Below are 112912 nucleotides of genomic sequence, written 5' to 3' on the forward strand. Positions count from 1 at the left end.
CGAACTGGACCCTGGAAGGGTATGGCAAGCGCCTGCTGGGCATCGGCGACAAGATCGCCAGATACATCGCCGACGAAGTCCCGCAAGACGGGCCCGATGCGCGCCAGTTCGTCTGCCGCGCGCCCGCCGACTACGGCCCCGTGCCGGACCAAGCCTTTGTGGAAGCGTGGATGGCATTGCCGGATGAGGCACGCAAGGTGCGTGCCGGCCCTGCCTGGGATGCGCTGGCGGCGGCAGGCGGGAAGGGCAACTGGATGGCCCGCCTGGAACTGTATTACGCCTTGTCCAGCGTCAATGTCAGCGAATTGAGCTTGCTGGAACAGTACCGCATCGTGCAATTGATGGAATGGCTGCACAAGAAGAAGGTGGGCGGCCTGTACAGTTACTTCAGCGCCGCCATCCCGGTTACGCCAGGCAGCAACTACCACGCCGCCTGGCGCAGGCAAGACCAGGTTTTCCTGTATTCAGCCCTGCTGGGTGATTACCATCAACAATACCGCATGGGCAATGTCTTGCTGCGGGACGCGAAACCCGCGCTGGTCGAGGCAGGCAAGGCCATGCAAGCCTGCGCCCGGACCGCCATGCCGCACCGGCGCTAAGGCGCCAGCAACGGCGCGCCGCCTTCGCCCAGGCGGAAGGCGTCGACCACGCGCAATAGATCATGCGCCTGGTCCTGCATGCTTTGCGCGGCGGCGGCCGACTGTTCAACGAGGGCGGCATTGCGCTGGGTCAATTCGTCCATTTCCGTAATGGCGTTGTTGACTTCCTCGATGCCCTTGCTCTGGCGCTGGCTGGCCGCCGTGATGTCGTTCATGATTTCCGTCACTTGCTGGACGGAGGCGACGATATCGCCCATGGTGCGCCCGGCGCTGTCGGCCAGCTCGCTGCCCGTTTCTATCCTGGCCACGGAATCCTCGATCAATTGCTTGATTTCGCGCGCCGCCGTGGCCGAGCGCTGCGCCAGGCCCCGCACTTCCGTGGCGACGACGGCAAAGCCGCGTCCCTGTTCGCCCGCGCGCGCCGCCTCCACTGCCGCGTTCAAGGCGAGGATATTGGTCTGGAAGGCAATGCCGTCGATGACGGCGATGATGTCGACGATGCGCCCGGAACTGGCCTTGATCGAGCCCATCGTCTCGACCACCTGGCCCACCACGCGGCCGCCTTCCAGCGCCACGTTCGATGTCGACAATACCATCTGGTTGGCCTGGTGCGCATGGCTGGCGTTTTCGCGCACGGTATCCGTCAAGGCATGCATGGACGACGCCGTTTCCTGCAAGGAATGGGCTTGCGATTCCGTGCGGGCCGACAAGTCCGCATTGCCCAGCGCGATTTCACTCGCTTCCACCGTGATGGTGGAGCCTGCCTGGCGGATGTCGCCCAATAAAGTATTCCAGTTTTTCAGCACCGTGGCCAGGGCCCGCGCCAGCTTGCCCACCTCGTCGTCGCCCTGGGCGTCGATGCGCGTGGTCAAGTCGCCGGCGGCCAGCGATTCGGCGGCGCGGCAAGCTTCGTCGATGGGGCCCACCACGGAGCGCGCCACCCAGGTGGCGATCAGGGCCAGCAGGGCAAAGCCGATGGCCATGGTGCCCAGCGACAGCCAGCCGGCGCGCTGGCCCGCATTCTTGGTATCCTGCAAGGCATCGACAGTGCGGTGGTCGAGATTGAGCAACACCTGGCGCAACTGCCCGCGCACTTGCTGGTAATGCGTGGCGGCATTTTGCATCGCCGCCACGCCCGTATTCGGGTCCGTGGACGCCAGGTCCAGCGCCTGCGCCACGCTGGCACGGTAGCGTTCGACACCCGGCAGCGCCTGGCCCGCTTCCGTGGCAGCGCCCGAGAATGTCTGCAATTGCTTCAAGCCTTGCGCGATGGCGTTCAGCTGGCCATCCGTTTGCGCGCCGAATTGCTTGAACTGCTCATCCGACAGGCTGGCCGCGATGGCGATCTTCGCATACACGTCGGCGTGCACCTGGCCCAGGGCAATAGCTTGCTGGTTCGCAAGCCGCTCGGCCGTCAGGGTGACGTCTTTCAGTTCGCGCATGCGCTGCTCGTTCTGCTGCATGGCGAAGTAGGACAAGGCCCCCATGGCCAGCAGGCAAGCCAGCGCGACCACCGGGACGATCAACATCTTCTGTGCGATTTTCATCGGAGCCCCTATCGTCAAGAGAGCGGACAACCATCCCGGCGCCGGCGGCGCGGCGGCTGGCTACAGGTAGATGCCGCCGCAGACGACGGTCTCGGCCAGCTTTTCGCAATACATCACCTTCGGCTCGATCTTCTTGGTTTCCGGATTCGTGAATTTGTATTCCTGCCAGAACGTGCCCTTGCTCTTGGCCAGGTCGACGCGCTCCTTGACGAAGGCCTTGCCATCGATATCTTTCAAGTCGATCAAGTTCTTGCCCACCATTTTCGGGTTGGCGCCATGCGCGGCGACCGTGCCGTCGAGCTTGTACACGACCAGGTACAGGTCGTGCAGGATGAATTGCGGGGACTTGGCCGTGATCTCGCCATATGCCTTGGCGTCGCCGGCGCTCTTGATGTAGGCCACGCCTTTCTTGACCATGGCTTCGGCGTCGGCGCGCGTGGCGCCGCCTTCGGCAGCGCTGGCGACACCGGGCAAGGTAGCGGCGGCAAGCATGAGCGACAAGCACATGGCAGGGGCGAACTTGGGCATGAGAATCTCCTTCACATTGCGGCTGGGGGAAGCCGGCGGGGGAACCGGCGCGGTAAGGCGGCGCCTATCGAAGTGCCGACGGCTCATGGTAGCGCGATGCCAGTGGGCATGCGCTGGTGCAACAGATATTTTTTCAGACGGGCGTTTTTGCAACGGCGCGTGCACATTGCCGCAATGGATATTTCATAGGGAAAAGGAGGGCGCAGCCTATCATGTCGATAGTGTGGCGCGTGCGCCGCGCTACCAGCTGGCCGGGTCTTCCGCCGCCGCGCGCGCCAGGTCGTCGCGCCAGTCTTGCCACACCAGGCGGTAGATATCGGCAAAGAAGGCGCGCGGGTCGTGCATTTCGTCCCACAGGGCCGGCAGCGCATGCGTGCTTTCGGGGTCATGTTCAAGGATGGCCTGGAAATCGTAAGCAGGGTCTTGCAAGGCTTGCGCCAGCACGGCCACCAGCGCATGGCGGTGGCGGTAGCTGAGTTCCTTGTATTGCGACGTGATGTCGCGCCGTATCAGCGCCGCGCGCTGGGCAGGATCGTTCATGTCCCAGGCATCCAGCTCCACGCCCAGGGTTTCTTCGCGGTCATACACGTCGAAGGGACCGAGGAAATGGTGCAAGGTGGGAAGGTAGGGGGCGTCGCTCCAGGGGCCGCGCAATCCTTTTGGCTGTGGCATGATAAGTCCCCGTTTCACGCGCACTCGGGCAAGGTCCAGCCTTCATAGCCCAGGTCGGTCGGGTAGATGGCGCGGTTCTGGCCCCAGTGGGCATGGTCGAGAATGCCGTCTTCATGCATGTCCAGCACCCATTCCGTGCTTTCCAGCATGGTGCCATCCTTGTGGTACACGCGGAAGAAGGTGGACGTGCTGAACGCGCGCACGATGTTGTTCGGCACGCCGTTGCCGTAGTGCGGCACATAGGTCTTGATCACGCACGTGCCCTGGTCGTTCCACTGCTGGGCATACACGGTGGCATTGCGCGCCGCGCTCACCTTGATGAAGAGCCAGCCTGCCAGCAGGATGAGGAACAGGAAGGCGGCGGCGATCAAGCCGGTTTTCTTGAGTAGCTGCATGAGGTCATGGCATGGCCGAAAACGAAGTTGCCGCATTGTATGTCAAGAGCAGAAATACTTGCTGTACAGCACGTACTGCAAGTATTTCCCCGCGTATGGCGCTCTATTTCGCCAATGCCGCGTGCAGCGCATGCGCCATTTCCAGGTGATGTTGCAACGCTGGCAAGGCCTTGGCGGCAAAGGCCTTGATGTCGGGATCACTCGCCTTCTGGCTGGCATCCGTGAACAGCTTCACGGCTTCCTTGTGCGCCGCCACGCCGATGGTGGCCGCATATTCCCTGTCGAAGGCCTGGCCTTCCAGGCGGCCCAGCCGGTCGATCTGCGCCTTGTGTTTCGCGCCGGGCTGGTCGCTGACCTCGATCTGCTTGCTGCTGGCCAACTGTTTCAGCGCGTCGGCCACTGTCGTGTGGGCGGTGACCATGGCGTCGGCGAATTGCTTCACTTCTGCATTGCTGCTCTTGCTTTGCGCTATCTTGCTGGCGACGATTTCCGTGCTGCCCGCATCGGCGGCCTTGCTGAGGAATTGCTTGTCGTACGCGCCCGGCGCGGCGGCGGCGATGCTGTTGATGGCGATCCCGCTCAACAGCGCCACGGCCGCGCCGATGGCCACGCTTTTCAGGGAGGGGGTACGGGAACTGGTGGTGGAGATAGGCATGGGAAATCCTTTCGAATATGGCGTTTTATGCAAGCTGATGACAATGTTAAGCCCTCAGCCTGCGCACACCCATAGGACAGGCGCGGCCATGCCCGTAGGACTAGTCCTGTTCGTTAGCGCACAGTTCGACTTGTTTAATAGCAAATAAAGCGGCGATGCCCGCATCGCGGCGCCAGGCGGGCATACCGATATCGAGCCACTGCGCCATCGCTTCCAGGTGCGAGGGTTCCGAAACGCTGTGTTCGAGTTCCTCCAGCACCGTGTCGCGGTCGATATACAGGCTGTCCAGCCAGGCGTCGAACGAGGGCGCCAGCTCCATCAGGCCGTGGGCGCGCTTGCCCGTCCACTCCGGCAATTCCTGCACATAGGCCAGTACCCGGCCGCCGCCTTCTTCCGTCAAGTCCAGGTAAAGCATGGAATTGCCGCCATCGCGGGCGAACGGCAGGATGCGCACCGGCATGCCCGCATGCTGGCGCGCGGCGCGGATTTCGCCGACCAGGGTTTCATCGCAGAAATCGCCTTCGTCGGCGCTGAAAAAGGTATTGAAGCCCATTTTTTCCACGCCGCCATTACCGTCCGGCACATCGCACGTGTAATCGAACCAGGCGCCGTTGGCGACCCGCAAGAACGCCAGGAAGGCCTGCGGCAAGGGCGCTTCCAGCAAGGTTTCGATGGCGGCAATCTGCTGCGCCGTGGGGGCAGGCTTGGCGCCCTCGAACGCCAGGTGGCGGTACTGCGTGTAATGGTTGCTCATTGATACTCCTTGTCGTTATTCTTGTTCATATGTACTGGCGCCGCATCGTCGCAACCCGTCTCCACCTTGGCCAGTGCATCGACGAGGCCGGCGCGCAGCACGGCCATCGAACGGGCCTTGTCATCGATCTGGGCAATTTTCGTTTCCAGCATGGTCCGTTTGGTCTGCGCATCGAGCGCGTTTTCTTGCCATACGGCAATGACTTCGGCGATTTCCTTCAAGGTAAAGCCCAGCGCCTTGGCGTGGCCGATCAGCTCGATGCGCCGCAACGCTTGCGCCGAGTATTCCTTGTAGTTATTCGTCATGCCCGGCTGCGGCGCTTCCTCCAGCAAGCCCTGGCGCTCGTAGAAGCGCACCGTATCCTTGCTGACGCCCGTCAGGCGGGTGATTTCACCGATGCGCATCGTTTCCTCTTGACCGTGGACTAAAGTCTACAGTTTACATTAGAAACACTCTCAACTACGACACGTTTGCCATGCTCCCATACGACTACACCAACCAAACCGTGCTGATCACGGGCGCCTCGTCCGGCATCGGCCGCGTCTTTGCGCAAACCCTGGCCGCGCGCGGCGCGCACTTGCTGCTGCTGGCCCGTTCCGGCGCCGTGCTCGATGGGCTGGCCAGGGAACTTTCCCAACGCCACGGCATCCGCGCGCACGCGCTAGTGGCCGACCTGGGCTTGCCCGGCGCCGCGCAAGACGCCCATGCACAGGCGTGCGCGCTGGGCATGCCGCCCGACGTGCTGATCAATAACGCAGGCTTCGCCACGCATGGCAGGTTCGAGAGCATCGACCTGGCGCGCCAGGCGGCCGAAGTCACCGTCAATTGCACGGCCCTCATGGAATTGACGCACTGCGCCTTGCCCCACATGCTGGCTCAGGGGCGGGGCGCCGTCATCAACGTGGCGTCCACGGCGGCCCTGCAGCCCGATCCCTACATGGCGATCTACGGCGCCAGCAAGGCTTTCGTGCTGTCGTTCTCGGAAGCGCTGTGGGCGGAAAACCGCGGCAGCGGCGTGCGCGTGCTGGCCCTGTGCCCTGGCGCCACGGACACGGCCTTCTTCGACGTGGTGGCCGCGCCCGAAGCGGCCGTGGGCAAGCGCATGGCGCCGCAAGCCGTCGTCGCTGAAGCGCTGCGCGCGCTGGACCGGGGCCGCAGCAGCCATGTGGCGGGCCGGCCCAACCGGCTGCTGGCCTGGCTGCCGCGGCTGCTGCCCCGCCAGACCGTGCTGGGCATCGTGGAAGGCATGCTCAAGCCGAAGACGGCCTAGGCTTCAAAACACCATGGTGGCAAACATGGCCAGCACGGCCGTTGCCATGACGATGGTCGACAGCCAGCCCAGCACCCGCAGGCGTCTTGAAATGGTGAGCGTGCCCATGATGGCGGGGCGCGAGGCCATCACCATCATCAGGGCCATGATAGGCACGGAAATGACACCATTGATGACGGCGCTCCAGTACAAGGCCTTGATGGGGTCGAGCGGCGTGAAGCACAGGGCCGCGCCGATCACGGTGGCCGTGACGATGATGCCGTAGAACTTCTTGGCGGCCCGGGGCGCCAGTTCCAGGCTGTTTTTCCAGTGGAAGGCGCCCGCCATGGCGTAGGCGGCCGAGCCGGCCAGCACGGGAATGGCCAGCAAGCCCGTGCCGATGATGCCCAGGCTGAACAGGGCAAACGCGAACTCGCCGGCGATGGGGCGCAGGGCGGAGGCCGCTTGCGCCGACGTGTCGATATGCGTGATGCCTTGCGCGCCCAGGGTCACGGCCGTCGTCAGCATGATGAAGAAGGCCACCAGGTTGGAAAAGCCCATGCCGATGGCCGTGTCCATCTTGATGCGCTGGAATTGCCGCGGCGCCTGTTCCGGCGCCCGGCGCAGGGCTTGCGCGCCGGCATCCGCCTGCAAGTCTTCCACTTCCTGCGATGCCTGCCAAAAGAACAAGTACGGGCTGATCGTCGTGCCGAACACGGCCACGATCATGGTCACCGAGGCGGCCGACCAGGCGAACCGGGGCCAGACGGTGCGCAGCGCCACTTCGCCCCACGGAATGTGCACGGTCAGCACGGTGGCCACATAGGCCAGCAAGCCCAGGGTCAGCCATTTCAGGATGCGCACATATTGTTGGTAGGGAATAAACACTTGCAGCAGCAGGGATAGCAGGCCGAAGCCCATGGTGTACAGGTGGGTGGGACCGCCGATGATCAGGGTCAAGGCATCGCCCATGGCGGCCACGTCGGCGGCGATATTGATGACATTGGCCAGCAGCAGCAAGCCGACGATGGCGTACAGCAAGGATTTCGGATAGTGGCGGCGAATATTCGTCGCCAGCCCATGCCCGCTGACCCGGCCGATCTTGGCGCTGATCACCTGGATGCCCAGCATCAAAGGGAAGGTCAGGCAGACGGTCCACAGCATGCCGAAGCCGAACTGGGCGCCCGCCTGCGAATACGTGGCGATGCCGCTGGGGTCGTCGTCGGCCGCGCCCGTGATCAGGCCGGGGCCCAGCTTGCCCAGCCAGGTGTCGGAAGGGGCCGCCGCCTGGCGGGCGGCCTGCTGCGGTTCTGTGTCTTGTTCACTAGACATCTATACGGCCTGTTTTTGTGCCACGAAGGCGGCCGTCCGGTAGGGCACGCTGATGCTGTCCCGCCCGCGCAAGGCCGGCTCCGACGCGACCAGCTGGCCAATCTCGTCATCGATGCGCTGGCGCGCCTGCGGCGGCAAGGCGGCGATAAAACTGGTGGAGCGCACGCGGTTGAACAGCACGTCTTCGGGCGATCCCGTGTGTTCCTGGGAAAAATGTGTTTCCTGCAAGGGAGTAAACCCCGCATGGGGGAAGGCCCGGCGCCAAGCGCCCGTGTAGTAGCGGGGCGTATCGCCTTCCGCCTGGTTGACGATGGTGTCCAGTCTTGCCACCCAGGGCACGCTGGCGTCGCGCAGATTCCACACCAGGCCCAGCCTGCCGCCCGGCTTGAGCACGCGCCAGATTTCATCGAGCGCCTGAGGGGTAGCAAACCAGTGAAACGCTTGCGCGCAGACCACGGCGTCGACCGAGGCGTCGGGCAGGGGAATGGCCGTTGCCGTACCCGCCAGCGCCTGGACTTGCGGCAAGGCCGCCGCCAGTCTTGCCAGCATGGCAGGCACGGGTTCCACGGCAATCACCGTGGCGCCCGTGTCCAGCAGGCGCGGCGTGAACTTGCCCGTGCCGGCGCCCAGGTCCAGCACGGTGGCGCCCGGCCCCAGGCCCAGGCTATCCTGCAACCAGGCCGACACTGCGGGGGGATAATCGGGCCGGCCCTTGACGTAGCTGGCGGCCGCCGTGGCATAACCGCCGGCTGCCGCGTGGTGGATATTGCTGCTCATGCAAGACTCCTTGGCGTGGTCGTGGCATGAGCGTAGCAGATTACGAACGCGATGGGGCGTCAGTAGCGCGCATCCTTGGGCTTGCCGCCCTTCGGCCAATCCTTGACCTTGTCGGGGAAGTCCGGACGCGGCATGTGCGTAAAATATTCGGCCACGTCGACGGCGTCCTGATCGGACAGGTTGCCTTGCCCCAGCGGGAATTTCTGGCCGTGGCCCATCACCATGTTCGCCTTGACGAAGCCGGCCGCCGTGTAGGTGCGGGCCATGCCGGCGCCGATATTGAAGGAGCGGTCGCCCCATAGCGGCGGGAAAGCCACCGCGCCGTTGGCGCCCCGGATGCCTTCGCCATTCGCGCCATGGCAGACGGCGCATTGCTCGGCGTACACTTTTTTGCCGTGCACGGGGTCAGGCAGCAGGTTGCGGTCGATCTTCGCCACGCCCCGTCCCGGCACCTTGTCGTTCGCCTGCGTGGCGCCCTTCATCCAGTCGATATAGGCGACCATGGCCTGCAGGTCGGGGCCGTCCACGGGCAGGGGCTTGCCGTGCATGGAACGGCGGAAGCAGCCGTTGATGCGCTCGCCCAGGCTGATGACCTTGCCGGCGCGCGGCGCTTCCGCCGGGAAGAAGGCGGAAATGCCGAGGAAGGGCGAACCGTTGGCCACGGTGCCGCCATTCAGGTGGCAACTGCTGCAATTGAGGTCGTTGCCCACGTTGTTCGGCAGGCGGGCGCGGGTTTCCGTCATCAGCTGCATGCCGTGGATTAATTGATTGGCGTTCGGATCGGCCGTCAGGGCTGCAAAGCGGGGCGTGACGAAGCCGCCCGCATCCGGCGCCTTGAGCTTGAGCTCCTTGCGCACCTTGGCGATGTGGCCGGGCGTGACCGGTGCGCCGTGGTTGCCCCACTTGCCGCGCACAAAGGTGAGGATTTCCGCCAGTTCCGTGTCGGACAGGCGGTCATACGCGGGCATGCCGAAGGAGCGGGGCGACTGCTGTGTGACGGCCGACTGCCAGCCGGTCAATGCGATATGGATGACGGAAGTGGCGTCCTTCGATTGCACCGAGTCGTTCTGCGCCAGCGGCGGGAAGATGTTTTCCACGCCGCGGCCGTCGCGGCGGTGGCAGGTGGCGCAAAACTGCAGGTAGCCGAGGCCGCCGCGCGTGTTGTACAGCGCGTCGTTGCCGGCCGCGACAGCCGGCGCCGGTTTGCTCTGCTGCACTGGCGCGCCCGGCTTGGCCGGCAAGCCGTGCAGGTAGTGCGCCAGCGCATCGAGGTCGCCGTCCGTAAAGTATTGCGTGCTGTGCGTGATGACTTCCGTCATGCTGCCGGCCGCCGTGCCGAAGCTGTTGCGGCCCGTTTTCAGCAATTGCACGATGTCGGCCGGCGTCCACAGATTGCGCAAATTGACGGCATGCCAGCCGTCGAAGGTGAAGCCGGACAGATAATGCTTGCCGCTGCTGCCATCCTGGCCCATGGTTTTTTCCTGGAAAGCCACGCCGCGCGGCGTGTGGCACGAGCCGCAATGGCCGAGCCCCTGGGCCAGATAGCTGCCCCGGTTCCACATGGCCGACTTGGCGCTGTCGGGCTTGAATGGCGCATCGTCGAGGAAGACGGCGTTCCACAGCGACAAGCCCCAGCGCATGCTGAACGGCCATTTCATGTCCGTTTCGCGGTTTTGCTGCGCCACGGGCGCCACGCCCCGTTGCAAATACGCGTACAGGGCCTGCATGTCGTCGGGCGTGATCTTCGCGTAGGAAGGGTAGGGCATGGCCGGATACAGGTTGTGCCCGTCCGCCGCCACGCCCTTGCGCATGGCGCGGTCGAATTGCGCGAAGGTGTACGTGCCCAGGCCCGTCTTCGCATCCGGCGTGATATTGGTGCTGTAGATGGTGCCGAACGGCGTTTTCAATTCCAGGCCGCCGGCCATGGCGGCGCCGTTCGGGCTCGTGTGGCAGGCCACGCAGTCGCCCAGGCGGGCGACATACTCGCCGCGCTTGATCAGCTCGGCCGACGCCGTGGGCGCAGGTGCCGCCCAGGCGCTGGCGCAGAAGACCAGCATGCCCAGGAGCATGATGGCAAGCCGGCCAAACAGCGAGGGGGAGGAAGCAGTAGGGCGGCGCGAGCCGCGATGCAGGATGGAAATGGCGTTCATGGTGACCCTTTATTATTCGGGCCAAGCTTACGCATTCCTTCCCAATGCGAAAATTGGGAGTTTCTTTCGATCGACTAGGTAATTTTGCCTAGTGCATTGCGGCAACAATTCGTGTATGCCAACGCCTTCTGCCTGCCCGCCTCAGGCCATGTTCGCATACTCGGGCAGCGCGATGGCATCCGCCTTGGGCGTCAGGAACCTGGCCAGTATCGTCTTGATAATTGGCACGTTTGACATGCGCAACAGCGCATGGCCGATGGCGATCCCGGCGCGCGAGTGCGGCGAGGCCAGGCGCGGCGCGAAGGTGGGCACGCTTTGCGCCTGGTCAACATACGGGCGCATGATCGCTTCATACGCGGCAAAGGCTTGCGCATGATCGTCGTGGCGTCCCAGTTCTCCCGCCAGCACGTAGGCGCCGCACATGCCCAGGCTCGTGCCCATGCCGCTGATGGGCGAGGCGCAATAGGCGGCGTCGCCGACGAGGGCAATCCGTCCCTTCGACCAGCGCGGCATTTTGACCTGGGAAATCTGGTCGAAATACAGGTCGGTGGCGTCATCCAGGGCCGCCAGGATGCGCGGCGTTTCCCACTTCAGGGCGCCGAATTTCTCCTTCAGCAGGGCCTTTTGTTCGGCAATCGGCAGTTTTTCATAGGCGCTGGGCGCTTCCTGGAATGACAGCAGGGCGCGCGTGGTGCCCAGGTTATCGGGACGCAGGCACACGCTCAAGCCGCCCGGGGCGTTGAACCAGCGCATCTGGCGTTCGTCGCCCGGCGCGCGCGGGATGGTGAAATAGGCCGTGTAGAGCTTGAACGAGCGGCGTTGGACTTCATCGCCGAACACGAGTTTGCGCGTATGCGAACCGACGCCTTCGGCGCCGATGACGAGATCGAACACTGCTTCGCCGCCCTGTTCGAAGCGCACCTTGACGCCATGCGGCAATTCTTCCAGCGCGGCGATGCTGTCGCCAAAGCGGTAGTCGACCGCGTCGCGGCCATGCCCGATCAGCAGCTTGGCCAGTTCCCCCCGCAAAATTTCCAGCTCGGCCACGGGACCGTTGCCGCCAAAGGCCCCGATGCCGAATTCCGCCTGCGTGCGGTCTTGCGCGTCGACAAACCGGAGTCCATCCTCATGCGTGGTCTTGGCGCGGATGGCGCTCTCGAGCCCCATGCGCTGCGCCACCAGCTTGCCTGCGCCGCGCACGTCGATCGTTTGTCCGCCATCGCGAAACTCGGGCGCCCGCTCGACAACGGTGACGTCCATGCCCAGGCGCGACAGCCAGTAAGCCAGGGTCGGGCCGGCAACGCTGGCCCCCGTGATCAGGATTTTTCGTTTGATCGTCATTTGATTTTCTTTTCTGCTGTGGTTGGCAAAGTGGTCTGGTAAACCGTAATCACTTGCTGGAGAAAGTGTTCTATCGTCGTCCGTTCGCCGGCGGACAAGCCGCTCAGCACCGCGTCCAGTCCGTTGAGCATCGGCGCGATATGCGTGTAGGTTTGCGCCACCGAGGCTGGCACGGGATGGACGAGCACGCGGCGCTTGTCGTCTTGCTGACGCACGCGCGTCACGTGGCCGGCCCGTTCCAGGCGGTCGATGACGAGCGTGACGCCTGCGGTGGTGACGGCAAGGCGCGCGGCCAGCTCATTCGGAGACAGCGGACCGTGCGTGATCAATTGCTCCATCAGGGCCAAATCGGTCTGGTTGATGCCCATCGCGTTGCTCAGGTGCAACGCCGTTTCGCGCGTCAGGATCGCGATATCCTGCAACTGGCGGCCGATGACATCGCCGGCGATGTGCATGCCACGGGGATCGTCGGCCGCGAATGCTTGATTGTGTGTTGGCTGGTCATGCATGATTTACCTCAAGTTCAGATTTTGCAGCAGTGGGAAAGAAGAACGTCACGCCCATGAAGGCGATGAGTATGCCAGTTTGGATCGTCAATGCGGCGCTGAGCGCCCGGTCCGGCGTCAGGGCGGGATGCGCGGCAAAAAATGCGCCGCTGAACAGGGCCACGCCGATCGATGCGGCGATCGATTGCACGGCAGACAGCACGCCGGAACCGGAGCCGATCTGCTTGTTGTCCAGCGAAGCCAGAATGATGCTGAACAAGGCTGCGATCACGAGGCCGGCCCCGATGCCGCAGACCAGCATGCCGGGCACGACATGCCATGCAGAAAATGCCGCCGTATTGCCCAGTTCAAATTGCAGCAGCGCCACGCCGGCAAGCTGGACACCGGCGCCCAGTTGCAGCACCTTGCGCCCGAAACGGGCCGCCAGGAAGGCGCCGCTCAGGGTGGCGCCGAATGCCGTGCCCACAGCGAATGGCAGATTGGCAATACTTGCTTCGCCCGCCGTCAATCCATGTCCAATTTGCAAGAAAAGCGTCAGCACCAGCTGCATGCCGACGAGCGAGCAAAAGAACAGGGCAATGCCGGCCAGCCCGGCCGTGTAGGCGGAGCGCTGGAAGATCGACGTCATGATGAGCGGCGTCTGCCCGGCGCGCACCATCGCGGACTGGCGCAGGCCGAACAGGCCGAAACCCAGCACGGCCATCGCCAGCATCGGCCATCCCCACGCCGGCCACGCTCCCGCCTCGCCCAGCGGCAAGACGAGGAATACGGATGACAGCACCAGCAGGCTGGCGCCGGGGACATCGATGTGGACGGAGCGGTCTCCCGGACGGTGGGGCAGGTAACGGCGCGCCACCAGGAAGCAGGCGATGCCGATCGGAATATTGATCAGGAACATGGCTCTCCAGCCCAGGCCGAACACGTTCGCTTCGAGCAACATCCCGCCCAGCACGGGGCCGAGTATGCCCGCCAGGCCCAGGATGGGGCCGAAGATGCCAAACACCTTGGCCAGGGCCGGTCCCTGGTAGTTTTCACGCAGCAAGCCCAAGCCTTGCGGCAACAGCATCGCGCCGGCCAGCCCTTGCAGCAGGCGAAAGACGATCAACAATGCGATGGTCGGCGCCACGGCGCACAACAGCGAAGCGATGGTAAAGGCGGCCAAGCCGTATAGAAACATGGCGCGCCGCCCGTAGCGGTCGCCCAGCCTGCCGCCGAGCACCAGGCCGGCGCCCAGTGCCAGCGCATAGCCGCCGATGACCCATTGCATCTGGGCGGAACTGGCGCCCAGCGACTCGATCAGGGCAGGTCCGCCGACGTTGACGATGGTGGATGCGGCAAGGTCCATGATCTCGGAAACGATCATGACCAGTAAAATGGGCCAGCGAGGCAGTGCAGCAGTCTTCATACAAATAAATAGCTAACTTAGTTAGTAATAAAACGAGACAGTATACGGCCTGGCGCTCTTTGTCAATGGCTCAAGCGGGCTTTTCATTCCACGTCATGATGCGTTCGCGCAGCCAGCGGTGCGCCGGGTCCAGGTGCATGCGCTCGTGCCACACCATCGCCATCTCGTAATCGGGCAGGGTGACGGGCGGCTCCCACGTGCGCAGGTCGCCCAGGGCGTTTTTCAGCAGGCGCGACGGCAGCAGGGCCACCATGTCGGACGCGGCGAGCAGGGGAGGGACGATGAGGAAATGCGGCACGGACAGCACCACCTTGCGCGTCCGGCCCAGCGTTTCCAACGCCGTATCGACGTTGCTGCGGAAACCGCCGCCGTTGGGCGAGACGACGATGAATTCCAGCGCGCAAAACCGCTCGAGGTCGGGCGGCGCCTGCAGCAGCGGGTGGTCGCGGCGGCCCGCCAGCACATAATGTTCGGTGAACAGGGTGCGGTGGCGCAAGCCGGGCGGCGCTTCTTCCTGCGCCAAAAAGCCCAGGTCGACCTGGCCGTTTTCCAGCGCATGCGCCATGCGCGCCGGCACGGCTTCGAAGACGGCCATGCGCGACAGGGGCGCCTGCGCGCGCAGGGACGGCAGCATGGGCAACAAAATCGCATACTCGGTGGCGTCGGCCGCCGCCAGATTCCAGCGCACCTCGGCCGTGGCCGGGTCGAACGCCTGTTCCGGCTGCAAGACTTGCTCCAGCTGGGCCAGCACGGCTTGCAGCGGCGCGAACAGGGCCAGCGCGCGCGCCGTGGGCAGCATGCCGCGCGGGCCGGGCAACAGCAGCGGATCGTCGAAGGCGGCGCGCAGCTTGCCCAGCTGCACGCTGACGGACGGCTGGCTCAGGTGCAGCCGCGCCGCCGCCCGCGTGACGTTGCGTTCAATCAACAGGGCGTTCAGGGTCAGCAGCAGGTTCAAGTCCAGCTTGTGCAAATTGTTCATGACTATACCTCGTATATCAACTATTCATTTCCACTATGATAGCGCAAGCCCTAGAGTAGTTCCTGTGATATCCACTCTTCATCCATTACAGGAATAAACTGATGCAACTCCATGAATATACTAGCTTTGATGGTCTGGGACTGGCCCAGCTGCTGCGCGACGGCGACATCTCGGCCGCCGAATTGCAGGACGCGGCCGCGCGTGCCTGCGCCGCCGTCAACCCGCTGATCAATGCCGTGGTCGAGCTGTGGCCGGCGGATTTGACTGCCATCGACAGCACAGTCAACACTGCGGCGTTCGCCGGCGTGCCCTTCCTGATCAAGGATGTGGCCGTCACGATGGCGGGCCGCCGCAGCGAAGCGGGCAGCCGCCTGGGCGCCGGCCATGTCGCCGCATTTGACTCCCACCTGATGACGCAGTTCCGCACAGCCGGCCTGGCGACGTTCGGCCGCACGAGCACGCCGGAAATGGCGTTTGCCACCACCACGGAACCCGTACTGTACGGCGCCACGCGCAATCCCTGGAACCTGGCCTTGAGCGCGGGCGGCTCCAGCGGCGGCGCGGCGGCGGCCGTGGCGGCCGGCATCGTGCCCCTGGCCCATGCGACGGATGCGGCCGGTTCCATCCGCGTGCCGGCCGCCTCGACGGGCCTGTTCGGCCTGAAACCGAGCCGTGGCCGGGTCTCGAACGGCCCCGCCATGGACGAGATCTTCAGCGGCCTGGGCGTGCAGCTGGGCGTGAGCCGCACGGTGCGCGACAGCGCCGCCTTGCTCGATTGCGTGCAGGGCGTGATGGCAGGCGAGCCGTATGTGACGAGTCCGCCCGGCCACAGCTGGCTGTCGCAGGTGGGCGTGGTGCCGGGCAAGCTGCGCATCGGCGTGCAGCGCGCCGCCAGCAATGGCGCCCGGCCCGTGCCCGCCATCGAAGCCGTGCTGGACGCCACCGTGCGCCTGCTGGTAAGCCTGGGCCACCACGTGGAAGAAGTGTCGCCCGCGCTGGGCGTGTCGTGGGAAGCGTTCGTGCACGCGAATGCCGGCATCTGGTGCGCCAACCTGGTGCCGTGGATCGATGGCCTGGCGCAGGAGAGCGGGCGCACCGTGTCGCTGGAGACCCTGGAAGCGGCGACCCTGGCCTGTTACCGCCATGGCAAAACGGTCTCGGCGGTCGATTTCGTGGCGGCCCTCGACGTGCGCAACACGGTCACGCGCCACGCGGGCGCCTTGTTCGGCCAGTACGACGTGCTGCTGACGCCCACCTTGCCGGATGTGCCGTGGCAACTGGGCCGTTATGGCGAAAAGGAGGAACAGCTTGACGGTGTTGGCTGGACGGCGCGCCTGTTCGAACATTCGCCGTACACGCCGCTGGCGAACGTGGCGGGCTTGCCGGCCATGTCCGTGCCGCTGGGCATGTCAAGTGAGGGCGTGCCGATCGGCATGCAATTCATGGCCGGCTACGCCAAGGATGGCGTGCTGCTGCGCCTGGCGGGCCAGCTGGAGCGGGCGGCGCCGTGGGTGCAGCGGCGGCCGCCCGTGTGGGCAGGCAATTAGGAAGGGGGAGAAGAGGAAGACTACAGGGCGGCGAGGCGGGCCGCGCCGCGGTTTTCCAGGCGAAAGCGGGCTTTTTCCCACAGCCGGTCGTGGAAGGGCAGGACGATCACGTTGCAGATCGGCTCGACCACGGCCAGCAAGCCGCCGAAGGCCATGGAACCCGTGGCCCAGTACATGACGCCGAAGGCCACGCCCATGTGCAGGGTCGTCTGGCTGAGCTTTTCGCCGGCCAGGGCGGCAATGCCCAGGCCGCTGACGGCGTAGCGGCGGCGAATCGCGTGCCAGGCTTTTTCATGCCACGGCAACAGGGCTACGTTGATGATCGGTTCGATGATCGCGGCCAAGCCACCGAGCGCCAGGGACCCCGTCAGCAAGTAGGCGAGGCCGAAGGCGATCGACATGTGCGTGCAGACCTGGCTGAATGTTTTGATGGCTGTGAACAAGGGATGCTCCTTTCTGTTGAATTCGCTTATCCTTGATTTAGATAGTAACGATTCTCATTTACAAAAGGAAGTAAAATATTTCAACCGAACCCATAGATTGAGGCTATGGTTTGAGAAATATCAATTGCCCCTGCTGCGCACACCTCCCGCAGCCGCCATGGCCGTCAGCGTATCGCCGTCGCCTGCGACCACACGGCTTGCCAGCGCCCAGCGCGCCGCTCATAGCTATCGATATGCCAGTAGCGCGCGCGGGGCACGGCCTGGCCGGCGAAATGGATTTCAAGCTGGGCCTGGTAGCGCAGCACGGCAGCATCGCCATGCACGCGCACGGCGATCTCGCCCGGTTCCCAGCTCAGATAGCGCATGTGGCCAGCCGCGATGGCGCCCAGGTATTCCTCCCGCGACAGCAGGCTGCCGATGGGCGTGACCAGCTGAAAATCGTCGGCGTGCAGGGTGCGCGCCAGCGCCACGTCGCCGTCGACCAGCGCACGCAGGCGGCCGCGTTCGATGTCGCGCAATTGTTCCTGCATAGCCGCCTCGGAGCCAGGGTGCTGTTCTTGCATGATTCCATCCTTCGCTGTGGAGATTGACACTTTGACGTAATTTGTCCAAAAGCCATATTGACACTATATATATAAAATGTCAATATGCCAGCATGTCACCCCACACCCTCAAGACCCAGCGCATACTCGACGCGGCCCTGGCCGTGTTTTGCCGCTATGGCTACCGCAAGACATCGATGCTCGACATCGCGCAGGCGGCCGATATGTCGCGCGCCGCGCTGTACCTGCACTTCAAGAACAAGGAAGACGTGTTCCGCGCCGGTTCCGAACGGGCCCATGCCACTGTCATGGCGCAAGTGGCAGCGGCGCTGGCCGAACCCGGCCCCGTCTTCACGCGCGTCGAAACGGCGTTGCTGGCATTCCAGCAAGGTTTGATGGCGGAAATTTCCGCCAGCGCCCATGGACAGGAATTGTTCGACGCCAATATGACCCTGGCCGCCGACATTACCTTGACGGCGCGGGCAACACTGGTGGCGTCGCTGGCCGGCGCGCTGGAACAGGCCGAGGCGGCGGGCGATATCGCGCTGCGCTGGGTGGACGCGACCGCCGCGCAGGTGGCCGGTTTGCTGGTGGCCACCATGGATGGCATCAAGCATGCGCAAGGAGGAGGGGAGGCGTTGCGCCAGGGCGTGGCGCTGCACATGCGCTTGCTGGGCGCGGCGCTGCTGCGCATGTGAGCGGCCAAGCTCGCATGCGCAGTCGGGCCTGGGCCGTTACGGCAGGGTTTTCAGCACATTCTTCGTCGGCACGGAGAAATTATAGTTGTCGTGGCGGTCCCAGTTGATCGACCACGTCATCACGCCGCGGAAGTCCGGATACGCCTGCAGCGGCTTGATGGTGCCGCAATTGAGCAGGCGCGTCAGGCAATTCAGGGCATTGCTGACGTCGGCATTCGTCGTAAAGCCCGAACCGGCCGAGCTGCGCCCCGACGGCACGCCAAAGCCCACCTGGTCCGGACGCAGGCCGGCAAAGGTATTGCCGCCATAATTGAACCCCTCGATCAGCATGCGCGCCGTGGCCACCAGCTGGTCGGCCGAACCCGCCTTGATGGCGCCCGTCGCGTACGGCGTGTAAATGTCGCCATTGTTGTAGTACTGCGGGTGCAGCACCGTCAGCTCGCTGCGCAAGGCGTTGATGATGGGAATGTAGGCGCCCCAGATGCTGCCATAGCTCGTGTATCCCCCTTCCACATACACCCACTCGGGCGCCATCGACAGGTAAAAGCTGCTGCCGACCTTGGTTTTCAGGTTTTTCACGGCGATCGGCAGATACGTCTGGATGGCCGCGCCTTGCGCCACGCCGTTTTCCAGGTCCAGGTCGATGCCGTCGAAACCATATTTCGTGATGATGGCGTACAGGCTGTTGGTGAAATTCGTCGCTTCGGCCGTGTTGCCGACGGAAACGGAACCGTTCTGTCCGCCCAGCGACAGGATGACTTTCTTGCCCTTGGCCCGCTTGGCCGCCACGTCGGCAATGAATTGCGCTTCCGTGCCCGCACCCGGATCGATGGTCAGGCTGACATTGCCGCCACCAGCGTTGTCGCCGAACGAGACGACGATCACGTCCCAGTCATCGCTGACCTGGCTGATCGGATACGTGGCGCCGCTGGGGTTGGTGAAGTTGTGCCAGTAGCCGATCAGCGCGTGCTTGGCCAGGCCGGTGGGTGTCGGTGTCGGCGTCGGTGTTGGAGTAGGCGTTGGTGTTGGGGTGGGAGTCGGCGTAGGTGTCGGGGTAGGCGTGGGTGTAGGCGTTGGGGTAGGAGTCGGCGTCGGCGTCGGCGTGCCGCAGTCTCCCACCGCCGTCCAGGGCTGGCCGCTGCCGGCGCCGCCGCTGCTGGTCGATGGGTTATTGCCTTGTGTCCACCAGTTGGCCGTGTAATTGACGTTGTTGTAGCTGGCCTGGCCGCCGCCGTTGTAGGCGGTGCCGCTATTCCACGGCGTGTAGCAGGCCACTGCGGCGGTCGCGCCGGCCAGCAGCTGGCTTGCGCCCCCGCTGGATGCGTCGCCGCTGCCGCCGCCACAGGCCGCCAGGGTGCCGCCGAAGAGGGTAAGGATGAGGGTATTCATGACTGTCCGGTTCACTTGCATCTCCTTGTGTATTTTTTAGCATGGCCGGGCGGCTGGACACCGTCCGATTTTTCAGAGTGCAAGCATTGCAGGTGGTAGTCAACTGGTTTTATTCTTTGCGCAAGATCACAATACCAGTTACGGCATTACCCCAGGAGATGGGCGATGCGGGCCATACCAGCGCCTGTTTTCCAGTGCGCTGGTATGGTCGGAAGCAGGGCGGGGAAGGGAGGTGGACGCCAGGCAAGGTCTATGGCACCGTTTCCTTGCGCAAATCGGCATACGGCACGCGCGACAGGTCCAGCAACATTTGCGTCAAGGCCACGGTCTGGCGCTGCATCAGCCGGTAATCCACCCGGGTCACGCTGTCGATGCCATAGTAGAGCAAATAGGTTGGTTGCGTGACGTAATGCACCGTGGGAATGTGCTGCGCACCCCATAAATACCGGCCAGCGCCAGGCCAGGCGGCATTCTTCGGACCGCCATCGCCCGCTGGACTGGAGGCTGGCAGCACGAACGCGGGCGCCGCATCGGCCTGCTTCAGCATGGCGTAGGAAGCGTCCATCAGGGCAGGCGTGCGCGGTGAAAACACGGCGGCCGGCTCGAACCTGCCCGTGAGGTGCAAGTAACCATTGCTGTCAGGCAGCACTTCCAGCGCGCCCAGGTTCCCGATGGTGAGCATCGTGGCGATACCTTGCATCAAGCCATCGTCCTGGTGGCGATCCATAAACTGCTTCATGCCCACGCCGCCCGCGAAATGGCCGCTCGTCAACAGCAGCATGACGCTGCGCGGCAAGCTGTCCTGCGGCAGGCGCGTCAGGTACTGGGCCATGTCGACGATGGCGTTCGGTCCATTGTCTTCCAGCGCGTTCGTGCCATCCGTGTGGCTGCCCAGCACCATCAATTCCGTGGACTTGCCGGGGATGATGCCGACCAGGTTGCGCGTCTGCACCTGCCGCACAGTGGCAGCCATGGTCAGCCGCAAGACAGGCGCCGTGCCCGCCAGCACGCTCTCGCGCAGGCGCCGACCCCGGTCACGGTCGATAAACATGCCGGGCAGTTGGCGCACTTTGCCGTCGTAAGGCGCATACAAGCCGTTCATCGACATGGGCGGCGTATCGAGAATGACGATCACGCCCGCCGCACCGGCCGCCTGCAGGCTGTCCAGCAGGGTGATGAACGGCCCCAGCATCTGGAACTGGCGCGCATACGGCGTGTCCGGCCCCATGGCGTGGTCCGGATCGTGGACATGCACGGCGGACCGATGGAAAACCTTGCCCGTCCACGCCATGGCGGGCATGTCGACGAGCACCAGCTGGCCGGCCAGGCTGGCATCGGGACTGGCCCCCGGCGCCAGATAGGCGATGCGCCCCGTAATGCCAGACGGCGGCGTCACGCCCGAGTACGGAATGTAGCCAGCCGTGGGCAGCACGCCAGACCTGTCGTCGTGGACCACTTCCAGGCCCCAGTCTTCCGGCTGCACCGACCATTGCCGGAAGCTGACAGGCTCGAAGCGCAGTTGTTTGACACCGGCGCGCGCCAGGCGTTCATGCAGGACGTCGATATACGCTTCATGCCGGGGCGAACCCGTGGCGCGCAGGCGGCGTTCGTCCAGGTCGACTTGCCAGTCCACCAGTTGTTTTCTGGACAGGAATTGCGTGGCGTCCACCGTCACGGCAGCCGACGGCGGCAGGGCGCGCGCAGGCCAGGGACCAGGCTTGCTGGCACAGCCGCACAAGGCGGCCGCGATGGCCAGCGCGCCGGCAAAGGATAGAAAGCGCCGGCAAGGCGGTAAAAGCAACGCCGTGCATGCAGGCTGCTGGGTCATACGGATCTTGAGACTTCTCATGCAAAATAGTCGGCAAACGCCTGATTTCATTGATATTGTAGGTATTGGAGATACTTCTCACGGACGGCAATTTACCACGAGACAAGGCGCCAGGCTGGCACGCCTCACCGGATTCCATGTCCTGGTTCACGCCAATCTGCTGGGCAACGACATGAAAGATCAGGCCAACAGCATCATTGCCGCCATGCGGGCCTCCGGTGTCGAACGCCTGGTTTTCATGCTGTCGATGGGCATCTACGGTGAAGTTCCTGGCACATTCGGCGAACGGAACAACGCTAGGCTGGCGCAACACCTGAAACTATTTCGCCGACACCATCGAAGCGCCGGGCTTCGCATACATGATCGTGTGTCCAGCCTGGATGACGAACGAAGACGAAGTCGGCGATGAACGGACGATGCGCCGCGCGCCATTCAACGGCACCGTGGTGTCGCGCAGGAGCGTGCCAGACTTGGTCGCCAACATCATCGCAGCGCCAGACTGGCACCTGCACGCGAATCTGGGCGCGAGCAAACCGCACATGGACGGGGACAAGCCGTGTATTTCATGCAGCTCGTTCAAGCGCGGCTGCACAGCATCAGCGACAGCGGCGCGCAGAGGGGGAAAATCGCATTTGCGATTGGGGAACTGGCAAAATGGAGGTTTTCTCAAATCCATCCATAACTTCGCATAATTTATATTATGTAAAATAATGGAAGGAAGTGGAGACTACTTTTCGTAGTTCCCACAGACTATCCGATGTTACTCGCCGAAACTATGCAGCCACCATTCCGTCAATTCCAACGCCACAAACTTACGACCAGCCATCGAGCACGCATAGGAAGTCCGCTCCTACTCTTTCCGCATGGCTCGCAGTTGTAACATTACATTATCCCCGTACGGGGTAAGAGTCCAGTACGTGGAATTATCCTTGACACTTCTACTACGAGTGCTTTTGGTAATTAAGCCCAATGCTCGAAGCTGAACTTTCGCAGTCTGAAAATCATCCTTGTAAAGCTTGAAATCCATCAAATTTAAATTTCTAAAATCTGGGTTTTCTCGAGTAAGTAGCGTCAGTGACTCCGAATGAACTAAGGAATTCATGCCGACGATAAATTCGGATTCAGATGCTTCATCTATCATTAATGGTGATATGCTCGCAAAAATATCATCCCAAGAAACAGTAACTTTGGATGAAAATTGATTCCCCATATAGGCGTACTCACCAGGACTAGCAACGAATGAAAAATGAAGAGTGATTTGGTCCTCACCACTTGCTAAGTCTTGAGTACCTATTGGCGCTGAAGTTCGCAAAGTAACAAGCTCCCCCTCCAGTTCATCAATGCGATGCCGCAAATCCAGTATTTCTTTCGCTGCCCCCTCAGATGGCACTTTATCTCCGCGCACCCATCCAATAGCAGGGGTAGAGTTGATTAGCTTGACGAGGCTTCGACTAACTTGACTTCCTAAATCAGAAGGGCTGGAATAAAATCGGCATGGTTTTCCTTTCACAAGGTCTTTAAAGGCAGTAAGTTTTGCCTTTCCTTCCTCACTAGATTCGGTTAAGCCAACTGGTATTTTTTCAGGTTCCTTATGTATAAAACCAATAATTGGCTTTCCTGAATCCTTGGCGTAACGAAACTCCATTTCTGTATAACTGATCCCATCAGGGCCAATTGAGCCATATCGACCAGCAACCACAATTAGATAATAATCACAATCATCAATTACTTTTTTTATAAGCGTCCATTGGTCCTCATCAGCAGCCGGAAACAACTCCATGCCAGCAGGAATTGCATCCAATTCCAAAAGTGCCTGCATTATTTCTTTTCTCTCCTCAGTTAAATCGGAATAGGTAGAACTAATAAAAACCTGATATCTTTTATCCATAGTGATGCTTATTTCGCCTTATCCATAACTGACATTTAATTTCTGCCTGTAGTAAGAATTTATGCTAGCCAAATTATTCTCACCCGTCCCTCGAAATTTCAGGCATATTTAATCATATTTCACACTACTATACAAAATTATTCATCAAAATCTCCCCTTGCTGCCCGCTGACAGATTCCGTGACAACGATACTCATCCTTAAAACATCGCTCACAAACCCGTAAACGCAAGCAGTAGCGAGCCTGCTGTACCGCCCATTTCGGCACCCCAAGCATATACATGCCTGGAGCGTAAGTAGCGTTTCTGGTCAAGCGCCCTGCACTGCATTTCCTTGCCGCAGTATTTCGCTATATAGCTGGCGATCTTGTGCGCCCCGGCCACGCCAAAGCCGAAACGGTGCGGGTCGCGGACTTGGCCCATCTGTTCGCCGTTCGGACCGCGTCCCAGGATGCTTTGCCAGATGGAGCGTAGCATGGACTTCAGCTCCTTTAATCACAAGCTGGCTCTTCAGATGGTTCATTTCCCATCTATCGGAGTATCCGAGTAAATTAGACCACAGTAAACTGATGCTACGGGGTTAGGTATCTCAAAGCCCGTCAGGCCCACAAAATGCTATAATTGCCACAATAAAAACCATTATTTATTTAACATGACCAACCTTGTAGTCTGGAAGCGCCCAGCAATTTCTCTTCAACACATTACGGACAATCGACGCGATGAGTTTTTTATTGAGGGTACTAATCGCCCATCAATATGGGTTATTGCAGACACTCGGGTAACAGATCCTTCCAAGATCAGTGATCAGGCAACAAAGATCTTGGAACTTGATGCGACCACCTATAAAAAAATTGAGGGCCATGGATACCAAAGCATGTGGAACCTTTCCATCGGATTCGCTTATGCGGGGGCGGTCTTTCCAGCAATGATGACATATGCCGCATTGAAGGTTTTATTGAGCAATCTGGCGCCAGGGGAGGCTAGGTTGCCGACCCTACAACAAATCGCAAATCTGACCGCCTATATTGCAGAACAATATGTACGCGACGGAAAAAAGGCATTCAGTGAATTCCCGCATTGCCATATCGTTCTTACCGGTATGTCAGGCTACGATGGTGAATTAGCTGCAATGCTCGTCGCTCCTAAGGAGGAATACCCTGATTTTCAATATAAAAGCCGAGTATTGGACTTAGACGTTGTTCATGTTTTCGGTGACAAAGTAAAGGAACTCAAGGCTGCGATACAGCACCTCCAAGATGAAGCCGACGAAACGAGACTAGGGTTGGAGCCAAAAATTGCGCTGGAACTTAGGATTGCAGCGGCTGAATCTTCAAAGGTAGGTGGTACTTTGCAATATGGTGTACACGACGGAAAATTCAAAGCCTACGCAGTAAATGATTCGAAGAAAAATCTCTTCCTTGGATTTGACCTCAACGCTGTTGCAAAGCAGATCGGTTTCGACATCTTGCTCGACGGCTTGATGTAAATGCAAGGCAGGACTCTCGTTCAATAACCGAGAGCCACTCAAGTATAGATACAAAAGCGGGCAACCACAAAGGCCGCGCAAGCTATCGGGCAGACTTCAAGCGAGGTCTCGCCATCGAGGCTTGCATACCTAATTAGTACGTTTAAATGCCGACCTATCCTCAATAAATACCCAACCGACCAACCCCAACAATGACCTGACAGTACCTGGACAAGTGCCCCCTTCCCCGATCTTTCTGCAAACACCCTACGCCCGCAATTGCACATCGGCAAACGCGGGCACTTCCCGCGAAACCGGCCTGCTTGCTAATTCTTACCGACGATACCCAAGCTTTCCATGACCCTGGCGGCATTGTCCTTGCAGTCCACATCCTCCGGTTTTGCATCGATCAATTGAATCAACGACAAAAGATGGGCCTTGTTTTGTGCCAGGCGCACTTCCAGCGATTCGATATCGGCTATCTTCTTTTTTAGCGCAGCCATCAATTCATCATGCTTCCATGATGAACTGTCCTCTGGCAAGACTTGCTTGATTTCGTCCAGGGAAAAGCCCGCCTGCTGCGCGTCGCTGATGATGGACAGTACCGCCACCGCTTCCAGCGGATAGTCGCGGTAGCCGTTCGATTGGCGGCTCACGGCTTTCAACAAGCCCTTGGATTCGTAGAAGCGTATCGTGGACGCCGCCAAGCCGCTGCGCTTGGCCAATTCGCCAATTTTCATTATTTTTCCCGCTGAAGTTGTAGTTTGTTATTCCGTAAAGCCTTGAGCAGAGCTTGCGCCACTTCCTTGCTGGAACCAGGGTTCTGGCCGGTGACGAGGCGGCCGTCCGTCAGCACGAAGCTGCCAAACGGGAAAAAGCCTTTGGCATACAGCGCCCCTTTGCTCTCTACCTCGCTTTGCAAAAGGTAGGGAACCTGGTCCTTAATGCCGGCAAGCGATTCTTCCAAGTTGGAAAATCCTGTCACGCTGCGCCCTTTTATCAGTGGCTCGCCCTTCTCGTCCTCCAGATCCAGCAAGCCAGCGGCGCCATGGCACACGGAGGAAACGACGCCGCCGTTGCGGTAGATGGCCTCGGCAATGCGCTTGAGGTCCTTGTTGCCCTTGAAATCCCACATCGTTCCATGGCCGCCCGTGTAGAAAACAGCCCCATAGGCAGCGGGATCGATGTCGGCCGCAGCTTTTGTCGATTGCAGCAATGCCATGAAAGCAGGATCACTCAGGTGACTTTTTGCTGCCTCATCCATGTACAGCCATCCCTGGCTGCGTTCATCCAGCGGCACCACGCCGCCGCTGGGACTGACGAAGTCGATGCCATACCCGGCTTCCTTCAGCACATCATACACATGCGTCAATTCCGTGAGCCACAGCCCCGTATGGTCGTTTCTGCTCGGATATCGGGAATGATTGGTCATGACTATCAACACTTTTTCCATGGCCGGATCGCGCATGGGGGACACCGGTTCAGCAGCAACCATCTGCAGGAACAGCAAGGGCATGACAGCCAGGAGCAGTTTCTTGAAAACAGACATGGGATCGTCCTCCGAATAGTTGAGTAGTCTGGGCCATGTCCGCCGAACACAGCGTGATCAACTATAAGCTTAAAGCCAACTTGAATGTCAAGCGGCAGATCGGCTGCCACGGGATTTTTGTGGTTCAAGGGGAGCGGCCCTTCTTCAAACCAGTGTCCCGAACGCGACAGTGCGATTTTTTTTCATTTCAGGGCTTGACCTTCAAGTTAGCTTAAAGCTTATCGTGAGGCTATCGCAACCTTGGAGATCAGCATGAAACCCTTTACCGCACTGACATTGCCCAATGGGACAGTCATTCCGAACCGCCTCGCCAAAGCCGCCATGGAAGAAAACATGGCCGACAAGGACCACGCGCCGTCAAAGGAGCTGATCCGCCTGTACCAGTCGTGGGCGGACGGCGGCGTTGGCCTGATGATCACCGGAAACGTGATGATCGACCGCCGCGCCATGACGGGCCCCGGAGGGGTGGTGCTTGAGTCCGAGCAATTTGGCGCCCGCTTCGAGCAGTGGTCCCGCACCGCACGGTCACGCGGGGCGCAGATCTGGATGCAGATCAACCATCCAGGCCGCCAGATGCCTGCCGCCCTGGGACAGGAAACCATCGCGCCGTCTCCTGTGCCCATGGATATGGGCAACTTTTCCAGGCAATTTTCGGCGCCACGCGAGATGACGGAGGCCGATATTGCCGACGTGAAGCAGCGCTTTGTCAACAGCGCCCGGTTGGCCGAGCGGTTTGGCTTTACGGGCGTGCAAATCCATGCGGCGCACGGTTACCTGATCAGCCAGTTCCTCTCCCCGTTGACCAATCAACGCACGGACCGCTGGGGCGGATCGCTGGAAAACCGGGCGCGCTTGCTGGTCGACGTCGTCAACGGGGTGCGGCAAGCCGTCGGCAAGGGCTTTGCCGTCGCGGTGAAGCTCAATTCGGCGGATTTCCAGAAAGGCGGCTTCAGTTCGGAAGATGCGAAGGAAGTCGTATCCATGCTCAACACCTTGGGCGTGGACTTGATTGAGTTGTCCGGCGGCAGTTATGAAGCGCCTGCCATGCATGGCCAGACCCGCGATGGCCGCACGCTGGCCCGCGAAGCCTATTTCCTGGAGTTCGCCAAGGAGATCGCCACGGTGGCCAGCATGCCCCTCATGGTGACGGGCGGCATACGCCGCTACCAGGTGGTGGAGCAAGTGCTCGACAGCGGCATCGCCATGGCCGGCATGGGAACGGCGCTGGCGATCGATCCGCAATTGCCCAAGGCATGGCGTGCCGACCCATCGGCGAGCCCCCTGCTCAGGGCCATCACCTGGAAAAACAAGGTGCTGTCGTCCATCGCCTACATGGCGATGGTCAAGTATCAGTTGCGGCGCCTGAGCCAGGGCAAGCATACCAGGCCCCAGGTGGCGCCCGCCCTGGCGCTGCTGATGCAGCAATGGGAAACCGCCATCAGGAGCCGGCAGTATCGCCGCAGGATGAATAGCGGGATTTGAACTGAATTTTTCCACATCCAACATTGAAGGTGCAAGCCATGAACATGAAAATTGCCGCGGCAGCCGCCGCCTCAGTATCGACATTGATGCTGACTCTAGCCGCAAACCCGGCGCGGGCCGAAACTCCTGCCGAAAACACGCCCGTCATCATCGATATCGCCGGCCATGCCGTCCCCGTGGCCGCTGGCGGCCTGTACGAGCGCTTCCGCTCGAATCCGCCCTTATCGGTCATTGCGTCGGAAGCGCCGGACCTCGACCTGAGCTGGTTCAAGGGCATGCAGAAAGAAAAGGTCGACATCGGCTTTGCCTCGTATTCGCCGAATTTCTATTACAAGAACCGCAAGATCACGGCGGTATTTACGGCCGACCTCGCCCGCTTGAAGGAATTGATGCCGGAAGACATATTGAAGGCAGTCCAGCCGCTGCAAGTGTGGCCAGGCCGGGGGGCTGTGGCGTTGACGGCCTACGCCTACGAATACTGCGACAACGACAGCTACAATGAAATTTCATTGGCGATTGTGACCAACAAGCCCGGCACTACCAGTTTTGGCCCCTTTACCTTGCTGGGCCAATCGCTGTCCCATGATTTCTGGGGCTATGTGCTCAAGCTTCCCGTCAATACGGAACTGGCCAGGGTGCGTGGCGTGGTCGGCTACAACTTGCCCAAGTGGCTGACCGGTATCGACATACAGGAAACTGAAGCAAGCGTTTCCTTTGCCGTCACGGACAGCGCGACGGGCAAGCTGGATTTTGTTTTCGAAGGCAAAAAGCTGGGCGACCTGTCGCACGAGGCCGAGGTGGTGAGCAACAGCTTCACCAACAAGGATGGCGCCGGCAAGCTGACGTATGGCTATGCCGTTTCACGCCTGCTGAGCCATGCATCGAGCACGCGCGCGGAATCGGTCGACCTGAAACTGGGCGACGGCAGTTTTTCCACGTATATCAAATCATTGAAGCTGGGGAAGATGATGAGCTATGAATACGTGCCGGCCTTCCAGAATGCGCTGTATGCCCCGCAGCCGCTGGCAACCCTCGGAGCCGGCAAGTGATTGGCTAAACAGCCGCCAGCGAAAAAGCACCGTTCCAGGTGCTTTTTTTATCGCCTCTCCTCCCGGCATATGTTGATGTAGATCAATCAATTTTCCTATTGTGTGCAGCAGAATATGATCATTCGCAAGCCTCTGTTGAACAGACCATGGCAGAGCGCCTGCGTCCTGCATTTGCCACTACATAAGGAATAACATGATCCCCACCACCATGAAAGCCGCCGTTGTCGAACAGCTGGGTCAACCGCTGGTGCTGCGCGACGTCGCCGTGCCGGTGCCCGGTCCCGGCCAGATCCTCGTCAAGACGGAAGCGTGCGGCGTGTGCCACACGGACTTGCATGCGGCGCGCGGCGACTGGCCCGTCAAGCCGACGCCGCCGTTCATTCCCGGCCACGAAGGCATCGGCCTAGTGGTGGCCGTGGGTACGGGCGTGACGGAAGTGCAGCTGGGCGACCGGGTCGGCGTGCCCTGGCTGTATTCGGCTTGCGGCCATTGCGAACATTGCCTGGCAGCCTGGGAAACCGTGTGCGCCGAGGCGCAGTTCGGCGGCTACACCAAGAATGGCGGCTTTGCCGAATACATCCTGGCCGACCCGCGCTACGTCGCGCACATTCCGGCCGGCTTGTCCGCCGTGCAGGCGGCGCCCATCATCTGCGCCGGCGTGACCAGTTACAAGGGCATCAAGGAAACGGGCGCGCGGCCGGGCCAGTGGCTGGCCGTGTCCGGCATCGGCGGACTGGGCCACCTGGCCATCGAATATGCGGTGGCCATGGGCTTGCGCGTGGCGGCCGTCGACATCGATGAAGGCAAGCTGGAGCACGCACGTGCCCTGGGCGCCGAAGTGACCATCAATGCGCGCCAGGGCGACCCGGTCGCGGCCTTGCGCGAAGCGACCGGGGGCGGCGCCCACGGCGTGCTGATCACGGCGCCGTCGATCGATGCCTTCCAGCAAGGCGTGGCGATGACGCGCAAGCGCGGCACCTGCGTCTTGGTCGGCTTGCCGCCGGGCGACTTCCCGACGCCGCTGTTCGACGTGGTCGCCAATTGCGTGACGATACGCGGCTCTTTTGTGGGCACGCGCCAGGACATGGCCGAGGCGCTCGCCTTCGCCGCCACCGGCAAGGTCAAGGCCGGCGTGGAATTGCAGCCGCTGTCGGCCATCAACGATATCTTCAGCCGGCTGGAACATGGCCAGGTTGCCTCGCGCGTGGTGCTCGATTTCAGCGGCAGCTGAGCGGCACGCCGCCGGCAGGCTACGCGGTGTGTCGTGCGACGGCAATGAGATTTCTGTTGCTATGATGGCATTTCATAAAAGACACACCGAGGATACACCGATGAAAAAATCCCTCTCCCGCCTGCTGGCCTGCGCCGCCCTCGCCTGGTCGTTTTCGGCCAGCGCGGCAGACTCGGCTGCGGCTACGCTGCCCGGACACTATTACCTGCAAGGCGTCATGGAAACGGGTTCCGAACTGCTGCTGAAAAAGGACGGCACCTTCGAATGGATGCTCAGTTATGGCAATACCGACGAGCAAGCCAGCGGCGAGTGGCGCGTTGCCGGCGACCTGGTGACCCTGGAGACGGGCAACGGCGGCAAGGAGCCGCAGTTTCGCGTGTTCGAGGAAGCGGAAATGCGCATCCAGAAACCCGCCGAAGCGGGCATGTGGGTGGCCATCGTCGGCTACCCCCAAGTGGGGCCGATGCCCGGCGTGGAAGTGAAGTTCGAAGCGCAAAGCGGCAAGACGGCCACGGCCGTCAGCGTGGCGAACGGCGACGCCATCGTCCGCATGCCGGCATCGGAACGCTGGGTGCGCGCCGGCTTGCGCCGCCAGGGATCGAAGGCCGACTATCAATGGCTAGCCGTGCCGGCCGAGCGCGCGCAGGAACGCATCGCCGCGTTCGCCGTCACCGATTCCCAGTGGTTGCGGGGCCAGGCCTTCCAGAAGCTGGCCTTGCGCGTCGTCAAGGGCGGCCTGAAGGTCGACGATGCGGACAACGGACTGGCCAGGGGCCTGTACGCGAAAGCGGCATCGAAGCAATAACCTTCCCCCCCCTCGTTTCATTCTCCATGCACGCCGTCCTGGTCAAGCATATTGACCAGGATAGCGCTGTTTGCGCCCGCGCACGCCCGTGCGCCGTTGACACCCCGCACTGTCTGTCCTATAGTCGCCGGGTTAACGACAAATGAGAATGAGAATCATGTTCAGTTCTATCAAGAAATGGCTCGTGTGCTATCCGCTCGTGGCCGCCAGCCTCAGCCTCTTACTGGCAGGCGGCGCGCAAGCGCAAGTGGCCGACCAGGGCGGCGGCGCCAAACAGTTGTGGCAATTGATCGATTATGTTGCCGTCGATTACAGCGGCGCCGTCGAGCACGGCAAAGTGGTCAGCGAAGCGGAATACGCTGAAATGCTCGATTTCACGGACAATGCGACGACGCAGATCGCCGCCCTGCCCGCCCACGCTTCCAAGGCGGCCATTGCCGCCGCCATCGCCGAGCTGCGCGCGGCCGTCGTCGCCAAGGCGGACAGCGTGGAAGTCAAGCGCCTGGCGCACCACGCGAACGGCTTGCTGATTGCCGCCTACCCGATTCCCGTGGCGCCGAAAGTGCTGCCCAACCTGGCGCGCGGCGCGGCCCTGTATGCCGCCCAGTGCGCGTCTTGCCACGGCGTGGCCGGCGGCGGCGACGGTCCGCTGGCGGCCAGCCTGGAACCGAAACCGATCGCCTTCACGGATGCCGAACGGGCGCAGTCGCGCAGCCTGATGGCCCTGTACCAGGTCATTTCGCAAGGCGTGTCCGGCACCTCGATGGCCAGTTTCGGCCAGTTGTCCGACAACGAACGTTGGGACCTGGCGTTCTATATCGGCGGCATGTCGCACGACGCGGCGGCAAGCGCGCGCGGCGAAAAGCTGTGGCAGGACGATCCGCGCAGCAAAAAACTGTACGCCGACCTGGCTGCCGTGACGACGCTGACACAGGAAGCCGTGGCCGCCAAGCTGGGCGCGGACGAAGCGCAGGCGCTGACGGCCTACCTGCGCAGCCACCCGGACAAGGCCGAGGCGCACAAGCCGGCCGGCCTGGCCCTGTCCCGCCTGCGTCTGGCGGAAAGCCTGGCCGCCATGCATGCGGGCGACCGCGCGGGCGCCACGCGCCTGGGCCTGTCGGCCTACCTGGACGGCTTCGAGCCGATCGAGCCGATGGTCGGCGCGCGCAACAAGTCCTTGCTGCTGGCCGTGGAAAACGCCATGCTGGCGTACCGTTCCGCCGTGGCCAAGGGCACGGTGGCCGAGGCCGAGGCGGCGGGAGAAAAGCTGCAGCAATTGTTTACCCATGTGGAAGCGGAGCTGGGCGACGCCAAGGCCGAGCCGATGACGACCTTTGTCGGCGCCCTGACGATCCTGCTGCGCGAAGGCGTGGAAGCGCTGCTGATCGTGATCGGCATCATCGCCTTCCTGCGCAAGGCCAAGCGCAACGATGTGCTGCCCTACGTGCATGCGGGCTGGGCCAGCGCACTGGTGGCAGGCGGCCTGACGTGGGTGGCGGCAACGTATCTGGTGACCATCAGCGGCGCCAGCCGTGAAGTGAGCGAAGGACTCGGTTCCGTATTTGCAGCCCTGGTCTTGCTCAGCGTGGGCTTGTGGATGCACCAGAAGAGCAGCGCCGGGCGCTGGCAGGAATACCTGCACGAAAAACTCACGGCGGCGATGTCGCGGCGCTCCGCCTGGGGCCTGTTCGCCCTGGCCTTCATCGCCGTCTACCGCGAAGTCTTTGAAACCGTGCTGTTCTATTCCGCCCTGGCGGCGGACGGCAATGGCGGCGCCCTGCTGGGCGGCTTCCTCGTGGCCATCGTGCTGCTGGTGGTGATCGCCTGGGCTTTGCTGCGCACGAGCGCCCGCATGCCGATCGGCAAATTCTTCTCGTGGACGTCCGCCTTCGTGGCCGTGCTGGCCGTGATTTTGATGGGCAAAGGCGTGGCCGCGCTGCAGGAAGCGGGCTGGGTCGGCGTCACCCCCGTCGATTTCATGCGTATCGACTTGCTGGGCATCCTGCCGACCCTGGAAACCTTGCTGGCGCAGGCCGCCATCCTGGCCATCATCGTCGCCGGTTATGGCTGGAACCGTTTCTCGGCAGGCAAGCACAAGCTGGCCTGACCCTGTGACGCCCCGCAGTAACTGAAAGCCCCCGATAGCTGCCTGCAGCTATCGGGGGCTGTTACGTTTATAGCCGCCTAGCGCGTCACTGCCCCTGCGGATGTGGCGGCGCTGTGCACTTTCACCCCTGCCAGCCAGGTTTCCTCCACCACGATGTCGCGCAGCTTGCGCACGTTGTCGTCCAGCGGGTCTTGCGCCAGGATCACCAGGTCGGCCCGCTTGCCGGCTTCCAGCGAGCCCACCAGATGATCCATGTGGCAATGCCAGGCGGCATCGAGCGTGACGGCGCGCAATCCCGCCATGCGGCTGATGCGCTCGTCCGGATTCAGCACCTCTTTCCCTGGCGCACCTTCCATGGTGCGGAACACCGCCTGCTCCATCATGCGCAAGGGCCCCAGCGGCGAGACGAAATGGTCCGAGTGCAAGCTGATGTGCATGCCCGCATTCAATGCCGAGTGGCAACGGTCCAGCAACTGGGCCCGCTCCTGGCCAAAAATGGTCTGCTGGAACGTGTGTCCCCAATAGCCGACGTGGCCGATGAGGAAACTGGGGTTCAGCTGCAGTGTCGCCATTTTCGTGATGGCCTCATCATTCAGCAGTGAGGCGTGCTCGACGCGCAGGCGCAGCTGGCGCCGCTTTTTCGCTTCCTCTTCGCTGATGCCGCCTGGCCGTGGCGTCAATACCTTGTCGTAGCTGTGCAGCACATATTCCACCGCCTTGTCGCCGTTGGCGTGCACCAGCACGGGCCAGCCGCGCCCCACTGCCTTGTCCAGCATGCGGGAAAACACGGACGTGTCGGGGTAATTGCTCAAGCCGGTGGGCGGCACCTCAGGTATCGAATGTTCATCCGAGCAGGCATAGGGCTGGCTCTGGTATCCCGTCAAGCCCTGGTTGGAGCCGTCCGCGATCAGCTTGATCGCCTTGATGCTGAAACGCTGGTCGCCGTGATTGTCCAGGTCCGGCTTGTAATGATCGAGCCAATTGTCCAGTGCTTTTTCGTCGGGTTTGGTGAACAGCGCCGCACCGATGCGCACGGGACCGAGATGGGCCGCCAGCTTGAGCAAACCGATTTCCACCAGCGGCGCATCGGTGGCGCCCAGGCCCGCGTCGAAGACGCTGGTAAAGCCCATGGCCGAGGCGTTGTCCAGCACCTGCTTCAGGCACGCAATAAACTCCGGCAGCTTGGGCAGCGGCGCAACCAGCAGCGCCTTGGCGATCCTGATTTCGGTCAGCACGCCGGAAGGACTGTCCTCGATGTTCGCCGCCTTCAGTGCCGCGGTATTGAGATAGGCCAGGTGGCCGGACGAGTTCATCAGCAGGATGGGCACCGTGCTGCTCAGCTTATCGAGCTCGCTGGCGGTGATGTCTTCCCACGACTGCATCAGCGAGGGATCGACGCCGAAGCCCAGCACCCAAGGGTTGCCTTTCTTGTCTTTCGGCAGCTGGTCCGGCTGCCCCAGCGCCGCGCTAATCCGCCAACTGATGCTCTTGAAACTGTATTCCGGATCCAGTTCCTGCTGCCGGGGTGCGCTCAGGAACGGCGTGAGCGACAGCCAGCTCTTGTACAGCGCGCTGGGCAGGATGTGCATATGAGGTTCGACGAAGCCCGGCAGCAAGGTACGGCCGTCCAGGTCCACCTCGCTTGCCTGATGCGGCTGCATGGCCTGGCGCACCTCGTCCAGCGTGCCGGTGGCAATGATGGTGCCGCCGGCGATACCCAGCGCCGCCACCTGGTCGCTGCCATCCGCAGCCATGGTATGAATGTTACCGTTATGGAAAATCGTCGCTTGTGGCGTCAGTTTCTGGGCGTGCTGGGGATATGCCTGCTGGAACGCCGTGTCCAGTTCGCCGCTGAGTGCGGTTCCCGTCAACAGGCCGCTTGTCAGCGTAGGCAGGTGAGGCAGGTTGCAGCAGGCGCAACCGAGGTGGTCATGGCTCATGCAGATTCCTATCAGAGGTTAATGATTTAAATCAATAAAGTCATCCTTTATTCCGGCTCGAATATACCCAACAACAGAATATCGGGAAAACGCGACGCCTGGACTGGCTTGCTTGTTGCCAGTAACTTCTTCGAAGCATAACGAATTGCCGATCAAAAAAACTCAAACATTGTCACGTTAATACAAATGGCGGCGCGGCTGCTTTCCATTCCTTGTCCTGCATTTATTTTCCGCAATGCCTTTCATTTAATTTCCCTGCGGAAAATACATGGCTATTTATCGGTGCGTGACAATTGAATAGTAAATCTTTTAAAAATCCAACTATATTCAGCATTGCAGTGATGACACCGGCCGCCCGGATTCCGGCCGCATCCGCAATAGCCCATCCATTGAACGCAGCACCAACGAAAGCTTACCGATGAAAATTCAACGCGCAACAACCTGGTCGCTTGGTCTTATCGTGGCAGGCGCCCTGTTCTCTTCCCAAGCCTATGCGGCAAAAATCCCCGATTGCGGCAAAAGGGAACCGAGCAAAACCCTGCCCACCCCGCAAAATAGCGAATACGACGCATACCGCAACGCGAAAACAAGCGCGGTGGCGGGCGGTCCGGGCAATACCGTCTTCAATAATAATGAAAAGCGTCTCCCTGCCGCCGGCAAGGACGAGATTTATTATGAATATTATCTGGGTATCGGCGGCGATGGCGGAGCAGGTTCGCATCGCGCGGTATTGCTCGTGCAGACTCCGGCGGGCAAACGCAAGCTGGTGGAACGCTATTACACGCAAGACCACTATGCTTCCTTTTGCAGCCTGAAGAATTAATCGTTCTTTATTAATTTCCAGCATTATTCAAGCGGCTCAGGTAAATACCTGGTGCCGCTTGAAATACCCGAACATCAGGCTCGATATTCAACTCCGCTCACTGCGCCAATTTAATGGATATTAGCGCAGGTCCGCAAAACAGGCTTTGATCTACAACAACTCATCAAGCGTGCATGCGGGAACCGCCCGCTTGCGTATATGATGCCGCCTGGACAAGATGAAATGGAAAGGCTGGCGGCGAAGAATGACAACGATCACCGGGCGATTGCAGGAATGCGGCATCGATGCGGCGCAGGCAGACGCCCTCGCGCAGGATATTCAACAGAAGAAATATGGTCCCTTGCTGCAGCAGTTGCTGCTGCGCGGCCTGTGGTCCGACGTCGTCGACGAGTCCATGCCGCAGCCGCAATGGCTGGAACGCTGGCGCGAACTGGGAGAATCAGGCTTTCCCTTCATCAACTCCCCTGCCCTGCAGCGCTTGCTGGACGCGGGCGTCGACGTGCACGACCTGACGGACGTCGTGCGTTCCGCGCAGGTATTGACGATCTATAACATCGCCCAGCTGATCGACGAACCTTGCCGCGACCTCGGCTACGATCTGGAGGAAGCGCCCGATCTGGCACTGGCGGCCGTGGACGACGCCGGCATCACGCACCGTTACGGCAGCCTGCATGATGCGCTGGAAGAGAACGACCCGGCGGGCCGCCACGGTCAGCCCCGTACACTGGAACTGCGCCAGTTCGGCGGCTTGCCGGGCGAATTGCAGAGCGAAATCAAGGACTTGCTGGCGCAAAAGGCGTGGTCGCAGGCGGCCGTCCTGTGGAAACGCGCCGCGGGCGGCGAGCTCAAGCAGTGCCTGGCGACGGTGCAGAGCCTGGCGCGCCAGTTGTAGCGGCGATGATAGCCTGCATTACCAGTAGCCGAGCACTTTCCACCAGGTGGTGCCCACGACGGCAAAGATCAGCAGTTCCACCACGCACATGATGAAGCCGACGCGCCACCAGTTGCCCATCGTCACGAAGCCGCTGCCGAAGATGATGGGCGACGTGCCCGTCGCATAGTGGGTCAGGGTCATCATGATGGCCGAGCCGGCCGTCATCATCAGCATGAACGGCACGTGGTATTCGGCCGGGATCAGGTGCAGGCCCACCGTCAGGAAGGCCAGCAGCATGGCGCTGATGTGGGCCGTCGTGCTGGCGAAGAAGTAATGCGAGAAGACAAACACCAGCACGAGGACGCCGGCGATCGGCAGCCAGTCCATGCCGCTGGCGATAATCGCCGCCTTCATGCCGGCCGAGAACCAGGCGATCACGCCCGTCTTGTTCAATTGCTCGGCCATCATGACGAGCGCGCCAAACCACACGAGGGTGTCCCAGGCGCTCTTTTCCGACAGCACGTCATCCCAGTCGATGGTGCCGGTAATGATCAGCACGAACAAGCCGACAAAGGCGACGACCGTCGCATCGAGCGAAAACGCGGGACCGAACAGCATGGCTGGGACGTTGGCCCACAGCAAGAGCAGCAAGGCGAAGGTGCCCAGCATGACTTTTTCCGACGGCGACAGCGGACCCATGCCTTTCAATTCCGCCTTGGCATAGGTGACGGCGTCGGGCGTGGCTTTCAGTTCCGGCGGCGACAGCCAGTAGATGATCAACGGCATCGCCAGCAGGCAGACCAGGCCCGGCAGCAGCATGCACAGGGCCCAGGTGGTCCATGTCAGGTGGAAAGCCTGGCCGCTGGCCTTGGCCACGAAGTCGACCACCAGCGGGTTCGGCGCCGTGGCCGTCAGGAACATGGCCGACGTGATCGGGTTGGCATGGTAGTTGACGAGGGCCAGATAGGTGCCGACTTTCTTTTCCGTGCCCTTGGCCGGGTCCGAATCGAAGGCGTTGGCGATCGACTTCATGACGGGGTGGACGATGCCGCCGCCGCGCGCCGTGTTACTTGGCGTAAACGGTGCCAGCACCAGTTCGCAAATCGCCAGGCCATAGCCGATGCCCATGGTGCGCTTGCCCAGCAGCGAGATGAACAGCAAGCCGATGCGGCTGCCCAATCCCGTCTTTTTCAAGCCGCGCGAAATCAGGATCGCCACGACGATCAGCCAGATCAGGGGATTCGAAAAACTGCTGAGCGCATCCGTGATGGCGCCCTTGGACGAGGTCGACGTCACTTGCGACAGTGACACGATGACGATGGCCATCATCGCCATCACGCCGATCGGCATGACTTTCAGGATGATCGCCAAAATCGTGGTGAGGAAAATTGCCACCAGGCCCCAGGCCTTGGGCGTCAAGCCATCCGGCGCCGGCAGCAATAACATGCTCACCAGCAAGGCCGTGCAAATCAGGGCGGGGACGAGGCGGAATGGGACGGCTTCCTTGAAATGCAGGAACATGTCGCGCACTGTTTTATACATCTTTATTACCTTTCGCTGTGGGTCAGGCATCCTCGCGGTCGGAATCGTGCACGCAGATTCATGGGCTGGAAGGCGCACAAACCACGCGCCCGCAAGATGGCAGATGCCCAACAATTCTGTTCGGCAATATCATACACGCAAGGTTGGTGCGGCCCCTGCCCTGCAACGCCGCCCGCCTCAACTAACTTTCAAATCGTTGATCTGGGCGCGGCATGCCACTTCAAAACCACTGGCGGGGCACCCGCCTGGCGAATCAAAACCGGGGTAATTTATTTCAGGCTGCAAGCCTTCTCCGCATCTGCTGTTCCTGCGCGCACGACCGCCCCCGCTCCTTCAACGATCTGAAGTTCGACACGGCGGCCTTGCTCGAAACAGGCGTTCTGCTTGACCGCCTCCTTGATCTCGCCACAGCCACTGATGTTATCGCGATCCAGGCGAACATCGATCAACGCCTCCGTCTTCTCAATCAATTTATCTTTAACCATTTGATGATATATGGTGCATGCTCTTTTATGCGCCAATACAAAATTTCCGTCTTTTTCGCGTGGCATGGGATCGGCGAATCCGACAATAATTATCTTCTTTTTTCTTTTTTTATTTTCCGTGCGCATAAATTCTTCAATTAACGGTCGGGCAACTTTCAGCTGATTCTCTTTAAGGGAATCCTTCCCCGAATCAAAGTAGATCCCGTTCTTTAGTTCCCCGCACATTTTCACCTGGCCGCCCCTTGCAACCCTAATGCCGGCACTATCGAGTTCAATTTTTATATTATTCTCATCAACCTTCTTTTTCTTTCCTACTTCAGGCTTATCTGTAGCTTGCTTCGCCTCTTCTTTCTTATACTCCCCCTTCAATTCAATATAGCTGCGAAGACCAATTCCATGCCACAGCACCCGCACATTGCTGATCGAGTAGCTATCGCTATCAAACTTGCAACCATGTAGCAAGATACCTTTAGCATCAGCTACAGCTTGCATTGTCGAAAAGTTCGTTTTATTGACGACCAGTACGGCATCGGATCGAAAACCTAATCCACTCATTACATAATTAAAACCATGTGGGACCACCATCAATGGGATATAGGCAAACAGGAACCCCAACGCGATAAAAGAATAAGCTTCCCGTGCATGAACGCTAAGATTGGCAGTGGCGGGGCTGGCTGTAGCTGGAGGTACGGGCGGTATGACTATGGAGAAGTTGGAAATTCCAAGGCTTAAGAGCATTCCTGACATTATAATAATGCCTGGGAAATGAAAATTTTTAAAAATAACTTTTTCATCGCCAGAGCCAAAAAGAATAGCGATGTATGCCAATGCAACTGTGGAAATAAGCCAAGGAACAATACAAAAGCTGGCTATCGAACTGTCTTCCGTCAACTCGTGAGCTACTAGCCAATATAAAACAACAAGAGAAACAAAAAACAATATCAATAAAATTAGTTTGCACCCGGCATCAGTTGTATCTCCAGTGTATCTTAAAATTTGAAAGAAAAATTCAGACATCAACACGGAAAGAAGTAACATCACAAACAACAACCACTTTCCCTTCAAAGACCCGCTTGACAGAACTTTTTGTGTAGACCATGGGATAAAAAGAAAAAATCCCATGACAACCAATAGCGCTCCGACACAAGAAAAAGCTAGCGTCACAAAAATAAAAAGTAATGTATCCCCCACGCTCAATCCTGAAGGAAAGAAACCAATCACGAAGAAACAATAAACAAATACCACAATCATCCCGAAAGCGGAGCTGAATCCGGCAAATAAAGTGCTCATTGTTTTAAATCGGTCCGCCCTGAGGTTTTCAATCTCGGCTATTTGCTTCTCTTCAGCCAGTGTCATAATATCAAGCGATTGGTTAACGTTTTAATATTATAGTGCAACTTTCTTTCCTGGCGCCAATAAATTTGCAAAATTGGCATGTATGGTGAAATTGAAAGCACGGACCGTCTTATCTGGAACTCCCTGTCCGGTATGTACCCCAGGCATTGAACGATGTTTGTCCTGCCTGGGCGTCAAAAAGTGAGCCAGGTCAAGAGTCCGCATGCCGCCTGCGTCTTTCACGGTGGTTTTCAGCCCAAACTTGCCAGCCGCACTATAATGTTGGCACCGTGTGCGGCAGCATTGGCGGCGATAGACGGTAACAATTTCGTGTGGAGGCCGGTACAATAGCGTCTGGGCCTACACAGGGTTTCACTTTTGCCAGCAGTTGCCAGCAACTAACCATTTTTTTGACCAGCCAACAAATACTATGAGTTCGATGAATGAAGAGCGCGTTTTAAGCGTGCACCACTGGACGGATACCCTGTTCTCCTTTACCACCACGCGCGACCCGTCGCTGCGTTTCTCGAATGGCCACTTCACCATGATCGGCCTGCGCGTCGACGGCAAGCCATTGCTGCGCGCCTACAGTATCGCCAGCGCCAATTACGAAGACCACCTGGAATTTTTCAGCATCAAGGTACCGGGCGGTCCATTGACGTCGCGTCTGCAACACTTGCAAGTGGGCGACACAGTCATCGTCGGCCGCAAGCCGACGGGCACCCTGGTGTCCGACTACCTGCTGCCAGGCAAGCGCCTGTACATGCTGTCGACGGGCACCGGCCTGGCGCCTTTCCTCAGCATCGTGCGCGATCCGGACATCTACGAACGCTTCGACGAATTGATCCTCGTGCACGGCGTGCGCCAGGTCGATGAACTGGCTTACCACGATTTGCTGGAAGAGCACCTGCCGAAGCATGAGTTCCTGGGTGAAATGGTCAGCGACAAGCTGCGCTACTACCCGACCGTGACGCGCGAAGACTTCCGCAACATGGGCCGCATCACCGAACTGATCGAAAACGGCAAGCTGGCCGAAGATCTGGGCGTGCCGGCACTCAATCCTGCCGAAGACCGCGTCATGATCTGCGGCAGCTCGGACATGCTGCGCGACCTGAAAGAAATGCTGGAAGCCCGTGGCTTCAAGGAAGGCAATACCTCGACGCCTGGCGACTTCGTTGTCGAGCGCGCGTTCGCCGAGAAGTAATCCGCAAGGAATCCGCAAGACCCGAGGGCCCGGTCCCGCCGCACACTGCGGCGGCGCCGGGCCTTTTTCATTGCCGCGTCAGCGGGCCAGCCGCGCGCTGGTAGCGCAAGCCATTCATGAAGCGCTGTACGGGCAAAAAGGCGCTGCTGAGGATATCGTCCTGCGCCGCGTAATAGCGCGTCTCGATCTTCAGCAAGCCCAGCACGGTCGCATCGAGCTTGTCCGTCTGGTAGGGCCGGTTTTCCAGCGCGGCGCGCGCAGCCGCCGATTGCGGCGCCTGCTGGTTATTCCAGATCAACATGGGAATTTCATAGCCGCTCTTGTCCGAGGCGGAATGGCCTGCGTGATTGCGGCTGTAGCCCACTTCCTGCCCGTGGTCGGAAACGAACAGCAGCGACGCGGCGCGGTCGGTCTTGGCTTTTTCCGTCATGCCGATCAGCGTACCGAGCACATAATCGCCATAGCGGATGGCGTTGTCGTACTCGTCGCGCTGGCTGCGTATCCAGCTTGACCTGCCCTGGTGTTCCATCTGCGCGCTGACGGCGTCGTGCGCCCGGTCGAAATGCGCAAAGCGGCTGGGGTAGCGCATGTCATAGCTTGGATGCGCGCCCAGCAAATGCACGACGATGAGCTTTTTCGGCGCCTCGTCGCGCAGCGCATGGGCGAATGGCTGGAACAGGTTGCCATCAAAATTGTTTTCGCCACGACCGGTGCCGTAGTTGATGAAGTCGCTTTCATCGGCCTCGCCCGCCAGCAGCCCGATCCAGCCATCGTTGCGCGTCTGGTTCGACACCCAGAACGTCTTGTAGCCGGCCGCCTCGGCCAGCATCAGCAAGTTCGGCTTGGCCATCCACGCATCGGGGTTGCCGATATCGGCCGGCGTGAGCATCGTCATCATCGATTCCACCGTGCTGGCGGCCGGCGAAATCACATCGTTAAATACCAGCAGTTTCGACCGCAGAGCGTCGAGCTGGGGCGTGGTGGCGCGCGGATAGCCGTACAGCGACATCGAGGCGCGGTTGGTGCTCTCGCCGATCACCAGGATGACGGTGCGGGCATCCTCGCCCGCATAGCGCACGTTCCAGTCGCGCGGCGCGGCCATGGCCGCCGTCAGCGCGTGCTGCATGGACTTCATCGCCTCCAGTTGCGCGCTGTATTGCTGGTAGCGCAGCGGCCAGAACAGGGCCGGATTTTCGCGCCGCATGGTGGTATTGACGTGCAAGGACACGAGCAATGCGGCCATGAAGACGGCAAAGCCCTTTTGCGGCAAGCCCGGCGGCGTACTGTCGCGCCCGGCCTGCCAGCGCTGCAACTGGCGGTCAGCCAGCAGCACCGCCGCCGTCACGAGCACGAACCAGCCGGCCGCTTGCGCCAGGGCGACGCTGTTGTGCAGGAAAAACTCTCCCGTTTCGGCTTGATCTGTCGCAAACATCGCCTGTAAAACCGCATTGGGATTCGGCCGCATGCCAAAATAGCCACGCAAGAAGCCCTTGATGGCGGCATCGAGGTAAAACACGGGCACGACCACGCGCACCAGCACGGTAATCGCGCTGGCGCTGGCATTGCCGCGCCACGCATACAGCACGCCGCCCACGCCCAGCAGGCAGGCCGCCAGCAAGACGCTCAATTTCAGGCATTCGTTCGCGCTTAACTGATCGAAGAGGAAGAACAGCAGCAGGCCAGCAATGCTGAACAGGACACGGCAAAACAGAATCAGCATGGAGGCGACAAGTAGGAGGTAATCAACAAGCGTACATGGAACAGGGTCGTGCCCGCGGTAACGGGCCTGCGATTGTAGCGCAGGCTGTTGCAACTCGTGCCATCATTTTGCGTGGGCTCCTGACAGAAATTGTCAGTGCTTTTTATTATGCTTTCGGCACCAGCAGGCCAGCCAGCCTGTATTCATATTGATATCACCACCTGCGACAGGACTTTTCATGACACGTGCCATTACCATTCTGACCGAGAACTTTGCCGATTGGGAAACCGCCCTGATCAATTCCACGGCGCGCCTGTACTACGGCTTCTACACGCAGTTCGCCACGCCGAGCGGCTTGCCCGTCACTTCGTCCGGCGGCATGCTCGTCACGCCGCAACTGGCGCTGGAAGAAATCAATCTCGAGGAACTCGATTTGCTGATGGTGTGTGGCGGCAGCCACTGGCAAAGCGGCAAGGCGCCCGACCTGGGCCCGCTGCTGCGCGCCGCCCGCGACAAGAATGTCGTGCTGGCAGGCATTTGCGACGGCACGCGCGTGCTGGCGCAAGCCGGCGTGCTCGACACCGTGCGCCACACTTCCAATTCCGCCGACAACCTGGCCGGTACCGGCTATGCGGGCGCGGCCCTGTACCAGGACGTGCCGTGGGCCGTGGCCGACCAGCGCATCATCACGGCGCCCGGCACGGCGCCCGTCACCTTCACGCGGGAAGTCTTGCGCGCCCTGGACATCGCCGATGACAACCTGGCCGCCTACCTGGCCATGCACGGCGCCGAGCACGGCAAGACGGCACCTTAGTTGGCGCCCAGCACGCGCAGGCGCTCGGTGGCGTGCGTATTGCCCGGGTCCAGTTCCAGCGAACGGCGGTAATGCGTGATGGCTTGCGCCTTCGCGCCGTCCGCCTCGTACGCTTCGGCCAGGCTGTCGTGGCCATTCGCCCCTTGCGGGTACAGTTGCACGCCCAGCTCGAAGACGGCGGCCGCCTGTTTCGGCTGCTGCCGACCCAGCAGGCGGTAGCCCCAGGCATTCAAGTCGTCTTCGCTGGGGGCGGACAAGCCGTGCTGGCGCCGGATAGCCGCCAGTTTCTTGTCCAGCCCGTCGAAACCGGCGCTGGCCGCCTGCTGGCGCAACAGGTGCGCCGCATACGCGCCACCGCGCTGCTGGCGCAGGGCGGGAAGGTAAAAACCGGCGACGGTATCGATCAGCTGTTCCGGCTGGCCGCCGGCCAGGTTGCTCAGGATAACGACGGCCAGGCCATCGTCCGGATACACATAGAAAGCCGAGCGGGCGCCGCCGATGCCGGCCACGGCGCGGTGCGCATCGCGGCCGATGGCGGGCCAGCCCAGCGCCCACGCCCCCGGCTTGCCATCCTTCAGGCTGGTCGGCTGCCACAGCCGTTTCACGCTGGCGGGCGCCAGCAAGCGCCCCGACTGCAGCGCGACAAGCCAGTTGGCCAGTTCGCCCGCATTGCTGTTGATGCCGGCCCCGGCCCGCATGAACACGGGGAAATCCTCGATCACGTTGCGGTAGCCCTTGCCTCCCCGGTCCAGCACGTAGGAACTGGCCTTGTTGGCGACCACGTCCTTCGCATCGCCAAAGCCGCTGTGCGGCATGCCGGCCACGTCGAATTGCCGGCGCTGGATGAAAGCGGTAAAGGGCTGGCCGCCTTGCAACTCGATCAATTGCGCCAGCAACACGTAATTGGTCTGGTTATAGCGATAGCGCTCGCCTGGCTGGGCTTCCACCGGCAGCGCCTGCACGGCAGTCCACGCCGCAGCGGCATCGTCCGGCTGCGGCCCCACCAGTTTGCCGCTGCGCTGGTCCAGCACGTCGGGCAAGCCTGAAGTATGGTTGAGCAATTGGGTCACCGTCACGGCTTGCCAGGCTGGCGGCAAGCCCGTCAGGTACTGGCCGATGGGTGCCGCCAGGTCGATCTTGCCCTCTTGCACCAGTTGCATCACGGCCACGCCCGCAAACGCTTTCGTTGCCGAATTGATGGAAAACAGGCTGGCATCCGTCACCGGCACCTGGTATTGCAGGCTGGCCACGCCGAAATTGCGCGACAACACGACCTTGCCATGCTGAATCACTGCCAGTTGCAAGCCAGGAATCTGACGCTCCTGCATTTCGCTGCGCACAAAGGCGGCGATATCCTGTTCCGCGCGCAAGGCTTGCGGCTGGCTGGTGGCAGCGGCAGCCGCGGTGACAGGAGCAGCCACGGCAGCGAGCGCCATGACGAGCAGGAAAGACGGGAGGCGTGGGTTCAAGATAAGGCTTTCGACAGTTGAAAACGGAACAGCAGCATCCCATACCTATTTATCAACGTCAACGACAATCTTGCCGGTCGGAAAGTTACTCTTCCAGCCACACATCCTCATACCCTTCCCGGTCGAGGATGAACTTGGCGCCGCTGGGCAAGGCCAGGTAATCGACCACCTGCGGCAGCATCTCGCGCAGGTGGTCCGCATGCAGGGGTTGGTAAAAGCCGCTGGCATCGTCGTGCTCGCCGCAGTGGATGAACCAGCTGATGGTGCCGTTTTCCGGCAGCACGATGCGCGTGCCGTAGATGGGCGACTGGTCCAGGCTGCCGATGGCGAGGGCCACCATGGGTTCGGGCGCTTGCGCGGGCAAGCCGAATTTGTCGCAGATGCGCTGCTGTGTGTCGCTGATCGGTGCGGTCATGGTGTTCTCAGGATCCGATGTAGTGGTAATGGAGGCGCAGCGCGCCGTCGTGGCTGGACATTTCCAGGTGCAAGGTTGCCTCGCCCGGCTGGCCATCGGCCAGCAACAGGCATTCCAGGCCCAGCGGTCCGGCATCGGTGGCATACACATCGACGGCCACGCGGCCACCCTTGCCCGGCACGAAGGCTTGCGCCAGCGGCGCCAGGGACAGCGCCTGGTTTGCCGCAAAATAACTGTCGAGCATCTCGATGATCTCGTCGGCCACGCCGGGCGACAGGCCCCAGTCGCGTTGCAGCGCAACAGGATCGCGCGTGTCGAGCGTCTGCACGAACGCGGCGGCCTGCGCATATGCCAGCTGCCGCAAGCTGTCTGTGATGGCCATGTCCATAGAGCGATTCCTGCCTTATCCATTCAACAGGCGCCATTATAGTGCGTGCCCGCGCACATGGTCGATCCGTTTTCCATCGATAATCAGGCATATTGCCGCCCATTTAAAATGGGCAGATATTATTTATCGCACTGCCATAATACAAATGGCCTGCGTGATATTTGGTGAGTATTTCAGAAAGATAATCGCGAATACGATTCAATTCAAGTTGACGCTTATTTATTCCAGCGCTAAGATCGAATGGCCATATACCATGGCATACAACGCAAGCAGTACTTAACCATCACAAGAGGATAGTACAATGCAAAATCAAACCAAATTGTTCGCATTCAAACTGGCAGAGAAACAGGAACAAAAACCGGCGGTGCCCGCCACCGCCTGGAAAGTGCGCGACGGCGTCGCCGTGGCCGGCTGCACCGCGGTGCAAGCTGAGCAATACCGCGACTCTTCGCGCTTCCAGCCGAACGACCGCGGCCAGTATTGCTGATCCCCGGCACGCCATAACCCCTGCCAGGCGTGGGGGTTTCATTCAATCTTCCATATTCAAACTGGCGCCGGCGCCAATTCCGGCGCGGCTTTTCTGCGCGCAATGCATAAAGCCATATGATCGCCTTTCAATTGGCGATTCAATTTTTTAAAATATGTATTCATCGGTAAACATCGGAACATAACCATTCATAGAGGATATTCCCATGCATAAAGAAACCAAACTGTTCGCATTCAAACTGGCGGAAAAGAAGGAACAGGAAAAACCAGCCCTTCCCGCGCCCTGGAAGGTGCGCGACGGCGTCGCCGTGGCCGGCTGCACGGCGGTCGACAGCGAAGAGCAATACCGCTATTCGCGCATCGGTTCCAGCGATGGCGGCGAGTTCTGCTGATACGTTCCAGCTGAAAGCCTTGCCACGGCAAGGCTTTTTCATCTTCCCTTACGCAGGCCCCCTCCATGCACAAAAAGGTCTTGATCATCAGCCATAGCGGCGATCTGCACGCCGACCTGGTCGGATCGCTCCTCGCCGCCCGCGGCCATGCCCCTTTCCGTATCGACCTCGACGCCTTTCCCCGCGATTACCAGCTGTGCCAGCGCGTGCAGGACGGCCGCGCCAGCGCGCGCCTGCGCCGCCTGCCCGACGGCGACTGGCTCGACTTGCAGGACGTGGGCGCCGTCTGGCTGCGCAAGGCGGCCGAATATGCTTATGCCAGCGCCGACCTGACGCCGCAGGAAAGCGCCTATGCGCAGCTGGAAACGGAGCAAGCCGTCTTCAGCGTGCTGTACGGTCTCGATTGCTACTGGCTCAGCCATCCGCTGGCCTTGCGCGGCGCCCAATGGAAAGGCGAACAGCTTGCGCGCGCCGCGCGCATGGGCTTTCGCGTGCCCGCCACCGTGATCACCAACGTGCCCGACGACGTGCGCGCCTTCCGCGCGGCCGTCAAGGGACCCATCATTTTCAAGTCCATGTCCACGCCCAGCCTGGCCGCCGAAACGGTCGAAGAGGTTGACAGGGTCAGCGCCGGCATCGGCACCACCATCGTCGACGACGCCATGCTCGACAGCCTGGACGCCGTCGGCGAGCTGAGCTGCCAGTTCCAGGAATATATCGCCAAGCAATACGAACTGCGAATCACCGTGATCGGCAAGCAATTGTTTGCCGCGCGCCTGTATTCCCAGGACGATGCCCGCACGGCCATCGATTCGCGCGACATGTCGGCCCCCATCCGCTATGAGGCCTGCACCTTGCCGGCGGAAATACAGCAGCGCTGTCTCGCTTTCGTGCACAGCTATGGCCTCGAATACGGCGCGCTGGACCTGATCGTCACGCCCGAGGGCGAGTATGTTTTCCTGGAAAACAATCCTGTTGGTCAATTCTTGTACGTACAACAACTGGTGCCCGCCCTGCTCCTGCTGGAAAGCGTGGCCGATACCCTGATCGAAGGAGCCGTATGCCGCAGCCAGACCTGAACCGGATCCCCGTCCAGCTGCGCGAGCTGGAACAAGTGCGCGACAGCCGGGCCATGGTCCTGGCCGCCTCGCACCTGGACATGGAACTGCTGCCCGCCTTGTACGAGCTGTGCCAGGGTATCGGCCCCGTGGCGCGCCTCGACGTGGTGCTGCACGGACGCGGCGGCATCGTCAACGCGGCGCGCCGCATCGCCCTTTTGCTGCGCCAGCATGCGCGCCACCTGAGCTTTATCGTGCCCTTCCACTGCGAATCGGCCGCCACCCTGCTGGCCCTGGGTGCGGATGAGATCATCGCGGGCGACCTGGCCCTGTTCTCGCCCATCGACCCGCAGCTCGAAGGCGCGGATGGGGGCGCCTTTTCCAGCCTGGACATCAAGGTCTTCGGCGACATGGCGCAGCAATGGTTCGGCGTGGATGCGGCCGAAGCGCGCCAGCAATCGCTGTCCCTGCTGTGCGGCAGCATCTTCCCCCCTTCCCTGACGGCTTTTTACCGCACCACGCTGGAACTGACGCAGATCGGCGAGGAATTGATCGCCTGGCAATTGCCCGATGCCACACCCGAGGCGCGGCGCGCCATCGTCGCGCAACTGGTGACGGGTTATCACTCGCATAACTATGCGTTGACGCGCGAAGAGCTGGCCCGGCTGGGCTTGCGCATGGAACGCGACGCGCATGCCGAACGGCTGGGCTGGGCCATTTCGACGCAATTGCAGGCCAGCATAGGCGGCGCCCTGCGCAGCGCGCCGGACGAGCCGTGGACCGATGCCCTGCTGGCCACGCGCGACGGCGTGCAGCTGCGGCGCCAGCGTCCGGGCGGCTTTGCGCCCGTGTGGAGCACACAATGCTGACGTCCGTGCTGGCCACGTTGCTGGCCGATACCGCGCGCTATTGCATCGCCTTGCTGCTGCTGGCGGCCAGCGTGGGCAAGCTGCGCAGCTACGGCGACTTTCGCGGCAACCTGGCCATTTCGTTCGGCGTGCCGCCCGCCGCCGCCAGCCTGGCCGCGCCGGCCCTGGTGATGGCGGAATTGTCGCTCGCCGGCTGGCTGCTGGCGGGAGGTACCCACATACCGATGCTGCTGTCGCTCTTGCTGTTGACTACCCTCACGGCCGTCCTGGCCTGGCGCTATTTCACGCACAGCGTGGTGCGCTGCAGCTGCTTCGGCGAAGCGGCGCGGCCCGTGTCGCGGTACGACTTGCTGCGCAACGTGCTGGCGGTGGGCATCAACGGCGCCTACTTTGCGCTCGCGCAAGAAGCGACCTTGCCCGTCGCCACCACGGCATTGGCAGCCGGACTGGCGGCCATCGTCTGCGTGGCCACGATTTCCCTGCACGACATCGCCACCCTGGCAAAGGCCGACTGATGGATGCCACGACCTTGCAATGGGTGCTGGCGGCCCTGGCGTTTGCCGTTGCGGGCAATATCTGGCTGAGCCTGGCCGTGCTGCGCGCCGGCCGCCGCGAACGCCTCGCGCCCTTGGCGCTGGAGCCGGGCCAGCCCCTGCCCGCCGTGCAAGCCCGTCCGCTGGCTGGCGGCCCGCGTTTCCAGCCGGGCGCGGCCGGCCAGGCGGCCGTGCTGCTGTTCCTGGCCAGCCGCTGCCCGAAATGCGGGGAAAAGCTGGCCGGCATCGAGCGGCTGCTGCCGCTGGCGCAGGAAGCGGGCCTGGCCCTGTGGCTGCTCAGCGAAGAGCCGGCCCGCCGGCTGCGCGCCTTCTTGCCCGGCGACAGCCTGCGCTCGGCCACGGCGCGGCTTGCCCTGCGCGACTACCGGCGCGTGAATCCCCTGATGAGCTCACCATCTTATGTCTTTGTCAATTACCAGGGACAAGTGGAAGCGGCCGGCCTGATCGGCGACGAAGACTGGCTGGCCCTCGTCGGGCAATTGCACGCCGAACCGTCGCAGGAGCGCGCCGCATGAGCCATCTGAATGTCGGCCCCCATCTCGAACGGCTGCGCCTGCTGTATCCCGTGCGCTGGCGCATCGCCGCCGGCTTGCTGTGCATGGCCCTCACCGTGGGCGCGCAGCTGGCCTTTCCGCAAGCCATCGCATATTTCATCGACAACGTGGCGGAACTGACCCGGCGCGGCGTCACGCCTGGCATGGTGGCCGCCATGCTGGCCTTCAGCCTGCTGTATGCGCTGATCACGACCGCGCGCTTCTATCTGCTGCAGTCGGGCGGCCACATGATCGTCATGGGGGTGCGCCGGCGCCTGTTCGACGTGGTGATCAACCAGCCCATCGCCTTCTTCGACAAGCACCATGGCGGCGAACTGAACAGCCGGCTCACGTCCGACGTGTCGGCCCTGCATGAAAGCCTGACCATCGGCGCGGCCAATGCCCTGCGCTCGCTGTGCGTCTTTCTGGGCGGCATCGCCATGCTGCTGCATCTGTCACCGATGCTGAGCCTGCCGCTGGCCCTGTTCATTCCCGTCAGCCTGTATCTGGGCAAGTTGTCTGGCAGTAACTACCGGCTGCGCGCGCGGGCCATTTCCGCCAGCCTGGCCGCCAGCGGCAAGGTGGCGCAGGAATACTTTGCCCATGCGCGCCTGGTGCAGGCGTTCAACCAGCAAGGCGGCGCCATGGCCCGCTACGCGCAAGCCATGCGGCAATTGCTGGACGTGTCCCTGGCCGGCACGCGGCTGCTGGCCGTGTTCCAGGGCGCGCAAGGCTTGCTGGCCTTCGTGGCCCTGCTGACCACCCTGTGCTTCGGCGCCCACCTGATCGGCCAGGGCCGCTTGAGCGTGGGCGAACTGACGGCCTTCGTCATCTATGCCAGCATGGTGACGGACACGGCCGGCTCCATCAGCGAGTTCTGGAACACGTGGATGCGCACCATGGGTTCGACCGACCGCATCTTCGACATCCTGCGCAGCCACCGCGCCGTGCCCGAGGCGCCGCCGCAGCCGCCGCTGGCCGGCCATATCGCGTTGCGCGACGTGCGTTTTTCGTATCCCGAGCGCGCGCAAGTCATGGCCCTCGACGGCGTCAGCCTGTCCATCCGCGCGGGCGAAAAGATCGCCCTGGTGGGCGCCTCGGGCGCGGGCAAGTCCACCATCGCCAGCCTGGTGCTCGGCCATTACCGGCTTGACGGGGGCAGCCTGCAATTCGACGGCATCGATGCGCATGTGCTGGGCGTGACGCAGCTGCGCCGCCAGATGGCCGTGGTGGAGCAGGAACCGGCCCTGTTTTCCGGCAGCATCGCCGACAATATCGGCTTTGCCGTACCGGACCGCCAGGTGACGCGCGACGAGATGCTGACGGCGGCGCGCCTGGCGCACGCCCACGATTTCATCACGGCCTTTCCGGACGGCTACGAAACCCTGGTGGGCGAACGGGGCGTGCAATTGTCCGGCGGACAGAAGCAGCGCATCGCGATCGCCCGCGCCATCCTGCGCGCGCCGAAAATCCTGATCCTCGACGAAGCCACCAGCGCGCTCGACGCCGCCAGCGAACAGCAGGTGCAGCTCGCCCTCGATACCCTGATGCAAGGACGCACCACCATCATCATCGCCCACCGCTTTTCTACCATCGTCAAAGCGGACCGCATCATCGTCATGGACAAGGGCCGGATTTGCCAGCAAGGCACGCACGCCGAGCTGCTGCGCGCGGGCGGCCAGTATGCGCGGCTGATGCAGCAGCAGCTGTCGCAATTCCAGCAGTTGCATGACAGCACGGCAACGCTGTAAAGTAAGACACGATGAAAAAAACCTGTCATGGCAGTTGCCACTGCGGCGCCGTGCGCTTCGTGGCCGAGATCGACCTGGCGGCGCCCAGCCTGCGCTGCAACTGTTCCTATTGCCTGAAAATCCGCTGCTGGGCCAGCCAAGTGCCGCCCACGGCCTTCCGCCTGCTGGCCGGCGAGGCGGACTTGAGCGAATACCGCTTCGGCGCCGGCCGCGAACGCCACTACTTTTGCCGCCACTGCGGCGTGCGCCTGTTCGGCCGTGGCGATTCCGCCCGCAGCGGTGCGTTTGTCGGCATCGGCGTCAACTGCCTCGACGATGCCTCGGCGGCCGAACTGGCCCGGGTGCCCGTCACCTTTGTCGATGGATTGCATGACGAGTGGAATGTGCCGCCAAAGGAAACACGGCATCTGTAGGGGCGGAACGACGGCAGGCAAAGGAAATTCAGGGGGCGCCGCGCCGCGGGCCGCCAGATAAGCATGCGCACCCCGTTGTCTGGATCGGCATTCTGGGCGATAATTACGCCCATGAACGATACCACCACCTTACCCCCATTGCCCGATCGCCTGTCGATCGACCCCAGCAGCCCTTACCACGTTGCAGCCGTGTTCGAGAACGACGTCGGCATCCGCTTCAACGACAAGGAACGTCTTGACGTGGAAGAATATTGCATCAGCGAACGCTGGATCAAGGTCGCTTCCACCAAGTCGCTGGATCGCCGCGGCCGTCCGCTGCAGATCAAACTGAAGGGCAAAGTCGAAGCGTTTTACCGCTAAGCAACGCATTCAGCTGTCATCGAGGCCGATTTTCATCGGCCTTTTTTGCGTCCGCCGCTTGTTGTTCAGACATCGCAGGCGACCAGTCCGGCCGCGGCCGCCATGGGCAGCCACAGCATGGCGTCGGCCAGCACCTCGTCCGGCGCCATGCCGCTGGACTGCGCCGCCTGCCGCGCGCACTGCGCCAGCGGCGCGCCGCCGGCCAGCGCTTGCAGCCAGTAAAATTGCCAGGGCTGCAACTCTTGCATGACAAGCCGGTAATGCATGCGCGTAATGGCGACAAAGGCGGGACTTGCCTCCGGCTGGGCCGGCACGGCGTCGCCGGGTGCGGCCTGCGCCCGTTGCCAGTAGTCGCACAGGGGAAACGACAAGGCCAGCAACCGGGTGCACGGCGCCAGGCGCCAGGCAGGTGTATTTCCTAATAGCAAGTCCAATCCGGAAGGCAGCATGGGCGGCGCCAGCTTTTCCAGGCCCGGCGCCCTGCCCGCCTCGCTGCGCGCCCGCTCCAGCTGCGCCAGTTCCACGGGAAAGCGCAAGGCCGCCCCTTGCGCGCCGGCGGCACGCTGGCTGGCGGCGAGGAAATCGGCAAAACCGCCGCCCAGGTCGTACAAGGTCGCGGAGGCGGACGGGTGGCGCCAGACATAGGCGCGGGCAAAGAAGGCGAACAGCTCGTCGCCCATGACCTTGCGCAAGACGGGATAGTCGGCTTGCAGGCATTCGAGCAGGCGCAGCACATAGCCATCCGCATGGATATGCAGCGGCGCCGGCGCGCCCCTGGCCCGTTTCAATACTTGCTCCTGCGTCAAGCCATGGCGCTCGCTGGCCAGCTGGACGCCGCGCGCAGCGCCGCCCGGCGCCGTCATCGCCGTCAGGAACCACGCCTGCAATTGCGCCAGCGGTGCGCGGGCGCCGCCGTCCCGCTCCTCGTCCCCGGACGCGCTATGGCGCATGGGCCGCCTCCAGGTGAAAGCCCAGCGGCGCGGACACGGCGGCGGCAGCCGTGGCGGGCGCCGCATCCGCGAATTCCCCCCGTTCGGCCGCGCGCGCCTTGTCGAGCTCGGCCAGCAACTGCGGATACGGGGGAATGCCGGCATCCCATTCCAGCAGGGCCGATACGCCGCCCGTCAGCCGCTGCGCCAGCGCATACAGGCGCCAGACGGCGGCCGGCACGGGTGCGTCGTGGGTGTCGATGAGCACGGCGCCGCAGACGGTAGGGCCGGCCAGGTGGATCTGCACGATGTGCGCGTGCGGCAACTGGCGGATGTAGGCGGCCGCGTCATAGCCGTGGTTATGTGCGCTGACGTGGACATTGTTGACGTCAAGCAAGAGTCCGCACCCCGTGTCCTCGGCCAGGCGGCCCAGGAATTCCCATTCCGGCATGCTGGACTGGGCAAATTCCACGTAGGTGCTGGGGTTTTCCAGGACCAGGGGACGGCCCAGGAATTCCTGCACTTGCCGCACGCGTCCCGCCACGTGGCGCAGGCTGGCCTCGTCCAGCGGCAGCGGCAGCAAGTCGTGGCTGTTGAGCGAGGCGGCGCCCGTCCAGCACAGGTGGTCGGAAATCCACGCGGGCCGGAGCTCGCCGGCCAGCTGGCGCAGCTTGCGCAGGTAGCCGAGATTGAGCGGATCGATGCTGCCGATCGACAGCGAGACGCCATGCATGACGATGGGCACCTGCGCCGCCACCTGCTCGAGCACATGGCGCGCATAGCCGTGGTTGTCGATGAAGTTCTCGCTGATGATCTCGAACCAGTCCACCTGCGGCCCGTGGCGCAGGATGTGTTCGTAGTGCGGCGGGCGCAGCCCCACGCCCAGGCCCAGGTTCGGCAAGCCCAGGCGTGGCGGCACCCCGTGCGTGGCCCGCATCAGGTCGACGGCGGCAAGGCCAGGCGCAGGTCGGTGGGCGGCGGCGGCGCCCCCACCGGCGTGCCGCGCGCCGCCATCACCTTGCCGTAGGCTTCCCAGGCCTTGTCGTAGACATTATCGCGCAGCGCAAAGCTCATGCTCTGGCCCAGCGGAATGCTGCGGTGGTCGGGCGCGGGGCCGAAATCGTACAGGGTCATTGTGGCGGGCTCGGGCGGTTCCTTGCCCGAGGTGTTCGGATACAGCTGCGAGGCCGAAATCGGCACGGCGCAGCCGCCGAAGCCCCCGCATTTGTTGTCGCTGGGCGCGCTGTAGACCTTGTCGGGCTGCGGCGGCGGTGGCGGCACATAGCACGGCGTGCCAGGCGACGCGGCCAGCTTGACCGAGTGGCCGCAGGACGAGCCGCCCGTGTCGGCCTGGGCAAAGCCGCAGCCGCCCTGGGCGTGGCAGCCGTTGGAGCCGCGGCAAGTATGGTAGACGGCCAGTGCGGCGCAGGTGGACGACGCTTCGCCCTCCAGGTGCATGCCCTGGCAGGCGTGGTACAGCACGCTTTTCTCGGCCAGCGGCACGCCCGTTGCCAGGTTCGGCGCCTGGCCCAGCACGGCCCAGCAGATGGCCATGCGGTCGCCCGCGCCCACCATCGACGGATACGGGAAGTCCAGGTCCTGGTTCAGCCAGTACTTGTCCAGCACGGAAGTGATGCCATAGATGGCGCCCGTGGCGACCGTGCTCAGCATCCCCAAGGTGCCGCTGCTATCCTTCAGGCGGTTCAGGGCGCCCGCCACGGCCGCCGGCGCCGGGATATTCTTGGGCGCGGTGGCCGGGTTGTAGCGCTCGTTGGTCAGCATGGCCTCGCTCCAGCGTCCCCCTTCCTGGTGCCAGCCGGCCCAGGTTTTTACGGGCAGCATGGCCTTCACCTGGCCAAAACGCTCGTAGTGGTCGAACGGGGCGCTGTCGTGGCGCGCTTGCGCGTCGCGCGATTCGGCATCCTTGCCATTGTTCGCGTAGGACGGATAATCGCACTTCAGGGCGGCCAGGTCTTCGCGGTAGTCGGGTTGCACGGCCATCAGGCGCTGCGCCGCGTCGCGGCGGTAGCGCTGAATGGCCGTTGCGCTGCCCTCGCCCTGGTCCGTGATGGCCGCCATCATGTCGATGGCCTTGTTGAACGAGCCCGTCTGGCCGCCATCCTGGTCTTGCGGGCCGAAACAGGTGTCGAACTTGGGAAATTCCGCCCGCGCATGGCCCTGCACCTGGCTATTGAACATGTCTTGCTGCACCGAGCCGTTGACGAACAGCTTTTGCCACAGGGTCTGGCCATCCGCGTATTCGATGCCGATGTAGCGCGCATAGCATTCGTACATGTAGCCGATGGTGCCGAACAGGGGCAGATCATGCACGTGCTTGCCCGGCGTCCAGCCCACGAACGGTACCTCGGGGAAATATTTGGTGTGGTTGTGCTTGTCGAACTCGGCCAGCTGGGCGCGGGCCTGCTCCTCCGGCTGCTCGATGGCGAGGAACAGGTCGCACTGGTTGGCGTTCAGCTCTTCCAGGTTGACGCGCACGTGGCGGTAGCCGGACGTGTCCTGCAAGTCGACGATGTGCGGGATCACCGTGCAGCTCTTGCCATAGCAGGTCCAGCCGTGGTCCTGCGATTGCAGCTCCGAACCCGTGAAGCATGGCGCCGTGCCGATGGCCGTGGCCAGGTTGGCCGCCATCTGCAGGTGCAGCATTTCCTGGATGAAAACGCTGAAGATGATATTGAAGGCCTTTTGCTCCGCCAGTTCGGGCCGGGCCGTGGTGCCCATGCCCGGCCACTGGCGGCCTTCGTAATACGTGATGCCTTTCGAGTTGATCTGGTGCGTACCCTGGATCGAATACATGGTGGCCATGTACAGGGGAATGGTGAACAGTTCGACGCTGACGGCCGCCTGGGCGATGGCGCGCACGGCGGCCTTGTCGGTGTCCAGCATGTCGAGCGGACGCCTGGTGATGGCGGGCTGGGTGCTTCCTAAAACGGGCATTTTCATTCTGTATCTCCACAGGAAGGATGCGTTTCGGATATCGGGCCGCGCCGCGCCATCTGCGTGCGCCGATCACGGCACAGAAATCATACGCCTGAGAAAGATACTTTTGCGGCAAGATTTATGCGCCGATCCAGACATTGACCTGCGTCAATATCACCGCCCTTACGCCGTGAAAATAGGCGTTTCAGGCGATCATTCGATGACAATTGAATAGAATCGGCAAAACGCGCGCGTGTATAAGCGGCGCGCCGGCAAACGCCGGCGCGTGGCTTGCATGGTGATAGTCAGGCGCCGGGCGGCGGCTGGAAGGCGCAAAAGCCGGGCCACTGGTCGCGGCTGTCGCACACTTTCAGGCAGCCTTTGTCATCCTTGAACGTGGCGACCACCTTGATGTGGAAACCGTATTTTGGCGTGGTGGCCAGGAAGGCGGACGGGCAGCTTTGCTCGTTGCTGAAACGGAAAGTGATTTCTTCGCGGCGGCCCTTGCGCTCAAAGCCCAGCATGAAGGTTTCATTGCTATTCCACTGCGCCTTGCCAGGCACGCGGAAGCGGTAGCGCGGGCTGCCCTGCTGCTGGCCGTCAAGTTTCTGGCCGAAGACGCGACTGCTGGCCGTGGCCGTTTCGACCTTGGCGATCGGATAGGGCACGGCAAACATGTAGGTGCCGGCAAACCCCTGGTCGAAGCCGAGGCCCTTCTGGTAAAACGGCACGACGATATGCGGCGCGCCCGTGTATTCCACGGTATTGCGGGCCGTTACGCGCGACGTCAGCTTGTCATCGGGTGCTTGCCCGAAGACCACGTCCAGTTCCAGCAAGGCTTGTTGCTTGTCAATGTCTTGCGCCAGATAATCCTGGGCGAATATTTCCCCGTGCACGCAGCCGGCCAGCGCGGAGGCGGCGAAGCAGCCGACGATCAGTCCAGGTATGCTCATGGCTGTTCCCCCTCGGGCGGCGCGGAAATGAGGCCCAACCCCGTCACCTGCAAGCCGTTCTTGCCCTGTTTCCATTGAAATTGCTGGCCGAACCAGGCCAGTTCCAGCTCGCGCTGGATGCGGTTCGAATCCGTGCGGCCCTGGCGCGCCTTGATGGCGGCGCCCGCCTGTTCGGCAGCGGCCTGCGACAAGGGCTTCAGCCACCGTTGATAGGTGTCGGGCGGCAAGGCCAGGACGCCGGCCACGCCGTCGTCGCGCGTGGCGACGACGACCTCCACGCTGGTCGCCCTGCGGGCCAGATAGGCGCCGCGCCGCCCGTCGGGCGAGACGGAGACCAGCATGGCGGGCGCGTAATCGCCGGTGACGATGCCCGGCATGTCAAACCACAGCAACTCGCCCGTGTCCGTGTCGAGCGCGCGGCCGTCGCGGGCAAACAGCAGTATTTCGCTGCGGCCCGGCTGCGGCACGCCCCATTCGGGGTCGCGCTCCGTGCGCACCATGTCGTCGCGCCGCAAAGAACTGACGGGGCGCATCAGCGGTACGCCGTTCTGCACGCCGATCAATATCGTGCCCTGGCCCGTATAGCCCTTGGTAAAGGCCAGCAGCATGGGCTGGCCTTCGCGCCTGGCCTTCAGGGGACGCACTTCCACCACTTCGCGCGCGCCGCCGGGCCAATAGCCGTGCTTACGGAAAGACAAGTTGACGAGCGGGTCGTGGCGGTCGCGCGTGACGACAAAGTCGCCGTATTGCTGCATCACCGGCACGTATGGCGTTTGCGCCTGCACGGCGGGCAAGACGGCGGCCAGCAAGCTGGCGGCGGCCGCCAGGCGGCATAAAGGAAGGGACAGCATGGCATCCTGCAAGAGTCGCACGGGGCGAAGGAACAGCATCATAGACGATTCTTCGCTAGCAACACTGTCCGATAGGAAACATCAGTGGCGCTGGATTTCGATCAGCTCGATCTCGAACAGCTTGGGCCACAGTTTCCCCGTGACAAACAAACGCTTGCCGCGCGCATCCCAGGCGATTCCGTTGAGCACGGCGTCGGGATTGGCCGTGCCCCGCTGCTCGGGCGGCAGCAAGCCCGTCAGGTCGATCCAGCCGACGACCTTGCCGCTGGCCGGGTCGATGCGCGCGATCACGTCCGCGCCCCACACATTGGCAAACAATTGCCCGTCGACCATTTCCAGTTCGTTCAGGCGCTCGATGGGGCGGCCTTCCGCCTTCACCTCGAAGCGGCGGACCTCGGCCAGGGTTTTCGGATTGAGCACGCGGATGGCGGCCGTGCCGTCGCTCATGTAGACGAAATGACCATCGCTGGCCAAGCCCCAGCCTTCGCCCTGGTAGCTGAATTTGCGCTTGAGCTTGAACGTTTTCTGGTCGAACACATAGCCCGTTTGCGAAATCCACGTCAGTCCCAGGATTTCATCGCCCACGTCCGTGATGCCTTCGCCAAACACATTCTTGTCCAGCATGCTTTTCTGCAGCACCTTGCCCGTCGTCAATTCCACCTTGCGCAAGGACGACTGGCCGTTCTGGCCCGTGCTTTCATACAGATGGCCATCCTTGAACAGCAAACCCTGGGTAAACGCCTGGGGGTCGTGCGGATAGGTATTCTTGACGAAATAGCCATACACGGGAATGGCGGCCTGGGCGTAGCCCATTTCGCTCATCAGGCCCACGGTGCATAACAATCCCAGCAGCAGCGAGCCGGCCGTGCGTTTGATTTTGGCTGTAACCTTGGCGTTGATGTTCATCTGGTCAGACGGAAGTTGGCGAGCGCCTATTGTAAACGTGCCGCGTCCGTCATGCGCGCCCTGACGAGCTCCAGCCAGGCGCGGGCGGCAAACGACAGCCGTCCGCCGCGGCGCCAGGCCAGCATCAGATTCCATTCCACGGGCGGGCCAGCCAGGGGAATGACGGCAAACTGCGACGGTTCCAGGGTGTCGCAATACATCTTCGGCAGCAGGCAGATGCCCACGCCCAGCCGCACCAGCGAGGCAATAAAGTCCCACTGGCCGCTGCGGCCCGTGATGCGCGGGGCGAAACCGGCGCGCTGGCAGGCGTCCAGCACGATATCGTTCAGGGCAAATGCGGCGCCATAGAAAATGAAGGGACTGTCGGCCAGTTCGGCCAAGGCCACGGAAGAACGTCCCTGCCACGGCGAGCCGGGCGCGGCCAGCAGGCACAGCGGCGAGCGCACGAGGGGCAAGGCTTCAAAATCTTGCCAGGTGGCCGCATTGCCCGGATAGTCGAGCATGGTGCCCAGCTCCACCGTGCCCGTGCGCAAGTCGCGCTCGATCGCTTGCGTGCCGCTTTCATACATTTTCAGCTCGATGCCCGGATAGCGCTGGTGGTACTCGGCCAGCCACGGCGCCAGGGTGGAATGGGTTTGCGGCGACACGCCGACCCGTAATTCTCCCCGTTCCAGATGTTGCAGGTCGCGCAACTCCACCTTCAGTTCCGCGTGCAGGGCCAGCAATGTATGCGCGCGCGACAGCACCACCTTGCCCGCGTCCGTCAAGGTAAAACGCTTGCCGGCGCGGTCCAGCAAGGCCAGGTCCAGCGACTGTTCCAGCTGGGCAATCATCTTGCTCACTGTCGGTTGCGTCACGTGCAGCCTGGCGGCCGCGCGCGTAAAACTGTTCTGTTCCACCACTTCGACGAAGTAGCGCAGTGAGCGGATATCCATGATGCATTCCAATATCGAATGATTTTCATGAGTTTAAGTCATTTTATCTTTTGATGTGGGGTCTCTACAATGAAAACTTCCCCCTGCCGTTTGAAAGCCTGCCGTGAAAGCCTTGCACTGTTCCACCACCGCCCTGCCCGCCATCCCTGCCTGGCGCCAGCCCGCACAGACCGTGTGGCAAGTGGGCGTGCTGATCGCCGCCTGGTGGCTGGCCGATGAAGCAGCTGCCGCCCTGCACCTGCCGTTTTCCGGCGGCGTCGTGGGTCTGTTCGTACTGGTGGCCCTGCTGCTGGCGGGTTGGGTGCGGCCAGCCGCCATCGAACTGGGCGCGAACTGGCTGCTGGCCAACATGCTGCTGTTCTTCATTCCGCTGGTCGTGTCCGTGGTGCAATTTACGCAACTGTTGAAGTCGCAAGGTCTGATGCTGTTCGTAAATATCGGCCTGGGCTTTGCCAGCGTGATGCTGACCACGGCGTTGACGGTGGAATGGGTGTGCCGCTATGAGCGCAAGTTGCGCCTGCAGAAACTGCTGCGCCGGCGCGCCGCAAGGACGGCGGCATGAATACCCTGCTGTTGTCGCTGCTGTTTTTGCTGCTGACCCTGGTGCTGTTCTACGCCAACCAGGCGCTGCACCGCCGCCATCCGCATTTCCTGCTCACGCCCGCCATCTGCACCTCGGCGATATTGATCGTCATCGTGCAGGCGACATCGACGCCGTTCGCCACGTATTTCGGCGAAACGCGCTGGCTGCCGTGGCTGCTGGGCCCGGCCACCATCGCGTTTGCGCTGCCCATCTTCCAGGAACGCAAGCTGATCCGCAAACACTGGCTGGCCCTGTCGCTGGGCAGCTGCGCCGGCATCGTTGCCTCGGTGGCCGCCACCCTGCTGCTGGACCGGTTGCTGGGCGTGCATGGCGACATGGCGCGCAGCCTGCTGGCCCGTTCCGTGTCGACGCCGTTCGCGCTGGAAGCGTCGCGCCACATGGGCGGTTCGGCCCAGCTGACGGGCATCTTCGTCGTGATGACGGGCTTGTTCGGCTTGATGCTGGGCAAACCGCTCTTGAAACTGCTGCCCTTGCGCATGCGTATCGCCCGTGGCGCCCCGTATGGCGCGGCCGCGCACGGTTTTGGATTGTCCGTGGCGCGCCGGGTGGGCACGGAAGAAGGCGCCGTAGCCAGCCTGACGATGATTTTCTCGGGCGTCGTGACCGTATTGCTGGCGCCATTGCTGGGCAGATTGTTGGGCTAACGGTCCACGGGGAAGACGTTTATCGGGGATAATACGTCTTTCCCCATTCCAAGCAGCCGCGCCACGATGAAATACCCTGCAGTGCTTCCCTTCAGCGACATCCTGCCGCGCCTGAATGAATTCGATGCCATCATCGACGTGCGCAGTCCGTCCGAGTTCGCGGAAGACCACTTGCCCGGCGCCATCAACCTACCCGTGCTGGACGACGAGCAGCGCGTGCGCGTCGGTACCCTATATAAACAGACCAGCGCCTTCGAGGCGAAGAAGCTGGGAGCGGCGCTGATCGCCAGGAACATCGCGCAACATATCGAAGACGGTTTCCTCGGCCACCCGCAGCACTGGAAACCCCTCGTGTACTGCTGGCGCGGCGGCAACCGCAGCGGCGCTATGGCGCATATCCTGGCGCGCATCGGCTGGCCCGTCACGCAGCTCGAAGGCGGCTACAAGGATTACCGCCGCCACGTGAATGCCGAGCTGGCCACCCTGCCCGAACGCTTCGACTTCATCAACGTGCTGTGCGGCCCCACGGGCAGCGGCAAGAGCCGTTTGCTGCAAGTGCTGGACAGGCAAGGCGCGCAAGTGATCGACCTGGAAGACCTGGCGGCCCACCGCGGCTCCGTGCTGGGCGGCTTGCCCGAGGCGGACCAGCCGGCGCAAAAAGCGTTTGAAAGCGCGCTGTGGCAGCAACTGCGCCATTTCGACCCGCAACTCCCCGTCTTCATCGAATCGGAAAGCAAGAAAGTGGGCCGTTTGCGCGTGCCCGATGCGCTGATGGACAAGATGCGCGCGGCCGCCTGCACGGACGTGCGGCTGGCCACGGAGCAGCGCGTGCAATTGCTGATGCAGGACTATGAGCATTTCGTCGGCGATGCGGCGCGCCTGAACGTGCAGCTGGCCCTGTTGACGCAACTGCATGGCAAGGAGAAAATTACCCACTGGCAGCAGCTGGCCACTTCCGGCCGCATGGCCGAACTGGTGGAAGAGTTGCTGGTGCAGCATTACGACCCCGTCTACCGGCAATCGATCGCCCGCAACTTCAGCCGCTACGCCCAGGCGATGCCGCTGGCCTTGCCCGACATTTCAGAACATGCCTTTGAGCAAGCCGCGCGCGCATTATGTGCTATCGTCGGCGAACACCGTGCCGCCAGCGCCGCGTAAGCGCCGGCGCAGCTTTTGATGACCTTTTTGAGCAGGATGACGACCATGTCCGATAGCGCAGCAACACCCAATACCCCCATCCGATTGACCGAATTTGCCCATGGCGGCGGCTGCGGCTGCAAAATCGCGCCGGGCGTGCTGGCCGACATTTTAAAGGGCAGCGGCGGCTTTCCCCTGCCGAAGGAATTACTGGTTGGCATAGAAACCTCGGATGACGCCGCCGTCTACCAGCTCAACGACGAGCAGGCGCTGATCGCCACGACGGATTTCTTCATGCCCATCGTCGACGATCCGTTCGACTTCGGCCGCATCGCCGCCACCAACGCCATTTCCGACGTGTACGCCATGGGCGGCACGCCCATCATGGCGCTGGCCCTGGTCGGCATGCCGATCAACAAGCTGCCCGTGGAAACCATCGGTCTCATCTTGAAAGGCGGCGAAACCATCTGCGCCCAGGCCGGCATCCCCATCGCGGGCGGCCACACCATCGATTCCGTCGAACCGATCTATGGCTTGGTCGTGCTGGGCCTGGTCCACCCGTCGCAAGTGAAGCGCAACGCGGGCGCGCGCGCCGGCGACAAGCTGGTATTGGGCAAGCCGATCGGCGTGGGCATCTTGTCGGCCGCGCTGAAAAAGAACGCGCTGGACGCGGATGGCTACGCTTCTTTAATCGACAACACCACCAAATTGAATACCCCGGGCAAGAAACTGGCCCTGCTGGACGGCGTGCATGCGCTGACGGATGTGACGGGCTTCGGCTTGCTGGGCCACACCCTGGAACTGGCGCGCGGCGCCAAGTTGCAGGCGCGCATCGCCATGGACGACGTGCCGCTGCTGCCGCAAGTGCAGCAACTGGCGCAAAACGGCAACATCACGGGCGCCTCGAACCGCAACTGGCAGGGCTATGGCGCGCAAGTGGCGCTGGACGACAGCCTGAGCGCCATCGACAAGGCCATTTTGACGGACCCGCAAACGGCCGGCCCCCTGCTGGTGGCCTGCGCGCCGGAAGCCGTCGAGCAAGTGCTGGCGATTTTCCGCGCCGAAGGCTTTGGCGACGCCGTCGTCATCGGCGAGATGCAGGAAGGCAGTACCGGGGTTTCCGTAATCTAATGAATATTTTTTGCAAAGGCAGTCCCATGACCACATTCTCGAACTCATTTAGCAAGTTCCCCGCCATCCTGGCCACCGTCGCCGCCACCCTGGCCATCCACAGCGGCCTGGCGCAAGCGCAGCAAGTGCTGCGCGTCTCCGCCATCCCCGACGAAGCGCCGACGGAATTGCAGCGCAAGTTCAAGCCGCTGGGCAGCTACTTGGAGAAAAAGCTGGGCATGAAGGTGGAATTTACGCCCGTCACCGATTACGCGGCATCCGTCGAAGGCTTGATCAATAACAAGCTCGACATGGTCTGGTTCGGCGGTTTTACCTTCGTGCAAGCGAACGTGCGCAGCGGCGGCAAGATCGTGCCCCTGGTGCAGCGCGAGGAAGACACGAAGTTCCGCTCGGTATTTGTGACCACCAGCAAGGACATCAATCAATTGTCCGACCTGAAGGGCAAGAATTTCACGTTCGGCTCGGAATCGTCGACCTCGGGTCACTTGATGCCACGCTACTACTTGCTGGCCGCCAAGATCAACCCGGACACGGACATGAAGCGCATCGCGTTTTCCGGCGCGCATGACGCCACCGTGGCGGCTGTGGCCGGCGGCAAGGTCGATGCAGGCACCTTGAACATTTCCGTGTGGGAAAAGCTCGTCGAATCGAAAAAGGTCGATCCAAGCAAGGTGCGCGTGTTCTACACGACGCCAGGCTACTACGATTACAACTGGAGCGTGCGCGCCGACATGAACCCCGTCGTGCGCAAGAAGCTGACGGACGCCTTCCTGGCGCTGGACCCATCGACGGCCGAAGGCAAGGAAATCCTCGACCTGCAGCGCGCCACCAAGTTCATCCCGACCAAGGCCGAGAACTACAAGGATATCGAAGCGGCTGCGCGCGATGCCAAGTTGTTGAAGTAACTGCTGAAACTTGCCGGATGGCGTCCTGCGGACGCATCCGGCACACTCCCCCACACCGAAATCTCGCATGACATTCCAACTTCACAAGGTCAGCGTCCACCACGCGGGCGCCGCCGGCAATGCGCTGGCCCTGCGCGACCTGGACCTGGACGTGGCCCAGGGTGAGCAGATCGCCCTGATCGGCCCGTCCGGCGCCGGCAAGACCAGCCTGCTGCACACCTTGGCGTGCGCGCTGCGTCCCGAATCCGGCACCTTGGACATCCTGGGCATTTCTCCCTGGCAAATCGGCAGCGCCGAGCGCCACGCCTTGCGCGCGCGCCTGTTCCTGGCGCCGCAAACGCCGCCCTTGCCGCCGCGCCAGCGCGTCGTCAACGCCGTGCTGGCGGGCCGCTTGCCCCAATGGAGCTTGTGGACGGCCATCCGTTCGCTGCTGGCGCCCGTCGACCCGCGCGCCGCGTGGGAAGCTTTAGGTAAATTCAACCTGCAGGATAAGCTGTATGCGCGCGTCGACCGCCTGTCCGGCGGCGAACGCCAGCGCTGCGGCATGGCCCGCGCGCTCGTGTCGGATGCGCAAGTGTTCCTCGTCGACGAACCGCTGTCCGCGCTCGACCCCACGCTCGCCTTGCAGACGATCCACGTGCTGCAAGCGGAAGCAACGGCGCGCAACGCCACCCTGATCTGCAGCCTGCACCAGGTGGAAATCGCCCGCGCCTGCTTTACGCGCATCGTCGCCTTGCGCGACGGCAAGATCGTCTTCGACTTGCCCGGCGCCCAGGTCAGCGACGCCATGATCGCCGAACTGTACCGCAATAAGGCCGATACGGCACCGCAGTTCGAGGCCGTGGAAATGCAGCTGGACGCCGCGAGGCCCCTTTGCTGACGAGCACCGCCATGCCGCGCGACCCCGCCTGGCGCGGCCGCCTGACCGGCGCCGCCATCGTGCTGCTCGTGCTGTGGCCGATGCTGGTGCAGGCCGAGTTCAAGCCGTGGATTTTATGGGATGCGCAAAGCTTGGCGGCCACCTGGCAATTCCTTGCCAGCTTCGTGCCGCCCGCCCATTCGCTGGAATTCCTGCAACTGGTGGCCATTTCCAGCTGGGAAACCATCGCCATGGCCACGGCCGGCATGGCGCTGGCCATGCTGGGCGCCATCCCCCTGACCTTGCTGGTGACGGAACGATTGTCGATTTCGCGCCTCGGTTCCGGCCGGGTGGCGCCCCTGGCCGCCGCCCTGCGCCACGCGGTCCGCGCCTTGCTGGTGCTGCTGCGCAGCGTGCCGGAACTCGTGTGGGCCTTGTTATTGGTGCGTATCGTGGGACTGGGGCCGACGGCGGGCGTGATCGCCATCGCCCTCACCTATTGCGGCATGCTGGGCAAGGTGTACGCGGAAATCCTCGAATCGTCGGATGCGTCCGCCTGCAACGCGCTATTGCACAACGGCAGCGGCCGCCTGAAAGCCTTGCTGTACGGCGCCCTGCCCGAATCGGCCGCCGAACTGGTGTCGTATACGATTTACCGCTGGGAATGCGCGATCCGCGGCTCCGTCGTCATGGGCTTTGTCGGCGCGGGCGGCCTGGGCCAGCGCATGGATGAATCGATGAAGATGATGGCGGGCAGCGAACTGGCCACCATGCTGATGGTCTTCGTGCTGCTGGTAGCGGGCGCCGACGCCGTCTCCGCCATGCTGCGCCGGAGGCTGGCATGAAGAGCGACACGTCCATGCTGCCTGTTTCCGAGCCTGTCCGTTGGTCCACCTGGGCCTTGCTGGCCGGTTTGTTGCTGCTGGTCATCGCCAGCTTCGCCACCCTGCCCCTGAAATGGGGCGAGTTCTTCAGCGCGGACGCCGTGCGCACGAGCGCCGACTTCCTGCACGGCTTCGCCCCGCCCGAGCTGGCCGGCCCCTTCCTGATGAAGGTCGGTGTGGCCACGTTCGAAACCCTGGCCATGTCGGCCATCGGCACGGTCATCGCGGCCGTATTCGGCGCGCTGCTGGCCCTGCCCGCCAGCGGGCGCTTCGGCACCGTGGCGCGCAACGCGACGCGCGGCGTGTTGAATGTGCTGCGCTCGATCCCGGAACTGGTATGGGCGTCAATTTTACTGATCGCCGCCGGCCTGGGCCCGTTCGCGGGCACCCTGGCGCTGGCCCTGCACACGGTGGGCGTGCTGGGCCGCTTGTTTGCCGACGCCTTCGAAAATTGCCCGCCCTTGCCGGCCGCCACCTTGCGCATCAACGGCGCGCGCCCTGCCGTGGCGTTCCTGTATGCGACCTTGCCGCAATGCAGCCCGCAAATGATGTCCTATACCCTGTACCGCTGGGAAAACAATATCCGCGCCGCCGCCATTCTCGGCGTCGTCGGTGCGGGTGGCCTGGGGCAGATGCTGAAATACCATCTGTCGCTGTTCCAGATGCAGAATGCCGCCACCGTCATCGTCGCCATGCTGCTGATGGTGGCCGCCGTCGATGGCCTCAGCTACCTGCTGCGCCGCGCCATGACCCGTTAATTTTCACTTTTCGCAAGGATAGCCCATGTCAGGCTGGTGGACCATTATCTCGACAGAAACGCCGGAACAGCTGGCCGACATGACGAAAATCAACAAGGACGCGTTTCTCGCCACTTGGGAAGCGGGCCTGTTCGGCGCCGACTGGATCGCGCAGCTGTGCACACAAGGCAAGGCGACCCAGCTGTCGTCGAACGGTTTTCCCAACCGCTACACGGCTTCGGCGGACGTCATCGCGCCCCTGCTGCAGGCGGGCATTGCCGAGGCGCAGGAGGACGAATTCCCACAGGATCGGCTGACAGGCTGGCCCGGCAGCATTACCGTGCACCGGGAACGCGTCGCCGCCTGCCAGGCCGGGCAACTGCTGACCATCGAAGTGTGGGACCAGTCATGACACAAGCGTTGATCATTCGCAAGGAAACCGCGGCCGACGTCGACGCCATCGACCGCATCACGCGCGACGCCTTTCTGCATGCGGAACACACGGACCATACGGAACAGTTCATCGTCAAGGCCTTGCGCGACGCGGGTGCCCTGAGCGTGTCGCTGGTGGCCGAACTGGAAGGCGCCATCATCGGCCATGTGGCCGCTTCCCCCGTCAGTATCAGCGACGGCACGCCGCGCTGGTATGGGCTGGGTCCCGTTTCCGTTGCCCCTGGCCATCAGCAACAGGGCGTGGGCAGCCAGCTCATCGGGCAATTGCTGGACGACTTGCGCCAGCTGGGCGCGGCCGGCTGCGTGGTGCTGGGCGAGCCACGGTATTACGGGCGTTTCGGCTTCCGCGCGGACGCTGCCTTGGTCTTGCCGGGTGTGCCGGCCGAGTATTTCCAGACACTGCATCTGGCGGGCCCCTTACCAACAGGCAACGTGACCTACCACCGCGCGTTCGAGGCCAACAGCTAGGCAAAGTCTTACGCGCATACAACACTGCAGCATGCACGGACACCGGCAAGGCATTGATGCTGTTAATATTGCCAAATACTTAAATGACTGGCGCCACCCATGGACGCGCGCCACGCCATTCAAGCATGACGGACGTCTTTCCCGCCTATGCGGGCCACCCTTGCATGGAATTGCCGGCACCATGAAAAAATTGTTTTTTGGTATTACCACCGCCTGCTGCGGGCTGCTCACCAACGCCAGCGCCGCCCCTGTCGAAGACTTTATCGGCACCTGGAAACTGGAACGCACCACCGTCCCGAACTATGTCGTCATCAAGCAGGAAGGCGAGCGGCTCGTGGCGCTGCGCTATGCGCGCAATGTCCTCACCAACAAGATCGTCGAACGGCGCTTTCCCGCCAGCTATGCGAACGGCAACATCACCATCGCTACGGGCGAGACAGTCATCGAGGCGCGCAGCGTGAACGACGTAGCGACCGTCACGATGCTGGCGGAAGCGTACAGAAAGATTTCCTCGTCCACGGACGCGCCCACCAGTTAAGGAATGTCGCAGACTTGAATCACATCCTCATCCGCCCCACCGGCGCCGCCGACTGGCCGGCGCTGAAATCCACGCGCCTGGCCGCCCTGCTTGACGCCCCCACGGCCTTTGGCGCCAGCCACGCCAGCGCGGCCGCTTTTTCGGACGCCGACTGGCAGCAGCGCGCCGTCAGCACGCCGCAGCGCACGTTTTTCCTCGCCTTTGACGCAGAACAACCCATCGGCCTGGCCGCGCAAGTGGTGGCCGGCAATGGCGAATGCCACCTGATCGCCATGTGGGTGGCGCAGCCATACCGGGGCCAGGCCGTGGCACAAGAGCTGGTCGAGGCCGTGAAACGATGCGCCGTCGGCAATGGCCACGCGCGGCTGGTGCTCGACGTCGCACCGGAAAATGCGCGCGCGGCCGCGTTTTACCAGAAACAGGGCTTTGTCTTTTTACCGGAATGGGAAGCGCTGGAAAGCCATCCCCATATCCGCGTGCAGAAAATGGAATGGCTGGCGGTGGCATGAGTTCGATCACTGCGCGTAGCGGCCATTCTTGCGCCCCCCCGAGGATGAGTCGTGTTTGACTGGATTTTTGACGCCATCGTCTGGATCGTTCGTCTGCTGATCTATAACCTGTTAGGAACGGTCATTGAAAAGCTGTTCTATTGGCCGGGCTGGGCAATACTACGACTACTCACGCTGGGCCACTACCCGCCGGCGAGAGCGTTGCCGCATAATCGCTTTGCCGTCGCCCTGTTTGCTGCGATAGTCATCGCTTCCGGCCTGTTGATGGCATTGACGTAATACAGTGTTTTAGCGAGTAAATCATTCATGGCAGATACGCGTATCGACGCGGCATCGGCACAACGTTGCTTTCTTTCCCCAATGCCGCTAAAAAAACAGCTGATTCAAGCATTCCATTGCTCCAGATTGACACTCTGTCCTAAAAACCCCCATTCATCGCCATTCTTTTCTACACTTATGTTTCCTTGAATGGGCAGGAAAAACAGACTGCTCTGACTTGATAAACAATGACGTGAGAGGCAAATGAACAGGATGAATATGCGTGCAATCGCCGGACTTCTGCTGTGTGCATGCGGCGGCGCCGTCCACGCCCAGGCTGATGTAGAACAAGCCGTGGCGACGGCCGTGGAACAGGTCGTGGAACAAATTGAACCCGCTGCGGCGGCGTCCGTCAATGTCAAAGGCATCCGGGATCCGGATTGGAAACCCTACAGTGCCATGCTCAAGGGGGTGAAACGCTTCGAGGAAAAACACGGTCTGGCGCCTGGCGCTGAATTGCGCTTCATCCTGGAGCCGCGCCGTGCGGATGTCGACATGCATGCCATCGCGCTGCGGCTGGAAAGCGACGAGGCGGGTATGGCGATACCGCTGGGAGAGCGCAATATCTTCAGCTTGCCTGTGGAACAGGGTCCTCTGTATGAGAAGGCCGAGCTGACCGTCAACCGCAAGGCGGGGTCGGTCAGGTGGATACCCTACGTCAGGAGCGCGGCCACCAGCGACACGCTGCGCCGCCTGGGCGACCTGCGGCTGGCGTGCGAAGTGCATTGGGCCATCGACAAGGAAACCTTGCCGTTTGCGATGCGTACCACGATGAGCGCATTGGGCGGCCCGTGCAATTTCGTGTCGCAAAAGGGCACCTACAGCTTTTCCGAGCCGCGGCGCATTACGGCTGCGACGATCAGTTTTAATGGCAAGAGCGCGCCCGTGCCCTTCAGCGGTTCGTCGTTCACGCCGCCGCTGCGGGAACAGGACTGGAGCGACGACAGCGTGCTCGCACTGACGTTTGAAGACGAGAAATAAGGTTTTGTTCCTGCCGACATGGGCGCAACTGGAGAGCAGCCCGCATATTCAGGCGCAGAATGTGCACTGAAACATGGTTCCGTACGTTGCGCAGGACTTGCATAAAACATCATCAACAGGAGCTTGAAAATGGTTTTATCAATATTCAGGGAATTACATCATGCAAAGTAAAAAATCCAAAGGCCACAAAATTGGATTTTTTGGTTTCCTGACTGGGATAATTGGGTATTTGACGATCAAATATTTATCCGAATCTTTCGGATTTTTCCTGATATATCTGGGATTCGTTCTGTCACTCTGCGGTATCGTCATGGTGTGGATTAATATCCTTGCCAAGAATGACTCCAACTGATGTGCCATACGGTGGCGGGCCAAAGCTGCGGGATGCCTGCCTATTTTACCCGCTGCTTTTCCAGCTTGCGCGCCAGGGTGCGCCGGTGCATGCCCAACCTTCTCGCCGTTTCCGAGATATTGAAATCCGTCTCGGCCAGCATTTCGTGGATGCGTTCCCATTCCAGGGTCTTGATGTTGGTGGCGCGGTTCGTCAGTTCGATGTCGGCGTTGCCGGCCACGTGGCCGAAGGCCGCTTCGATGTCGTCCGTGTTCGACGGTTTCGCCAGGTACTGGCAGGCGCCCAGCTTGATGGCTTCCACGGCCGTGCCGATGCTGGCGTAACCGGTGAGCACGACGATCAGCATCTCCGGGTCGTGCTGGTGCAGCATCTGCACGCAAGCCAGGCCTGACGTATTGCCGTTGAGTTTTAAATCGACGACGGCGTAGTCGGGGCAATGCTGTTCCAGCAAGGCGCTCGCCTCGTCGAAATTGGTGGCCAGGATGACCTGGTAGCCGCGCCGTTCGAACGAGCGGCCCAGGGTGCGGGCAAACGCGGCGTCGTCTTCCACGATCAGTAACAGACGGTCATCCTGCATGGTGGTCGCTTTCTCTTTCCAGTTTGATGGCCGCCAGCGGCAAGGCCAGGTGCACCACCGCCCCGCCCTGCACCCTGTTGCGCGCCGTCACCGTACCGCCCAAGGTACGCGCGACATTTACCACGAGGAACAGGCCGAGGCCGCCGCCGGGCTTGCCCTTGCTGCTTTGATACGGTTTGCCCAGGTGCGTCAGCATCGACGGCTCGAAGCCGGGACCCGCATCGGTGATGACCAGGTGCAAGGCATCCGCTTCGCGCGTCGCTTCGAAGCGCAGCCAGTCGGGCGACGCTTCCAGCGCATTGTCGAGCACATTGCAGATGGTTTGTTTCAGGGTCGAATCGAAGACGACGGGCACATCGTGCTCGATGCGGTTATCGTACTCGAAATCCTGGATCGGGCGGCTGGTGCGCCACTCGTCGACCAGATCGTTGAGGAAGGTGTTGATCGTCGTTTTCACGGACGATTCGCCGCGCGCCTCGCCCGCCGACAGCAAGATGCCGCTGACGATGCTCTTGCAGCGCTGCAATTGCGCCTGCATTTCCGTGATTTCTTCCAGCAATTCGCTGTTCTTGCTCAATTCCGGCATGCGGCGCCAGTCGCCGAGGATGACAGACAGGGTCGCCAGCGGCGTGCCCAGCTCGTGCGCGGCGCCGGAAGCCAGCAAGCCCATGCGGATGATGTGCTCTTCTTCCGCCGCGCGCTGGCGCAAATCCGCCACCTTGGCGTCGCCGGCGCGCTGGTTGCGGTTGATGCGCGTAATAAACACCACCAGCAAGGCGGCGTTCAGGATGAAACAGATCAGCAAGCCTTGCACGTACAGGCTGGAAAAGCCCCGCTCCGGGTCGATCGGCAGGATCAGGGGCCCGGGCAGCAAGGCCAGGCCGGCCAGGCACAGGCTGGTGATGGCCACCATGATCCAGGTCGACCATACTTCCAGCAGGACGGCGCTGAGGATGACTTGCAGCAGGTACAGGAAGGCAAACGGGTTGCTGATGCCGCCGCTCAGGTAGAGCTGGGCCGTCAGCACGGTGACGTCGACCAGCAGAGCGAGGAACAGGGCCGTGTTGGACACGGGCTGGCGTTCGTGCCAGCGCAGCAGGCTGGCTAAATTAAAAGCGATGAGGCAGGACAGCACTTCGAGCATGTAGGGCACGGGCAAGGCGATGCCCAGTCCCACGCCCACGCCGAAGATCGTGCTGATCTGGCCGATCACGGCCAGCCAGCGCAGCTGGATCAGCAGCTTCATGTTCTGGTGGCCGGCCGGATGTTCCATCTCGGCCGCCACCGCACCGCGTTCTAGCACCTCGCGGTTGGGCAGGATCTCAATCCTGCCCGGCATGGTCGCTTTCTTGCGATAGATCAAGGTGCTGTTGGGACAAGCTGGCCTTGCGCGCGCGGCGACGTTTGTCTTCGCGCACGATCCACCAGCTGATACCGGCTACCATCAAGGCCAGGGTGAACCACGTCAAGGCGTACACGAGGTGGCTGTTGTGGAAGGAAATCACGGTCAGTCCGCCGACGGGGGCGTCGGCAGCCGTTTCCGACTTTGCCTTCGCATCAACGAAGTATGGCGCCACGTTGCTCAGCATGTGCGAGGCGCCGATGGCGGCCACGTCGCGCGAATACCAGTGCTGCGTGGCAGGACTGTTTTCGCGCAGGAAACCGCCGCCCGTCTCGCTGACGCGCAGCAAGCCGTCCACGTGGACGATGCCGGCCGGCGTGCCGGCGGCGATGCCTTCGCGTTTCGGCACGAAGCCGCGGTTGATCAGCACGGTGCTGCCATCGGCCAGGCGCAAGGGCGTCACCAGCCAGTAACCGCTGCCCAGTGCCGTCGTTGCTTGCACCAGGGTATTGAAAATGGGGAGATACGTACCGGAGAGTCGCACATGGCGGTATTCATCCGTTTGCTGCGTGACACTGGCCCAGGCTGCGGGTCCAGGTGCGTCCGTTGCGGGCGCATGTACGCGTTGTTCGACGCGCTCGATCAGGTCAAGCTTCCAGAACAGGCGCTTGACTTGCCAGGTGCCCAGGGCACAGAAACCGGCAAATAAGATCCCCGCCAGCAAGGCCAGTGCAATTTTTGAATAATGCACAGCCATGCCGCGTGGGCCTGGCGCGGCATCTTGCGATGCGGCGCCAGGGGCGCGCCCGGTGTTGCTTGGGCGCGTATTACTCATCATGGAGCCGTTTTCGTATGCATGTACTCAGGCATCAGATCCGGCATCATGTTGTGGTTCATGTGGTACATGACCCACAGGGAACCGGCCATGGCAATACCCACGATCATGATCGTGAAGATCAGCGCCATCATGTTCCAGCCGCCTTCGGACTTGGTGTTCATGTGCAGGAAGTACACCATGTGCACCACGACTTGAACAGCCGCGAACGCCAGCAGGACCAGGCCCATGGTGCCCGAGTTGGTGATGGCTTTCGTCATCACCAGCCAGAACGGAATGGCCGTCAGAATCACCGACAGGATGAAGCCGATGGTATAGCTTTTCAGGCTGCCATGATCGTGATCGTCATGGTGGTGGCTATCGCCGTGTGTGTGGTGGTCGCTCATGGCAGCACTCCCATCAGGTAGACAAAGGTGAAGACGCCGATCCAGATGACGTCCAGGAAATGCCAGAACAGCGACAGGCACATCATGCGACGGCCGTTTTCCGGGGTCAGACCATGCTTGTTCAACTGGAACATCAAGGTCACGAGCCAGATCACGCCGAACGTCACGTGCAAGCCGTGGGTACCGACCAGGGCGAAGAACGACGACAGGAACGCGCTGCGCTGCGGACCGGCGCCTTCGTGGATCAGATGAATGAATTCATACATTTCCAGCGACAGGAAGGCCAGGCCGAACAGGCCCGTGATGCCCAGCCAGACCAGGGTGCTGCGCAATTGCTTGCGCTGCATGGTCAGCATGGCGAAGCCGTAGGTGATCGACGACAGCAGCAGCATGGCCGTGTTGACGGCCACCAGCGGCAGGTCGAACAGCGCGGCGCCCGTCGGGCCGTCCGCGTAGCTGCGGCCGACCACGGCGTACGTGGCGAACAGACAGGCGAAGATCAGGCAATCGCTCATCAGGTAGAGCCAGAAACCCAGCAGGCTGCCGTTTTCCGGGTGGTGCTCGCGCACAAAGTAGCTGCGCGGGCTTGGTGCGGCGCCAGCGGCGCCGGTGTTATGGGCGATGGTATCAGACATGGCTGCTCAGCAATTTAGTATAAGCGTCTTCGGTACGGACCACTTCTTCCGCAGGAATGTAGTAATCGCGCTTGTAGTTAAAGGTATGGACGATGATGGTAATCATCATGATCACGAAGCCAACGCTGGCGACGAGCCACATTTGCCAGATCAGGCCAAAACCGACCAGTGCGGACAGTGCGGCGATCACGAAACCAGCCCAGGTGTTCTTCGGCATGTGGATCTTCGTGAAACCGGACGTCGGACGCTGGTAACCGTGTTTCTTCATGTCAGTCCATGCATCGAGTTCGTGCACTTGCGGCGTGAAGGCGAAATTATAGTCTGGCGGTGGCGACGACGTCGACCATTCCAGCGTACGGCCGCCCCATGGGTCGCCGGTCACGTCGCGCAGGGCGTGACGGTTGCGGTAGCTGACGAAGAACTGGATCAGCATGGACGCGATGCCCAGTGCGATCGAGACGGCGCCAAACCAGGCGATGATGGTCCAGATTTGCAGCGATGGATCTTCAAAGTGGTTGACACGACGGGTCACGCCCATCAGGCCCAGCACGTACAGCGGCATGAAGGCCAGGTAGAAGCCGACGAACCAGAACCAGAACGAGCACTTGCCCCAGAACGCGTCGAGCTTGTAACCGAAGGCTTTCGGGTACCAGTAGTTAATTGCCGCGAAGACACCGAAGACCACGCCGCCGATAATCACGTTATGGAAGTGGGCGATCAGGAACAGGCTGTTGTGCAGCACGAAGTCCGCTGGTGGTACGGCCAGCAATACGCCGGTCATGCCGCCGATGGTGAAGGTGACCATGAAGCCGATCGTCCACAGCATGGGCAACTCAAAACGGATACGGCCGCGGTACATGGTAAACAGCCAGTTGAAGATCTTCGCGCCCGTCGGGATCGAGATGATCATCGTCGTGATGCCGAAGAAGGAGTTGACGCTGGCGCCCGAACCCATGGTGAAGAAGTGATGCAGCCATACCAGGTACGACAGGATCATGATGACGCAGGTGGCGTACACCATCGAAGCGTAGCCGAACAGGCGCTTGCTGCTGAAGGTGGCAACGACTTCCGAGAACACGCCGAACAGCGGCAGGATCAGGATGTACACCTCTGGGTGACCCCAGATCCAGATCAGGTTGACGTACATCATGGCGTTGCCGCCCAGTTCCGTCGTGAAGAAGTTAAAGCCTGCAACACGGTCCAGCGACAGCATGGCCAGCACGGCCGTCAGCACCGGGAAGGCGGCGACGATCAGGATGTTGGTGCACAGTGCGGTCCAGGTGAAGACCGGCATTTTCATCCAGGTCATGCCAGGCGCGCGCATCTTGACGATGGTGGCGATCAGGTTGACGCCGGACAATAGCGTCCCGACCCCGGCAATCTGCAAGGACCATATGTAATAGTCTACCCCCACGTCCGGACTGCCGACGATGCCCGACAGCGGTGGATACGCCAGCCAGCCCGTGCGGGCGAATTCGCCGACGAACAGCGAAGCCATGACCAGGGCGGCGCCCATGGTGGTCATCCAGAAGCTGAAGTTGTTAAGGAAAGGGAAAGCCACGTCGCGCGCGCCGATTTGCAGCGGCACCACGTAGTTCATCAGACCCGTCACGAAAGGCATCGCGACGAAGAAGATCATGATCACGCCGTGGGCGGTGAAGATCTGGTCGTAGTGATGCGGTGGCAGGAAGCCGGCATTGTCGCCAAAGGCGATTGCCTGCTGGGTGCGCATCATGAGCGCGTCGGCAAAGCCGCGCAGCAGCATGACCAGGCCCAGGATCATGTACATGATACCGATTTTTTTATGGTCGATACTGGTGATCCAGTCGCGCCACAGGGTACCCCAGACGCGGAAATACGTCAGTGCCGCAACGAGTGCGATACCGCCCAGGGCGACCATTGCAAAGGTCGCCAGCAGGATAGGTTCGTGAAATGGAATTGCATCCCAAGTCAGACGGCCGAATATAAGCTTCGTCAGATCAATATGGTCTAGCATTGTTACTCTCAGAGAAAAAAGGGAGGCGCCAGGCAAGCGGCGCCAGTATCTGCAGCGCAATGCGCTGCGGGATTCATGCAGTCGTTACTTGGCTTGAACGCCCTTTTCAACTACTGCATCGCTAGCGACTACTGCCGTTACGGCCGCTACCGGGCTATTTGCCATCGTCAATTTGTATGGCTCGACCGGCGTCACGCACAGAGCGTCGGAAACGATGGTGCGGTTCAAGATTGCCTTGTACAGATCGCTAGGGACGGCGCTGTAGCGGCGGACCGGGTCGCGCTCGCTAGGCTGGGCCAGCGACAGGTAGTCGTCGCGGTTCAGCGCGCCGCCACCGGCACGTGCCGATTCCACCCATTTGTCGAAGTCCGCATCATTCACGCCGTGGAACTTGAAACGCATGCCCGAGAAACCGGCACCGCTGTAGTTGGCGGAAAAGCCCTTGTAGACGCCAGGCTTGTTGATGACGGCATTCAACTGGGTTTCCATGCCCGGCATGGCGTAGATCTGACCTGCCAGTGCGGGGATGAAGAACGAGTTCATGACGGACGACGCGGTGATCTTGAAGCGGATCGGACGATCGACTGGCGCGTACAGTTCATTCACAGAAGCGATGCCTTGCTCCGGATAGATGAACAGCCATTTCCAGTCCAGCGCCACGACTTCGACGATCATCGGCTTGTGGCTGGCAGGAATCGGACGGTTGGCGTCGATACGGCTCAGCGGACGATAAGGATCGAGGGTGTGGGTGCTGATCCAGGTCAGCAGGCCCAGCACGATGATGATCAGCAGGGGCGCGCCCCAGATGATCAGCTCGAGGCGAGTCGAGTGGTCCCAGTCCGGCTCGTATTTGGCCGCGGTGTTGTTTTTTCTATAGCGCCATGCGAAAAGCAGGGTCAGGGCGATTACCGGAACGATAATCAACAGCATCAGCAATGTCGAGATGACAATCAGATTGCCTTGCTGAACTGCGATGTCTCCGGACGGATTCAGTACCACCGTATTGCAACCAGCCAACAATGCGAGAGGTAAAAGAAGCAGTCCGCGACGAACTTTTAATGAAAACATACAGGAAAGTCCAGTACAGGGGATGAAGATATGGTACTGTATTCTCACTGGAGCGCGTTGGCAATTGGACGTTTTGTCCTACCCCTTGCTCGGATTTTCACTCGGTAGTTGCGGAGTTTTCCTACAGCTATCTATTGAATAGTCCTACTCCGGGCGTGAGACACCCGGGGTATGTTACGCGTTGGCCGAACTCGAAACTATATTGGAGACGATCATCATGTCCAGCACGCGCATACACAGCGGGGATGTACCCGCCGACTTTTCCCCTCACTCCCTGCGCGACGCAAGCGGGGCCGGCACGGTCGAATCGCATATCGACCCCGGTGAGATCGCCGTCGGCGTGATCATCGGCCGCGCTTCCGAATACTTTGACTTCTTTGTCTACGCCATCGCTTCGGTGCTGGTGTTTCCGCGCGTCTTCTTCCCATTCGAAGAACGCCTGGAAGGGACTTTATATGCGTTCCTGATTTTCTCGTTCGCCTTCATCGCCCGTCCGTTCGGCACCGTGATCTTCATGGAGATCCAGCGCCGCATGGGGCGCAGCGCCAAGCTGACCTTCGCCCTCTTCCTGCTGGGCGTGTCGACGGCCGGCATCGCCTTCCTGCCCACGTATTCCCACCTGGGTTTTGCCGCCATCATCTGGCTGTCCGTGCTGCGCATCGGCCAGGGCGTGGCCCTGGGCGGTTCGTGGGATGGCTTGCCGTCGCTGCTGGCCCTGAACGCGCCGGAAAACAAGCGGGGATGGTACGCCATGCTGGGCCAGCTGGGCGCGCCCGCCGGCTTCCTGATCGCCGCCGGCCTGTTCTGGTTCATGCTGACCACCCTGACGGATGAAGACTTCCTCGATTGGGGCTGGCGTTATCCTTTCTATGTCGCCTTCGCCATCAACGTGGTCGCCCTGTTTGCCCGTCTGCGCCTGGTGTCGACGAATGAATATGCGCGCCTGCTCGACGAACGCGAACTGCAGCCCGTGAGCGTGTTTGAAATGAGCCGCGGCCAGGGCCGCAACGTGCTGATCGGCGCCCTCGCCGCGCTGGCCAGCTATGCGCTGTTCCACCTGGTGACCGTGTTCCCGCTGTCGTGGATTTCCGTCTACCAGACCCGCTCCGCGCCGGACTTCCTGCAAATCCAGATGCTGGGCGCCGTGCTGGCCGCCGTCGGCGTGGTGATTTCCGGCTTGCTGGCCGATAAAGTGGGCCGCCGCACCACCCTGGGCGTACTGGCCGTGCTGATCGCCATCTTCAGCGCCTTCGTGCCGACCCTGATGGGTGGCGGCAATACGGGCCAGGACGTGTTCATCCTCGTGGGCTTCAGCCTGCTGGGCTTGTCCTATGGCCAGGCAGCCGGCGCCGTGACGGCCAACTTCCCTGCCCGCTTCCGCTATACGGGCGCGGCCCTGACGTCCGACCTGGCCTGGCTGGTCGGCGCCGGCTTCGCTCCGCTGGTGGCGCTGGGCCTGTCAGCCAACTTCGGCCTCGCCTACGTCAGCTTCTACCTGCTGTCGGGCGCCGTCGCCTCGCTGGCCGCCCTGAGCCTGAACCGGGCGCTGGAAATCCGCGACTGACATATATATATAGTGCGCAGTACGCACAGCACTGAAAAACGCCGGCTCCGTCCGGCGTTTTTTTCATCCCCGCGCCAGCTTGACGCCACGCTTCCTGGCCATGCTTACTGTATCGCCAGCTGCCGCCCGCCCGTGCCTTCCTTCTTCGGCAAATCCAGCAGCAGCACGCCATTTTCATAACGGGCCTGCGCACCGGCCTCGTCCACCTCATGCTGCAGCACGAAGCTGCGGTATTGCTGGCCGTACTCGCGTTCGCTGCGCACGACCTTGCCGCCGCCGTCGCGCGTCACCCTTTCATTCTTGAGTTCGGCGCTGATGGAGACGCGGTTGCCATCGATGGACACCTGGATATCGTCTTTATTTACGCCGGGAATGTCCGCCTGCAACAGATAGGCTTGCTCGGTTTCGGCAATGTCGACACGCATGCGCCCATTGCCCACGTCGCGCACATGCAAGGCGGGCGCGAAAAAGTCGCGCATGAATTCTTCCATGTCGCTGAAGGGGGCGAAACGTCCCAGCGGGTGCTGCGGATCGCGGTGGATCAAATGATTGGCCATGATGTCCTCCTGCATGGGCTGGCTTGCACACGGCGGCCGCCTGCAAGGACGCCGCCACCTTCTGCATCTTAGGATGACAACAGCCAATCTCTTTGATCTGCCTCAATCGTGGCCAGCTTGATTTTCCCGCCACTTTGATCTGTGCGTTGCCGCGCTTTGCACAGGCGTGCGAGTCGGCAATTGGGCGCAAGACTGTTATGCTAGCGCACGCCATACTTGACCACCAGAAAACTTGCATTTCAATTAAAATTGATTCTTTCGCGACAGCCTTACACGGACATGATGAATACCAAGACACCGATCGATTCCTTCAGCTTTCGCCGCATCCTCGCCCGCAACGTCACCTTGCCGCTGGTCATCGGGGTCATCACGGCCCTCGTGTTCGTCGCCCTGATCGCCTACCTGCTGTCGGCCCTGCGCTCGGTCGAGCATTCCGAACGGGTGATCGGCAATGCGAACGAGGTCATGAAATTGTCCGTCGACCTGGAAACGGGCATGCGCGGCTACTTGCTGACGGGCGACGAAACGTTTTTGGCGCCATATAAATCAGGCAAGGCAAAGATCGCCGTCGAAATGAACACGCTGCTGGAACTGGTGTCCGACAGTCCCATCCAGGTCGACCGGCTGCGCCGCATCCGCGCGCTGCAAGGCCAGTGGCTCGATTATGCCGAAGGCGTGATCGCCCAGCGCCGCAGCAACCAGGAATTCCTCGCGCGCGTGCGCCAGGGCGAAGGCAAGCTGGAATTTGACGAAATCCGCCGCGAATTCCTCGCCTTCCTGTCCATGGAACAGCGGCTGCGCCAGGAACGGGCCGATACGGCCGAAAGCCGCACCATGCTGGCCGTGGTGGTCTTCCTCATCCTCAGCCTGGGATTGTCGGGCTTGCTCGCCTACCTGGGACGGCGCGAACTGCTGCGCCTGTCCGACATCTACAACGATGCGCTCGAGCAGCGCGGCAAGGATAACGACGTGCTGCAGGAGCAGGCGTGGCTGCGCACGGGGCAGACGGAATTGGCGGCCCACACGAGCGGCCAGCTGGGCCTGCCGCAACTGGGACGGCACGTGCTGGACTTCCTGGCCCACCGCCTCGACGTGGCCGTCGCCACCTTGTACGTCGTCGACGAGGATGGCAGCCTGCGCCGCACGGCCGTGTACGGCTTCAGCGACCAGGGCGTCAAGGACAAGCCCGTCTTCAAGCTGGGCGAAGGCCTGGTTGGCGAGACGGCGCGCGAAAAACGCCTCAAGCATGTGCAGCAAGTGCCCGAGAATTACCTGACCGTGACGTCGAGCCTGGGCCACGGCACGCCGCTGGAACTGGTCTTGACGCCCGTCAATAACGAAGGCGTCGTCAACGGCGTCATCGAACTGGGCTTTACACACCCCGTCAGTGCCCGCGCCAAGGAATGGCTGAACCTGATTGCCGCGAATGTCGGCACCTCGCTGGAAGCGGCCCTGTACCGCCAGCGCCTGCAAAATGTGCTGGAAGAAACCCAACAATTGAATGAAGAACTGGAAGTGCAGCAGGAAGAATTGCGCACGGCCAATGAAGAGCTGGGCGAGCAGTCGCGCGTGCTGGAACAGTCGCAAGCCCACCTGGAAGAGCAAAAGGCGGCACTGGAACAGTCGAACGAGCAGCTGGCCGTGCAGGCGCTGTCGCTGGACCAGAAAAACATGGCCATCGGCGAAGCCCATGCACAGCTGGAAGCGCGCGCCGAAGAGCTGCAGCGGGCCAGCCGCTATAAATCCGAATTCCTGGCGAACATGTCGCACGAACTGCGCACGCCGTTGAACAGCTCACTCATCCTGTCGAAGCTGCTGTCGGACAATACCAGCGGCAACCTGACGCCGGAGCAAGTGACGTTTGCGCAAACCATTTATTCGGCCGGCAACGATTTGTTGACCCTCATCAACGATATCCTCGACATTTCCAAGGTCGAGGCGGGCAAGCTGGAATTGACGCCGGAAGCCGTGCCCTTCGACGAGCTGCTCAGCAGCATGAAGATGCTGTTCGGCGCCCAGGCGCAGCAAAAGAAACTCGTTTTAGACGTCAAGGTGGCGCCGGACGCCCCGCCATCGTTCGTCAGCGACCGCCAGCGCCTCGAGCAAATCCTGAAAAACCTGCTGTCGAACGCCATCAAGTTTACCGATACGGGCAGCGTGTCCCTGCACGTGAGCACCGCTGCGGCCGGCCAGGTGCGCTTCCAGGTGCAGGATTCGGGCATCGGCATCGCCAGCGACCAGCAACACAAGATCTTCGACGCCTTCCACCAGGCCGACGGCACCACCAGCCGCCGCTATGGCGGCACGGGCCTGGGCCTGTCGATTTCGCGCGACCTGGCCGCCTTGCTGGGCGGCAGCATCGAGCTGGCCAGCACGCCAGGCCAGGGCAGCACGTTTACCCTGGTGCTGCCGGCTGGCATGCCGGCACGCGCGGAGGAAGCAGCGGCAGTGCCCGCCGCCGCGCCGCAGGCGCCCGCGAAAATCGCGGCCGCCGCACCCAAGATTGTGCCCGCTGCCAAGCCCGTGCCGATGCCCACCTTCGAAGATGACCGCAATAGCGTGCCGGCTGCCAAGACGGGCCAGCGTTCCGTGCTGGTGATCGAGGATGAACCGTCGTTTGCCGGCATCCTGTTCGACCTCGCGCATGAAATGCAATACCGCTGCCTGGTGGCGCATGGCGCCGACGAAGGCTTGCGCCTGGCCGAAGAATTCCTGCCCGACGCCATCCTGCTCGACATGGGCTTGCCGGACCGTCCGGGCTTGCTGGTCTTGCAGCAGCTCAAGGAAAACCCGCTGACGCGCCACATTCCCGTGCACATCGTCTCCGGCAATGACCAGATCCAGGAAGCCATGCAGCTGGGCGCCATCGGTTACGCCACCAAGCCGCGCACGCGCGAACAGCTGAAGGAAGTGTTCCGCAAGCTCGAATCGAAGTTCACGCAAAAGATGAAGCGCATCCTACTGGTCGAGGACGACGAACGCCAGCGCGAAAGCGTGGTGCACCTGATCAGCGACGACGACGTGGAAATCACGGCCGTGGCGTTGGGCGAGCAGGCGCTGGAATTGCTGAAAACACAGATTTTCGACTGCATGATCATCGACTTGAAGCTGCCCGATATCCAGGGCAACGAATTACTCGAACGCATGGAACATGAAGAGCTGTGCTCGTTCCCGCCCGTCATCGTCTACACGGGCCGCAACCTGAGCCGCGAGGAAGAAGCGGACCTGATGAAGTATTCGCGCTCCATCATCATCAAGGGCGCCCGCTCGCCCGAACGCCTGCTCGACGAAGTCACCCTCTTCCTGCACAAGGTGGAGTCGGAACTGTCGAGCGAGCGCCAGGGCATGCTGCAGCAGGTGCGCAGCCGCGAACGCGTGTTTGAAGGGCGCAAGATCTTGCTGGTGGACGACGACGTGCGCAATATCTTTGCCCTGACGAATGCGCTGGAACAGAAAGGCGTGGTGGTGGAAATCGGCCGCAACGGCTTCGAAGCCATCAGCAAGCTCAACAGCGTGGACGATATCGACCTCGTATTGATGGATGTCATGATGCCGGGCATGGATGGCCTGGAAGCGACGCGGCTGATCCGCGCCGATGGCCGCTACAACAAGCTGCCCATCATCGCCATCACGGCCAAGGCCATGAAAAATGACCAGGAAGAATGCCTGCAGGCGGGCGCATCCGATTACCTGGCCAAGCCGATCGACCTGGACCGTTTATATTCGCTGCTGCGCGTGTGGATGCCGAAGATGGAACGCATGTGATGACACGCCATGCCCGGGAGCGGCGCTGATGTCCCAGCGCACCACGGACGCACAACTGCAGGCGCTGATGGAGGCAATCTATCAGCGCTACAGCTATGACTTCCGCGACTACTCTTTACCCTCGCAGCGGCGGCGCCTGCATCAGGCGCTCGAACGCCTGCATTGCGCCGACTTGCCCGCCTTGCAGCAGCTGGTGCTGGACGATGCCGCCGCCTTTGGCAAGCTGCTGCAGATTTTGACCGTGCCCGTCACGCAAATGTTCCGCGACCCGGCGTTTTTCCGCGCCTTGCGCGAACAGGTGGTGCCCGTGCTGAAAACCTATCCGTCGCCGACCATCTGGGTGGCCGGCTGCTGCACGGGCGAAGAAGCGCTGTCGCTGGCCATCCTGCTGCACGAGGAAGGCTTGCTCGAACGCAGCACGATTTACGCCACGGACATCAATCCGCAAGCGCTGGCCACGGCCGCGCGCGGCGTGTATCCGCTGCACCGGCTCGATGAGTACGGCGCCAACTACCTGGCCGCGGGCGGCCTGGGCCAGCTGGCCGACTACTACACGGCCGAGCATGCGACGGCGCGTTTCCAGCAGCGCCTGCTCGACAGCATCAACTTTGCCGACCACAGCCTGTCCACGGACAGTGTTTTTATTGAAACGCAATTGATTTGCTGCCGTAACGTGCTGATTTACTTCAACAAAACCTTGCAGGAGCGGGCCCTGGGCCTGTTCCACGACTCGCTGTGCCACCGGGGTTTCTTGGGTCTGGGCAGCAAGGAAAGCACGCATTTCACCCGCTTTGCCGCCGAATTCGAGCCATTGCCGGGTCCCGAAAAGCTCTACCGCAAGCGTGCGCCATCGCACGCCGCTTCCCACTACGCTGGACGGCAAAGCCATGCCAGGAATGAAACATGATGAATGAAACTAGCACCAAACTGCTGATCGTCGACGACTTGCCGGAAAACTTGCGCGCGCTCAATGCGTTGATACGCGAGAGCGACCGCAGCGTCTACCAGGCATCGTCGGGCGAAGAAGCGCTGGCCCTGCTGCTGGAACACGATTTCGCGCTGGCCATCCTCGACGTGCAAATGCCGGAAATGGATGGCTTTGAGCTGGCGCAATTGATGCGCGGCACGGAAAAGACGCGCCACATCCCCATCGTCTTCGTCACGGCGGCCGGCAAGGAAATGAATTTCGCCTTCCAGGGCTATGAAAGCGGCGCCGTCGATTTCCTGCACAAGCCGCTCGACATCAACGCCGTGCAAAGCAAGGTCAACGTCTTCGTCGCCCTGCACCAGCAGCGCAGCGAAACGCGGCGCCAGGTGCAGGCGCTCGAGCACAGCCGCCAGCAGCAGGAAGCGCTGCTGAAAGAATTGCGCGCCACCCAGGCGGAACTGCAGCGTTCGCTGCGCTTGCGCGACGAATTCATGTCCATGGTGGCGCACGAACTGCGCACGCCGCTGAACACGCTGTTCCTGGAAACGCAGATGCGCACCGTCAACCTGGAACGGGGCAACCTGGCCGCCTTCGAACCGGAAAAGCTGGGCAAGATGGTGGCGCGCGACGGGCGGCAAATCCGCAGCATGGTGCGCCTGATCGACGACATGCTCGACGTGTCGCGCATCACCAGCGGCAAGCTGTCGATCCGCCGCGAAGCCGTCGACCTGACCAGCCTGGTACGCCGCGTGGCGGACGACCTGGTACCGTATGCGGCGGCCGCCGGCAGCGTGCTGGAAGTGCTGGCCTTCGAACCCATCCAGGGTTACTGGGACGCCTTCCGCGTCGAGCAGATCGTTGTCAACCTGATCAGCAATGCCGTGCGCTACGGCCAGGGCCAGCCCGTGGAAATCAGCCTGGCGCACACGCAGAACAGCGCCGTCATCGAAGTGCGCGACCATGGCATCGGCATCAACGCGCGCGACCAGGAACGCATCTTCGACGCCTTCGAGCGCGTCATCCACCAGGACCGCACGGGCGGCCTGGGCCTGGGCCTGTTCATCACCAAGCAGCTGGTGGACGCGCACGGCGGCGCCATCACCCTGCAAAGCCAGCCCGGCAATGGCGCCCTGTTCAGCGTCACCCTGCCGCTGGCCGGCAGCTGAGGCCCGCATGAGCAGCACTCCTGCCACCAGCAGCCAGGCCGGCGCCAGCGGCGTGGCGTTCCTGCTGCAACTGGAACGCCGGCTGCGCCTGCTGCAAGACACGGGCGAGATCCTCGCCCTGTCGGCCCAGCTGCTGGGCCAGCGCCTGGGCGCCCAGCAAGTGGCGTGTTTCGATATTGACCAGGTCCTGCAGTGCCCCACCCTGCAGCATGCGTGGAGCGACGGCCTGGCGCCGGGCGCCACCGGCGAATATTTCCTCGGCGATTGCGCGGCAGGCCTGGCCGAGGCGCTTGCCGCGGGCCAGGCGCTGGCCGAGGCGCTTGCCGCGGGCCAGGCGCTGGCCGTCAGCGACGTGATGAATGACCCGCGCACGGCCCAGCCCGCCGCGCAAGCCACGTTTGCGCGCCTGGGCATCCGTGCCTTCCTGAACATTCCCATTGCCAAGGATGGCCAGCTGGCGGCCCTGTTCGTCGTGCACAGCCGCGCGGCCCGCCTGTGGCATGCGGACGAGATCGAACTGGCCGTGCAAGTGTCGGAGCGGGTCTGGTCGACCATTTTGCGGGCCCAGGCGGAATCGCGCCTGCGCGCCCTCAGTGCCAGCATGGAAACGCAGGTGGCCGAGCGCACGCGCGAATTCGGCCGCACCTGGAACGTCAGCCCCGACTTGCTGGGCGTGCTCAACCTCGACGGCTATTTCGAGCATTCGAACCCCGCCTGGCAAGCCACCCTGGGCTGGTCGGCCGAGGAAATCCGCACGACGAAATTCCTCGAACTGATCCATCCGGACGACTTGCCGCGCACCCATGCGGCCTGGGATGCGGCCAACCAGGGCCAGCCCGCCTTGCGTTTCGAAAACCGCTACCGCCACAAGCTGGGAGGCTGGCACTGGCTGTCATGGGTGGCCGTGCCCGAAGGCGACAAGGTGTATTGCAGCGCGCGCGACATCACCGTGGAAAAGAAGCTGGAAGCGGACCTGGCCGCGCGCAACAGCGAGCGCGAGCGGCTATGGCGCAGCGCGCAAGACTTGATGGTGGCCATCGATGGCGAAGGCTGCTTTGCCGCTGTCAACCCGGCCGCCGGCGCCATCCTGGGCTGGTTGCCCGAGGAAATGCTGGGCCGCAGCATCTTCGACTTCGTGCTGCCCGAGGATGTCGCCGCCACGCGCCAGGCCTTGCTGCAAGTGGGCAAGGAATCCATGCCCAGCTTTGAAAACCGCTACCGGCACCGCGACGGCGGCCACCGCTGGCTGTCGTGGGTGGCGGCAATCGAAGGCGACCTGGTGTTTGCCACGGGACGCCACGTCACCGTGGAAAAGGAAGCGCAGAATACCTTGCGCCGCATGCAGGAATCGTTGCGCCACAGCGAGATGGCCCTGCTGCAATCGCAAAAGCTCGAAGCGCTGGGCAAGCTGACGGGCGGCGTGGCCCACGACTTCAATAACGTGCTGCAAATTATCTCGGGCAATTTGCAATTGCTGCAGCTGGGCCTGGATAACGACCCGCTGGCCGCCAAGCGCATCGCCAGCGCCTCGGCCGCCGTGGAACGGGGCGCCAAGCTGTCGGCCCAGTTGCTGGCCTTTGCGCGGCGTCAACCGCTAAAACCGCTGGTGACGGACCTGGCGCAGCTGCTGCGCGCGACGGAAGAGCTGCTGCGGCGCGCCACCGGCGAAACCATCGAGACGCGCTTGCTGCTGGCCGACGACTGCTGGCGCGCCCTGGTCGATCCGCACCAGCTGGAAAACGTCATCCTCAACCTGGCCATCAACGCGCGCGACGCCATGGAGGGCGAGGGCCAGCTGACCATCGAACTCAGCAACTGCGTGCTGGGCAGCGACTACGCGGCCCGCCATGCGGACGTGGCGCCCGGCGACTACGTGCAGCTGGCCGTGTCGGACACAGGCACGGGCATTCCCGCGGAACTGCTGGACAAGATTTTCGAGCCGTTCTTCACGACCAAGAAAGAAGGCGAAGGCACGGGCCTGGGTTTGAGCATGGCGTACGGCTTCCTGCGCCAGAGCGGCGGCCACCTGACGGTGGACAGCCTGCCTGGCCATGGCAGCACCTTCCGCATCTATCTGCCGCGCTCGCTCGAAGCGGAAACGGAACTGCCGCTGCAACTGGGCGGCCCCGTGCTGGGCGGCAAGGAAACCATCCTCGTCGTGGAAGACGACGTGCAGGTGCAGACGACGGTGGTGGACATGTTGCGCGGCCTCGGCTATGCCGTGCTGCGCGCCAGCGATGGCGAAAGCGCGCTGGCCATCATCGGCAGCGGCGTGCCCATCGACTTGCTGTTTACGGACGTGGTGATGCCAGGCAAGGTGGCCAGCACGGCGCTGGCGCGCCAGGCCCGCGTGCTGCTGCCGCAGCTGGCCGTGCTGTTTACCTCGGGCTACACGCAGGACGCCATCATGCAGGGCGGGCGGCTGGAACCGGGCGTGGAATTGTTGAGCAAACCCTACCGGCGCGAAGACCTGGCGCGGCGCATCCGCCACTTGCTGGCGAATGGCCGCCACGTGACGGCCCTGCACCAGTACCGCGCACAGCTACCGCCACAGCCGGCAACAGCGCCGCCGGCAGGCCGCCATATCCTTCTGGTGGAAGACAATGCGGACGCCCGCGCCATGACGGGCGACCTGCTGTCCATGCTGGGACACACGGTGCTGGCCGTGGGCACGGCCGAGGAAGCCTTGCCCCTGCTGGACACGCCGGGGCTGGACCTGCTGCTGACCGATATCAGTCTGCCCCGGATGTCGGGTGCCGAGCTGGCCGAACTGGTGGCGCGCGAGCATCCGCGGCTGGAAGTGGTGTTTTCCACGGGCCATGCGCCGGCCAATTCCGGCGTGCTGGACCCGCAAGCGCGCTTCCTGGTGAAACCATTTACCGTCGAGCAATTGCAGCAAGCCTTGCTGCCGACAGGCTAGTAAACGTCGAGCCGGCGCGCCTTCAATGCGCCGGCCAGCTCTTCCAGGCCAAACGGCTTGCGCAGGAAACGCGCGCTGGCGTCCTGCATCAGGCTGGCGCCCCAATCATGCCCGGAAGCAAATACCACGTCCAGCTGCGGCCAATGCGCGCGCGCGTGGCGCGCCAGTTCCAGGCCGGACATGGTGGGCAGGCTGATGTCCGTCACCAGCACGTCCAGGCCCGGCAAGGCCAGCAGGGGCAAGGCTTCCTCGGCGCTGGACACGCCGTGCACGGTGTGGCCCAGCATATTGAGCATTTCCGTCGTCATTTCGCGCGCATCGTCATTGTCTTCCACCAGCAGGATGCGCCGCCCGGACGGGTCCGGCGCGCCCACCAGGCGGCGGTCGGCCAGCACGTGGCGGATGCGCCGCGCCAGGTCTTCGCGCTGATACGGTTTGCTCAACAATTCAACGCCCGGATCCAGCCGCCCGCCCTGCATGATGGCGTTGTGCGTATAGCCCGAAGTAAACAGTACGGCCAGTTCCGGCAGCAGCAGCCTGGCTTGCTGCGCCAGTTCCTTGCTGCTGACGGGGCCCGGCATGACGACGTCCGTAAACAGCAGGTCGATGGCCACGCCCGTGCCCAGCAAGGCCAGGGCCGAGGCGCCGTCATCCGCATGCAGCACGTCGTAACCGAGACCGCGCAGCATGTCGACCACCGTATGTTGCACTGGAGCATCGTCTTCCACCACGAGGATGGTCTCGCTGCCGCCCAGCACGGGACCCGTCAGGCCCGGCGGCGGCTCGGCCAGCGTTTCCAGCGAACGGGGCAGATAAATCTTGAACGTCGTGCCGGCGCCCGGCGCGCTGTGCACCTTGATGTGGCCCGCGCTCTGGCGGATGAAGCCGTACGCCATGGACAGGCCCAGGCCCGTGCCCTCGCCTTCGCGCTTGGTGGTGAAGAAGGGCTCGAAAATCTGGTCGATCACGTCGCGCGTCATGCCGTGGCCCGTGTCGGTGATGGTCAGCAGCACGTATTGCCCTTCCAGCACGTCGGCATGCCGGCTGGCGTAGTCCGCATCGAGCGTGACGTTGCTCAAGGTAAAAGTGAGGCGCCCGCCCTTGTCCATCGCGTCGCGCGCGTTGATGGCCATGTTCAGCAACACGTTTTCCATCTGGTTCGGGTCGACCAGGGTATGCCACAAGCCTTCGCTGATGAAGGTTTCCTCGGCAATCGCTTCGCCCAGGGCACGGCGGATCAGCTCATGCATGCGGCGCAGCAAGCGCCCCAGGTCCGTCACCAGCGGCCGCAAAGGTTGACGCCGCGCAAAGGCCAGCAGCTGCGACGACAGCTTGGCGCCCCGCTCGACGGCCGAGGCGGCCGAAGCGAGGCGCCTGGCCGCCTGCGGATTGTCGGCCACGGTCAGCTTCAGCAACTGCAGATTGCCCGAGATAATTTGCAGCACGTTATTGAAATCGTGGGCCACGCCGCCCGTCAGCTTGCCGATCGATTCCAGCTTCTGTGCCTGCAATAAAGCTTGCTCGCTGCGCACCAGTGCCAGCCGCGCCTCCTTCTCGTCCGTGACGTCGCGGCCGATGGCGTGGATCAGCTTTTGCGCCGGCACGGCCGTCCAGGAAATCCAGCGGTAGCCGCCATCGCGGCGCCGGTAGCGGTTTTCCATGCGCAAGGTGGGCGCGCCGTGGGCCAGGCGCGACAAGTCCTTCAAGGCCGCCATGCGGTCGTCGGGATGCACGAGGCTGATGAAATCCATGCCCAGCGACTCGATTTCCGGCCGGTCGAGGATCTTGCTCCAGGCGGGATTGACGGCGATGATCATGCCGGCCAGGTCCGCCACCAGCATGATATCGGTCGACAGCCGCCACATGCGGTCGCGGTCGGCCGTGCGGTTGGCCATTTCCACTTCCAGCGAGGAATTCAGGTAAGCCATCTTTTCCAGCACGTTCTTCTGTTCCTGCACGTCCGTATTCGTGCCCACCCAGCGCAGCACCGTGCCCGCCTCGTCGAACAGGGGCAAGGCGCGCGCCAGGAACCAGCGGTAGGCGCCGTCGCTGGCGCGGCGCATGCGGAATTCGTGTTCGTAGGCGCTGGCGGTGGCGACGGCCCGTTCCCAGCTCTTTTGCGTGGCCTGCACGTCGTCCGGATGCACGCAGTGGCGAAAACCGCTGGTGACGAGCGACTTCAGCGATTGTCCCGTGTATTCGCAGACCTGCTCGTTGACCCAGTAGGTAGCGCCGCTGCCATGCGCCAGCCAGGCCTGGTTGGGCATGGTGGAAGCGAGCGAACGGAACTGCGCTTCGCTGTCGAGCAAGGCGTTGCGCGCCTGCCAGTGTTCATCGATATCCTCGCACGAGCCATACCATTTCGCGGGCTGGCCGCGCTCGTCTTGCCGGCAATAGGCGCGCGAGTGCATCCAGCGGTAGCGGCCGTCTTGCCGGCGCACGCGCATTTCCTGGTCGAAAGGCTGGCCGCTGCCCACGGCTTCGCTCCAGGCCGCCAGGGAATGGGGCACGTCCTCGGGATGGATGGCGTCCAGCCAGCTGGTGCCCAGGCCGCTGCCGCCCGTCCATTCGCGCCAGCGCTGCGCCACATAATCGAGCTTGCCGTCGACGTCGGCCGTCCACAGCACTTGCGTGTTCAATTCTATGGCGTAATGAAAATGTTCGCGGCTGTCGTGCAGCGATTGTTCCAGCTGGCCCCGTTCGATGACATGCGCGGCCACGCGCGCGGCCAGCGCCAGCAATTCGGTCTCGGGTTGCGTGGGATGGCATGGCGCCTGGAAAAACAGGCCCAGCACGCCCAGGATATGTCCCTTGGCGCCAAAGACGGGGGCGACCCAGCAGGCGCGGTAGCCGTGCAGCATGGCTTCCTTGCGCCCGGCGCTCCAGTTCACGTCACGCGTGATGTCGCCGCAATACACGGGCGCGCCGGAAAAGGCCGCCGTGCCGAACGGGGATGGCTGGTCGCCGCCGTGGCGCAGGGCCAGGCACAGGTCTTGCGGCAGGCTGGGCGCGGACAGGCCGCAAAAGCGGTCGGCTTCGTCGATGAGCACGAGGCAGGCATGCGCGCCGCCCTCGGCCAGGTCTTGCAGCGCCAGCAACAAATGCTCCAATGCATGAGCCAGGTCGGCGCCGGCCGCGATGCTGCCCAGCGCAGTATGCTCGGCGTCCAGCAAGGAAAGAATGTTGTTTGCGTGCACCGTGTCGATAAGGGGAAAACTGATGCCCGAAATATACCATGGGGCACCCCTCTTGCAGGAGGAAAACAGCTCAGCGCTTGATCTCTGCGCCCACGCGGGCCTATGCTAAAGTGTTGCTCTCTTCTCAAGCGAATTCCAGCATGCCTACCTCCTTGCCATCCTCCCTGATCGCCACTGCCCTGCTCGCCTCCGCCCACGGCGCCGTCGCCGCCCCCATGAGCCTGGACGATTACCTGGCCCTGAACGGCCCCCCGCCCACGGCGCAGATCGCGTATGGCCCCGCGCCGTCGCAATACGCACAGCTGTTCCGGCCCGACGGCAGCGGACCGTTTCCCGTCGTCGTGCTCGTGCATGGCGGCTGCTGGACGGTGGCCTTCGGCGGCATCCAGCAGATGCGCAACGTGGCCGGCGCCCTCGTCGCGCAAGGCATCGCCGTGTGGAATGTCGAGTACCGGCGCGTGGACGAGCCGGGCGGCGGCTATCCGGGCACCTATGAAGACATGCACGCGGCGCTCGACAGCCTGCAACAGCACGCGCCCCAGTATCAGCTGGACGTAAAGCGCATCGCCGCCATGGGCCACTCGGCCGGCGGCCAGCTGGTGCAGTGGATCGCCGGCAGGGAAAAGCTGCCGAAGACCAGCCCCCTGTACCGCGACCAGTTCCTGCCTGTCAAAAACATCGTCAGCCTGGGCGGCCTGGCCGACTTGCGCCATGAAAAAGAATTGATCAAGACCAGCTGCGAGCGCGACATCGCCCAGCTGGCAGGCAGCGCCAGCACCGAGCGCCCCGACATCTACAGCGACACCAACGCAGCCGACCTGATCCCCAACGGCAGCCGCACCGTCCTGATCACAGGCGAGCTCGACACCATCTCCCCACCCAGAGTCGCGCACGACTATGCAGCCAAGGCCAAGCTGGCCGGCGACCATGCGGAAGTGCTGATTTTGCCCGGTGCCAGTCATTATGACGAGATTGCGGCGACGTCGAATGCTTGGGGGATGATTTTGCCGGTGGTGCGGGGGATGTTGGGGATGGATTTGCAAGAAAAGTCTAATTAATTTTCAAGAATTGACGTACATACCCTTGCCGAAAAATTGAACTTGCATAAATTTTGCAGTTCGTTGAAACTACATGAAAATTTTGCGATAGAAAATGATCATCAGAACTATTTAAAAGATCACAAAGTCGAAATTTTTCGAAATTTTGCATTCCATAGAGTCTGCACCCAACCAGTGCTTTGCCATTAAAAATTTTAATATAGGGATAAAAATTGGATAGCCCATTAAATACAATATGGAAAGAAAGCCCAGAGATAATTCGCAGCTATTACGACTTACTTCCTATGCATGATCGACTTTGCGATGAGGTAAAGTATATTGTTGAAAATAAAATTCGGGTTTTAGGCATTGAAGTTGGACATATCAGTGCCAGAGCAAAAACCCTTGCTAGTTTTTGCGAAAAAATAGAAAGGAAAACATATAAAAATCCGCTGGAAGAAATTACAGACCTAGCCGGAGTTAGAATCGTCTTTCTATATACTTCCGATAAGATTAAATTAGAAAAACTTATCGAAGATGAATTTGAAATTCATGAAAAAGTTGATAAGATTAATGATCAGGGCGTAGAGAGATTTGGCTATGGCGCCCTTCATTATATAGTTGGCTTAAAGGAACAGCATGCTGGAGCAAGGTATGACGATCTGAGAGGAATTCGATGTGAAATTCAAATTCGAACAATTCTTCAAGATGCTTGGGCAATTGTTGCTCATCATTTATCATACAAGCATGAAGAAGATATTCCTAATGAATTAAAACGAAAACTACATGCACTCTCAGGCATGTTTGAGACTGCAGATGATCAATTTGAAAATATAAACTATGCACGGATTGATTATCAAAATAAATTAAAAATTTCAATCAATTCAGATTCTCAACTATCACTTGAGGCTGACATTAATCTTGATAGCCTACTTGGGTACATGGCATGGAAATTCCCAAAAAGGAATACATCCTCCAAGGAATCTGCCGCCGACCTTTTGGAGGAATTAAATAAATTTGGATACGTTAAATTAAAAAATATTGACGATGCCATTAATAAAGCCTGGGATGCCGTTATGGCCAGCGAAAGGAAATACCCACCTCAGGATCCATTTGAGCATGAACCTGGTGAGTATGTTGGAGTTGGATTTGTGCGAGGAGCGCTGGAGTTTACCGATAAAGATTATCTTGAATTCCGGGGGCATAAATTTTCCATAAGGCGAGTCAGTGAATTCTCACATCTGGTAAAATAAAATCTGAAATATAAATATAAGATCCAGCCGCTATACAGTTAAATAGGCTCCCCGGGCCCAGCGGGCCTGAAAAATGGCCAGGGCAAGGCGCGCGGGCGAAGACAGTACGCATGTACGGCGAGCCCAAGCAACGCAGCCATGGACATTTTCTCAGGCCCGCGGCTCTGGCCCGCCGTTCAAAACAATACGATCACTGAACCCGCGCCAGATACTGTGCCAACTGGCCAAAGGTCGCCTTGAACCCCTCCTTCATCGACTCAAACCCCTGCTTGAAAGTCTCATGCTGCTCATTCGTCGCCTTGTGCGGCGTCGACCGCAAGGTCATCGTCGTCTTGCCGTTTTCCTCAGTGAGGGTCATGACATTGAACGATTCCAAAGGCCAGGTGGCGCTGACCGGATGCTGCACCGCATTGCCCTGCTTGTCGGCGAATGACAAAATCGACACGATCTTTTCCGGCGCTTCAATCGCCTGGTAGGTGAACTTGCCCCACATCTCATAGCCATTGTCGGCGCGCATGCCGTAATGGAAAATGCCGCCCGGCTGCAAATCCAGCGCCAGCACGCTCAATTCGAAGCCGACGGGGCCCCACCATTGGGCCAAGCGCTCCGGCTCCACCCACGACTGGAACACCAGTTCGCGCGGCGCGTCGAAAGTTTGCGTGATGACAAAGTCGCTGCTGTCGCGGTGCTGTCCGTCCTGCTTCTGTTCTGCGGTGGTCATGGCGGTCTCCTCAGGGTAATGGTCTGGCACTAATGTACCAGCGGCGCAGATAAACGGGAAGGCCTGTACGCCTGTCAAACCAGCATGCTAAAATATTAGTTAGATACCTAACCATTAGACGACTCACCTTATGACTTCTATCGAAGAGCGCTTTTCCGCCGCCCTCCACAAGACGGCGCGCGGCTGGCGCCATGCCATCGACCGGCGCCTGAAAGACCTGGACCTGGGGCAAGCGAGCTGGATGTGCATCGCCATGATCGCCAAGTCGCCCCAGCCGCCTTCGCAAAGCGAACTGGCCCATCAATTGGGCGTGGAAAACCCCACCATGGTGTCGATGCTGGACCGGCTCGCGAAATCGGGCTTCGTGCGGCGCCAGCCATCGGAAACTGACCGCCGCGTGAAACTCGTCGTGCTGACCGAGGCGGGCATGCAGGTCTATGACACCGTGCGCAAGGAAGCGGATGGTTTCCGCAAGGAACTGCTGCAGGGCATTGATCCCGATCAATTGCGGGCCGCCACCGAACTGCTGGAAGCATTGCAGGCGGCCACGGAGAAATCCGCATGAGTTCGGCCACAGCCGGCGCCGCACCGGCGCTGCCCGCTTCACAGGACCCCAGCCTGAACCGGCGCATGATCACGATTTCGATCATGCTCGCCACCATCATCCAGGCGCTCGACGGCACCATCGCCAACGTCGCCCTGCCCCACATGCAAGGCAGCCTGTCCGCCTCGCAAGACCAGATCACCTGGGTACTCACCTCCTTCATCGTTGCCGCCGCCATCGCCACGCCCCTGACGGGCTGGCTGTGCGACCGCTACGGCCAGAAGAACACCTTCCTCGTCTCCGTGGCCGGTTTTACGCTCGCTTCCGTGCTGTGCGGCCTGTCCGGCACCTTGTCCGAGATCGTCGCCGCCCGTTTGCTGCAGGGCGTGTTCGGCGCGGCGCTCGTGCCCCTGTCGCAGGCGGTCTTGCTCGACATCAATCCACGCGAGAAGCACGGCTCGGCCATGGCCATCTGGGGCATGGGCGTGATGATCGGCCCCATCCTGGGACCGACCTTGGGCGGCTGGCTGACGGACAGCTACAGCTGGCGCTGGGTTTTCTTCATCAACATCCCCATCGGCGCCATGGCTTTCTATGGCATCTGGCGCTACATCCGCAAGGACCCGCCGAACCGCCGCATGAACTTTGACATGTTCGGCTTTGCCACCCTGAGCCTGTCCATTGGCGCGCTGCAGATGCTGCTGGACCGGGGCGAGCAGAACGACTGGTTTTCCTCGACGGAAACGTGGATCGAAGCCATCGTGCTGGCCATGAGCTTGTGCTACTTCATCGCCCACACGGCCTTGCGCCCGGCCGGCAAGTCCTTCCTCGACTACCGCTTGCTGAAAAACTCGAACTATGTGAGCGGCTTGCTGTTCATCTTCATCGTCGGCATGGTGCTGTTCGCTACCCGCGCGCTGACGCCGTCGATGCTGCAAGGCTTGATGAACTATCCGGCGGCCATCGCCGGCCTCGTGACGGCGCCCAGCGGCCTGGGCACGATGCTGGCCATGCTGATCGTCGGCAAGCTGACGGGCAAGATCGATACGCGCATCCTGCTGGGCGTGGGCTTTTCGATTACCGCGTTCTCGCTGTGGCAGATGGCCAATTTCACCCTGGACCTGGTGCCGAAGACGGTCGTGTGGAACGGCATCATCCAGGGCATCGGCCTGGGCCTCGTGTTCGTGCCCCTGAGCGCGGCCACGTTCGCCACCCTGTCGCCGCAGATGCGGGCGGAAGGCACGGCCATCTACAGCCTGGTGCGCAATATCGGCAGCAGCATCGGCATCGCCCTCGTGCAAACCTTGTTGGTGCGCAATACGCAGATCGCCCATGCGTCTTTGACTGAACACATCACTATCGCCAACCCGGCCCTGCACGACCCCGCCATTGCCAGCGTCTACAACTTGGGTACGGCTTCCGGCATGGCGGCCCTGAATGGCGAAATCACGCGGCAGGCATCGATGATCGCCTACCTCGACGACTTCTGGCTGATGATGTGGCTGACCATCCTCGTGCTGCCGCTCTTGCTCCTGATTAAACCACCGAAGAAGAATGCGCCCGTCGTGGTCGACCACGCGGCGATGGAATAACCCTCATGCATACACCTATGAAACTCTCCCTGAGCGTCCTGGCGCTAAGTTTGGCCCTGGCCGGCTGCGCCAGCATCCCGCCCGACACGCAACAGCTGCCGCAGCAAGACCTGGCCACGATGCAGCTGGCGGCCGACATCCACCTGGCCAGCGAAGGCTGGCCCGCCGCCCAGTGGTGGCGCCAGTTCCAGGACGATCAGCTGGACCAGCTGATTGAACACGCCCTGGCCAGCAGCCCCGGCCTGGACGTGGCGAATGCCCGCATCGGCTCGGCCCTGTCCGCGTTTGACGCACAACATGCGCAGCGCGGTCCCAGGATCGACCTGGGCGCGAATGCCAGCCGCCAGCGCTATTCGGGCAATGGCTTGATGCCCGCCCCCATCGGCGGCAATTACTACAATGAAACCACCGTGGGCGTGCAAGCCCATTACGACCTCGACTGGTGGGGCAAGCACAAGGCGCAGATCGCGGCCAGCCTGGGCGAAGTCAATGCGCGCCGCGCCGAATACGCGATGGCGGAGCAGATGCTGGCCGCCGAGATCGCCCGCCACTACTTCAGCATGCAGAATGGCTGGGCACGCATGGATAACCTGCATGCGCTCGTCAAGCTGCAACAGCAGTTGGTGGTCGACAAGGAAAAGCGCATCGCCAACGGCCTGGGCGTCAGCGACGACCATTTGTCCGCGCAAACGCGTTTGAGCTTGCTGCAGCAGCAGATCGCCTTGCTGGAAACGCAGGTCGTCACGGAGCGGGAAGCCTTGCGCGCGCTGTTGGGTGCGGATGCATCGGCCCTGGCCAGCCTGCAGCAGAAAGAGGCCCAGGCGCTGCCGCACGCCCTGCCCGGCAAGCTGGGCATGGAATTGCTGGCGCGCCGGCCCGACTTGCAGGCGGCCCGCTGGCGAGTCCAGGCAGCCATGAGCACGATCGAGGCGGCGCAAGCCTCGTTCTACCCCGATATCGACCTGGGTGCCTCGTTCGGCCTCGATGCGATAAAACTGGGCAAGCTGCTGCAGTCCGGCAGCCGCACCCTGTTCATCGGCCCGGCCCTGTCGCTGCCCCTGTTCGACAGCGGCCGCCTGCAGGCGCAACTGGCTGGCGCCCGCAGCGAACGCAATGAATTGATCGCCGACTACAACCAGAACGTCTTCAATGTCGTGCGCGACGTGGCGCAGGCGGGCGCCAGGGTGCAGGGCGTGGAAAACCAGCTGCGCCTGCAGCAGGAAAACCTGCGCGCCAGCGAAGCGCAGTTGCGCAATGCGAATGCCCGACTCAAGCAAGGTCTGGCCGACCGCGCCACGCAACTGAATGCGGAAATGACCGTGCGCGGCCAGGTGGACCTGGGCATGCAGCTGCAAAACCAGCGCCAGGACGCGGAAATCAACCTGACCGTGGCGCTGGGCGGCGGCTACCGTGGCAGCAGCGACTTCGCCGCCGGCGCCGACACCGTCACCACCAAACAATAACCAACGATTACGGAACACATCATGAGCAGCGATACCACCTCCACCTCCGCATCCACCGACAACCCGGGCAAGCGCAAGACCGTCCTTATCGCCATCACGGCCGCCTTCCTCGTGGCTGGCGCGGCCTGGGCCGCCTACTATCAACTGGTGCTGTCCAGGGAAGAAGTCACGGACAATGCCTACGTGGGCGGCAACCTGGTCACCCTGTCCGCGCAAGTGACGGGCAATGTCGATGCCATCCGCGCCGACGAGACGCAAATGGTGAAAGCGGGCGCCCCGCTGATCACCCTCAACGCCATCGATGCGGAGCTGGCCCTGAGCCAGGCCGAGGCACGATTGGGCAACGTCGTGCGCCAGGAGCGCGAACGCTATGCGAACGTGGCGCAGTACGACGCCGTCATCGAGCAGCGCCGCCTGGCCCTGGCCACGGCCCAGGGCAACCTGGCGCGCCGCGCGCCGCTGGCGGCGGACCAGACGATCTCGGGCGAAGACCTGGCCCATGCGAAACAGGCCGTCGACGATGCGAAAGCGGCCTTGACGGTGGCCCAGCGCCAGGCCGAGTCGGCCAAATCGGGCGTGGCCGGCGTCAGCCTGGCCAGCCATCCGGCCGTGCTGTCGGCCAGGGGCGACGTGCTGCAGGCGTGGCTGGCCGTGCGCCGCAATGCCGTGGTCGCGCCCGTTTCGGGCTATGTGGCCAAGCGCAGCGTGCAGCTGGGCACGCACGTGACGCCGGGCACGCCCTTGATGTCCATCGTGCCGCTGGATCAATTATGGGTCGATGCGAACTTCAAGGAGTCCGAATTGCGCAATATCCGTGTGGGTCAGGCGGCCACCATTGAAACGGACTTGTATGGCAGCAAGGTGGTCTACCACGGCAAGGTGCTGGGCATGTCGGCCGGCACGGGCAGCGCGTTTTCCCTGCTGCCGGCGCAAAACGCCACGGGCAACTGGATCAAGGTGGTGCAGCGCGTGCCCGTGCGCATCACGCTCGATCCGAAGGAACTGGCCGCCCACCCGCTGCGCATCGGCCTGTCGACCACGGTGACGGTCGATACCAGCCATGGCGAAGGGGCCACCCTGGACCAGCCGATGGTGACCAGCACGGTCTACACGACCCAGGCGCTGAGCCAGCCCGTGGATGAGGCGGAGAAGATGGCGGACGCCATCATTGCGCAAAACTCAAGCCACTGACGCCTACTTCGCCTTCCCCGCCGCCGCCACCTGGTCCAGTATATGCTTGGGCACGGCCGCATAGTGCTTGAATTCCATCGTGTAGGTGGCGCGGCCCTGGGTCAGCGAACGCAAGGTTGTCGAGTAACCGAACATTTCCGCCAGCGGCACCAGGGCCTTGACGATGCGGCCCGCGCCGCCGGGAATGTCGTCGACGCCCTGCACCATGCCGCGCCGGGCCGTCAAGTCGCCCATGACGTTGCCCATGAACTCTTCCGGCGTTTCCGCCTCCACCTGCATCATCGGTTCCAGCAGCACAGGATGGGCCTTGCGCATGCCATCCTTGAAGGCGATGGAGCCGGCCATGCGGAACGCGTTTTCGTTCGAATCGACGTCGTGGTAGGAACCGAAGGTCAGCGTCGCCTTGACGTCGACGACCGGATAGCCGGCCAGCACACCCGATTTCAAGGTTTCGACGATGCCCTTGTCGACGGCCGGAATGAATTCGCGCGGCACCACGCCGCCCTTGATGGCGTCGACGAATTGATAACCGGTACCTGGCGGCAAGGGTTCCAGCTTGAGCACCACGTGGCCGTACTGGCCCCGTCCGCCCGATTGCTTGACGAACTTGCCTTCGATATCGTCCACCGCGCGCGTGATGGTTTCGCGGTACGCCACTTGCGGCTTGCCGACATTGGCTTCCACGCCGAATTCGCGGCGCATGCGGTCGACCAGAATTTCCAGGTGTAATTCACCCATGCCCGACATGATGGTCTGGCCCGATTCCTCGTCCGTATGCACCCGGAACGACGGGTCTTCCTGCGCCAGGCGGTTCAGGGCGATGCCCATCTTTTCCTGGTCAGGCTTGGTCTTGGGTTCGACCGCCTGGGAAATCACGGGTTCCGGAAAAATCATCTTTTCCAGCACGATGATGTGGTCGATGGCGCACAGGGTGTCGCCCGTGGTGACGGCTTTCAGGCCCACGGCGGCGGCGATGTCGCCCGCATACACTTCCTTGATTTCCTTGCGTTCGTTCGCATGCATCTGCAGGATGCGCCCCAGCCGCTCGCGCGCGCTCTTGGTGGGGTTGTAGACCATGTCGCCCGAATTCACCACGCCCGAATACACGCGGAAGAAGGTCAGCTGCCCCACGAACGGGTCCGTCATGATCTTGAAGGCGAGGGCCGAGAAATGCTCGTCGTCCGTCGGGTGGCGCTCCACCTCGTTGTCGTGCTCGTCATGGCCCATGATGGGCGGCACTTCCATCGGCGACGGCAGATATTCGATGACGGCGTCCAGCATCGCCTGCACGCCCTTGTTCTTGAAGGCGCTGCCGCACAGCATGGGCACGATCTCGTTGCGGATGGTGCGCGCGCGCAAGGCCTGCTTCAGTTCCGCTTCCGTAAACGTGTCGCCATTCAGGTAGCGCTCCGTCATCTCCAGCGTGGCTTCGGCCGCCTGCTCGACCAGGTGCTCGTGCCATTCCTGCGCCTGCGCCAGCAGCTCGGCGGGAATCTCGCCATAGCTGAACTGCACGCCCTGGCTGGCGTCGTCCCAGGTGATAGCGCGCATTTTCAGCAGATCGATGACGCCCGTGAAATGCTCTTCCGCGCCGATGGGCAGCTGGATGGGCACGGCCACGCCTTTCAGGCGCTCGGCGATCTGCTTGCGCACGCGCAAGAAATCCGCCCCCACCCGGTCCATCTTGTTGATGAAGGCGATGCGCGGCACATGGTATTTGTTGGCTTGCCGCCAGACGGTTTCCGATTGCGGCTGCACGCCGCCGACGGCGTCGTAGACCATCACGGCGCCGTCGAGCACGCGCATCGAGCGTTCGACCTCGATCGTGAAATCCACGTGGCCCGGCGTATCGATGATGTTGATGCGGTGTTCGGGGAAGTTGCCGGCCATGCCTTTCCAGAAGGCCGTGGTGGCGGCCGAGGTGATGGTGATGCCCCGTTCCTGCTCCTGCTCCATCCAGTCCATGGTGGCGGCGCCGTTGTGCACTTCGCCGATCTTGTGATTCACCCCCGTGTAAAACAGGATGCGCTCGGTGGTGGTGGTCTTGCCGGCGTCGATATGGGCGCTGATGCCGATGTTGCGGTAGCGCTCGATAGGTGTTTTGCGGGTCATCACAATCTCCATGGCTAGCCCGGCGCGCCAGTGTCAGCACCGGTTTTCCAGTGTAGCAGACATCGATTTGGGCGGCACGGTGGCAAACCGTTTACCAAGCGCACAACACTGTCGGCCGCGCGCACGGTAGCCGCACGGGGTAAACAAGGTAATCCGCTATACTTTCATAAGTATTAATCTAATAAAGATTAATCAGGATCAAGACGCACGGTAATTTATCGTGTAAGGCGACGCCGCCGGCATGCAGCCCAGGTGCGCACCGAACGACATGCCCCACTCAGCCTATGACTATCCGACTAAGAAAAATAATTCTCTCTTCCCTGCTGGCGTCGCCGGCGCTGGCCATGGCCGGCGAACTGGAACAGCAAATGCAGCGTTGCGCCGTGCTCGGTGACGCCAGCGCCCGCCTCGGTTGCTTCGACACCCTGGCCAAGGCGGCGGAAAAGGCCACCATCGCCGCCGGCGGCGATCCCGCCACGGCGGCGGTCACCCTGGCGGCAGCCGCCGAAGTCGCTCCCCTCACGTTTGTCAGCCCGCCTGGCGTGGCCACGCCGGACGCCGTCAACGCCGCCATTCCCGCCATCGCGCAGGCTGGCGCGGCGCCGCCGGAAGCGCCGATTTCGCGCACCCAGCAATCGTGGGAGCTGAACGACGCCTCGAAACGGGGCCTGTTCAACTTCCGTCCGCACCGCGATACCTATCTGTTGCTGGCCAATTACAGCGACGCGTCGAATGACGAACCGTTCCAGGATTTCACGCCGGCCGGCATCAAGAGCCAGCACGTGGAATTGACGTTCCAGCTGAGCTTCAAGATGAAGCTGCTGGAAGACATCGCCGGCACGCCCATCGACATGTGGTTCGGCTACACGCAGCAAAGTTTCTGGCAGGCATATAACCGCAAGGCATCGAGCCCCTTCCGCGAAACCAATTACCAGCCGGAACTGATGCTGGTCATGCCGATCAACAAGAATTTCGCGGGCATCGAATTCAATTACCTGAACTTCGGCCTCGTGCACCAGTCCAACGGCCAGACGTCGACCCTGTCGCGCAGCTGGAACCGCGTGTATGCCGAGCTGGGCATGGAGAAGGATAACCTGGCCGTCGCGGCGCGCGTCTGGCACCGCCTCGACAATAGCGCGGTCGACAATGACAATATCGACATCACCGATTACCTGGGACATGGCGACTTGCGCGTGAGCTACCGCAACAAGGGGCACGAGTATGCGGTGACGGCGCGCCGCAATTTCAGCAAGAAGCATGGCTCCATGCAGGCAAGCTGGGCGTTCCCTTTGAAGGCCAACCTGAAAGGCTATCTGCAACTGTTCTCCGGCTATGGCCAGAGCTTGATCGACTACAACTATTCGCAGAAATCGATCGGCGCAGGTTTCATGGTTGACCTGTAAGCGGCACCTCAATGACAAATGGCGCCGAGGGCGCCATTTTTTATTGCGGAAACGTAAATCTCAACGCCGCCCGCCGCCCAGCACGCGGGCCGGCAGCATGACGATGGCGCGCAGCAATTCGAACACGCCTTCCACGCCGATGCCGATCAAGCGGAATGGCAGCAACAGCAGCCAGGCCAGCGGATACAGCACGAGGGCCAGCAAGGCCAGGGGCCAGCACACCAGCAAGAGCAGCAGCCACAGCACGAATCCCAGCATTGCGTTCCCCCTAGAATGAAATGTGCGGAGCAAGCCGTGCTTGCCCCGCTACCGTGAAAGCACTATAGTAAAGCGCCGCGACGGCGGCAACGGCCATGCGATGAACTGCGTACAGCGGGGATGAACGGTACGAAAACGGGAATGAACGGGGCTTATTGACCGACGCAAATCACTTTCGTGACGTATTCATGCGCATTCGGCTTCTTGCTGGTGGCCCATTTGATGGCCTGGTTGGCATCTTCGATGGTCATGATGGTGGCCTTGTCCTTCGACTTGATGAAGGACACGCCTTCAAACACGCCTTCCTTGCTGCGCATTACCTTGGCAAACACGGGCGGCCTGGTCTCGCCATCGCTGATTTTGTTCTGTTGCACGAGGTAACGCTGATCGATCTGTTCCATGATAGTAAAGCTGTCCAGTGGGTAAAAGACGAAATATACCCTGAATGGACAAACGCCGCAGGATGAAATCGCTGCGGCGTTGCCTTTACATTAATGATGCTTACGCATACACGGCGCTCTGCGTCACCGGCTGCAAGTTGACGTCATAGATGACCTGCGCGCGGATCGACGCTTCCAGCGAAGGAATCGAGCCGCCCGCACGGTACTGGAAAGTCACCTGCAGCACGTCGCCCGCCTTCACGGCGACCGGCGTGGCCAGCGGCAAGCACATGTAGTGGTTCAGCCAGTCGATGGTGGTCGAACGCTCGGGCACGACGGCCAGGATGTTCTTGGTGACGAAACGCAAGGCGTTCAGGGTGCCGCTGCGCTCGACGACAAACTTGCCGTCGAAGCCGAACACGCTGTCCGTCGGCTGGCTGAAGTCGATGATGCTGTAGACGGAAGGTGGCGCCAGTTCCTGTACGCCAGGGTGGATGGCCGTGGTTTCCTGGAATTGCACGATGGGCGCATAAAAACCCTCGAAATCGTATTCCTGCTGCATCGGCTGCACGGCCATGATGACGGCTTCGGGCAGGAAGATGGGCAGCGGGCCGCCGAAACGGGCCAGGTAGCGGCGCTTGAACGATTCGATCACTTCCACCTGTTTTTCGCGCAGCATGCCGACATGGATCATTTCGCAAATGACCACATCGACGGGCTCCGGCGGCAGGTACTCGAAGGCGTCCGCGTGGACGACTTCGACTTTTTCACCGTTGGGGTTGAGCGCCAGCATCTTGCGCGCTTCCTTGACCATGTCCGGATTGAATTCCACGCACCACACCTTGTCGGCGCGCGCGGCCGCAAACCACGACAGCACGCCCGTGCCGCCGCCCAGTTCCAGCACCTTCATGCCGGGTTTTACCGCATAATCGATCGCCGACTTGAACCCGTGCATGCGATTCTGGTCCATCAACATATTGTGGTGGTAATGGACGGGGATAAATTGCCCCAGGTAACAACTCTCGATTTCTCGTTCATTCAGCATGTCTGTCCTCTTGGAGTCTGGCTCCGATGGCCGATCGGTTTTGTCATTCCAGAAAGCAGTGATATCGCACGGGCTGCGCGAGGGGCGGCGACAATACAGCCGGCGCCTGACGGTGATGTGATGACCCATGCGAGGTATCTCCTGATTAATGCGACACAATCATTATCGTTAATCGGCAGGGAGAACAAAGGGCTGAGGTGAGAGGCAATTCCATGCCAGTTTCAGCGCTGGCATGGAAAGTATTGAAATTAAAACATTACTTGCGGGCTGCACGCGCCTTCTGTGCCGCTTCGATGATGGCGACCACGCCGGGCTTGTCGCCCGCCTGGGCGAACTGCACGGCCGTCCACCCATGGTCGCTTTTCAGGCTGGCGTCCGCGCCCCAGGACAGCAGCAGCTTGACGGCGCCTTCCTGGCCTTCGCGGGCGGCAAACATCAGCGGCGTGATATTCGCGGGGGCGCGCGCATCGACCATGGCGTCGCGGTCGAGCAATATCTTCATGATGGGCAAGTCGCCAGCCGAGGCCGCATAGTGCAGCGCCGTCCAGCCGCTCTGGTTGACCTTGGCGCCCTTGGCCAGCAAGGCGTTCACGGCTTCCAGCTTGTGCTTGTAGGCTGCCATCATCAGCGCCGTGTTGCCGTTGGCCGAACGGGCTTCGATATCGATGCCGGGCGCGTCGAGCAGCACCTGGAACACCCGGTCCGCATCGTCGCGCAGGGCCAGCACGAGGGGAATGTCGCCCCGCTGGGCGTCAGGCTGGTTCGGATTCATGCCGTCAAGCAGCATGCTGCGCACGCCGCTGACATTATTGACGGAGACGGCGCGGAAGAAAGCATCGGGTTCCGGCGCCGCGTGGCTGGCCGCCGCGCAGCACAGCAGCATCGCCAACGCGAGTTTTTTCATCATGTCTGACCTTAAGAAGTTACGGCAACTGATTGAATAACTTAAAGAAATTATCCGTCGTCTGGCGCGCCACCTGGTCCAGCGGGATGCCTTTCAAGGTCGACAGGTATTCCGCCACGTGGGCTACATAACCAGGTTCGTTCATGCGGCCGCGGAACGGCACGGGCGCCAGATACGGCGAATCCGTCTCGATGAGGATGCGCTCGAGCGGCACTTCCAGGGCCACGGCCTGCAAATCCTTAGCGCTCTTGAACGTGACGATGCCGGAAAAGGAAATATAGAAGCCCATGTCGATGGCCGCGCGCGCCACTTCCAGGGATTCCGTAAAGCAATGCATGACGCCGGCCACGCCGCCGTCGGACACGCCGGCCCCCTCTTCACGCATGATGCGTATGGTGTCTTCACTGGCCGCCCTTGTGTGAATAATCAAGGGCTTACGGGTGATTCTTGAAGCTTTGATGTGAGTGCGAAAACGCTCGCGCTGCCACTCCAGGTCGCCCGTCAGGCGGAAATAGTCGAGGCCCGTCTCGCCGATGGCGATGATCTTCGGATGGTTGGCCAAGCGGACCAGGTCTTCCACGGACGGTTCAGGCGTATCCTCGTAATCGGGATGCACGCCGACGGAAGCAAAGATATGCGGATACTGCTCGGCCAGGGCCAGCACCTGTGGAAAGTCCGGCAAGTCGACGGACACGCACAGCGCGTGCGTCACCTTGTTCTCGGCCATCTTGGCCAGGATCTCGGGCATGCGAGCAGCCAGCTCGGGGAAATTGATATGGCAATGGGAATCGATATACATAAGGCGGGATTGTACCGGAGCACGGGAAAACTGGCAGGGGGAAGGTGCAAATCCGTACTGCCGCCGACTGCTCCCGCGTGGTTCGCCTACTGCCCCTGCGGCGGCTGCCACAGCTCCACCTTGTTGCCTTCGGGATCGATGACCCAGCCGAACTGGCCATATTCGGAATCGGGCGCCTTTTCCAGCACGTTGCAGCCCTCGTCGCGCAGGGCTTGCAGCAGCGCGTCGAGGTCGTCGACGCGGTAGTTGATCATGAAGGAGGCCTTGCCGGGCGCGAATTGCTCGTTGTCATTGGCCGCGACGGACCAGATGGTGGTGCCGGCACTGGGTTTGCCGTCGGCATCCGTCCAGGTGAAGGCGGCACCGCCCCACGGCTGCACGTCCAGGCCCAGGTGGCGCTGGTACCAGGCGCGCAGCGCGGCCGGGTCTTGCGCGTGGAAAAAGATGCCGCCGATGCCAGTGACTCGTTTCATTTGACGCCTCCGGTGCGGCGCTGCCGCGTGGTTTGCAAAGATGACTGACTGTAACACCGCGTTCCCGGCATGGCAAACGGACCTGGCCTGGGGAAGTGGCCAGCCTTGACTTGCATGGCTAGGCAGAAATATTATCAAGATGTATAGTGGCTTGCCGGAGTGCAACCATGGGGCTGCGCGCGGAACCGTGGAGAGTGTTCATGCTGAAAGTTGCCGGCCCTTTGATACTGTTGGCCAGCCTGGCCCTGACAGCGCATGCGCAAGACAAGCGCGATGCGCCGAAGGCCATCCCCGATGCCGGACTGTGCCAGCCCGTCTGCGCCTCGGCGCGCCAGGATTGCCGCGCACAAGCGCAAGGCGCCACGGAAAACGATACCAGCCCCATGCTGCTGATGAAGCCGAGCAGCAATCCCTACGTTGCCGCTGGCAAAGAAGCCGGCGCCCAGTCGCAGCAGTTGCGCCCGACGGAGGCCGAAGCCTTCCGCGCCCGGCGCGCCGAGCGCCAGCAAGCGTGCGAAGTGCAATACCGCAGTTGCACGCGCACCTGCGGCTAAGTCATTCCAAACGCGCAAAAAAGCGCACAATCCGGATTAACTTGGCAACGCAAGTGTTTGATTTTATTGGCAACTGGATGCGTAGTCGAGCAGCATATCTTCCAGGAACAGCTTGGGCGACAGGGGATGCTCGGCAATCGCCCGGCGTTCGTTGGCAGCCTTGATGGCGGCCATCAAACGGCTCACGTTGATGCGTCCCGCCAACGCTTCCAGTTCGCGCCGGTGGCGCGGGTAGTAGCGGATGGTGCCGGACAGCTTGACTGAAAACACGTCGTACAGCCAGCGCTGCAAGGAAGCGACCAGCGGCGCCAGCGGAGACTTCTGTAATTTGTCCGCCGCCTTCAGGGCCGCTTCCACGCCAGGGTTCGCCAAGACTTGCAACAATTGTTCCGTCTCTTCGCGGCCACCCGATTCGGACTGGGCCAGTGCAGCCAGCGGCGCGCCGCCCTGCTCGCGCAGCCAGCTGTCCGCATCGTTCAAGCCTTGTTGCTTGAGCCACGTCAAGGCTTGCTCATGGCTGGGCATCGGCAAGGCAAATTTCCTGCAGCGCGACAATATCGTCGGCAGCAGGCGGTCCAGGCTGTTCGATGCCAGCAAGAACAGGGTGCCCGGCGGCGGCTCTTCCAGCGTCTTCAGCAAGGCATTCGAGGCGGGCGTGTTCAGCGCCTCGGCCGGGTACAGCACCACCACGCGCAAGCCCTGGCGGTGCGTGGAAATGTTCATGAAGTCAGCCAGGTTGCGGATCTGCTCGATCTTGATGTCTTTCGACGGCGTCTTGGTCTTGGCGCTTTTCTTCGCGCCTTCGCCCTCTTCGCCATCGTCCGCCACGTCGTCTTCCAGCGCTTCCGGACGGACCCGGCGGTAATCGGGATGGTTGCCCTGGCTAAACCAGCCGCACGAGGCGCAGGCGCCACAGGCATGGCCGTCGGCGCGCACGTCTTCGCACAGCAATGCCTGCGCGAAATGCTCGATGAAGTCGGCCTTGCCGATGCCCTGCGCGCCATGGAACAGGATGGCGTGCGGCATGCGCGGGCGCAGGGCTTGCAATTGCTGCCAGGCGTCCTGTTGCCACGGATAGAGAGAAGTCGTCATTTTATTCTTTGCAAATCAACACGTTGCGATGCTTTTCTCAAGTAACACGTCAAGCAGCTGCGCCAGTTGTACTTGAATATCGGCAATGCTTTGCGTGGAATCGATGATGCGGAAACGCTGCGGGAACTGGGCCGCGCGGCGCAGATACTCGTTGCGCGTGGCGGCGAAGAAGTCGGCCTGCTCCTGCTCGAACTTGTCGAGCGCACGCGTGGCGTCCAGGCGGGCACGGGCGACGGCCAGCGGCACGTCGAACAGGAACGTCAGGTCCGGCTGCAGGTGCGGGTGCACCCACGCTTCCAGTTGCTCCATCTTGCGCAAATCCATGCCGCGCCCGCCGCCCTGGTAGGCAAAGCTGGCATCGCTGAAGCGGTCGGAAATGACCCATTCGCCGCGCTCCAGCGCAGGGGCGATGACTTGCGCGATGTGTTCGCGGCGGCTGGCGAACATCAGCAAGGCTTCCGTTTCCAGGTGCATCTTTTCATGCAGCAGCAATTCGCGCAGCTTTTCGCCCAGGCTGGTACCGCCCGGTTCGCGCGACGAGACGAGGGTCACGCCCCGCTGCTGCAGGTAGTCGGTGACAAAGCCGATATGCGTCGACTTGCCCGCGCCATCGATGCCTTCGAAGGTGATGAAACGGGGTTGATAGTGTGGTGTCATGAAGCTTCTAGTTTGAAATAATTAACGCTGGTATTGATTCACGGCGCGGTTATGGTCGGGCAAGTTGGCCGAGAACTGGCTGGTGCCGTCGCCGCGCGCGACGAAATACAGCGCCTGCGTGCGGGCCGGCGCCAGCGCCGCCGTCAGCGATTGCGCGCCAGCCAGGGCGATCGGCGTGGGCGGCAAGCCGCCGCGCGTATAGGTATTGTACGGGGTGTCCGCTTCCAGGTCGCGTTTGCGGATCTTGCCCTGGTAGTTGTCGCCCATGCCATAGATCACGGTCGGGTCCGTCTGCAGCAGCATGCCTGTTTTCAGGCGGTTGACGAACACGCCGGCGATCATGGCGCGCTCGGACTTTTGTCCCGTTTCCTTTTCCACGATGGAGGCCATGATCAGCGCCTCGTACGGGTTTTTATACGGCAAGGCCGGATCGCGCTTGTCCCACGCTTCGGACAGGCGGCCGATCATGGCCGCGTGCGCCTGCCTGAAAATCTGCATTTCGCTGGCGCCCTTGGCGAACAGATACGTGTCCGGGAAGAACAAGCCTTCCGGCAACACATATTCCGGGCTGATCTTCGCCATCAGTTCCTTGTCGGACAGGCCCGCGGTATCGTGCTTGAGACCGGCATGGTTGGCCATGGCCATACGCATCTGCTTGAAAGTCCAGCCTTCGATGATGGTCAGCGACTCTTGCGCGAACTCGCCGCGCGCCAGTTGCGTGATCAAACGCTGCGGTGTGGTGCCCGGTTTCAATTCGTAGGAACCGGCCTTGATCTTCGACGTCTTGCCTTCGATGCGCGCCAGCATGTTGAACAGGATGGGCACGATGGGCACGCCCGCGTCCGCGATCTGCTGGCCGGCCGCATGCGCGCCGCTGCCCGGGCTGATCGTAAACGGAATCGCGTCACCGTCCGTGGTGATGGGCTGCTGCGCCCAGTACACAAAAGTACCACCGACGCCGATGGCGGCGATGACCGAGCTGACTACAAGTTTTTTAAAGAAAGCCATTGTTCCGATTCTTGTGATGCGGGCGCTGATGGCCAACGTCCGCTTGTTATGATCGTTCATTTGTGAAGCAAGTGCGCGCAAAGCGGCGCCAACACTGGCAATCTTGCCGCTGCCGACGCAATCTGCCCGACATCACTATAATGAACCCGTAATGATAATGCTTAATCGCTGATCTAATGGAAATTATGAATAACTGGAATCAATTTTTAACCGCACAAGGCGCCCGCCCCGTTGCCACCGATGGCGCGCCTGACAGCACCGCCCCCATCGCCGCCACCCCTATCGCCGACTTCGGCCAGTCCCTGACAGTGTCCCAACTGCAAGAAGGTTTTGTCGCGGCCATCACGGACCAGGGCTTGATCGGCTTGAACGGCGACGAGGCAGCCAGTTTCCTGCACGGCCAGCTGACCAACGACGTGGAACACCTGAGCCCGGAGCAAGTGCGCCTGGCCGGCTACTGCACGCCGAAAGGCCGGATGCTGGCCAGTTTCCTGATGTGGCGCAACGCCACCACCATTTATCTGCAATTGCCGCGCGCCATACAGCCAGCCATCCAGAAGCGGCTGCAGATGTTCGTGCTGCGCGCCAAGGCCAAGCTGCACGATGCCTCCGGCGACGAAGCGAACCAGGTCGTCCTGGGCCTGGGCGGCAAGCACGCCAACGCGGCCCTGTCCGCCTGGTTCCCCGTCCTGCCCGCCACGCCGTTCAGCAAGGTCGAACACGCGTCCGGCACCCTGCTGCGCGTGGCCGACGCTTTCGGCAGCCCCCGTTATGAATGGCTGACGTCGGCCGCCACGGCGCGCGACGCGTGGACGCCATTGACGGCACAGCTGGCCAAGGGCGGCAATGACGCCTGGCAATTGTCGGACATCCACGCGGGCATCCCGCAGATCACGGCCGCCACGCAAGAGCAATTCGTGCCGCAAATGGTCAATTTCGAGCTGTTGGGCGGCGTCAATTTCAAGAAAGGCTGCTACCCGGGCCAGGAAATCGTCGCGCGCAGCCAGTATCTGGGCAAGCTCAAGCGCCGCACCACCCTCGTCAGCATCGCTGACGCAGGCGTCGCCGCCGGTGGCGAACTGTTTGCCGTCAGCGACCCCGAGCAGCCTTGCGGCATGGTCGTCAACGCGGCGCCCAACGGCGACGGCGGCATCGACGCCCTCGTCGAAATGAAGCTGGGGGCGATTGAAGAAGGTTCAAGCGCCGCCGGCGCCGTACGCTACGGCTCGGCCCAGGGCGCCGCCGTGCAGTTCCTGTCCATGCCTTACGTGCTCGACGCACTCGACTTGTGAGAATGCCATGAAAGATCTGTACGTTTACTATCAGGTAAAAGAAGAGCACGCCCAGGCGCTGGAAGCGCGGGTCCGCGCCCTGCAAGGCAAGCTGGCGGCCGCTTCCGGCGTGGCGCCGCAACTGAAGCGCCGTCCGGAAGCCAAGGACGGCTTGCAGACGTGGATGGAAATCTACCCCGTCGTCGGCGAAGGCTTTACGGAACTGCTGGCCAGCATGGCAGAGGAAGCGGGCTTGCTGTCCCTGACGGCTGGCGCGCGGCATACGGAAGTGTTCATGGATTTGCCCCCATGTGCCTGATCGTTTTTGCCTGGAAAGTCAATCCGCACATCCCGCTGATTGCCGCCGCCAACCGCGACGAATTCTATGAACGCGCCAGCGCCCCCGCCGGCGCCTGGCCCGAGCACCCGCAAGTGTATGCGGGCCGCGACCTGCAGGCGGGCGGCAGCTGGATGGGCATCACCCAGGCCGGCAGCGGCAGCTCCCGCTTTGCCGCCATCACGAATATCCGCAGCCCGCAAGACCGCAACCCGGACGCCCCCTCGCGCGGCGCCCTGGTGGCAGACTATCTGGCCGGCGACATGTCGCCACAGGACTACATCGCACAGATCCGTCCCGGCTGCACAGCCTACAACGGTTTCAACCTGGTGCTGGGCGACGCGGATACCCTGATCTGGTTTTCCAACCGGGGCGACGGCGATGCGCGCAATGGCCAGCCCTTGGAACCGGGCATCTACGGCCTGTCGAACGCCCTGCTCGACGCGCCGTGGCCGAAGGTGCTGAAAACCAAGGCCCAGTTCGCCAGCCTGCTGTGCCAGGGCGCGCCCGACGAAGCGTACTTCGACATGCTGGCCGACACCACGCGCGCGCCCGACTTCCGCTTGCCGGACACGGGCGTGCCGCTCGACCTCGAGCGCGTGCTGTCCGCCGTCTGCATCGAAACGCCGGGCTACGGCACGCGCACGTCCACCGTCGTGAAACTGTTCCCGGACTCTCCCGGCGAATTGCACGAGCTGGTGATTCAGTAATTGCAGCGGGGCCGGCACCGTCCGGCTCCGCCCTGTTTCCCTCATCCATTCCCTCCCGCGCGGCTTGCTTGCCTTGGCAAAATATCGTTCGCGCAAAAAAAGAAAGCGCTTGCGCAAGCGCTTTCTTTTGTTTACGATAGCTTCAATCGCGGCGACACAGCCGTACCCAATCGCAGTACACAATAATAAAAAAAACCTCAGGAGACACCATGGCCACCATGGAAGATGTAGCGCGGGCGGCGGACGTATCGCTGTCGACCGTCTCTCACGTAGTCAACGGCACCCGCAAGGTCAGCCCGAAAACCGTCGCCGCCGTCAACGCGGCCATGCAGCAGATCGGCTATGTGCCGAACATGCTGGCGCGCGCACTGGCCGGCTCCTCGTCGGGCACCATCGGCGTGGCCATTTCCGCCTTCACCAATCATTATTTCAGCGAAACCGTGCGCGCCATCGAAGCAGCTTGCACGCGCCATGGCTTGATGATGCTGTTTTCCGATACGCATGACGACCCCGAACAGGAGTTGAAGGTGGTGCAGAACTTGCACCAACGCCGCGTCGACGGCATCGTGCTGGCGCCGTCCGGCGATCCGCACAACCGCGCCCTCGACTATTTGACCAGCAACAAGATCGCTTCCGTGCTGGTCGACCGCATGTCGCCCCAGCCCTTCGACCAGGTGGGCGTGGAAAACACGCACGCCACGGCCGAGCTGGTCAGCCACCTGATCACGGTCCACGGCCACCGCCGCATCGGCTTCATCGCGGGCGCGCCCGGCCTGTCCACGACGGACGAGCGCGTCGACGGCTACCGCCTGGCCTTGCAGCGCGCCG

112 protein-coding genes (2 of these 112 only partly in view) are annotated in these 112912 nt (G+C 61.9%); 56 read left to right on the forward strand and 56 right to left on the reverse strand.

Annotated features, from left to right (window positions below):
• A protein-coding gene (locus tag O3301_RS02870; RefSeq protein WP_305055480.1) for a hypothetical protein crosses the window boundary here: on the forward strand, window positions 1–599 show its 3' portion. The gene continues 484 nt to the left of window position 1, outside the view; the window shows 599 of its 1083 coding nt (coding positions 485–1083); the start codon falls outside the window, past its left edge; it ends in the stop codon at window positions 597–599.
• Here the strand turns inward: O3301_RS02870 and O3301_RS02875 are convergent.
• The 7 genes from O3301_RS02875 to O3301_RS02905 all read right to left on the reverse strand — a co-directional run bounded on the left by O3301_RS02875 (window position 596) and on the right by O3301_RS02905 (window position 5554).
• Window positions 596–2146 carry a methyl-accepting chemotaxis protein gene (locus O3301_RS02875; protein ID WP_305055481.1) on the reverse strand — a complete coding sequence of 517 codons (1551 nt, stop codon included), beginning with the start codon at window positions 2144–2146 and terminating at the stop codon, window positions 596–598. The genes O3301_RS02870 and O3301_RS02875 overlap by 4 nt on opposite strands.
• Window positions 2147–2206: 60 nt before the next feature.
• Window positions 2207–2674, reverse strand: coding sequence for a cache domain-containing protein (locus O3301_RS02880; RefSeq protein WP_328572601.1), 468 nt, complete (start codon window positions 2672–2674; stop codon window positions 2207–2209).
• A gap of 240 nt (window positions 2675–2914) precedes the next feature.
• Window positions 2915–3346 (reverse strand): hypothetical protein, encoded by a 432-nt coding sequence (locus tag O3301_RS02885; RefSeq protein ID WP_305055482.1) that lies wholly within the window; start codon window positions 3344–3346, stop codon window positions 2915–2917.
• 14 nt (window positions 3347–3360) lie between these two features.
• Window positions 3361–3741 carry a hypothetical protein gene (locus O3301_RS02890; RefSeq protein ID WP_099667984.1) on the reverse strand — a complete coding sequence of 127 codons (381 nt, stop codon included), beginning with the start codon at window positions 3739–3741 and terminating at the stop codon, window positions 3361–3363.
• A gap of 103 nt (window positions 3742–3844) precedes the next feature.
• Window positions 3845–4396 carry a DUF4142 domain-containing protein gene (locus O3301_RS02895; protein ID WP_305055483.1) on the reverse strand — a complete coding sequence of 184 codons (552 nt, stop codon included), beginning with the start codon at window positions 4394–4396 and terminating at the stop codon, window positions 3845–3847.
• Window positions 4397–4496: 100 nt separating this feature from the next.
• Complete coding sequence (locus O3301_RS02900; protein ID WP_305055484.1) at window positions 4497–5150, reverse strand: SMI1/KNR4 family protein; 654 nt, start codon at window positions 5148–5150, stop codon at window positions 4497–4499.
• The gene (locus O3301_RS02905; protein ID WP_289904979.1) at window positions 5147–5554 is read right to left on the reverse strand and encodes a MerR family transcriptional regulator; all 408 of its coding nucleotides are present in this window, start codon (window positions 5552–5554) and stop codon (window positions 5147–5149) included. The genes O3301_RS02900 and O3301_RS02905 overlap by 4 nt, the downstream gene beginning before the upstream one ends.
• Before the next feature lie 71 nt (window positions 5555–5625).
• Between O3301_RS02905 and O3301_RS02910 the strand changes: the two genes are divergently transcribed.
• Complete coding sequence (locus tag O3301_RS02910) at window positions 5626–6420, forward strand: SDR family oxidoreductase (protein ID WP_305055485.1); 795 nt, start codon at window positions 5626–5628, stop codon at window positions 6418–6420.
• 3 nt (window positions 6421–6423) lie between these two features.
• Here the strand turns inward: O3301_RS02910 and O3301_RS02915 are convergent, their stop codons facing one another.
• The 7 genes from O3301_RS02915 to O3301_RS02945 form a co-directional block, all read right to left on the reverse strand.
• On the reverse strand, window positions 6424–7731 hold the full coding sequence (locus O3301_RS02915) for an NRAMP family divalent metal transporter (protein WP_305055486.1): 1308 nt from the start codon (window positions 7729–7731) through the stop codon (window positions 6424–6426).
• Window positions 7732–8508 (reverse strand): class I SAM-dependent methyltransferase, encoded by a 777-nt coding sequence (locus tag O3301_RS02920; RefSeq protein ID WP_305055487.1) that lies wholly within the window; start codon window positions 8506–8508, stop codon window positions 7732–7734.
• Between the two features lie 59 nt (window positions 8509–8567).
• Window positions 8568–10577: a c-type cytochrome gene (locus tag O3301_RS02925; protein ID WP_369812170.1), complete on the reverse strand. Its 2010-nt coding sequence runs from the start codon at window positions 10575–10577 to the stop codon at window positions 8568–8570.
• Between the two features lie 222 nt (window positions 10578–10799).
• Window positions 10800–11999 carry an FAD-dependent monooxygenase gene (locus tag O3301_RS02930; RefSeq protein WP_289914863.1) on the reverse strand — a complete coding sequence of 400 codons (1200 nt, stop codon included), beginning with the start codon at window positions 11997–11999 and terminating at the stop codon, window positions 10800–10802.
• Window positions 11996–12508, reverse strand: a complete 513-nt coding sequence (locus O3301_RS02935) for a MarR family winged helix-turn-helix transcriptional regulator (protein ID WP_099667977.1) — start codon at window positions 12506–12508, stop codon at window positions 11996–11998. Before O3301_RS02935 ends, O3301_RS02930 begins: the two co-directional genes overlap by 4 nt.
• Window positions 12501–13850, reverse strand: a complete 1350-nt coding sequence (locus O3301_RS02940) for an MFS transporter (protein ID WP_305055488.1) — start codon at window positions 13848–13850, stop codon at window positions 12501–12503. The genes O3301_RS02935 and O3301_RS02940 overlap by 8 nt, the downstream gene beginning before the upstream one ends.
• Before the next feature lie 130 nt (window positions 13851–13980).
• The gene (locus tag O3301_RS02945) at window positions 13981–14889 is read right to left on the reverse strand and encodes a LysR family transcriptional regulator (protein WP_305055489.1); all 909 of its coding nucleotides are present in this window, start codon (window positions 14887–14889) and stop codon (window positions 13981–13983) included.
• A gap of 101 nt (window positions 14890–14990) precedes the next feature.
• On the opposite strand from O3301_RS02945, the gene O3301_RS02950 reads away from it, so the two are divergent.
• Window positions 14991–16436 carry an amidase gene (locus tag O3301_RS02950; protein ID WP_305055490.1) on the forward strand — a complete coding sequence of 482 codons (1446 nt, stop codon included), beginning with the start codon at window positions 14991–14993 and terminating at the stop codon, window positions 16434–16436.
• Window positions 16437–16456: 20 nt separating this feature from the next.
• On the opposite strand, the gene O3301_RS02955 is transcribed toward O3301_RS02950, so the two are convergent.
• Window positions 16457–16879 carry a DUF2061 domain-containing protein gene (locus O3301_RS02955; protein WP_305055491.1) on the reverse strand — a complete coding sequence of 141 codons (423 nt, stop codon included), beginning with the start codon at window positions 16877–16879 and terminating at the stop codon, window positions 16457–16459.
• 164 nt (window positions 16880–17043) lie between these two features.
• The gene (locus tag O3301_RS02960) at window positions 17044–17442 is read right to left on the reverse strand and encodes a nuclear transport factor 2 family protein (protein WP_305055492.1); all 399 of its coding nucleotides are present in this window, start codon (window positions 17440–17442) and stop codon (window positions 17044–17046) included.
• Between the two features lie 92 nt (window positions 17443–17534).
• Here O3301_RS02960 and O3301_RS02965 point away from each other — a divergent pair, with 92 nt between their 5' ends.
• Complete coding sequence (locus O3301_RS02965) at window positions 17535–18119, forward strand: TetR family transcriptional regulator (RefSeq protein ID WP_305055493.1); 585 nt, start codon at window positions 17535–17537, stop codon at window positions 18117–18119.
• A 36-nt stretch (window positions 18120–18155) separates the two neighbouring features.
• Here O3301_RS02965 and O3301_RS02970 read toward each other — a convergent pair whose 3' ends face one another.
• Window positions 18156–19508: a chitinase gene (locus O3301_RS02970; RefSeq protein WP_305055494.1), complete on the reverse strand. Its 1353-nt coding sequence runs from the start codon at window positions 19506–19508 to the stop codon at window positions 18156–18158.
• 250 nt (window positions 19509–19758) lie between these two features.
• Window positions 19759–21336, reverse strand: coding sequence for a PA domain protein (locus O3301_RS02975; protein ID WP_305055495.1), 1578 nt, complete (start codon window positions 21334–21336; stop codon window positions 19759–19761).
• A 19-nt stretch (window positions 21337–21355) separates the two neighbouring features.
• On the opposite strand from O3301_RS02975, the gene O3301_RS02980 reads away from it, so the two are divergent.
• Both O3301_RS02980 and O3301_RS02985 read left to right on the forward strand, forming a co-directional pair.
• On the forward strand, window positions 21356–21745 hold the full coding sequence (locus tag O3301_RS02980; RefSeq protein ID WP_305055496.1) for an NAD(P)H-binding protein: 390 nt from the start codon (window positions 21356–21358) through the stop codon (window positions 21743–21745).
• A complete protein-coding gene (locus O3301_RS02985; protein ID WP_305055497.1) occupies window positions 21717–22028 on the forward strand; it encodes a hypothetical protein in 312 nt (103 codons plus the stop codon). The genes O3301_RS02980 and O3301_RS02985 overlap by 29 nt, the downstream gene beginning before the upstream one ends.
• A 158-nt stretch (window positions 22029–22186) precedes the next feature.
• Here O3301_RS02985 and O3301_RS02990 read toward each other — a convergent pair whose 3' ends face one another.
• The gene (locus O3301_RS02990) at window positions 22187–23224 is read right to left on the reverse strand and encodes a DUF4062 domain-containing protein (RefSeq protein ID WP_305055498.1); all 1038 of its coding nucleotides are present in this window, start codon (window positions 23222–23224) and stop codon (window positions 22187–22189) included.
• Between the two features lie 210 nt (window positions 23225–23434).
• Entirely contained in the window at window positions 23435–23698 is a 264-nt protein-coding gene (locus tag O3301_RS02995; RefSeq protein WP_305055499.1) for a hypothetical protein, read from the reverse strand.
• Window positions 23699–23873: 175 nt separating this feature from the next.
• Between O3301_RS02995 and O3301_RS03000 the strand changes: the two genes are divergently transcribed.
• Window positions 23874–24707, forward strand: a complete 834-nt coding sequence (locus O3301_RS03000; RefSeq protein ID WP_305055500.1) for a hypothetical protein — start codon at window positions 23874–23876, stop codon at window positions 24705–24707.
• Between the two features lie 305 nt (window positions 24708–25012).
• Here the strand turns inward: O3301_RS03000 and O3301_RS03005 are convergent, their stop codons facing one another.
• Both O3301_RS03005 and O3301_RS03010 read right to left on the reverse strand, forming a co-directional pair.
• Window positions 25013–25426, reverse strand: coding sequence for a MerR family transcriptional regulator (locus tag O3301_RS03005; RefSeq protein ID WP_289904963.1), 414 nt, complete (start codon window positions 25424–25426; stop codon window positions 25013–25015).
• Complete coding sequence (locus O3301_RS03010; protein ID WP_289904962.1) at window positions 25426–26235, reverse strand: type 1 glutamine amidotransferase domain-containing protein; 810 nt, start codon at window positions 26233–26235, stop codon at window positions 25426–25428. The genes O3301_RS03005 and O3301_RS03010 overlap by 1 nt, the downstream gene beginning before the upstream one ends.
• Window positions 26236–26487: 252 nt before the next feature.
• Between O3301_RS03010 and O3301_RS03015 the strand changes: the two genes are divergently transcribed.
• From O3301_RS03015 to O3301_RS03035, 5 genes are all read left to right on the forward strand, one after another.
• Window positions 26488–27717, forward strand: a complete 1230-nt coding sequence (locus O3301_RS03015; protein WP_305055501.1) for an NADH:flavin oxidoreductase/NADH oxidase family protein — start codon at window positions 26488–26490, stop codon at window positions 27715–27717.
• A 38-nt stretch (window positions 27718–27755) separates the two neighbouring features.
• The gene (locus tag O3301_RS03020; RefSeq protein WP_305055502.1) at window positions 27756–28766 is read left to right on the forward strand and encodes an acetoacetate decarboxylase (ADC); all 1011 of its coding nucleotides are present in this window, start codon (window positions 27756–27758) and stop codon (window positions 28764–28766) included.
• 193 nt (window positions 28767–28959) lie between these two features.
• A complete protein-coding gene (locus O3301_RS03025; protein WP_369812164.1) occupies window positions 28960–29997 on the forward strand; it encodes a zinc-dependent alcohol dehydrogenase in 1038 nt (345 codons plus the stop codon).
• Window positions 29998–30097: 100 nt separating this feature from the next.
• Window positions 30098–30802, forward strand: a complete 705-nt coding sequence (locus tag O3301_RS03030) for a hypothetical protein (RefSeq protein WP_305055503.1) — start codon at window positions 30098–30100, stop codon at window positions 30800–30802.
• Between the two features lie 157 nt (window positions 30803–30959).
• A complete protein-coding gene (locus O3301_RS03035; RefSeq protein WP_305055504.1) occupies window positions 30960–32909 on the forward strand; it encodes a cytochrome c/FTR1 family iron permease in 1950 nt (649 codons plus the stop codon).
• Window positions 32910–32986: 77 nt separating this feature from the next.
• On the opposite strand, the gene O3301_RS03040 is transcribed toward O3301_RS03035, so the two are convergent.
• Window positions 32987–34849 carry an amidohydrolase gene (locus O3301_RS03040; RefSeq protein ID WP_305055505.1) on the reverse strand — a complete coding sequence of 621 codons (1863 nt, stop codon included), beginning with the start codon at window positions 34847–34849 and terminating at the stop codon, window positions 32987–32989.
• Window positions 34850–35267: 418 nt separating this feature from the next.
• Here O3301_RS03040 and O3301_RS03045 point away from each other — a divergent pair, with 418 nt between their 5' ends.
• Together O3301_RS03045 and O3301_RS03050 are read left to right on the forward strand one after the other, a co-directional pair.
• Window positions 35268–35672 (forward strand): ribonuclease domain-containing protein, encoded by a 405-nt coding sequence (locus tag O3301_RS03045; RefSeq protein ID WP_099667959.1) that lies wholly within the window; start codon window positions 35268–35270, stop codon window positions 35670–35672.
• Between the two features lie 244 nt (window positions 35673–35916).
• Entirely contained in the window at window positions 35917–36564 is a 648-nt protein-coding gene (locus tag O3301_RS03050) for a hypothetical protein (RefSeq protein WP_305055506.1), read from the forward strand.
• Window positions 36565–36582: 18 nt separating this feature from the next.
• On the opposite strand, the gene O3301_RS03055 is transcribed toward O3301_RS03050, so the two are convergent.
• Both O3301_RS03055 and O3301_RS03060 read right to left on the reverse strand, forming a co-directional pair.
• Complete coding sequence (locus tag O3301_RS03055; protein ID WP_305055507.1) at window positions 36583–38088, reverse strand: anion permease; 1506 nt, start codon at window positions 38086–38088, stop codon at window positions 36583–36585.
• A gap of 269 nt (window positions 38089–38357) precedes the next feature.
• Window positions 38358–39929 (reverse strand): hypothetical protein, encoded by a 1572-nt coding sequence (locus tag O3301_RS03060; RefSeq protein ID WP_305055508.1) that lies wholly within the window; start codon window positions 39927–39929, stop codon window positions 38358–38360.
• Between the two features lie 409 nt (window positions 39930–40338).
• Here O3301_RS03060 and O3301_RS03065 point away from each other — a divergent pair, with 409 nt between their 5' ends.
• Window positions 40339–41112, forward strand: a complete 774-nt coding sequence (locus O3301_RS03065; RefSeq protein ID WP_035818959.1) for a ferredoxin--NADP reductase — start codon at window positions 40339–40341, stop codon at window positions 41110–41112.
• Between the two features lie 67 nt (window positions 41113–41179).
• On the opposite strand, the gene O3301_RS03070 is transcribed toward O3301_RS03065, so the two are convergent.
• Window positions 41180–42832, reverse strand: a complete 1653-nt coding sequence (locus O3301_RS03070) for a phosphoethanolamine transferase (RefSeq protein ID WP_305055509.1) — start codon at window positions 42830–42832, stop codon at window positions 41180–41182.
• A gap of 217 nt (window positions 42833–43049) precedes the next feature.
• Here O3301_RS03070 and O3301_RS03075 point away from each other — a divergent pair, with 217 nt between their 5' ends.
• The gene (locus O3301_RS03075) at window positions 43050–43625 is read left to right on the forward strand and encodes a type 1 glutamine amidotransferase family protein (protein WP_305055510.1); all 576 of its coding nucleotides are present in this window, start codon (window positions 43050–43052) and stop codon (window positions 43623–43625) included.
• Here the strand turns inward: O3301_RS03075 and O3301_RS03080 are convergent.
• From O3301_RS03080 to O3301_RS03090, 3 genes are all read right to left on the reverse strand, one after another.
• Window positions 43622–45094 (reverse strand): serine hydrolase, encoded by a 1473-nt coding sequence (locus O3301_RS03080; protein ID WP_289914807.1) that lies wholly within the window; start codon window positions 45092–45094, stop codon window positions 43622–43624. The genes O3301_RS03075 and O3301_RS03080 overlap by 4 nt on opposite strands.
• 85 nt (window positions 45095–45179) lie before the next feature.
• Window positions 45180–45509 (reverse strand): hypothetical protein, encoded by a 330-nt coding sequence (locus O3301_RS03085; protein ID WP_305055511.1) that lies wholly within the window; start codon window positions 45507–45509, stop codon window positions 45180–45182.
• Window positions 45510–45516: 7 nt separating this feature from the next.
• Window positions 45517–45891, reverse strand: a complete 375-nt coding sequence (locus O3301_RS03090) for a hypothetical protein (protein ID WP_305055512.1) — start codon at window positions 45889–45891, stop codon at window positions 45517–45519.
• A 307-nt stretch (window positions 45892–46198) separates the two neighbouring features.
• Here O3301_RS03090 and O3301_RS03095 point away from each other — a divergent pair, with 307 nt between their 5' ends.
• The 9 genes from O3301_RS03095 to O3301_RS03135 all read left to right on the forward strand — a co-directional run bounded on the left by O3301_RS03095 (window position 46199) and on the right by O3301_RS03135 (window position 52313).
• Window positions 46199–46384 (forward strand): hypothetical protein, encoded by a 186-nt coding sequence (locus O3301_RS03095; protein WP_251348681.1) that lies wholly within the window; start codon window positions 46199–46201, stop codon window positions 46382–46384.
• Window positions 46385–46589: 205 nt separating this feature from the next.
• Entirely contained in the window at window positions 46590–46775 is a 186-nt protein-coding gene (locus O3301_RS03100; RefSeq protein ID WP_099376727.1) for a hypothetical protein, read from the forward strand.
• A gap of 65 nt (window positions 46776–46840) precedes the next feature.
• Window positions 46841–47854: a RimK family alpha-L-glutamate ligase gene (locus O3301_RS03105; RefSeq protein ID WP_305055513.1), complete on the forward strand. Its 1014-nt coding sequence runs from the start codon at window positions 46841–46843 to the stop codon at window positions 47852–47854.
• Complete coding sequence (locus tag O3301_RS03110) at window positions 47836–48702, forward strand: hypothetical protein (protein ID WP_305055514.1); 867 nt, start codon at window positions 47836–47838, stop codon at window positions 48700–48702. Before O3301_RS03105 ends, O3301_RS03110 begins: the two co-directional genes overlap by 19 nt.
• On the forward strand, window positions 48696–49217 hold the full coding sequence (locus O3301_RS03115; RefSeq protein WP_305055515.1) for a MauE/DoxX family redox-associated membrane protein: 522 nt from the start codon (window positions 48696–48698) through the stop codon (window positions 49215–49217). Before O3301_RS03110 ends, O3301_RS03115 begins: the two co-directional genes overlap by 7 nt.
• Window positions 49217–49771, forward strand: coding sequence for a hypothetical protein (locus O3301_RS03120; protein WP_305055516.1), 555 nt, complete (start codon window positions 49217–49219; stop codon window positions 49769–49771). Before O3301_RS03115 ends, O3301_RS03120 begins: the two co-directional genes overlap by 1 nt.
• On the forward strand, window positions 49768–51540 hold the full coding sequence (locus tag O3301_RS03125; RefSeq protein ID WP_305055517.1) for an ABC transporter ATP-binding protein: 1773 nt from the start codon (window positions 49768–49770) through the stop codon (window positions 51538–51540). Before O3301_RS03120 ends, O3301_RS03125 begins: the two co-directional genes overlap by 4 nt.
• Before the next feature lie 11 nt (window positions 51541–51551).
• The gene (locus tag O3301_RS03130; protein WP_305055518.1) at window positions 51552–51953 is read left to right on the forward strand and encodes a GFA family protein; all 402 of its coding nucleotides are present in this window, start codon (window positions 51552–51554) and stop codon (window positions 51951–51953) included.
• Between the two features lie 111 nt (window positions 51954–52064).
• Window positions 52065–52313 carry a DUF3297 family protein gene (locus tag O3301_RS03135; RefSeq protein ID WP_010398340.1) on the forward strand — a complete coding sequence of 83 codons (249 nt, stop codon included), beginning with the start codon at window positions 52065–52067 and terminating at the stop codon, window positions 52311–52313.
• Window positions 52314–52378: 65 nt separating this feature from the next.
• Here O3301_RS03135 and O3301_RS03140 read toward each other — a convergent pair whose 3' ends face one another.
• From O3301_RS03140 to O3301_RS03170, 7 genes are all read right to left on the reverse strand, one after another.
• The gene (locus tag O3301_RS03140; RefSeq protein ID WP_305055519.1) at window positions 52379–53263 is read right to left on the reverse strand and encodes a DNA-binding domain-containing protein; all 885 of its coding nucleotides are present in this window, start codon (window positions 53261–53263) and stop codon (window positions 52379–52381) included.
• The gene (locus O3301_RS03145) at window positions 53253–54179 is read right to left on the reverse strand and encodes a DUF692 domain-containing protein (protein WP_305055520.1); all 927 of its coding nucleotides are present in this window, start codon (window positions 54177–54179) and stop codon (window positions 53253–53255) included. The genes O3301_RS03140 and O3301_RS03145 overlap by 11 nt, the downstream gene beginning before the upstream one ends.
• Entirely contained in the window at window positions 54179–56203 is a 2025-nt protein-coding gene (locus O3301_RS03150) for a ferritin-like domain-containing protein (protein ID WP_305055521.1), read from the reverse strand. Before O3301_RS03150 ends, O3301_RS03145 begins: the two co-directional genes overlap by 1 nt.
• Before the next feature lie 281 nt (window positions 56204–56484).
• Window positions 56485–57132 carry a hypothetical protein gene (locus O3301_RS03155; RefSeq protein WP_305055522.1) on the reverse strand — a complete coding sequence of 216 codons (648 nt, stop codon included), beginning with the start codon at window positions 57130–57132 and terminating at the stop codon, window positions 56485–56487.
• Entirely contained in the window at window positions 57129–58025 is an 897-nt protein-coding gene (locus O3301_RS03160) for a hypothetical protein (protein ID WP_305055523.1), read from the reverse strand. Before O3301_RS03160 ends, O3301_RS03155 begins: the two co-directional genes overlap by 4 nt.
• A gap of 39 nt (window positions 58026–58064) precedes the next feature.
• Window positions 58065–58889: a glutaminyl-peptide cyclotransferase gene (locus O3301_RS03165; protein WP_289910004.1), complete on the reverse strand. Its 825-nt coding sequence runs from the start codon at window positions 58887–58889 to the stop codon at window positions 58065–58067.
• Window positions 58890–58915: 26 nt separating this feature from the next.
• The gene (locus tag O3301_RS03170) at window positions 58916–59824 is read right to left on the reverse strand and encodes a LysR family transcriptional regulator (protein WP_289904936.1); all 909 of its coding nucleotides are present in this window, start codon (window positions 59822–59824) and stop codon (window positions 58916–58918) included.
• Window positions 59825–59927: 103 nt separating this feature from the next.
• On the opposite strand from O3301_RS03170, the gene O3301_RS03175 reads away from it, so the two are divergent.
• The 14 genes from O3301_RS03175 (at window position 59928) to O3301_RS03240 (ending at window position 69992) form a co-directional block, all read left to right on the forward strand.
• Window positions 59928–60386 (forward strand): CidA/LrgA family protein, encoded by a 459-nt coding sequence (locus O3301_RS03175; RefSeq protein WP_305055524.1) that lies wholly within the window; start codon window positions 59928–59930, stop codon window positions 60384–60386.
• Entirely contained in the window at window positions 60383–61072 is a 690-nt protein-coding gene (locus tag O3301_RS03180) for an LrgB family protein (RefSeq protein WP_099667937.1), read from the forward strand. The genes O3301_RS03175 and O3301_RS03180 overlap by 4 nt, the downstream gene beginning before the upstream one ends.
• A 66-nt stretch (window positions 61073–61138) precedes the next feature.
• Entirely contained in the window at window positions 61139–62230 is a 1092-nt protein-coding gene (mnmH, locus tag O3301_RS03185; protein ID WP_305055525.1) for a tRNA 2-selenouridine(34) synthase MnmH, read from the forward strand.
• A 45-nt stretch (window positions 62231–62275) separates the two neighbouring features.
• On the forward strand, window positions 62276–63340 hold the full coding sequence (gene selD, locus O3301_RS03190) for a selenide, water dikinase SelD (RefSeq protein ID WP_305055526.1): 1065 nt from the start codon (window positions 62276–62278) through the stop codon (window positions 63338–63340).
• A gap of 26 nt (window positions 63341–63366) precedes the next feature.
• Entirely contained in the window at window positions 63367–64245 is an 879-nt protein-coding gene (locus O3301_RS03195) for a putative selenate ABC transporter substrate-binding protein (protein WP_305055527.1), read from the forward strand.
• Between the two features lie 67 nt (window positions 64246–64312).
• Entirely contained in the window at window positions 64313–65125 is an 813-nt protein-coding gene (locus O3301_RS03200; RefSeq protein WP_289904930.1) for a phosphonate ABC transporter ATP-binding protein, read from the forward strand.
• An 11-nt stretch (window positions 65126–65136) separates the two neighbouring features.
• Window positions 65137–65949: an ABC transporter permease gene (locus O3301_RS03205; protein ID WP_251349215.1), complete on the forward strand. Its 813-nt coding sequence runs from the start codon at window positions 65137–65139 to the stop codon at window positions 65947–65949.
• Window positions 65946–66746 (forward strand): phosphonate ABC transporter, permease protein PhnE, encoded by an 801-nt coding sequence (phnE, locus tag O3301_RS03210; protein ID WP_305055528.1) that lies wholly within the window; start codon window positions 65946–65948, stop codon window positions 66744–66746. The genes O3301_RS03205 and phnE overlap by 4 nt, the downstream gene beginning before the upstream one ends.
• A 25-nt stretch (window positions 66747–66771) precedes the next feature.
• Window positions 66772–67137: a hypothetical protein gene (locus O3301_RS03215; RefSeq protein ID WP_289914767.1), complete on the forward strand. Its 366-nt coding sequence runs from the start codon at window positions 66772–66774 to the stop codon at window positions 67135–67137.
• Window positions 67134–67646, forward strand: coding sequence for a GNAT family N-acetyltransferase (locus O3301_RS03220; protein ID WP_305055529.1), 513 nt, complete (start codon window positions 67134–67136; stop codon window positions 67644–67646). The genes O3301_RS03215 and O3301_RS03220 overlap by 4 nt, the downstream gene beginning before the upstream one ends.
• A gap of 181 nt (window positions 67647–67827) precedes the next feature.
• Window positions 67828–68184, forward strand: a complete 357-nt coding sequence (locus O3301_RS03225; protein WP_305055530.1) for a hypothetical protein — start codon at window positions 67828–67830, stop codon at window positions 68182–68184.
• Window positions 68185–68198: 14 nt separating this feature from the next.
• A complete protein-coding gene (locus O3301_RS03230; RefSeq protein WP_305055531.1) occupies window positions 68199–68693 on the forward strand; it encodes an N-acetyltransferase in 495 nt (164 codons plus the stop codon).
• 51 nt (window positions 68694–68744) lie between these two features.
• A complete protein-coding gene (locus O3301_RS03235) occupies window positions 68745–68972 on the forward strand; it encodes a hypothetical protein (protein ID WP_305055532.1) in 228 nt (75 codons plus the stop codon).
• Window positions 68973–69230: 258 nt separating this feature from the next.
• Window positions 69231–69992 carry a hypothetical protein gene (locus tag O3301_RS03240; RefSeq protein ID WP_305055533.1) on the forward strand — a complete coding sequence of 254 codons (762 nt, stop codon included), beginning with the start codon at window positions 69231–69233 and terminating at the stop codon, window positions 69990–69992.
• Window positions 69993–70384: 392 nt separating this feature from the next.
• On the opposite strand, the gene O3301_RS03245 is transcribed toward O3301_RS03240, so the two are convergent.
• From O3301_RS03245 to cyoA, 7 genes are all read right to left on the reverse strand, one after another.
• Window positions 70385–70921 (reverse strand): response regulator transcription factor, encoded by a 537-nt coding sequence (locus O3301_RS03245; protein ID WP_034788474.1) that lies wholly within the window; start codon window positions 70919–70921, stop codon window positions 70385–70387.
• Window positions 70911–72260: an ATP-binding protein gene (locus O3301_RS03250; RefSeq protein WP_099667925.1), complete on the reverse strand. Its 1350-nt coding sequence runs from the start codon at window positions 72258–72260 to the stop codon at window positions 70911–70913. The genes O3301_RS03245 and O3301_RS03250 overlap by 11 nt, the downstream gene beginning before the upstream one ends.
• Window positions 72244–73101, reverse strand: coding sequence for an SURF1 family protein (locus O3301_RS03255; protein ID WP_369812165.1), 858 nt, complete (start codon window positions 73099–73101; stop codon window positions 72244–72246). Before O3301_RS03255 ends, O3301_RS03250 begins: the two co-directional genes overlap by 17 nt.
• Window positions 73098–73484, reverse strand: a complete 387-nt coding sequence (gene cyoD / locus O3301_RS03260; protein ID WP_099667923.1) for a cytochrome o ubiquinol oxidase subunit IV — start codon at window positions 73482–73484, stop codon at window positions 73098–73100. Before cyoD ends, O3301_RS03255 begins: the two co-directional genes overlap by 4 nt.
• Complete coding sequence (cyoC, locus tag O3301_RS03265; protein ID WP_289914745.1) at window positions 73481–74119, reverse strand: cytochrome o ubiquinol oxidase subunit III; 639 nt, start codon at window positions 74117–74119, stop codon at window positions 73481–73483. Before cyoC ends, cyoD begins: the two co-directional genes overlap by 4 nt.
• On the reverse strand, window positions 74112–76115 hold the full coding sequence (gene cyoB, locus O3301_RS03270; RefSeq protein WP_099667922.1) for a cytochrome o ubiquinol oxidase subunit I: 2004 nt from the start codon (window positions 76113–76115) through the stop codon (window positions 74112–74114). Before cyoB ends, cyoC begins: the two co-directional genes overlap by 8 nt.
• Window positions 76116–76199: 84 nt before the next feature.
• Window positions 76200–77183: a ubiquinol oxidase subunit II gene (gene cyoA / locus O3301_RS03275; protein ID WP_251348654.1), complete on the reverse strand. Its 984-nt coding sequence runs from the start codon at window positions 77181–77183 to the stop codon at window positions 76200–76202.
• A gap of 217 nt (window positions 77184–77400) precedes the next feature.
• Here cyoA and O3301_RS03280 point away from each other — a divergent pair, with 217 nt between their 5' ends.
• Entirely contained in the window at window positions 77401–78747 is a 1347-nt protein-coding gene (locus tag O3301_RS03280) for an MFS transporter (protein ID WP_099667920.1), read from the forward strand.
• A 104-nt stretch (window positions 78748–78851) separates the two neighbouring features.
• Here the strand turns inward: O3301_RS03280 and O3301_RS03285 are convergent, their stop codons facing one another.
• Entirely contained in the window at window positions 78852–79304 is a 453-nt protein-coding gene (locus O3301_RS03285) for an Hsp20/alpha crystallin family protein (RefSeq protein WP_305055535.1), read from the reverse strand.
• A 282-nt stretch (window positions 79305–79586) separates the two neighbouring features.
• Between O3301_RS03285 and O3301_RS03290 the strand changes: the two genes are divergently transcribed.
• From O3301_RS03290 to O3301_RS03305, 4 genes are read left to right on the forward strand one after another with little or no spacing between them, the layout of a single operon-like run.
• On the forward strand, window positions 79587–83069 hold the full coding sequence (locus O3301_RS03290) for a response regulator (protein WP_305055836.1): 3483 nt from the start codon (window positions 79587–79589) through the stop codon (window positions 83067–83069).
• 28 nt (window positions 83070–83097) lie between these two features.
• Entirely contained in the window at window positions 83098–83976 is an 879-nt protein-coding gene (locus tag O3301_RS03295) for a protein-glutamate O-methyltransferase CheR (protein ID WP_305055536.1), read from the forward strand.
• Window positions 83973–85163: a hybrid sensor histidine kinase/response regulator gene (locus tag O3301_RS03300; protein ID WP_251348651.1), complete on the forward strand. Its 1191-nt coding sequence runs from the start codon at window positions 83973–83975 to the stop codon at window positions 85161–85163. The genes O3301_RS03295 and O3301_RS03300 overlap by 4 nt, the downstream gene beginning before the upstream one ends.
• Window positions 85164–85170: 7 nt before the next feature.
• Window positions 85171–88083 (forward strand): response regulator, encoded by a 2913-nt coding sequence (locus O3301_RS03305; RefSeq protein WP_305055537.1) that lies wholly within the window; start codon window positions 85171–85173, stop codon window positions 88081–88083.
• Here O3301_RS03305 and O3301_RS03310 read toward each other — a convergent pair.
• Window positions 88080–91280 carry a PAS domain-containing protein gene (locus tag O3301_RS03310; RefSeq protein ID WP_257219020.1) on the reverse strand — a complete coding sequence of 1067 codons (3201 nt, stop codon included), beginning with the start codon at window positions 91278–91280 and terminating at the stop codon, window positions 88080–88082. The two genes, O3301_RS03305 and O3301_RS03310, sit on opposite strands and share 4 nt — an antisense overlap.
• Before the next feature lie 140 nt (window positions 91281–91420).
• On the opposite strand from O3301_RS03310, the gene O3301_RS03315 reads away from it, so the two are divergent.
• The gene (locus O3301_RS03315) at window positions 91421–92338 is read left to right on the forward strand and encodes an alpha/beta hydrolase (RefSeq protein ID WP_305055538.1); all 918 of its coding nucleotides are present in this window, start codon (window positions 91421–91423) and stop codon (window positions 92336–92338) included.
• Window positions 92339–92550: 212 nt separating this feature from the next.
• Window positions 92551–93570 carry a GTP pyrophosphokinase family protein gene (locus tag O3301_RS03320; RefSeq protein ID WP_289914732.1) on the forward strand — a complete coding sequence of 340 codons (1020 nt, stop codon included), beginning with the start codon at window positions 92551–92553 and terminating at the stop codon, window positions 93568–93570.
• 190 nt (window positions 93571–93760) lie between these two features.
• Here the strand turns inward: O3301_RS03320 and O3301_RS03325 are convergent, their stop codons facing one another.
• Window positions 93761–94291 carry an SRPBCC domain-containing protein gene (locus O3301_RS03325; RefSeq protein WP_305055539.1) on the reverse strand — a complete coding sequence of 177 codons (531 nt, stop codon included), beginning with the start codon at window positions 94289–94291 and terminating at the stop codon, window positions 93761–93763.
• A gap of 130 nt (window positions 94292–94421) precedes the next feature.
• Between O3301_RS03325 and O3301_RS03330 the strand changes: the two genes are divergently transcribed.
• The 4 genes from O3301_RS03330 to O3301_RS03345 are packed head-to-tail and all read left to right on the forward strand — an operon-like array spanning window position 94422 to window position 99081.
• Window positions 94422–94856 (forward strand): MarR family winged helix-turn-helix transcriptional regulator, encoded by a 435-nt coding sequence (locus O3301_RS03330; RefSeq protein ID WP_305055540.1) that lies wholly within the window; start codon window positions 94422–94424, stop codon window positions 94854–94856.
• Window positions 94853–96427, forward strand: a complete 1575-nt coding sequence (locus O3301_RS03335) for a DHA2 family efflux MFS transporter permease subunit (protein WP_305055541.1) — start codon at window positions 94853–94855, stop codon at window positions 96425–96427. Before O3301_RS03330 ends, O3301_RS03335 begins: the two co-directional genes overlap by 4 nt.
• Window positions 96428–96444: 17 nt before the next feature.
• Complete coding sequence (locus O3301_RS03340; protein ID WP_305055542.1) at window positions 96445–97890, forward strand: efflux transporter outer membrane subunit; 1446 nt, start codon at window positions 96445–96447, stop codon at window positions 97888–97890.
• Between the two features lie 21 nt (window positions 97891–97911).
• On the forward strand, window positions 97912–99081 hold the full coding sequence (locus tag O3301_RS03345) for an HlyD family efflux transporter periplasmic adaptor subunit (RefSeq protein ID WP_305055543.1): 1170 nt from the start codon (window positions 97912–97914) through the stop codon (window positions 99079–99081).
• A 3-nt stretch (window positions 99082–99084) separates the two neighbouring features.
• Here O3301_RS03345 and fusA read toward each other — a convergent pair whose 3' ends face one another.
• A complete protein-coding gene (gene fusA, locus O3301_RS03350) occupies window positions 99085–101193 on the reverse strand; it encodes an elongation factor G (RefSeq protein WP_289904905.1) in 2109 nt (702 codons plus the stop codon).
• A gap of 284 nt (window positions 101194–101477) precedes the next feature.
• Between fusA and O3301_RS03355 the strand changes: the two genes are divergently transcribed.
• Window positions 101478–102596 (forward strand): phospholipase A, encoded by a 1119-nt coding sequence (locus O3301_RS03355; protein WP_251348638.1) that lies wholly within the window; start codon window positions 101478–101480, stop codon window positions 102594–102596.
• Between the two features lie 60 nt (window positions 102597–102656).
• On the opposite strand, the gene O3301_RS03360 is transcribed toward O3301_RS03355, so the two are convergent.
• The 6 genes from O3301_RS03360 to O3301_RS03385 form a co-directional block, all read right to left on the reverse strand.
• Window positions 102657–102854, reverse strand: coding sequence for a hypothetical protein (locus O3301_RS03360; RefSeq protein ID WP_034784591.1), 198 nt, complete (start codon window positions 102852–102854; stop codon window positions 102657–102659).
• A 152-nt stretch (window positions 102855–103006) separates the two neighbouring features.
• The gene (locus O3301_RS03365) at window positions 103007–103255 is read right to left on the reverse strand and encodes a hypothetical protein (protein WP_077404685.1); all 249 of its coding nucleotides are present in this window, start codon (window positions 103253–103255) and stop codon (window positions 103007–103009) included.
• A gap of 100 nt (window positions 103256–103355) precedes the next feature.
• Window positions 103356–104279: a methyltransferase domain-containing protein gene (locus tag O3301_RS03370; protein ID WP_099667907.1), complete on the reverse strand. Its 924-nt coding sequence runs from the start codon at window positions 104277–104279 to the stop codon at window positions 103356–103358.
• A gap of 256 nt (window positions 104280–104535) precedes the next feature.
• Entirely contained in the window at window positions 104536–105186 is a 651-nt protein-coding gene (locus O3301_RS03375; RefSeq protein ID WP_099667906.1) for an ankyrin repeat domain-containing protein, read from the reverse strand.
• Between the two features lie 16 nt (window positions 105187–105202).
• On the reverse strand, window positions 105203–105982 hold the full coding sequence (locus O3301_RS03380; RefSeq protein ID WP_305055544.1) for a TatD family hydrolase: 780 nt from the start codon (window positions 105980–105982) through the stop codon (window positions 105203–105205).
• Between the two features lie 86 nt (window positions 105983–106068).
• A complete protein-coding gene (locus O3301_RS03385; RefSeq protein ID WP_305055545.1) occupies window positions 106069–106455 on the reverse strand; it encodes a VOC family protein in 387 nt (128 codons plus the stop codon).
• 200 nt (window positions 106456–106655) lie between these two features.
• Between O3301_RS03385 and O3301_RS03390 the strand changes: the two genes are divergently transcribed.
• On the forward strand, window positions 106656–107009 hold the full coding sequence (locus tag O3301_RS03390) for a hypothetical protein (RefSeq protein ID WP_305055546.1): 354 nt from the start codon (window positions 106656–106658) through the stop codon (window positions 107007–107009).
• Window positions 107010–107072: 63 nt separating this feature from the next.
• On the opposite strand, the gene O3301_RS03395 is transcribed toward O3301_RS03390, so the two are convergent.
• From O3301_RS03395 to mltG, 3 genes are read right to left on the reverse strand one after another with little or no spacing between them, the layout of a single operon-like run.
• Window positions 107073–108101, reverse strand: a complete 1029-nt coding sequence (locus O3301_RS03395) for a DNA polymerase III subunit delta' (protein ID WP_099667903.1) — start codon at window positions 108099–108101, stop codon at window positions 107073–107075.
• A 15-nt stretch (window positions 108102–108116) separates the two neighbouring features.
• Window positions 108117–108758 (reverse strand): dTMP kinase, encoded by a 642-nt coding sequence (gene tmk, locus O3301_RS03400; RefSeq protein ID WP_251348633.1) that lies wholly within the window; start codon window positions 108756–108758, stop codon window positions 108117–108119.
• A 21-nt stretch (window positions 108759–108779) separates the two neighbouring features.
• On the reverse strand, window positions 108780–109766 hold the full coding sequence (gene mltG / locus O3301_RS03405) for an endolytic transglycosylase MltG (protein WP_289904899.1): 987 nt from the start codon (window positions 109764–109766) through the stop codon (window positions 108780–108782).
• Window positions 109767–109942: 176 nt separating this feature from the next.
• On the opposite strand from mltG, the gene O3301_RS03410 reads away from it, so the two are divergent.
• From O3301_RS03410 to O3301_RS03425, 4 genes are all read left to right on the forward strand, one after another.
• The gene (locus O3301_RS03410) at window positions 109943–111058 is read left to right on the forward strand and encodes a folate-binding protein YgfZ (protein WP_305055547.1); all 1116 of its coding nucleotides are present in this window, start codon (window positions 109943–109945) and stop codon (window positions 111056–111058) included.
• Between the two features lie 7 nt (window positions 111059–111065).
• Window positions 111066–111356, forward strand: coding sequence for a DUF4936 family protein (locus O3301_RS03415; protein WP_099667899.1), 291 nt, complete (start codon window positions 111066–111068; stop codon window positions 111354–111356).
• On the forward strand, window positions 111347–112084 hold the full coding sequence (locus O3301_RS03420) for an NRDE family protein (protein ID WP_070253757.1): 738 nt from the start codon (window positions 111347–111349) through the stop codon (window positions 112082–112084). The genes O3301_RS03415 and O3301_RS03420 overlap by 10 nt, the downstream gene beginning before the upstream one ends.
• 209 nt (window positions 112085–112293) lie before the next feature.
• A protein-coding gene (locus O3301_RS03425; RefSeq protein ID WP_305055548.1) for a LacI family DNA-binding transcriptional regulator crosses the window boundary here: on the forward strand, window positions 112294–112912 show its 5' portion. The gene runs 389 nt beyond the window's last position; only the first 619 of its 1008 coding nucleotides appear in the window; its start codon is at window positions 112294–112296; its stop codon lies off the right edge, out of view.

It is taken from the genome of Janthinobacterium sp. SUN211, from assembly GCF_030587315.1.
Lineage (GTDB): Bacteria > Pseudomonadota > Gammaproteobacteria > Burkholderiales > Burkholderiaceae_D > Janthinobacterium > Janthinobacterium kumbetense.

Coding starts and splice junctions, on each gene's coding strand:
- O3301_RS02875 (WP_305055481.1), bottom strand. CDS start 2,146: ATGAAAATCGCACAGAAGATGTTGATCGTCCCGGTGGTCGCGCTGGCT.
- O3301_RS02880 (WP_328572601.1), bottom strand. CDS start 2,674: ATGCCCAAGTTCGCCCCTGCCATGTGCTTGTCGCTCATGCTTGCCGCC.
- O3301_RS02885 (WP_305055482.1), bottom strand. CDS start 3,346: ATGCCACAGCCAAAAGGATTGCGCGGCCCCTGGAGCGACGCCCCCTAC.
- O3301_RS02890 (WP_099667984.1), bottom strand. CDS start 3,741: ATGCAGCTACTCAAGAAAACCGGCTTGATCGCCGCCGCCTTCCTGTTC.
- O3301_RS02895 (WP_305055483.1), bottom strand. CDS start 4,396: ATGCCTATCTCCACCACCAGTTCCCGTACCCCCTCCCTGAAAAGCGTG.
- O3301_RS02900 (WP_305055484.1), bottom strand. CDS start 5,150: ATGAGCAACCATTACACGCAGTACCGCCACCTGGCGTTCGAGGGCGCC.
- O3301_RS02905 (WP_289904979.1), bottom strand. CDS start 5,554: ATGCGCATCGGTGAAATCACCCGCCTGACGGGCGTCAGCAAGGATACG.
- O3301_RS02910 (WP_305055485.1), top strand. CDS start 5,626: ATGCTCCCATACGACTACACCAACCAAACCGTGCTGATCACGGGCGCC.
- O3301_RS02915 (WP_305055486.1), bottom strand. CDS start 7,731: ATGTCTAGTGAACAAGACACAGAACCGCAGCAGGCCGCCCGCCAGGCG.
- O3301_RS02920 (WP_305055487.1), bottom strand. CDS start 8,508: ATGAGCAGCAATATCCACCACGCGGCAGCCGGCGGTTATGCCACGGCG.
- O3301_RS02925 (WP_369812170.1), bottom strand. CDS start 10,577: ATGCTCCTGGGCATGCTGGTCTTCTGCGCCAGCGCCTGGGCGGCACCT.
- O3301_RS02930 (WP_289914863.1), bottom strand. CDS start 11,999: ATGACGATCAAACGAAAAATCCTGATCACGGGGGCCAGCGTTGCCGGC.
- O3301_RS02935 (WP_099667977.1), bottom strand. CDS start 12,508: ATGCATGACCAGCCAACACACAATCAAGCATTCGCGGCCGACGATCCC.
- O3301_RS02940 (WP_305055488.1), bottom strand. CDS start 13,850: ATGGACCTTGCCGCATCCACCATCGTCAACGTCGGCGGACCTGCCCTG.
- O3301_RS02945 (WP_305055489.1), bottom strand. CDS start 14,889: ATGAACAATTTGCACAAGCTGGACTTGAACCTGCTGCTGACCCTGAAC.
- O3301_RS02950 (WP_305055490.1), top strand. CDS start 14,991: ATGCAACTCCATGAATATACTAGCTTTGATGGTCTGGGACTGGCCCAG.
- O3301_RS02960 (WP_305055492.1), bottom strand. CDS start 17,442: ATGCAAGAACAGCACCCTGGCTCCGAGGCGGCTATGCAGGAACAATTG.
- O3301_RS02965 (WP_305055493.1), top strand. CDS start 17,535: ATGTCACCCCACACCCTCAAGACCCAGCGCATACTCGACGCGGCCCTG.
- O3301_RS02970 (WP_305055494.1), bottom strand. CDS start 19,508: ATGAATACCCTCATCCTTACCCTCTTCGGCGGCACCCTGGCGGCCTGT.
- O3301_RS02975 (WP_305055495.1), bottom strand. CDS start 21,336: ATGACCCAGCAGCCTGCATGCACGGCGTTGCTTTTACCGCCTTGCCGG.
- O3301_RS02980 (WP_305055496.1), top strand. CDS start 21,356: ATGCAAAATAGTCGGCAAACGCCTGATTTCATTGATATTGTAGGTATT.
- O3301_RS02985 (WP_305055497.1), top strand. CDS start 21,717: ATGACGAACGAAGACGAAGTCGGCGATGAACGGACGATGCGCCGCGCG.
- O3301_RS02990 (WP_305055498.1), bottom strand. CDS start 23,224: ATGGATAAAAGATATCAGGTTTTTATTAGTTCTACCTATTCCGATTTA.
- O3301_RS02995 (WP_305055499.1), bottom strand. CDS start 23,698: ATGCTACGCTCCATCTGGCAAAGCATCCTGGGACGCGGTCCGAACGGC.
- O3301_RS03000 (WP_305055500.1), top strand. CDS start 23,874: ATGACCAACCTTGTAGTCTGGAAGCGCCCAGCAATTTCTCTTCAACAC.
- O3301_RS03005 (WP_289904963.1), bottom strand. CDS start 25,426: ATGAAAATTGGCGAATTGGCCAAGCGCAGCGGCTTGGCGGCGTCCACG.
- O3301_RS03010 (WP_289904962.1), bottom strand. CDS start 26,235: ATGTCTGTTTTCAAGAAACTGCTCCTGGCTGTCATGCCCTTGCTGTTC.
- O3301_RS03015 (WP_305055501.1), top strand. CDS start 26,488: ATGAAACCCTTTACCGCACTGACATTGCCCAATGGGACAGTCATTCCG.
- O3301_RS03020 (WP_305055502.1), top strand. CDS start 27,756: ATGAACATGAAAATTGCCGCGGCAGCCGCCGCCTCAGTATCGACATTG.
- O3301_RS03025 (WP_369812164.1), top strand. CDS start 28,960: ATGATCCCCACCACCATGAAAGCCGCCGTTGTCGAACAGCTGGGTCAA.
- O3301_RS03030 (WP_305055503.1), top strand. CDS start 30,098: ATGAAAAAATCCCTCTCCCGCCTGCTGGCCTGCGCCGCCCTCGCCTGG.
- O3301_RS03035 (WP_305055504.1), top strand. CDS start 30,960: ATGTTCAGTTCTATCAAGAAATGGCTCGTGTGCTATCCGCTCGTGGCC.
- O3301_RS03040 (WP_305055505.1), bottom strand. CDS start 34,849: ATGAGCCATGACCACCTCGGTTGCGCCTGCTGCAACCTGCCTCACCTG.
- O3301_RS03045 (WP_099667959.1), top strand. CDS start 35,268: ATGAAAATTCAACGCGCAACAACCTGGTCGCTTGGTCTTATCGTGGCA.
- O3301_RS03050 (WP_305055506.1), top strand. CDS start 35,917: ATGACAACGATCACCGGGCGATTGCAGGAATGCGGCATCGATGCGGCG.
- O3301_RS03055 (WP_305055507.1), bottom strand. CDS start 38,088: ATGTATAAAACAGTGCGCGACATGTTCCTGCATTTCAAGGAAGCCGTC.
- O3301_RS03060 (WP_305055508.1), bottom strand. CDS start 39,929: ATGACACTGGCTGAAGAGAAGCAAATAGCCGAGATTGAAAACCTCAGG.
- O3301_RS03065 (WP_035818959.1), top strand. CDS start 40,339: ATGAGTTCGATGAATGAAGAGCGCGTTTTAAGCGTGCACCACTGGACG.
- O3301_RS03070 (WP_305055509.1), bottom strand. CDS start 42,832: ATGCTGATTCTGTTTTGCCGTGTCCTGTTCAGCATTGCTGGCCTGCTG.
- O3301_RS03075 (WP_305055510.1), top strand. CDS start 43,050: ATGACACGTGCCATTACCATTCTGACCGAGAACTTTGCCGATTGGGAA.
- O3301_RS03085 (WP_305055511.1), bottom strand. CDS start 45,509: ATGACCGCACCGATCAGCGACACACAGCAGCGCATCTGCGACAAATTC.
- O3301_RS03090 (WP_305055512.1), bottom strand. CDS start 45,891: ATGGCCATCACAGACAGCTTGCGGCAGCTGGCATATGCGCAGGCCGCC.
- O3301_RS03095 (WP_251348681.1), top strand. CDS start 46,199: ATGCAAAATCAAACCAAATTGTTCGCATTCAAACTGGCAGAGAAACAG.
- O3301_RS03100 (WP_099376727.1), top strand. CDS start 46,590: ATGCATAAAGAAACCAAACTGTTCGCATTCAAACTGGCGGAAAAGAAG.
- O3301_RS03105 (WP_305055513.1), top strand. CDS start 46,841: ATGCACAAAAAGGTCTTGATCATCAGCCATAGCGGCGATCTGCACGCC.
- O3301_RS03110 (WP_305055514.1), top strand. CDS start 47,836: ATGCCGCAGCCAGACCTGAACCGGATCCCCGTCCAGCTGCGCGAGCTG.
- O3301_RS03115 (WP_305055515.1), top strand. CDS start 48,696: ATGCTGACGTCCGTGCTGGCCACGTTGCTGGCCGATACCGCGCGCTAT.
- O3301_RS03120 (WP_305055516.1), top strand. CDS start 49,217: ATGGATGCCACGACCTTGCAATGGGTGCTGGCGGCCCTGGCGTTTGCC.
- O3301_RS03125 (WP_305055517.1), top strand. CDS start 49,768: ATGAGCCATCTGAATGTCGGCCCCCATCTCGAACGGCTGCGCCTGCTG.
- O3301_RS03130 (WP_305055518.1), top strand. CDS start 51,552: ATGAAAAAAACCTGTCATGGCAGTTGCCACTGCGGCGCCGTGCGCTTC.
- O3301_RS03135 (WP_010398340.1), top strand. CDS start 52,065: ATGAACGATACCACCACCTTACCCCCATTGCCCGATCGCCTGTCGATC.
- O3301_RS03140 (WP_305055519.1), bottom strand. CDS start 53,263: ATGCGCCATAGCGCGTCCGGGGACGAGGAGCGGGACGGCGGCGCCCGC.
- O3301_RS03145 (WP_305055520.1), bottom strand. CDS start 54,179: ATGCGGGCCACGCACGGGGTGCCGCCACGCCTGGGCTTGCCGAACCTG.
- O3301_RS03150 (WP_305055521.1), bottom strand. CDS start 56,203: ATGAAAATGCCCGTTTTAGGAAGCACCCAGCCCGCCATCACCAGGCGT.
- O3301_RS03155 (WP_305055522.1), bottom strand. CDS start 57,132: ATGAGCATACCTGGACTGATCGTCGGCTGCTTCGCCGCCTCCGCGCTG.
- O3301_RS03160 (WP_305055523.1), bottom strand. CDS start 58,025: ATGATGCTGTTCCTTCGCCCCGTGCGACTCTTGCAGGATGCCATGCTG.
- O3301_RS03165 (WP_289910004.1), bottom strand. CDS start 58,889: ATGAACATCAACGCCAAGGTTACAGCCAAAATCAAACGCACGGCCGGC.
- O3301_RS03170 (WP_289904936.1), bottom strand. CDS start 59,824: ATGGATATCCGCTCACTGCGCTACTTCGTCGAAGTGGTGGAACAGAAC.
- O3301_RS03180 (WP_099667937.1), top strand. CDS start 60,383: ATGAATACCCTGCTGTTGTCGCTGCTGTTTTTGCTGCTGACCCTGGTG.
- mnmH (WP_305055525.1), top strand. CDS start 61,139: ATGAAATACCCTGCAGTGCTTCCCTTCAGCGACATCCTGCCGCGCCTG.
- selD (WP_305055526.1), top strand. CDS start 62,276: ATGTCCGATAGCGCAGCAACACCCAATACCCCCATCCGATTGACCGAA.
- O3301_RS03195 (WP_305055527.1), top strand. CDS start 63,367: ATGACCACATTCTCGAACTCATTTAGCAAGTTCCCCGCCATCCTGGCC.
- O3301_RS03200 (WP_289904930.1), top strand. CDS start 64,313: ATGACATTCCAACTTCACAAGGTCAGCGTCCACCACGCGGGCGCCGCC.
- O3301_RS03205 (WP_251349215.1), top strand. CDS start 65,137: ATGCCGCGCGACCCCGCCTGGCGCGGCCGCCTGACCGGCGCCGCCATC.
- phnE (WP_305055528.1), top strand. CDS start 65,946: ATGAAGAGCGACACGTCCATGCTGCCTGTTTCCGAGCCTGTCCGTTGG.
- O3301_RS03215 (WP_289914767.1), top strand. CDS start 66,772: ATGTCAGGCTGGTGGACCATTATCTCGACAGAAACGCCGGAACAGCTG.
- O3301_RS03220 (WP_305055529.1), top strand. CDS start 67,134: ATGACACAAGCGTTGATCATTCGCAAGGAAACCGCGGCCGACGTCGAC.
- O3301_RS03225 (WP_305055530.1), top strand. CDS start 67,828: ATGAAAAAATTGTTTTTTGGTATTACCACCGCCTGCTGCGGGCTGCTC.
- O3301_RS03240 (WP_305055533.1), top strand. CDS start 69,231: ATGCGTGCAATCGCCGGACTTCTGCTGTGTGCATGCGGCGGCGCCGTC.
- O3301_RS03245 (WP_034788474.1), bottom strand. CDS start 70,921: ATGCAGGATGACCGTCTGTTACTGATCGTGGAAGACGACGCCGCGTTT.
- O3301_RS03250 (WP_099667925.1), bottom strand. CDS start 72,260: ATGCCGGGCAGGATTGAGATCCTGCCCAACCGCGAGGTGCTAGAACGC.
- O3301_RS03255 (WP_369812165.1), bottom strand. CDS start 73,101: ATGATGAGTAATACGCGCCCAAGCAACACCGGGCGCGCCCCTGGCGCC.
- cyoD (WP_099667923.1), bottom strand. CDS start 73,484: ATGAGCGACCACCACACACACGGCGATAGCCACCACCATGACGATCAC.
- cyoC (WP_289914745.1), bottom strand. CDS start 74,119: ATGTCTGATACCATCGCCCATAACACCGGCGCCGCTGGCGCCGCACCA.
- cyoB (WP_099667922.1), bottom strand. CDS start 76,115: ATGCTAGACCATATTGATCTGACGAAGCTTATATTCGGCCGTCTGACT.
- cyoA (WP_251348654.1), bottom strand. CDS start 77,183: ATGTTTTCATTAAAAGTTCGTCGCGGACTGCTTCTTTTACCTCTCGCA.
- O3301_RS03280 (WP_099667920.1), top strand. CDS start 77,401: ATGTCCAGCACGCGCATACACAGCGGGGATGTACCCGCCGACTTTTCC.
- O3301_RS03285 (WP_305055535.1), bottom strand. CDS start 79,304: ATGGCCAATCATTTGATCCACCGCGATCCGCAGCACCCGCTGGGACGT.
- O3301_RS03290 (WP_305055836.1), top strand. CDS start 79,587: ATGAATACCAAGACACCGATCGATTCCTTCAGCTTTCGCCGCATCCTC.
- O3301_RS03295 (WP_305055536.1), top strand. CDS start 83,098: ATGTCCCAGCGCACCACGGACGCACAACTGCAGGCGCTGATGGAGGCA.
- O3301_RS03300 (WP_251348651.1), top strand. CDS start 83,973: ATGATGAATGAAACTAGCACCAAACTGCTGATCGTCGACGACTTGCCG.
- O3301_RS03305 (WP_305055537.1), top strand. CDS start 85,171: ATGAGCAGCACTCCTGCCACCAGCAGCCAGGCCGGCGCCAGCGGCGTG.
- O3301_RS03315 (WP_305055538.1), top strand. CDS start 91,421: ATGCCTACCTCCTTGCCATCCTCCCTGATCGCCACTGCCCTGCTCGCC.
- O3301_RS03325 (WP_305055539.1), bottom strand. CDS start 94,291: ATGACCACCGCAGAACAGAAGCAGGACGGACAGCACCGCGACAGCAGC.
- O3301_RS03330 (WP_305055540.1), top strand. CDS start 94,422: ATGACTTCTATCGAAGAGCGCTTTTCCGCCGCCCTCCACAAGACGGCG.
- O3301_RS03335 (WP_305055541.1), top strand. CDS start 94,853: ATGAGTTCGGCCACAGCCGGCGCCGCACCGGCGCTGCCCGCTTCACAG.
- O3301_RS03340 (WP_305055542.1), top strand. CDS start 96,445: ATGAAACTCTCCCTGAGCGTCCTGGCGCTAAGTTTGGCCCTGGCCGGC.
- O3301_RS03345 (WP_305055543.1), top strand. CDS start 97,912: ATGAGCAGCGATACCACCTCCACCTCCGCATCCACCGACAACCCGGGC.
- fusA (WP_289904905.1), bottom strand. CDS start 101,193: ATGACCCGCAAAACACCTATCGAGCGCTACCGCAACATCGGCATCAGC.
- O3301_RS03355 (WP_251348638.1), top strand. CDS start 101,478: ATGACTATCCGACTAAGAAAAATAATTCTCTCTTCCCTGCTGGCGTCG.
- O3301_RS03360 (WP_034784591.1), bottom strand. CDS start 102,854: ATGCTGGGATTCGTGCTGTGGCTGCTGCTCTTGCTGGTGTGCTGGCCC.
- O3301_RS03365 (WP_077404685.1), bottom strand. CDS start 103,255: ATGGAACAGATCGATCAGCGTTACCTCGTGCAACAGAACAAAATCAGC.
- O3301_RS03370 (WP_099667907.1), bottom strand. CDS start 104,279: ATGCTGAATGAACGAGAAATCGAGAGTTGTTACCTGGGGCAATTTATC.
- O3301_RS03375 (WP_099667906.1), bottom strand. CDS start 105,186: ATGATGAAAAAACTCGCGTTGGCGATGCTGCTGTGCTGCGCGGCGGCC.
- O3301_RS03380 (WP_305055544.1), bottom strand. CDS start 105,982: ATGTATATCGATTCCCATTGCCATATCAATTTCCCCGAGCTGGCTGCT.
- O3301_RS03385 (WP_305055545.1), bottom strand. CDS start 106,455: ATGAAACGAGTCACTGGCATCGGCGGCATCTTTTTCCACGCGCAAGAC.
- O3301_RS03390 (WP_305055546.1), top strand. CDS start 106,656: ATGCTGAAAGTTGCCGGCCCTTTGATACTGTTGGCCAGCCTGGCCCTG.
- O3301_RS03395 (WP_099667903.1), bottom strand. CDS start 108,101: ATGACGACTTCTCTCTATCCGTGGCAACAGGACGCCTGGCAGCAATTG.
- tmk (WP_251348633.1), bottom strand. CDS start 108,758: ATGACACCACACTATCAACCCCGTTTCATCACCTTCGAAGGCATCGAT.
- mltG (WP_289904899.1), bottom strand. CDS start 109,766: ATGGCTTTCTTTAAAAAACTTGTAGTCAGCTCGGTCATCGCCGCCATC.
- O3301_RS03410 (WP_305055547.1), top strand. CDS start 109,943: ATGGAAATTATGAATAACTGGAATCAATTTTTAACCGCACAAGGCGCC.
- O3301_RS03415 (WP_099667899.1), top strand. CDS start 111,066: ATGAAAGATCTGTACGTTTACTATCAGGTAAAAGAAGAGCACGCCCAG.
- O3301_RS03420 (WP_070253757.1), top strand. CDS start 111,347: ATGTGCCTGATCGTTTTTGCCTGGAAAGTCAATCCGCACATCCCGCTG.